Source organism: Planktotalea arctica (assembly GCF_002105285.1).
GTDB classification, from domain to species: Bacteria; Pseudomonadota; Alphaproteobacteria; order Rhodobacterales; family Rhodobacteraceae; genus Planktotalea; species Planktotalea arctica.
The window spans coordinates 110,938-225,387 of sequence record NZ_MUHR01000011.1; the positions used below are offsets into that span (position 1 = coordinate 110,938).

Below are 114,450 nucleotides of genomic sequence, written 5' to 3' on the forward strand. Positions count from 1 at the left end.
TCAACCACAGGCGTTGGATAATCAAAGTTCTCGCCAAACGCTTCGGCCACAATGGAGGCCTAGGGCAGAACCGTAGAGGAGCCTGCGATCTGCACCTGATCGCGCGCAGAGGCGGAACTGGCTGCGGCGCTGAGCGCCAGCGCGGATACGGTTAGGGATACGCTGTTCTTGAAGAAGGACATCACTGTCTCCTGTTTGCTTTCGATGCCTATTGGCTAAGCCGTTTGAACCGAGATTTTGTGACAGGTTTGTAAAAGTTTTATGACAGATGTCTGGATCGCTATGATATTTCATCCCTCAGTCATTACTTAGCGGCAAAACAACAATAAATTCAGAGCCTTGCCCAAGCGCGCTATGCACCTCCAAACGTCCGCGATGACGGTTTAAAATGTGCTTCACGATGGCAAGGCCAAGTCCCGCACCGCCCATTTCGCGGCTTCTGTGACTGTCGATGCGATAGAATCGCTCGGTCAGGCGCGGGATATGCACCGGATCGAATCCTACGCCCGTGTCACGCACCGAAATGCGCGCGCTCTGCCTGCGCAAACGCGGCTCAAAGCGCGGGCCGTGCAGCGTCACGGCAACCTTCACCCCGGCGCCGCCATATTTTACGGCGTTCTCAATCAGATTGGTAAACACCTGCCGCAACTGGTCCGCATCCGCAGCTAGCGATAGATCCTCTGCATCCGGCAGGATCGCAAGCGTCAACGCACCCTGCGAATCTTCGGCCAGAGCGCCCAACGTATGCACCACCGAGCCAAGCAGCGCAGCAAGGTCCACTTGCTGCGTCGGGCGTTTGCGCGCGTCGCTTTCCACGCGCGAGAGCGAGAGAAGTTCATCCACCAAACGGTTCATGCGCGCCGTTTCGCGTGCCATGATCCCTAGGAAACGCGTCTGCGCCGCCGCGTCGTCCTTGGCTGGCCCTTGCAGCGTTTCGATAAAGCCGATCACGGAGGTCAAAGGTGTGCGCAGCTCATGGCTGACGTTGGCGACGAAATCACGGCGCATCTGGTTGGTCTGCTCCAGATCGGTCACATCGGTGAAAGTGACCAGCGCGCCGGTCAGGCCTTGGGCCGTGACATAGGCGCAGCGCAGCTCGAAACTGGTGTCCTTGGGCCCGTCACTGCCAAGGTAGCGTGCGCGCGTGTCCATTTCGCTTTGCATACAACGCTCGATCGCGCTCAACACGGCTGGCTGCCTTAATGCTGTGATATAATTACGCCCCGTAAGCCCCTCACCTAGAATGTTTTTTGCAGATATATTCGAGGCAATAATGTGCTCGCCTCTGTCTATAAAAAGGGCTGGCATTGGCAGCGCGCCGATCAGGGCTTCGATCTGCGCGCTGGACATTTTCCTAAGCCTTCGCTGCGGCCTGCACCGCATTTGTAAAGACAGAGTTCAAGGCCGCGCTATCCTCCAGTCCGACGGAGACGCGAAAGAACCCCTCGCTCATTCCGAGGGCTTCGCGCGCAGATGGCGTCAAAGCGCGGTGCGAAGAACTGGCGGCATGGCTCAGCGTCGTGCCCACATCGCCCAGCGTCGGCGCAAAGGCGATGCCCTCAGCGGCGCGCGCCAAGGCGTTGGCGGCGGCGCGTCCGCCCTCCACCTCGAAACTCACCATATTGCAGCCCCGACCGCCCAGCAGCGCATTCGCGCGGGCATGATCGGGATGATCGCGGCGCATCGGATAGAGCACACGTTTGACGCCGGGCAGCCCGGCCAGATGATCCGCCAGCGCGACCGCATTGGATTGCGCGCGCTCGAAGCGCAGATCGAAGGTGGCAAGGCCGCGTTCGGCCAGCCAGCAATCAAACGGGCTTGCGGTGAGGCCCGTGGTGACAGCAAAATCATAGAGCTTCTTTTGCAAAGCCGCGTCCTTGGCAGCCACATAGCCCAGCGTCACGTCCGAATGCCCCGCCAGCAGCTTGGTGACCGAATGGATCACCACATCCGCACCGTGATCGAACGGACGGTACGCGCGCGGCGTGGTGAAGGTGTTGTCGACCATCAAAAGGATACCCTTCTCGGCGCAAAGCGCGGCAATCCCCTCCATATCCGCAACCCGCAGCGTGGGGTTGGAAACTACCTCCACCAGCACTGCTTTGGTGTTCGGCTGAATCGCCTTGGCAAAGGCGCGTGCATCGGTCGGATCGGCCAGTGAGGTTTCAATCCCGAGGCGCGGCAGGTCTTCTTTCATCAAGCGCAAGGAACGGCCATAAAGCTGATCGCCGCCGATCACATGCCCCCCCGCATCGAGCAAAGCCGCCAGCGCCGCAAAGACGGCCGACATGCCCGATGAGGTCACGATGCCGCCAGAGACCCCCTCAAGCGCATCAATGCGCTGCGCCAGAACCGAGGCGTTGGGATGGCCCTCGCGCGCATAGGTGAACCCCTGCTCGCGCCCCTCGTATTGCGCATCCAGCTCGTCGGGCGTGTTTGAGGCAAAGGCAACGGCGGTGCTCAGCGGCGTTACGATGGGCGTGCTCAGGCTTTGGGGATACCCGACAGGGCGGATCAATGTGTCTTTGGCTTTCTTCATCTTAAAGTGCTTTCAAATTGTCGCGAAAATGGCGCATGTTTTCCATGTAGTGCTCTGCTGAAGCCTTGAGCGCGGCAATCCCTTGCTCATCTAGCTGACGCACAACCTTGCCTGGTGCGCCCATAACGAGAGAACCATCGGGGATCACCTTATTCTCGGTAATCAGCGCCCCCGCGCCGATAAGGCAATTCTTGCCGATCGTGGCCCCGTTCAGAACCGTTGCGCCCATACCGATCAGGGAATTCTCGCCGATTGTGCAGCCATGCAGCATGACCTTATGGCCAATCGTGCAGCCCGCACCGATGGTCAAGGGATAACCGCGATCGATGTGCATGACCGTGCTTTCCTGCACGTTGGTGCCTGCGCCGATGTGGATCACCTCGTGATCTGCACGGATGGTCGCGCCGAACCAGACAGAGGCGCCCGCCTCCATCACCACTTGGCCGATCACGTTGGCATCAGGCGCAATCCATGTGTCATCATCAACGTCGGGGCGTTTATCGCCAAGGGCATAAAGGGTCATGATATATCCTCGAATTGGCTTTGCAGGGCGCGCACATGTTCGTTCAGATCGGGCTGCTGGCTGCGGCGCAGGCGCGTGGCGGTGATAATGGTCTTTAGCTGTTCTTCCGTGCGATCCAGATCATCATTGACCAGCACGAAATCATAGCCGTCCCAATGCGAAATCTCGTCCCAGCTTTTGGACATGCGCCGCTCGATGATTTCTTCGCTGTCCTTGGCGCGGCTGACAAGGCGGCGGTGCAGCTCGGTGATCGAGGGCGGAAGCAGGAAGATCGACAGTGTATTCTGCCCCAGCGCAGAGTTGCGAATTTGTTGCGCGCCCTGCCAGTCGATATCAAAGAGCACGTCCTGCCCCGCCTCGATCGCGGCCTGTACGGGGCCTTTGGGTGAGCCGTAGAAATTACCAAAGACATGAGCGTGCTCGAGCATACCGCCGTCGGCCACAGCGTTCTTGAACTCCGGCTCGCTGATAAAATGGTAATCCTGCCCATCTACTTCGCCCTCGCGGGGCGCGCGTGTGGTGGCGGAGACGGAAAAGCGCACACTATCGTCCCAAGCGCGCAAACGCCCGGCTAGCGTGGATTTACCCGCGCCCGAGGGCGAAGAAAGAATGATCAAAAGGCCGCGTCTATCGCTCATGAGTTACTCCACATTCTGCACTTGTTCGCGCATTTGATCGATCAGCACCTTAAGCGCGAGGCCAATCTCTGTCAGCGCCGCGTTTTGCGCTTTGGAGCAGAGCGTGTTGGCCTCTCGGTTGAATTCCTGACACAGAAAATCGAACTTGCGGCCCACTGGATCGCCGCTGGCCATCAGATCGCGCGCGCCCTTTATATGGGCGTGCAGGCGGTCAATCTCTTCGGTGATGTCGGATTTGACCGCAAGCACCGCTATTTCTTGCGCGATGCGGGCCTCGTCCATATCGGCGCGCGCGCCCATGACGCGGGCGATGGCCTCTTCAAAGCTGGTGCGCATTTCATCGGCGCGCTCAGAGAGCAAGCCCTGCGCCTTGAGAGTGAGCGTTTCTATCTCGCCGAGTTGGCGGGAGAGCACCGCCTCGAGCGATGCCCCTTCCGCGTGGCGCATTGCGTTAAAGCTCTCGAGCAGCGGCGCGATATCGGCGCGCAGCGCGTTCAGCAGCTCATCGCTGGCCTCGCGGTTTTGCGGTGCATCCATGACGCCGCGAAAATTCATGACATCGCTGGCGCTTGCGGGGGTCAAGTTCACGCCCGTTGCGCCTGCGCGCTCCTCGATCTGGGCAATCGCCTCCAGCACGCGGTTCAGGGCATCGGGATTGATCTCAACCGCGTTTTCACCCGCCTCGCGCGCGATGCGCAGGTTCAGGCTGATCGAGCCGCGTGCGGCGCCTGCGCCGATCTGCTTGCGCAAATCCGCCTCCAAGGCGCCAAGCCAGTCCGGCATACGAAAGCGCAGATCAAAGCCTTTGCCATTGACCGAGCGTAGCTCCCAACTCCATGAAAACCCATCAGCGCGCCCTGTGCGCGCGGCGAACCCTGTCATGGAAGTGAGCATGTCGGTGCCTCTTTTTGATTGCTGTGCGCACCTAAGCCAAATGCGGCGACCAGTGCAAGTTTAGCCGTGCAAGTTATCCGCTGCGCACTGGCCAGCGCAGGATTAACCAATCTGGCACAATTGCCTCAATTTTTCGAGGAACTTGCGCTATTAAGGCTTCAGTAACCTTCGTTCCCATAAGTTTAATCAAATCGAGCAAGCATCTCCTCCATCGCGGCGTGTCGGTGCCAAGGCTTATCCGGTTTCAAAGTAAAGGTCGCAAGCGCATGACAACTGACACCCCCCTTCTTCCAATCCGCTCTGCGTTCAGCAATGTTATCACCCTTGGCCGCAACGAGGGCGCAGACGATGCGCCGCTCAATTTTCCCGCTTGCCGTGATCTACAGGCCTATTGGGAAGCGCTGCGCGGGACCCGTCAAATGCCTGCGCGCAGCGAATTCGATCCGCGCGGGATCGAGCAGACGCTAGCCTGCACATTCGTCGCAGAAAAGGTTGCGCCCTCGGTCGCACGTATTCGCGTCGCAGGCTCGGTGATGAACGACGCGCTTGGTATGGATGTGCGCGGCATGCCGATCACTGCCTTTTTTGATCCGGCTTCGCGCGATGCGCTTGGCGAAGCGACCCGAGATCTTTTTGCCAGCCCTGCGATGGTAATTTTAGAACTTAGCGCACGGCGCAGTTTCGGGCGCAAACCGATCCGCGCGCGCCTTTTGCTGCTGCCGATGAGCGACGGCGAGGGCAACATTTCGCGCCTCGTTGGCTGCCTTGATATCGCGGGCGGCCTTGGCAAGGCACCGCGCCGTTTCGAGGTGACGTCGCTGCGCCGCTCTAAGCTAAGCGGCAACGCCCCGCAAGCGCGCCCTGCGCATAATCCCTTCACACCGCGCGAAGCCGCGCCGTCAACGCCGGGCTACGCGTTTGCCGAAGCCCCCATGACCTTTCGCTCGTCAAGGCGCGCGGATACGTCTGCACAAGAACAGCCGCAGGAAAAATCACTGATAAGCCGCGGCGGTTTGCGCCTCGTTGTGTCGAACGATTGAAGTTACAGCCATAGTCGCAGAAAAAAGCCCCACCAAAGTGGGGCGTTTTTCGTATCTAAATAGCTGCGACTGATTGCGATCAGCCCGCTTTGACAGCCACGCTTTCGCGGCGCGCAGACAGCTCTTCCGCCACCAAGAACGCAAGTTCCAGCGATTGACTGGCGTTCAGGCGCGGATCGCAGGCCGTGTGATAGCGATCCGAGAGATCCTCGTCGCTGACCGCCCGCACGCCGCCCGTACATTCGGTCACGTCTTGACCCGTCATCTCGAAATGCACGCCGCCCGGGATCGTGCCCTCTGCGCCGTGCACGCCAAAGAACTCGCGCACTTCGCGCAGTACGCTCTCGAAGGGGCGGGTTTTATAGCCCGTAGAGGATTTGATCGTATTGCCGTGCATCGGATCGCAGGTCCAAAGGACGTTTGCACCTTCCTCGTTTACCGCTTTGATCAAACGCGGCAAATGCTCGCCCACATTGCCCGCGCCGAAACGCGCGATCAGGGTCAGGCGGCCTGCCTCGTTTTCGGGATTAAGCTTGGCCATCAACACTTTGAGATCATCCGCCGTGGTCGTGGGACCACATTTCAGGCCGATGGGATTGAGAACGCCACAGGCGAATTCCACATGGGCGCCGTCAGGCTGGCGCGTGCGATCGCCGATCCAGATCATGTGACCGGAGCCCGCGAGCCATTTACCGGAGGTGCTGTCCAGACGGCACAGTGCCTCTTCATACTCAAGCAGCAGGGATTCGTGTGATGTGTAGAAATCGACGGTCTGCAAGGACGGCTCATGCTCGCTATCAAGGCCTGCGGCCTTCATGAAATCGAGCGCGTCGCTGATGCGGTTGGCAAGCTCGCGGTATTTCGCCGCCTTCTCGCCCTCGGTAAATCCGAGCGTCCAGGAATGCACTTGATGCACATCCGCATAGCCGCCCGTCGAAAAGGCGCGCAGCAGGTTCAGCGTGGCGGCGGCCTGAGTGTAGGCTTGCAGCATTTTCTTGGGATCGGGGAGTCGCGCCTCTGGGGTAAAGGCCAGCTCGTTGATGATATCACCGCGGTAGCTTGGCAGCTCCAGACCGTTGATGGTTTCGGTATTGGCCGAGCGCGGCTTGGCGAACTGGCCAGCCATACGGCCAACTTTGACCACGGGCACTTTGGCCCCGAACGTCAGCACCATCGCCATTTGCAACATCACTTTAAACGTGTCGCGAATGCCATCTGCGCTGAATTGCTCAAAGCTCTCGGCGCAGTCCCCGCCTTGAAGCAAAAACGCCTCGCCGCGCGCAGCTGCGCCCAGTTGCTTTTTCAACTTGCGTGCTTCGCCTGCAAAAACCAGCGGTGGATAAGCAGAAAGCTGCCCCTCGACTGCGGACAGTGCCGCCGCGTCGGTATACTCGGGCATTTGGACCCGTGGCTTGGTGCGCCAGTCCGATTTCTGCCAATCGCTCATCTGTTGTCTCCTGCGAAGGGTTAGCTTGGAAGCGGGTTTATATCCGTCCCTTTGCTGTATGACCAGACGCTAAAGCGCCAGCGTCTCTTGACCTTGGTGCGCCGATGCGATCAAGGTGGAGAACCTGAATAGGCGCTGAACCCCCCATTATATTTAGGCCGAAATTAAGCGCGCAGCCTGCGCATGTAAGGAATAATCGTCTATGATGCCAGATGACGTAAAGGTAGAAGTAGAGACCGAAACCGACAAACCCCGTCGTTTCGTGTTCGTGCTTTTGCATGATTTCACGCTGCTGTCCTTTTCGGCGGCGCTGGAAAGTTTGCGCATTGCGAACCGTCTTTCTGGAAAAGATCTTTATAGCTGGCGCTTGATTGGCGAGGGCGGTGTGAGCGCCGTGTGTTCCGGCGGCACGGAATTCAAGCTGGATGGCGAGTTGAGCGAGCTTACCCGCGATGACACCGTAATGCTGTGCGGCGGGATCAATATCCAATATGCCACGACCAAGAAACTGCTAAACTGGCTGCGCCGTGAAGCACGCCGCGGGCTTGTGGTCGGGGGGCTATGCACTGCCTCGTACACGCTGGCCAAGGCGGGCATGCTCGATGGCAAACGCGCAACGATCCATTGGGAAAATCAGGATAGTTTTCTGGAAGAATTCGACGAGGTCGAGTTGACGAAATCTGTCTTTGTGGTGGATGGCAATCGCTTGACCACTGCGGGCGGAACGTCTTCGATTGATCTGATGCTCAAGCTGATCGCGGATGATCATGGCGAGGACCTCGCGAATGCGGTCGCAGATCAGTTGATCTATTCCTCTATTCGCACCGATCAGGACACGCAGCGCTTGTCCGTGCCCACGCGCATCGGCGTGCGTCACCCCAAGCTGAGTGCAGTCATCCAAATGATGGAGAGCAATATCGAAGAGCCGATCAGCCCGTCGGTTCTGGCCAAGGACGTCAGCATGTCCACGCGCCAGCTCGAGCGTCTGTTCCGCCGCTACCTCAACCGCTCGCCCAAGCGCTATTATATGGAGCTACGGCTGCAAAAGGCGCGAAACCTGCTGATGCAGACGGATATGAGCGTAATCAACGTGGCGCTGGCCTGCGGCTTTGCTTCGCCCTCGCATTTCTCCAAATGCTATCGCGCGCACTATGATACCACCCCCTACCGCGAACGCGGATCACAAGCGGCTCGTTTGTCGATTTAGAGGCGAAAACTTTTACGAAAAAGTTTTGAAAATTCCTTTTGGAGAAATTTATTTCGCCTGCGGCGAGAGTTTACTTGGCAAGATGAAGCATACGCCTAATCGGGCGTTATCTTGTAAAGCGCGCCATTGCCGACGGAGAGAAACCAGATAGAGCCATCCGGCGCCTCGCGGATATCGCGGATGCGCTCTGTTTCAACGGATTTGATCTGGGCGACTTCGCTCAAGGGGCTGCCCGAGAGCCGCGCAATATAGTCGAACTTGAGGCTGCCAACAAAATGATGTCCGCGCCATTGAGGCCAGAGCTTGCCCGAATAAATCATGTAGCCCGAGGGCGCGATGGAGGGGTCCCAGTAGTGCACTGGTTGCTCCAAGCCGTCTTTTGCAGTGCCCTCTCCGATCTTGCGCCCCGAGTATTGCGTGCCGTAGGAAATCACCGGCCAGCCGTAATTCGCGCCTTTGGTGATGCGGTTCACTTCATCGCCCCCGCGCGCACCGTGCTCGTGGGCCCAGAGGCGGCCGTCCAGATCAAGCGTCATGCCTTGGGGGTTGCGATGCCCGTAGGACCAGATTTCATTGCGCGCGTTTGCCGTGTTGGTGAACGGGTTGTCAGCGGGCGCAGCGCCGTCCTTGGTGATGCGCAGAATGCTGCCGTTGTGCATGCTTAGGTTTTGGGCCGAGGCGTCATTACCGCGATCCCCGACGGAGACGAAGAGCGTGCCATCGCGCGCTTCCACGATGCGCGAGCCAAAGTGAAAGCCGCCGCTGGACCCTTTGCTGATTTCGAAAATCGTCTCGAGCGCGCTGAGGCTGGCGCTGGCAGGATCGAACACCGCGCGCATCACGGCTGTGCCTTCACCGCGTCCTTGCGGTTTGGCGTAGGTCATGAAGAGCGTCTTGCTGCGGGCAAAATCGCGCGGGATCAACAGATCGAGCAGGCCGCCCTGCCCGTTCGCCGCAATCACCGGTAGGCCCAAGACGGCGCGGCGCGCACCGCCCGAGAGGTAGATCAAACGCCCCTCGCGTTCTGTCACCAATATGCCATCCGGGGTGAAGCCCAAGGCCCAGGGTTCGTCAAAGCCGTTGGCCATCATCGTAATCTTGGAGCCAGCTTGAGCACCCGCAAGGGACGGCGCGAGCAAGGCGAGGGATGTGGCGGACAAAGTGAAGGCGCGGCGCGTGAGGGGCATTGGCGGGACTCCCGAGAGGATTTACGTCTTAACAGTTCAAATATGATCGCATTTTCATTTGTCCAGATTGCAGCCACGATAAGAAGGGCGCAACAAATCTGCACAAAATCTTCTAGCGGCTGCTGCGTCAGGGCTTTTCAAATGCGCCCCTCGCGCATAGGGTCCAGCGTTAACTTGCACCTTGAAGCAGCGCCGGCGAGCGACATGCACGAGGCTGCGGGCACAGATATGAAGCGCGCAAAGACGCTTTGGGAACGGGGGGTACGTCTTGATCAGGGTTGAAAACCTGCACAAGCACTTTGGCGGCTTTCATGCTGTCGATGGTGCATCGCTTGAGATTGCAGAGGGGTCGATCACCGGCCTTGTAGGCCCGAATGGTGCCGGAAAGACCACGCTGTTCAACGTGATCGCGGGTGTTCTGCCGCCCACATCTGGACGCGTGTTTATGGCGGGTGAAGAGATCACCGGCCTGCCGCCGCATGAGTTGTTCCACAAGGGCCTCTTGCGCACATTCCAGATCGCCCACGAGTTTTCATCGATGAGTTGCCGCGAGAACCTGATGATGGTGCCGGCTGCGCAATCGGGGGAAACGCTATGGAACACATGGTTCGGGCGCAAACGGATTGCCGAGGAAGAGCGCGCATTGGCGGCGAAAGCCGACGAAGTGCTGGAGTTTTTAACTGTTGAGCATCTCTCGGACGAGAAAGCGGGCAACCTGTCGGGCGGTCAAAAGAAGCTGCTCGAGCTGGGCCGCACCATGATGGTCGATGCGCGCATCGTGTTTCTGGACGAAGTGGGCGCGGGCGTGAACCGCACGCTGCTTAACACCATTGGCGATGCGATTTTACGGCTTAACCAAGAGCGCGGGTACACGTTTTGCATGATCGAGCATGACATGGAATTCATTGGACGGCTGTGTGATCCGGTGATCGTCATGGCCGAGGGCAAGGAATTGGCCACCGGCACGATCGAGCAGATCAAAGCCAATGAACAGGTGATCGAGGCTTATCTTGGCACGGGTCTCAAGAATAAGGAGAGCGCTTGATGTTGGCTAACGGTTTGGGGGGCTCTGCCCCCGCGCCACGGGCGCTCCCCCGAGGTATTTTGGGACCAGAGAAGGAATGGAGCCGTGGCTGAGCCGTTTCTGATTGGTGAGAACATGACCGGCGGCTACGGCAGCGGCGCGGATATTTTACATGACTGCACTTTGGCGGTCGAAAAGGGTGAGATCGCTGTGATCGTCGGACCGAACGGCGCTGGCAAATCCACGGCAATGAAGGCGGTCTTCGGCATGCTCAATCTGCGCGGGGGCGCAGTGCGTTTGAACGGTGAGGACATCACCAAGCTCACGCCGCAGGCGCGGGTTGGCAAGGGTATGGGTTTTGTGCCGCAGACCTCGAATATCTTCACATCGCTGACGGTAGAAGAGAACCTGGAGATGGGAGCCTTTATCCGGCACGATGATTTTGCGCAGACCATGGCGCAGGTCTATGAGTTATTCCCGGTCCTCAAGGAAAAGCGTTTGCAGGCCGCGGGTGAATTGTCCGGTGGGCAACGTCAGCAGGTCGCCGTAGGGCGCGCGTTGATGACCCAGCCGCAGGTCTTGATGCTTGACGAGCCGACGGCGGGTGTCTCGCCTATCGTGATGGACGAGTTGTTTGATCGCATCATCGAGGTGGCGCGCACAGGAATTTCGATCCTGATGGTCGAGCAGAACGCCCGCCAAGCCCTTGAGATTGCAGACAAGGGTTATGTTCTGGTGCAGGGTCGCAATGCGTTTACCGACACAGGCAAGGCGCTGTTGGCCAACCCCGAAGTGCGCAAGAGTTTTCTGGGGGGATGAGGATGCACGCGATGACAGCCAGTTTGGCATTTTGCACATTCGCCGATACGCTTGTGGCACAAAGCTGGGAATGCGTTATGACGTCAAAATGCCTTGACGCCGAAGCCTGCACAGAAAAGACATATAGGCTTGGGCTTGGTAAACTGGGCAATCAGTTCCTTCTCTCTGACATCGCCGGAGAGCGGCCCATGAGCGAAGTTGCCGTCTTGGATGACCCAGCGCAGATGGCGTTTGTTTCAAGCGTTCAAGACACTGTGGTCGGGCTGTTTAGCCTCTATCGGGACGGTCGCGCGCACTACACGCTTCATAGCCCAGATTTTTCAGCACGATATTCCGGCACTTGCGAGGCACATTCATGATTGATTTTCTCAACGCGGTCGTCGCGCTTTCCAATTTCGTGCTGGTCCCCGCGATCGCCTACGGCTCGCAACTGGCACTAGGAGCACTGGGTGTCACCTTGATTTACGGTATCCTGCGCTTCTCCAACTTTGCCCATGGCGACACCATGGCAGCGGGTGCTATGTTTACCATCTTCGTGACCTGGTGGATGCAGTCCATGGGCATCAGTCTTGGCCCCCTTCCTACGGCCCTGCTCGCCCTGCCCTTCGGAATCCTTGGCTGCATGGCGCTGGTGCTGTTCACCGATCGCTTCGTTTATCGCTTTTACCGCCAACAAAAGGCAAAACCCGTGATCCTCGTTATTGTCTCCATGGGCGTTATGTTCATCATGAACGGCTTGGTGCGTTTCGCGATAGGCCCGGGCGAGCAGCGTTTTGCCGATGGTGAGCGCTTTATCGTCAACGCACGCGAATTCAAGGCATGGTCCGGCCTGCGCGAAGGTTTGGCGATCAAGACATCCCAAGGCATCACCGTGATCACCGCCGTGATCGTCGTGGCGCTGCTGTTCTGGTTTCTCAATCGCACGCGCACTGGAAAATCCATGCGCGCCTATTCTGACAATGAAGATCTGGCGCTGCTGTCAGGCATCAATCCGGAGCGCGTGGTGATGTACACCTGGCTGATCGTGGCAGCGCTGGCGACGACGGCAGGCGTTCTTTATGGCCTCGACAAGAGCTTCAAGGCCTTCACTTATTTCCAACTGCTTTTGCCGATTTTCGCCTCTGCGATCGTGGGCGGCCTTGGCAGCCCCATCGGCGCGATCACCGGTGGCTTCGTCATTGCGTTTTCGGAGATCACCATCACCTATGCGTGGAAAAAAGTGCTGACCTATCTGGTGCCGGAAAACCTTGAACCGGACAGTCTCGTGCAGCTTTTGAGCACTGATTACAAATTCGCGGTCTCCTTCGTGATCTTGCTGATCGTGCTGCTGTTCAAACCAACAGGTCTGTTTGCGGGGAAAGCGGTATGACCCTACCTTTGAAAAACATCGGATTGTTCGCCGTCATGGGCCTGCTTTTGCTCTATACGGGGATGAGCGAGAGCTGGAACACGGCGCTTGGGCTGGTCAACATGTGCCTGATCTCCGCGATCATGGCGCTGGGCGTGAATTTGCAATGGGGCTTTGCGGGCCTGTTCAACGTGGGTGTCATGGGCTTCGTGGCTTTGGGCGGCCTTGCTGCGGTTCTCGTCTCGCACGCGCCTGTGGGCGAGGCTTGGCGCGCGGGTGGTTTTGGCGTGATTGTCGCGCTTTTGACGGGCGCTGCGACGATCGTGTTGGCGACGATGATCATGAAGCGCAAAGCGCATTCGCGCGCGCGCACGCTGGCGATGCTCACTGTGCTGCTTGGCGGGTTCTTGCTGTTTCGCGCGCTCTTTGATCCCTCTGTACTGGCGATTGAAAGCGTCAACCCTGCGGCCACGGGCTTTCTTGGCGGGCTTGGCCTGCCGATCATGCTGTCCTGGCCTGTGGGCGGTCTGCTTGCGGCAGGCGCGGCTTGGGTGATTGGCAAGACGGCGCTGGGACTGCGCTCGGACTATCTCGCGATCGCGACGCTGGGCATTGCAGAAATCACCATTGCGATCCTCAAGAACGAGGACTGGCTGACACGCGGGGTCAAGAATGTAGCCGGGCTTGAACGCCCCGTGCCCTATGAGGTCGATCTGCAAAACTCCCCCGCCTTTGTGGAGCGCGCATCCTGGCTTGGCATCGACGCGGTCGAAGCCTCTACGCTTTTTGTGAAGGCCAATTACTCCGTGCTCTTCGCCGCAGTGCTGGTCGTTCTGCTGGTCATGGCGCAGCTCGCGCTTAAAAGCCCTTGGGGGCGCATGCTGCGGGCGATCCGTGATAATGAAGTCGCGGCCGAAGCCATGGGCAAGGACGTCACCGCGCGCCACTTGCAGGTCTTCATCCTCGGCAGCGCCATTTGCGGCCTTGCCGGCGCTATGATGACCACCCTCGATGGCCAACTCATCCCCGGCACCTACCAACCCCTGCGCTTCACATTCCTTGTCTGGGTGATGGTGATAGTGGGCGGCTCTGGCAATAACTTTGGCGCTGTACTCGGCGGCTTCCTGATCTGGTTCCTGTGGATTCAGGTCGAACCCCTTGGCCACTGGCTCATGAGCTGGATCACCGCAGGCATGGCCGATGGCAATGCGCTCAAGGAACACCTGCTGGAAAGCGCAGCGCATATGCGCTTGCTGACCATGGGCCTCGTGCTGCTTCTGGTGCTGCGCTTCAGCCCGCGAGGCCTGATCCCGGAGAAATGACGCATCCGCTTCATCTTGCCAATTAAACTCAAATTCCAAACGCCGGCCCTATTGGACCGGCGTTTGCTATTTCTAGGCGGCAAAATTCTTGGCTAAGAATTTTTGCCCCGATTAAAGCGCGGTCCAGCCGCCATCGACGGAAATCGTCGTGCCCGTAATCTGCGCCGCGGCATCCGAGGCCAGGAACACCGCTGTACCACCCAACTGCTCCACCGTTGCGAATTCCTTGGAGGGCTGACGCTTGAGCATGACATTCTTGATCACATCCTCGCGCGACATGCCGTATTCCTTCATCGTCGCGGGAATCTGCGCTTCCACAAGCGGCGTCAAAACATAGCCCGGACAAATCGCATTGGCCGTGATTGGTTCCTCAGCGGTTTCAAGCGCGACAGATTTCGTCATGCCGACCACGCCGTGTTTTGCAGCGATATAGGCCGATTTGAACGGCGATGCTGTCAGCCCGTGCGCAGAGGCGATGTTGATCACCCGGCCCCAGCCTGCCGCGCGCATCAGTGGCAGTGCAGCAGCCGTCGTGTGAAAGGCCGAGGACATGTTGATCGCGATGATCGCATCCCATTTATCCACCGGAAACTCATCGATCGGCGCAACATATTGAATGCCAGCGTTGTTGATCAGGATATCGCAAACTCCTGCCGCCGCGATCAGCGCGCGGCATTGATCGCCCTTGGACATGTCCGACTGAATATAGCGCGCCTCGACGCCATGCTCTTTGGCGATTGCTGCGGCAATGGCGTGGTCTTCTTCGCGGTCCGTGAAGGAATTCAGCACGACATTGGCACCCGCCTTGGCCATCTCGCGTGCGATTCCCAGACCGATTCCCGAATTTGATCCTGTGATGACCGCGGTTTTTCCATTCAGTGACATAGCCCACCTCTTTCTCTTCTGGTTTCAAGACGGTATTGGCCAGTAACATAACATGCTGCGCCCGCAAAATAAGGGGCAAACGGCTGTTTCAACGCCACCTTCATATTTTGGGAACAACGCCATCGCACCTGTCGATAAGACAAAAAAAACCCCAGCACGAAGCTGGGGTTAAGTTATTGAGGCAGGTTTCATACAGGCAAGAAACCTATCGAGCAGTGAGTTAGTTATAAGCGTTAACGCGCCGTACTCCAAGGGAAAAGTTTGATAAGTGGTGAAAGCACCGTTACGGTTTTTATCCACAGGCTAGGCATTTAAGGGATTGTTTACCAAATGAGATCACTGTTTTTCGCGCGCAGATTGCGCCCCTTAGCCTTAATATTTGCGGTTTGTGTAATGCCCGTCCAGCTTGCATCACAGCCAAGCCATGGCATAGCTATGTATGGCGCGCCCGCCCTGCCACACGATTTTGTGTCCTTGCCCTACGCCAACCCCGACGCCCCCAAAGGCGGACGGATAAGTTTTGGCGAAGTGGGCAGCTTCGATTCGCTCAACCCGCACATTCGCAAAGGCTCCGTTCCCTGGCAGCTTCGCAGCCTTGCCTATGAAAGTTTAATGGGCCGATCTTACGGCGAGCCCTTCACGCTTTACGGACTTTTGGCCGAATCGGTGGAGACGGACCCGAATCGGACATGGGTCGAATTCACTCTGCGCAAGGAGGCCAGCTTTTCCGATGGCAGCCCTGTGACGGTCGAGGATGTGATCTGGTCCTATGAAACCCTCGGCACCGTCGGTCATCCGCGCTATCGTGGGCTTTGGGCAAAGATTGAAACGATAGAGGCCACAGGCCCGCGCAGCGTGCGCATCACCTTCAACGAGGCCAACCGCGAACTTGCCCTGATCGCGGGCCTGCGCCCGATCCTGAAAAAAGCGCAGTGGCAGGGCAAGGATTTTGCCAATTCCACGCTCGATGAAATCCCGATCTCCTCCTCGCCCTATGTGATCAGTGATGTGGACCCCGGCCGCTCGCTCACGCTGCGCCGCAATCCCGAGTATTGGGGCAAGAACGTGCCGTTCCGGCGCGGAACCATGAACCTCGATGAAATCCGCATGGAGTTTTATGGCGACAGCGCGGTTCTGTTCGAGGCGTTCAAAGCCGGCGAGCTGAACATGATGCGCGAAAACAATGCCGAAAAATGGGAGACCCAGTATAATTTCCCCGCCGCAGAGCGCGGCGATGTGATCAAATCAGCCATCCCGCATCAACGCCCAACGGGCATGACGGGATTCGTGATGAACACGCGGCGCGCGCCCTTTGATGACTGGCGTGTGCGCGATGCGATGATCCATGCGTTCAACTTCGAGTTTATCAATGACACGCTGACAGGCGGGCGTCAGCCGCGGATCAGCTCGTATTTCTCCAACTCCGTGCTGGGCCTGCAAGAGGGTGCGGCAACAGGCAAGGTCGCTGAACTGCTTGCGCCCTACGCACCCGATCTGCTCCCCGGCGCGATGAACGGCTATACATTACCCGTCGCCGACGGCTCGGCGCGCAATCGCAAAAACATCCGCGCGGCGATGAAGTTGCTGCAAGATGCAGGCTATAGTGTGCAGGATGGCAAGATGATCGGACCGGGCGGCAAGCAGCTTTCCTTCGAGGTGCTGCTGCGTCAGGGCAATCAGGAAAATCAGGCGATCATGGATATCTATGGCCAAGCGCTCGAACGACTTGGCATTGCCGTGCAGATTTCAGCGACCGATGACGCGCAATATACCGAGCGCACGGCAACATATGATTTCGACATGACCTATTATCGCATCGGCCTGTCGCTTAGCCCCGGCAATGAACAGATGCTTTATTGGGGCCGCGAGGGCGTAGACACGCCGGGTCGGCGCAACTGGATGGGCATGGACGTGCCTGCGGCAGAGGCGATGGTAGACGCGATCCTTGGCGCGACGTCGCAGGAGGATTTCATCGCCGCAAGCCGTGCACTGGACCGCATCCTGATTTCGGGGCGCTATTTCATACCGCTCTATCAATGGCCCTATAGCAATGTCGCACACGCCAAACAGCTGCGTTTCCCCGAGACCTTGCCGATCTACGGCGACTGGCTTGGCTTCTTGCCAGGGGTCTGGTGGTGGCAGGACAATTAAGCAGGTGCAGCGGAAAACCATGGACAAGTAACGCAATTGTAAGATTCGTCTGACAGAGTGTCACAAACGAGCACTGGCCACATTTTGAAGCTGGTGGATTTTACAAGATATCAATGGGCGATGGCAACGCATGCACTTGGAGCACCGAATGACCTGGAATGATTTGGCGAGCAACTGGAACGCGCATATGCGCGCGCTGATACAGCGGTTTCCCGATGCCGATGCAGACGCGTTGACGACGGCGAAACACGAACCCGTCGAAATGACCCGCGTGCTGGCGCGCAGTCATGATTTGACCGAACGCGAAGCGCGCGAGGAAATCGAAGACTGGATGCACGTGCAGGGACTGGCGCGAGATACAGCCGATCTTCGCGCCCATGACACGGCCTTGCTGGAGGCAGGGTAGCGCACGCACGCATTATGCGATCCGGCATGTTTGGCATGGCCGCCGCGGCGCTTTTCGATATTTTCGGGGCAATACTGTTCACGGCGCAAGCAGACGGCTAGTCCGCAAGCGATGTAACCCAAAGGATATTCGCATCCTCTTCGCTGATCGAAATCACGTTATGGCCCATGGAGGCGTCGTAATAGGCGCTATCGCCGCGGCGCATTTCGACGGGTTCGTAGAATTCGGTGATAAGGCGCACAACGCCCGTCAGCACATATAAGAATTCTTCGCCGTCATGGCGCACCCAGCCATCAAATTCCTCAAAGCTGCGCGCACGCACACGGGCACGGTAGGGCATCATCTTTTTGCGGCTAAGCGTTTCGCCGAGCAATTCATGCTCGTAAGTCACTGTCGCCTGCGCCGTGCCCTCGCCCGATTTGGTCACGGCCATACGCCCGTTGATCTGGCCTTGCTGCGGCGGCGTGAAAAGCTGCGGCACGGTGATCTGCAAGCCTTCGGCCAGCTTTTTCAACGCATCATAGGTGGGCGACATCTGACCGTTTTCGATCTTGGACAGGGTCGAGCGTGCGAGGCCCGCCTGATTTGCCGCACGCTCCAGCGTCCAGCCCTGCGCTTTGCGCAATTCACGCACGCGGCTGCCCAGATCTAGCGGTTCGGGCGCTGCATGCTCACCGCTTTCGCGCGCAATGCGGATCAGGTTCTTGGGATCATTGCTCATGCTCGCCCCTATACTGCGCGTGCGCGGAGCTTGCAATCAGGCGCAAGGCTGCGCTACCGAAGCGCTATGTCACACACTATTCAAACGCCCTGCCCCGCGCCCTTTAACCTTGCTGCCTATGTGCTGGCCGCTGGCGCGAAAACCCCCGATCATCCGGCGCTTGAAGTGCTGGGCATTGCGCCGCAAACTTGGAGCTATGCGCGCCTTATCGCGGCGGTGTGCGGCACCTCGGCAGGCCTGCAAGCGGCGGGGCTACGGGCTGGGGACACCGTGCTTTTGCGCCTTGGCAATACCGCCGATTTCCCCATCGCCTACCTTGGGGCGATTGCGGCGGGGATGATTGCCGTGCCGACCTCTGCGGCGCTTAGCGAAGCGGAGATTACCAGAATGAGCGCGAGTATCGGCGTTGATGCGGTGCTGCAAGATGCAAAAATTTCCGCGCCCGACGCACCGCAGGCCAAGCGCATCACGCTAAACGAGCTACGGGCAATGTATGATCTGCCCGCCGCGCCTTGGCACATGGGTGATCCCGAGCGCCCCGCCTATATCGTGTTCACCTCCGGCACGTCAGGCAGCGCGCGCGCCGTGCTGCATGCGCACCGCGCGATCTGGGCGCGCCGGATGATGCACAGCGATTGGTATGATTTGCGCGCAAGCGACCGCTTGCTTCATGCGGGGGCGTTCAACTGGACTTTCACGCTTGGCACAGGGCTGATGGACCCATGGACGCTTGGCGCGAGCGCGCTGATCCCGCAGGACGCAACCCCGCCAAGCGCGTTGCCGCGTTTGCTCGCGGCTCATGATGCCACACTTTTCGCCGCTGCGCCGGGGGTGTTTCGCAAGGTGTTGCAATCGGATATCCCAGCACTGCCGCAGCTGCGCCATGCGCTTAGTGCAGGTGAAAAAATGCCCGCCGCGCTCCACGAAGACTGGCACGCGGCCACGGGATTGCGCGTTTACGAGGCCTTCGGCATGTCAGAATGCTCCACCTTTATTTCCTCAAGCCCGAGTAATCCGGTCGATCCGGGCGCACTTGGCCGCCCGCAAACAGGGCGTCGCACGGCGCTGCTGGACGAACATGGCAAGAGCGCGGATTCAGGCACGATCGCCATTCACCGCTCCGATCCCGGGCTGATGCTGGGCTATTTGAACGCTCCAGATGCCACGAACGCGCGGTTTCAGGGCGATTGGTTCGTCACGGGTGATCTGGGTCGGCGCGATGCCAGCGGCGCGATCCGTTATGAAGGACGCAACGATGATATGATGAACGCAGGCGGTTTTCGCGTCTCGCCGCTGGAAGTGGAGCGCGCGTTTTCGACCCTTCAAGGTCTGGAGCAATGCGCCGCGCTGGAAATCACCCTCAAGCCCGGCGTGCAGGTCATCGCCCTGTGCTACACCGCGCGCACGCCTGTGCAACAAAGCACGTTTGACGCACTGGCTAACTCTGCCCTTGCGCGCTACAAGCAGCCACGCATTTACCACCACAGCGACACGCTTCCCACCAGCGCCAATGGCAAGCTGCTGCGCCGCGTTTTGCGTCAGCAACTGGAAGCCCAATATGGTCAAACTTGATATAATCTCCGATCCGATTTGCCCGTGGTGCTATATTGGCAAGACCTTGCTGGACCGCGCGCTTGAAGCAGAACCCGAGCACCCCTTCGAAATTGAATGGCATCCGTTTCAGTTGAACCCTGACATGCCGCTGGAGGGCATGGACCGGCGCGCCTATCTCGAGGGCAAATTCGGCGGCAAGGCACAAGCGGTCAAGGTCTACGGCCAGATTGACGAGCACGCGCGCTCTGTCGGATTGGAGCTGGATCTGGGCGCGATCCAGCGCACGCCGAATACACTCAACACCCACCGCCTCATTCATTGGGCAGGCATCGAGCAGCGTCAATCCATGGTCGTCTCCGCGCTGTTTCGCGCCTATTTCAAAGAAGGGCGCGACATTGGCGACAGCGAAGTTCTGGCCGATATCGCAGACACCTGCGGCATGGACGCCGCCCTCGTGCAGCGGCTTTTGGCGACGGACGAAGATCTGGAAGGCATCCGCGAAAAGGATGCGTCTTTTCGCAAGATGGGCGTCAATTCCGTGCCCACCTTCATTGTTGCTGGCCAGCACGCCGTTCCGGGCGCACAGCCTGTCGATGTCTGGCGCAGCATAATCACCGATATCAAAGCACAGCTGGATATCCCCGCGTGATCAAGCGTGCAGCATGCGCAGCAATCCAGCAGAAAGTAGTTCAGTGTGAGTAACGCCAGCGCCCCCTCTCGCATGGGGACCGTCGAATTCATCGCCTTTGGCGCGATGATGTTCGCCACCATTGCCTTTTCCATCGACGCCATGCTGCCCGCCTTGCCGCAGATCGCCGAAGAGCTTAGCCCGGATGCGCCCAATCGTGCGCAGCTTATCCTGACCAGCTTCGTTCTGGGCATGGGTATCGGCACGTTCATCACAGGCCCGCTTTCTGACAGCTTCGGGCGCAAATCGGTTATCACACTGGGCGCGATAATTTACTGCGTTTCGGCCTTTGTCGCCTGGCGCTCTTCCTCGCTCGAAGTGGTGCTGGCGGCGCGCGTGATGCAAGGCATCGGCGCGGCAGGGCCGCGTGTCGTCACCCTCGCAATCATTCGCGATTTGCATTCCGGGCGCGAAATGGCACGGATGATGTCCTTTGTGATGATGGTGTTCACGCTGGTGCCCGCCGTGGCACCGCTGATGGGCGCAGGGATTATCGCGCTCGCCGGCTGGCGCGGTATTTTCATCGCGTTCATGGGGTTTTCGCTATTTTCGCTGACGTGGATGCACCTGCGCCTGCCTGAAACCCTAGCGCGCGAGAACCGCCGTCCTTTCAACATTCGCGCGCTCGTGAGTGCCACCAAAGAGTTGTTCACCCATAGTAGCGTGCGCATTTCCATCGCCTGCCAAACGCTTGGCTACGGGCTTTTGTTCGGAATGATTTCCAGCGTGCAGCCGATCTATGACGTGACCTTCGCGCGCGAGGCCAGTTTTCCGTTCTGGTTCGCTATCGTGGCGCTGTTTTCCGGCAGCGCATCATTTCTGAACGCGATGCTGGTGGTGCGCTTTGGCATGCGCCTGCTGATCCTGATCAGCTTTGGTGCGCAAATCATGTTTTCCGCGCTCATGTTGCTGATCGCGTTTATCCAGCCCGCCGATGCGCTGTATTTTGCAGCCTTCGTGCTTTGGCAAACCTCGATCTTCTTTATGGCGGGCATGACGCTGGGCAATCTTAACGCTTTGGCAATGGAGCCTGTGGGACATATCGCAGGGCTGGCCGCCTCAATCATTGGCGGTGTTTCAACGGTGCTTGCCATCTTTATCGCTGCTCCTGTCGGCCTGCTGTTCGACGGAACCCCCGTGCCACTTGCAGGGGCAACGTTTATTGCTTGCATCATCGGCACCGCCCTGATGTTGAAACTTCGCCGCGACGAGGCCAAATAGCCCGTAATCCCCATTCGAAAGGCAGACCAATGAGCAAGATCAAAGTCGCAAATCCGATTGTTGAAATGGACGGCGATGAAATGACCCGCATCATATGGGATTTCATCAAGAAAAAGCTGATCGAGCCATATCTCGACATTGATCTGCTCTATTATGACCTCGGCATTGAAGAGCGTGATCGCACCAATGACCAAGTGACAATCGACGCCGCTGAAAAGACGCTCGAAGTGGGCGTCGCCGTCAAATGCGCGACCATCACGCCCGACGAGGCACGGGTCGAGGAATTCGGCCTCAAGCAGATGTGGAAATCGCCAAATGGCACGATCCGCAACATTCTTGGCGGCGTGATTTTCCGCCAGCCAATTATCTGCAAGAACGTGCCGCGCCTTGTGCCCGGATGGACCAAGCCGATTGTTGTCGGGCGTCATGCGTTCGGTGATCAATATAAAGCCACGGACATGAAGTTCCCGGGCGCTGGCACTCTGACGATGAAATTTGTCGGCGAGGACGGAACAGAGATCGAGCATGAAGTATATAAAGCCGACAGCGCGGGCGTGTTCATGTCCATGTATAACGTGGATAAATCCATCTACGATTTCGCGCGCGCATCGCTTAACTATGGTCTGAACATCGGCTGGCCCGTCTATCTGTCCACCAAAAACACCATCCTCAAGCAATATGACGGTCGCTTCCTTGAAATCTTCCAGGAGGTCTATGAGGCGGAATTCGCCGAAGCCTTCAAGGAAAAAGGCATCTGGTATGAACACCGCCTGATCGACGATATGGTTGCCTGCGCAATCAAATGGAACGGCGGCTTCGTCTGGGCGTGCAAAAACTATGACGGCGATGTGCAATCGGATGTGGTCGCGCAGGGCTTTGGCTCGCTCGGGATGATGACCTCGCAGCTGATGACCCCCGATGGCAAGATCGTCGAGGCAGAGGCGGCGCACGGCACCGTCACGCGCCACTACCGCCAGCATCAAGCCGGGGAGTCGACCTCAACCAACTCCATCGCGTCAATATATGCGTGGACAGGCGGGCTGAAGCACCGCGCGAAACTGGATGACAACGCGGCGCTGCTGAACTTCGCCGACACGCTGGAACGCGTGATCGTTGAAACGGTCGAGGCGGGTCACATGACCAAAGACCTCGCGCTGCTGGTTGGCCCCGATCAGGGCTGGCTGACCACGATAGGCTTTCTCGAGAAGATCGAAGAGAACCTGAACACGGCCTTGGCCGGCTAGACAAGACCGCATCAAGGGCGCCGCAGCTTTGCGTCGCCCTTTTGAATGCGCGTTGGCGCGTTACTGGCCGCGATTGTGCGTGCGCGCATAAAGCTTGCCAATGATCTTGCTCGCCGTCTTCTCGCAGGCGGCGGGCATGAACGCATGAATCAAGGCGGCGCCTGCGGCCAGCGTAAGGAGGCCTGCGAATTTCAACGCGAAGGCCATATGCTCGAAATAGCTCTCGTCGACGCTTTTAGGATGCTCGATAAAGATGCGGCGGAACATGGCGGGTCTCCCTTTTGATTTTGGCAAAGATGTATCAAAACCACCGCAAATATGTCCCAAAATATACCGTTGCAGCACTATTGTTTGTGACATTCTCCCATGGTACTCCGAATTTTATGGAAATAGATCAAATTGACCGCCGCATCCTGCAACACATGCAACGCGACTGTGACGTTTCGCTTGAAACCCTTGGCGAAACGGTGGGCCTGTCGCGCAACGCCTGCTGGCGGCGTATCAAACTTCTGAGTGCTGCGGGGGTGATCAAACGCAAGGTCGCGCTGCTTGACGCGGATGCGATCGGCCTGCCGCTCAGCGTATTCATTCAGGTGCGCACCGATCGCCATGATGCAGATTGGTCGCAAAAATTCGCTCGCGCCGCTAAGGCACTACCGCAAATTCAAGGGGTCTACCGCATGTCGGGCGAACTTGATTACCTTATCCGTGCTCGCGTGGCGGATATGAAAGACTACGACCGCCTCTATCAAAAACTCACCGCATCTGTTTCACTCGCGGATGTCTCGGCCAGCTTCGTGATGGAAGAGATCAAGGAAACCACGGCCCTGCCGCTGTAGAGGATCAAACAGATGCCGTCCCATTACATCATTCTGCTTATCGCTGTTGCCTGCGAAACCATCGGAACTGCGGCGCTGCAGGCCAGCAACCAGTTCACCAAATTCTGGCCCTCGGCATTGGTGGTCATCGCCTATGCCATCAGCTTTTACTTTCTCGCGCTTGCCCTGCGCACGATCCCGCTCGGCATCGCATATGCGCTCTGGTCCGGCCTTGGCATCATATTCATCACAAGTATCGGATATATGGTCTACGGGCAAAAACTCGATCTGCCCGCAATCCTCGGCCTCGGCCTGATCCTGAGCGGCATCATCGTGATCCACCTCTTCTCCAACACCGCCACCCATTAACTCCAGATTAAGGTTAACGTCCACGTCGCTTCTCGGGTCCTGAAATACCTCGGGGGAGGCCATCTTTGATGGGCGGGGGCAGCGCCCCCATCCACCCAGTCAGCCCATCGCACGCAAACGCTTGATCAGGCTCGATGTATCCCAGCGCCCACCGCCCAGTTTCTGCACGTCTTTATAGAACTGATCGACCAACGCGGTCACCGGCAGGCTCGCGCCCACCTCGTCGCCCGCATCAAGGCAAATCCCCAAATCCTTGCGCATCCAGTCCACTGCAAAACCATGCTCGAATTCATCGTCGATCATCGTCTCATAGCGGTTCGCCATCTGCCATGATCCGGCTGCGCCTTGCGAAATTACTTCAACAACCGCGCGTCCGTCCAATCCCGCCTTCTCGGCAAAATGCAGCGCCTCGGACAGGCCTTGCACCAACCCCGCAATTGCAATCTGGTTGCACATTTTGGTCATTTGCCCTGCGCCGCTCTCGCCAATGCGGCGGCACAGCTTGGCATAGGCCTGCATCACCGGCTCTGCGCGCGCAAAGGCACCGGCATCGCCGCCGCACATGATCGACAAAGCACCATTCTCTGCGCCCGCCTGCCCACCGGAAATCGGCGCATCCACAAAGCTGATTTGCGCACTATCCGCAGCCTTATAAAGCTGCGCGGTCACTTTCGCAGACACTGTCGTGTGATCGACAAAAATCGCACCCTCGCTCATGCCTGCAAACGCACCCTCTTCCCCAAGACAAACCGAGCGTAAATCGTCATCATTGCCAACGCAGGCCATCACAAAATCAGCACTCATTGAAGCCTCGCGCGGCGTGCTCGCAAAACTGCCGCCATGCTGCGCCACCCAAGCACGCGCCTTTTCGGCGCTGCGATTGTAAACCGTGACCTCATGGCCCGCGTCCCTCAAATGAGCGGCCATCGGATACCCCATGACACCGAGACCCAAGAATGCACATTTCGCCATCTGCTTTTCCCTCCGCTAGAATTGCCCTAAAGCATGTGTCGAGTCTGCGCGCCAAAGACAAGTGCTTTGGCGCGCGCCGACTCCTTGGGGAAACGAAAGGCAACTATATGATTTTGATCTTTCGCTGGGCTTTGCGCCTCGCCGGCGGTGCCGTCATCGCAGCACTTGTCGCGTCGCTTCTGGCCTATTTCCTCGCTGCGCGCTCCTTGCCCGATTATACCAAGACGCTTGAAGTTCAGGGCATTTCCGCCCCCGTGGAAATTGTACGCGACAATGCCAACGTGCCGCATATTTTTGGCGCGAGCGATGCGGATGTGTTCTTTGGCCTCGGCTATGCCCATGCGCAGGACCGCTTGTGGCAGATCACCATGCTGCGCCGCACCGCGCAGGGGCGCCTCTCCGAAGTTTTTGGCAAACGCACGCTAGGCATCGACACGCTGCTGCGCCGCCTCGATCTTTATCGTCTCGCTAGCGCCTCTGTGGACAGTCAGGACGCGCGCACCTCTGCCGCATTGCAGGCCTATGCGGCAGGCATCAACATGCGCATCGCCGAAATCAACCAAAGCGCGCTAGGGCGCGGTGCACCCGAAATGTTCCTCTTTGGTGCACCGATCTCGCCATGGCGTCCGGCCGATTCCCTCGCGGTGATCAAACTTATGGCGCTGCAACTCTCCGGTCATTTGCAGGACGAAGTGCTGCGCGCGCGCACCTCGCTCATTTTGCCTGATGCAGCGCGACTCTCGGACATTCTGCCCGATATGCCGGGCACGGGCCTTGCGGCCTTGCCTGAATTCTCCTCGCTCTTCAAAGCGCCCTTGCCGCGCTACGCTGCGGGCAGCGCACCGCGCGATCCGCTTCACCCCGTGCCCCTGCGCGGGCTTGCTGGTGCCTCGAACGCATGGGCTGCGGCCCCCTCGCGCTCAGCTGCTGGCGGCACGCTTTTAGCCAATGATCCACACCTTGGCTTCAGCGCCCCGACGATCTGGTATCTCGCGCGGCTCGAGCTGGCTTCGGGCGGCGTCATTGGCGGAACGATCCCCGGCATGCCCGTGGTTCTGGCCGGGCGCAGCTCGACCCTTGGCTGGGGCATCACATCGTCCTACCTCGATGATCAGGACCTCTATATCGAGCAACTCAACCCCGAGAACCCCGAAGAATACCGCACGCCCGAAGGGTTCAAACCGTTTCAGACGCGCAAATCGATTATCAACATCAAGGACGCCGAACCGGTCACCATTACCCTGCGCTGGAGCGACAACGGCCCCGTCATGACAGGCACAGACTTCGATCTGGCCGCGATCACGCCGCAGGGGCATGTGGCGGCGCTGGCTTGGACCGCGCTTGATCCGCGCGACACTTCGATGAGCGCGGCGATGGGCATCATGCAGGCCGCCGATGTGCAAAGCGCCCTTATCAGCGCCGAGGCCTATATCGCACCGTCGCAAAATCTCACGCTGGTGGACAAGGACAAGATCGCGTTGCAACTGATCGGTGCCATGCCGCGCCGCGACGTCGATCACCAAAGCAAAGGGCGCATGCCCAGCCCCGGCTGGATCGCCGCAAACCGCTGGCAGGGCGTTTTGCCCGCTGCAACCAACCCTGCGTTCCTTGATCCCGAGGGTGGCATTCTGGGCAATACCAACAATAAACTGGTCGAGCGTCCCTTCCCCGTGCACGTCAGCTACGAGTGGGGCGACAGCCAGCGTATCGAGCGCTGGCGCCGATTGATGCAGAATCGCCAGGTGCACACGCGCGACAGCTTTGTTGAAGCACAGCTCGATACGGTCAGCATCACCGCGCGCACGCTCTTGCCGTTGATCGGGGCCGATCTGTGGTTCACGGGCGACGCGGCGCAGGCCGGAACACCCGCGCGCAAACGCCAGATCGCGCTGGATCTGCTGGCAAATTGGAACGGCGAGATGAACGAACATCTGCCAGAGCCACTGATCTATTCCGCTTGGCTGCGCGCGTTGCAAGATCGCCTGATCCAGGACGAACTTGGCCCGCTAGCTGGCGAATTCAAACATGTAGAGCCGCTGTTCATCGAGCGCGTCTACCGCGATATCGGCGGCGCTGCGCAGTGGTGCGATATCCTGCAATCCTCGCCTGTGGAAACCTGCACCGAAATCGCGCGTCAATCGCTGGACACGGCGATCCTGTGGCTCGAGGAAAACTACAGTAGCGATCTGACCTCCCTGCGCTGGGGCGATGCGCATCAGGCCACCCATGATCACGCGGTGCTCGGCGAAGTGCCGCTGCTGCGCTATTTCGTCAACATTCGCCAATCAACATCGGGCGGTGACAACACGCTAATGCGGGGACGTACCAAAGGCGGCGGCGGCATGGACGGTTTCTTGAACGTGCACGGCGCTGGCTATCGCGGAGTTTATGACTTCACCGATCCGGACAGCTCGCTCTTCATCATCTCTACGGGGCAATCAGGACATCTGTTCTCACGCCACTACGATGATCTAGGCACGCTATGGCGGCGCGGTGAATATATTCCCATGTCGCTCGATGAAGGCCTCGCACGCGCGGCTGCCGTTGGCGTCACCACACTCGTGCCCGTGCAAAACGAGCCCTAGCATCCTCTTTCTATAAATATCGCCGCCGGAGGCCAAATTCCTTCTAAAGGAATTTCCAAATCTTTTAGTTGAAAAACTTCAACCGCTTAAAGCGCGTAAAACTGCGCACGGTGCTTGGCCTTCCAGCGTAGATCAAGCTCGAAACCCTGCTCGCCTTGGCGCTCTGCCTCGACAAGCGAGCGCTCGAACAACCAGGCGCGCTTTTTACCGTCAGAATAGGGCAGCACCAACGTCTCTTCGATGATCTCCCCCTCCAGCGCCGCCTCGACGGCAGCGATAAACTCGGGGATGCCCGCGCCCGTCACCGATGACAGCGCAAGCACATCATCATTGCGCGCCGCGCGCGCCAGAACAGCGTCCTGCGCATCCGGTTCCAGCAAATCAATCTTGTTCCAGACCTCGAGCTGCTTCGCGCCTTCCCCGACGCCAAGCGACGTCAGAATCGTGCGCACATCCGCCGCCTGCTCTTCACTGCCCTCATGCGAGATGTCGCGCACATGCACGATCAAATCTGCGGCCAGAACCTCTTCAAGCGTCGCACGAAACGAGGCGACCAGTTCGGTCGGCAAATCGGAAATGAAGCCAACCGTGTCTGACAGGATAACTTGCGGACCATCCGGTAATTCCACCGCACGCATCGTCGGATCCAGCGTGGCAAAAAGCATATCCTTGGCAAAGACATCCGCACCGGTCAGCCGGTTGAACAGCGTCGATTTGCCCGCGTTGGTGTAGCCCACCAGCGCCACGATCGGAAACGGCACCTTGGCGCGCGCATCACGGTGCAACGCGCGGGTTTTCACCACTTTGGACAGTTTGCGACGCAAACGCACCAATTGATCATCAATCGCGCGGCGATCCGATTCGATCTGCGTTTCGCCCGGTCCCCCGACAAAACCAAGGCCACCGCGCTGACGTTCCAAATGCGTCCAAGCCCGCACCAGCCGCGTGCGCTGATAACTCAGCGCCGCCATTTCAACCTGCAACACACCCTCGCTGGTGCGCGCACGATCCGAGAAAATCTCGAGGATAAGTCCCGTGCGATCAAGCAGCTTCACGCCCCAGGCTTTCTCCAGATTGCGCTGCTGCACTGGCGTCACAGGCCCATCTATCAGCACCAGATCGATCTCGTGCTGATCAAACAGATCATGCAATTCCTGAATTTTACCCTTGCCGAACAACATGCCCGAATGGGCCTTGGGCAAGCGCACAATGGTCTCACCCTTTACCTCAAGCCCCGGCAGCGCTTCGGCAAGGGCAACAGCCTCTGCCAAAGCCGGCTCGGGCAAGCGGCGATCATTGTTCGATTTGATGTCCGGATGCAAAACCCACGTGTGGGTCACCGCTGGATCATGATCCATCAATTGGCGTCTTCGCCCTCATATAGGCTGATCGGCTGGCTTGGCATGATGGTCGAAATCGCATGTTTATAGACCAGCTGCGCCTGCCCGTCGCGGCGCAAAAGCACACAGAAATTGTCGAACCAGGTGATCACACCTTGCAATTTCACACCGTTGATCAGGAATACTGTGACCGGAACTTTGGTCTTGCGAACATGGTTCAGAAACGCGTCTTGCAGGTTCTGTCTATCAGTGGCCATTGGGGCATGCCTTTATTCTTGCGTGTTATTCTTTTTGGGCGCAGCGAATGCCCTGCGATCAGGGCGGGTCGTCATCCTTAAAAGTATGTAGGCTTGCGCCCCGAGTTTCCAGCGCTTTTTTGGAATCGCTCCAAGTATCTCGGGCAGCGGGTTATTTACGCCAAAGCTCGGGCGTCAAAAGTGCGATGATCGCCAGTGTTTCAAGGCGCCCAAGGATAGTCGCGGCTGCAAAGCAAAGTTTGGCCGCCGCGCTCAAATCCGTCAGCAAGATCGGCTCGGCCCCCGCCACATCAAGCAATGGGCCGGTCGTGGACAGCGCTGCCACCGACATCACAAGGGCCTGCGAAAAGCTCGCTCCGAAACCGGTAAGCGCGAGGGTCACAAGCGCAAGCGAGAGCGCGAACAGCATGAAGAATATCCAAGCAGTATAAGCGCCCTGACGGCGCACACGGCGATTGTGCGCACCCTTGCCACTGACCGAAGAGGGATGGATCAGCTTTTGCATCTCTCGCAGTCCATTCAGATAAAGCGTGAACACGCGCAGCAATTTCACGCCCCCTGCGGTCGTCGCCACGCCGCCGCCCATCAAGGCCAGCCCCATCAGGATCATTCCCGGCGTTGCCAAGCCCGACCAGCCCTGCGCCGCCTCCCACTCGGAGCTCACAAAGCCAGTGGTGGTCAGAAACGACAGCACCGTGAACATCCCGCCCCAAAGCGCCTTGAGCGCCTGGCGCAGGTTCTCTTCCTCGTTCACCTCGAAGGATGCAAGCCAGTGACGCATGAACAACAGCATCGGCACGCCAACCACCAACATCAAACCGATGCGAAATTCCGCATCCTCATGCAGCCCGCGCGTGCGCCCTGTGATCGTGTCGGTGGAAAACGTCAGGCGCGACAGGGCAAACAGCAAAAACAGGAATACCAGAACTTCGCCGGGCACACCCACGGTACTTTCCTCGATGCCGCCAATGGCCGAAATTCCGCTGGTGGACAGGGTTGCCATCGCGTGCATCAAGCCGTTCAGCGGCGTATTGCCAGCAATAATAAGGCAGAGCCAAAGCGTCAGCGTCAGTCCCGCATAAATGGGAAAAAGGCGTTTGGTGGTGCGAATAAGGCGCTGCCCCGGCGAGGCCGCGCGCATATCGACGCGGCGCAATCCACCCTGCCCTGGCTCTGCGCTGGTGGTCACCTCGAAACCACCCAGATTGAGCGGCGCAAGAATTGCAGCAGCGGCGATCCACATCAGCAACCCCCCCGACCAGCCAACGATACCGCGCCACAAATGCAGGCTCGATGGCAGGCGCGAGGGGTTGGGAAACATCGTTGCGCCCGTTGTGGTCAGCGAAGACACCATCTCGAAATAGGCATTCACGAAACTGGTGGTGCGCAGCGCCTCATAGAAGGGCACCGCAAGCACGACGGGCAGGATCACGAATACCGCGAGCAGCGCCAGAAGATGCTCGAGCGCCGTGTTATGCGTTGCGCGCCCCGACATGGCGATGCCGATCAACGCGCATAGGATCAGCCCCAGAAGGCTCGAATAAAAGAAGCTGCGCGCCACGTGGAACTCTTCTTGGGTCAGCGCATGGATGGCGGGAATGAACATGGCGCTGCACGCAAGAATGACGAAGATCAGAAAGACCGGCAGATCGAGGATACGCGCGAGCATGCCCGCCCCCTAGAAGAAATCGATGGAGACTTGCAACAAACGCTCCACCTCGGGCACATCCGCGCTCATCGAGAAAATGGCAACCACATCGCCCTCGTCAATGCGCAGCTTGCCGCTGGGTCTGTGTAGTTTACCGTCCTTGAGCACCGCGCCCAGCAACACCCCCTCGGGGAAATCGATATCGCGGATCAATTGGCCCGAGAGCGGCGAGGTCGACAAGACCTCCGCCTCGATCATCTCCGCCTCCGCATCGCCGATGGAATAGACCGAGCGCACGCGCCCATGGCGAATATGGCGCAGGATCGAACTCACCGTGGTGGAGCGCGGGTTGATATAGGCATCAATGCCCAGCGGCCCCATAAGCGGCACCAGCGTAGGATCATTAATCAAGGCCACCGCCATCGGACAGCCCGCCGCCTTGGCGCGCACCGCTGCCAGCATGTTGGTCTTGTCGTCATCGGTCACGGCCAGCACCGCATCGGCGCGGCTGATATTGGCCTCCGCAAGCAGTGCGCCGTCAAGCCCGTCGCCATGCAACACAATCGTGCGCTCCAGTGCGTCGGCTGCGCGCTCGGCGATCGCGCGACTTTTCTCGATAATCTTGGCGCGCACCCGCGTCGTGCGCTTTTCCAGCGCCTGCGCTACCGCGAGGCCAACATTGCCGCCGCCAATCAAGACCACGCGCTCTTGCAATTTATGGGTCTTGCCAAAAATCTCCATTGTGCGGCTGACATCTTCCACGTGGCAAAACACGTAGCAGTCATCCCCGACCAAAAGCTGATCACCCGCTTCGGGCGCGAACAGCGTACCATCGCGCCGCACGCCGACGACGATCGAGCGCAACGTGGAAAACAGATCGCTTAACTGGCGCAGCGGCGTGTTGACCACCGGGCAATTTTCTTCGATCGACAGGCCCAAAAGCTGCGCCTTGCCGTTCATGAAGGTTTCCGTGTCGAACGCCGATGGTGCCGAAAGGCGCTGCAAAGCCGCGTCCGCCACTTCCTTCTCGGGGGAAATTACCACATCGATCGGCATGTGATCGCGCCGGTACAAATCAGAATAGATCGCGTCCAGATAGGATTGACTGCGCAAACGCGCAATCTTGCGCGGAATGGCGAAAACCGAATGGGCCACCTGGCACGTAACCATGTTGACCTCATCCGAATGCGTCGCCGCGATGATCATATCGGCATCGCGCGCACCCGCGCGGTCCAGAATATCGGGATAACTGGCAAAACCGGCGATGCCCTGCACGTCCAGAGAATCCGTCGCGCGCCGCACCAGTTCGGGATTGTTATCCACGACCGTAACGTCATTGCGCTCGCCTGAAAGATGTCGTGCGATCTGCCAGCCGACCTGACCCGCACCGCAAATAATGACCTTCATGTCCGGCCTCTGCTGAACTCATCCCGGCTTGAATGACAGAGCAGGCAAGCCGGGTCAATGGCACAGCACAAAGCCTTAAACCCCTTCATCTTGCCCTTTAAACTCAAACCCGCGGCCCCGCCGGGGCCGCTTGTCATGCGCGCCTTCAGGCGCACATTTTCTTCAAACCAACGAGCGCTAGCTTGCCTGCGCCGCCTCTTCCTCGACCTGCGCGATACGCGCGCCGGCTTTGTTGGTCGTCACCACGCCAAGCGATTTCAACTTGCGGTGCAAAGCCGAGCGCTCCATTCCAACGAAATTCGCCGTGCGCGAAATATTCCCGCCAAAACGGTTGATCTGCGTCAGCAGATACTCGCGCTCAAAGGCCTCTCGCGCTTCGCGCAGTGGCAGCGTCGCCAGCGAGCCAGAAAGCACAACGCGCCCCTCTTCGTCATTGCCCACAGGTTCGCTTGGCAACTCCTTCGCTTCGATCGGACCGGTGCCGTCGCCCAGGATCAACACCCGCTCGACGAGGTTCTTCAACTGCCGCACATTGCCCGGCCAGATCATCGTCTGCATCAACGCTGCCGCTTCATCGGAAAACGCGCGCAGCGCAAGCCCTTGGGATTTATTGCACTCTTCGATAAAATGCGCACCAAGAAGCGGGATATCTTCGCGGCGCTCCTCCAGAGATGGCACCGGAATCGGCACCACGTTGAGGCGATGATACAGCTCTTCGCGGAACCGGTCCGCTTCGATCTCCGCCTCCAGATCGCGGCTCGTGGACGAGATCACCCGCAAATCAACGCGCACCTTGTCCGATCCACCCACGCGCAGGAATTGTTGATCCACCAGCACGCGCAGGATCTTGCTTTGCGTACCCAGCGGCATATCGGCCACCTCGTCAAAATAGATCACACCGCCGCTCGCTTGCTCAAGCAAGCCGGGCTGCACGCCCTGCTCCTTGCCCTCGCGTCCGAACAGCATTTCTTCCATGCGATCGGGTTCGACCCCGGCGCAGTTCACTGTCACGAACGGTGCATCCGCGCGGTTCGAGTGGGCATGGATATAGCGCGCCGCCACTTCCTTGCCCGATCCAGCGGGACCACGCAGCAAAACCCGTCCGTTGGATTTCGTCACCTTGTCAAGCTGGCTGATCAACGTGCGAAAGGCTGCGCTTTCCCCGATCATTTCGGTGCTCGGCGCATCGCGCCGTTTCAGCGTCTGGTTCTCGCGGCGCAGTCTTGATGTTTCCATCGCGCGGCGCACCACAACCATGAGCTGATCAATATTAAAGGGCTTTTCGATGAAATCATACGCGCCCTGTTTGATCGCGGCGACAGCAATCTCGATGTTACCATGCCCCGAAATGATCACCACCGGCACATCAGGGTAATCTTTCTTGATCACCTTCAGAATATCGATCCCGTCCATCGAGCTGTCTTTGAGCCAGATATCAAGGATCATCAGCGCAGGCTGCTCGGCGCTGACCTCTGCCATACAGGCATCCGACGTGCCGGCCAGCCGCGTGCTGAACCCCTCATCTTCCAAAATATCCGAAATCAACTCCCGGATATCGCGTTCATCATCCACAATTAGAATGTCGCCCATCATTCTCTCCACCATTTAAGTCTTCATGTCATCAAGCTCGGCCTGCGTCGGCGACAGCAGCGGTAAACGCACCACTGCCATCGCGCCAAAGAGGCCTTGCCCGTTTTTCAGCGGCGAGTCGGTCAAGACCAACGAACCACCATGCTCTTCGATAATTTTCTTCACGATCGGCAGGCCGAGACCTGTGCCTTTTTCGCGTGTCGTTACGTAGGGTTCGAACAAACGCGCGCGATCCTCGGGCAAACCGATGCCGCTATCCGCGATCTCGATCATCGCCTTGTCGCCCTCGTAGCTCAGAGTGATCGAGACGGAACGCTGCGCGGTGTCGCTGCCGTATTTTTCAACGTAGCTTTCAATTGCCTCGCCCGCATTCTTGATCAGGTTGGTCAAAGCCTGACTTATCATCGTCTCATCCAGTTGCGCGGGGATATCCCCCTTTGGCAAGGTCACAGTGAACGCAACCTCGGGCTGGCCCGCCTCTTGCAAAAGTGCCGCATCGCGCACCAAAGTCACCAGATCACAGCTGCGCAGCTGCGGTTCGGGCATGCGCGCAAATTTGCTGAATTCATCGACAATACGGCGCAAATCCCCCGTCTGGCGGATGATCACACCAGTCATTTGCTCAAGTTTTTCCCCTTCATCCCCGACAAGAGGAAGAAATTTCCGCTGGATACGTTCAGCCGAGAGCTGGATCGGCGTCAAAGGGTTTTTGATCTCATGTGCGATGCGCCGCGCCACATCACCCCAAGCGGCCATACGCTGCGCCGTGACCAGATCGGTCACATCATCGAATGCAACGACATAGCCCTCAAGCGAGCCATCATCGCGCAGGCGCCGTGACATGCGCACCAAAAGGTTTTCAAGCTGACCGTCACGGCTCACTTTGACCTCGTTCTGCGACGTGCTCATCTTGCCCGACCGCAGCTTGTCCAGCAGCGGGCCGAACTCCGGCACCGCAAGTGCGAGGGGCACGTCCTGCTTGTCCTGATGCCAACCAAGCAAACGTTCTGCCGAGCGGTTGACGAAGGATATGCGTCCCTCCGCATCAAGCCCGACAACCCCAGATGTCACCGACGACAGGACCGAATCGAACATGCGCCGACGCCGGTCAATCTGGCGGTTGTTCTCGAGCAGCGTGTCGCGCTGCCCTTTGAGTTGACGGGTCATCTGGTTGAAATAACGCCCCAACATCGCGATTTCGTCGTCGCCCTCTTCTTCAAGGACCTGAACGTCCAGATTGCCTGCACCCACGCGCTGCGCCGCACCGGCAAGGCGACCAACAGGACGCGAGAGCCGCTCGGCAAACCAGAGGCCAAGCCAGACCGCTGCCAGAATGAGGATCAGGGCAAAGCCAATATAGACGAGGCCAAACTCGAACAGACGTCGCCCGCGTTCGCTTTCTTGTTGTTGATAAAAACGCGCGGTTTCCTGAGTTTCGTCTAGCAGTTGCAGAATCTGACCATCTACCTCGCGGCTCACATAGAGATAATGATCAAGATAACCCTTTAGGTGAACAAGCGCGCGGAACTCATTGTTTTTCCAGTCTTCTATCACGTAAATGCCATTCACTTGCGCCGCTTTGACTTCGACCGGAGCAAGTTCTTCGAAATCGAACATATACGAGCGTTCGCCGCGCACGCGGATCGCGCCTGTGCCATCAACGATAAAGGCTTCGCGCAGGCCGCGCTGAATTTGCAACTGGCCCTCGCGTAGAACCTCCCGCAGGCTCGCAGAGCGGGTAAAGCGCACTTCGCCGCGGCGCAGGTTGATATAATTGGCAAGCGCCATCGCGTCCTGCTCCAAATCGCGGCGCTGCTCATTTTCATAGGCTTCTGCGGCGGCTAAGGAGTTGCCAACAACCCGTTGAACACGCTGGGAAAACCACGCCTCAAGACCCATATTGATCGTCAAGCCAGCAAAGATTGCAACCGTAACCGTCGGGATAAGCGCCATCAGCGCAAACACTCCGGTAAGGCGCAGGTGCAGGCGCGATCCGGCCGAGCGCGCACGCCGCGCCGAAATCATTTGCGCCACGCGCTGAAGCACAAGCGCTGCGACCACAATCACATAGACGAGATCAAGCAGCAGAACAAAACGCAGCGCTGGTCCCGCCACGTTCTGATCCAGTGGTCCAAGCACAAGAAACGTTGCGAACGCCAAAAGCGGGCCAAGCAGGACCACGCCCAGCGTGAACGCGTTTTGCACACCGCGCTGGCGACGCAAATGCGACAGGCGCATCCACAAAGACATCTTGCTGCGCCGCGCCATTTTGGCGCTCGCAGGAGCTGTTTCAGGCTGGCTCACGCTCTGCCCTCGATCTTAGGAGGCATTTCTGCCTCACCGCCAAATCTGTGGCTCTCGGTTCGACAATTCGCTAGGGCGATGCCAATGGGCCACGTTTATGTTGCGCTTTTACATCAATTTGCGTCGCCGTGTCACGCGAATATCGAGGTCGGTTATCTTCTTACGCAAGGTATTGCGGTTAATACCTAATAAATCAGCACATTTAGCCTGATTTCCAGCTGTTGCTTCAAGCGATATTTCTATCAAAGGTTGCTCGAATTCGCGCAAAATGCGGGCATAAATACCAGAGGGCGGCAAAGAACCGCCGTGCAAATCGAAATACCGGCGCAAATGACGTTCGACCGAGGCCGATAGTTTTTCCGTCGTCATTTCCCCCGTCAGCACCGGTTCGAGGTCGGGTTGATTGCCCAGAACCATCTCGACTTCAGCGCGTGTGATCGCATCATTGCGCGAGGTCAGGCTCAGGCGGCGCATGGCGTTTTCAAGCTGGCGCACATTGCCCGGCCAGCGATAGTCATGGATCAGCTTGCCCGCCTCCTCCGAGAGAACGCGCTGCGACAAGCCCTCTGCTTCAGCCTTGCTCAGGAAATGGCTGGCCAGCAGCGCAATGTCTTCGACCCGCTCGCGCAGCGAAGGCACGCTCAGGCTTGCTCCGCCAAGGCGATAATAGAGATCCTGACGCAGCGCGCCGCTGTCGAGCTTGCCGGACAGATCCACCAAAGACGTCGCAAGGAAGCGCGGCACATGCTCGCCCGGCGCATCCATCATGCGAACAAGGCGCGCTTGCGCCACTAGATCAATATCTGCAATCTCTTCAATGAGTAACGTGCCACCCTTCACGCGCGCCAGAACCCGTGCAGGGCCTTCAATGTCTTGCAGATCGGCGGTGGTCATGGTCACGAAAGGCAGCGTGCGCCGGTCGGAAAAATCATGGATCGCGCGTGCAATGGCGGTCTTGCCGGTGCCGGATTCGCCAGTGATCAACACCGCGATATCCGTGTTCATCACCCGCGCCATAACCGAATACAGCGATTGCATCACAGGAGTTTGCCCGATCAGCGGCAATTCATCGTTTGTAGCACGCTCATCCGTCGCCACCGACGCCTTTGCCCCCCGAGAAGCCAGCGCGCGCGCCGTGCGTTTCATCAGATCAGGCAGATCGAAGGGCTTGGGCAGGTAATCATAGGCCTGTGCCTCATTCGCCTTGATCGCCGTCATGATCGTATTTTGCGCCGAGATGATAATCACCGGCAGGCCGGGGCGATCTTCGTGGATTTTCGGCAGCATCTCGAGCCCGTTGCCATCGGGCATCATCACATCGGAAATCACCACATCGCCGCGCCCCTCCGCCACCCAGCGCATCAGCGTCGTCAGCGAGGAGGTCGCATGAACCTTGCACCCCGCCCGCGTCAGCGCCTGCGTGAGAACCGTGCGTATCGTGCGATCGTCATCCGCGACCAGAACCGTGCCATCCATCAATCATCATCCTTTGAAACAAGTGCGCTTTGCGGCGCTACGGGCAGCGAGAGGCGGAACACCGTGCGCCCCGGAGTGGATTCCACTGCGATCCAGCCATCGTGATCCGAGATTATTTTCGACACCAGCGCGAGGCCCAGTCCGGTGCCGTTCTCGCGCCCGGACACGAATGGGTCGAACACATCATTGGCAAGGTCCGGCGGCAGGCCCGGGCCATCATCAATCACTTCGATTTGCAGCGGCAATGCGCGCCCCGCAGCCCCTGCGCGGCGCAGGCGGAACGAGTGCTCGAAGTAGGTGCGCAGCCAGATCGTACCGCCCCCGCGAGGCGCTGCTTCCGAAGCGTTCTTGAGCAGGTTGAGCACCACTTGCAGCAATTGATCACCGTCCGCATGGGCCAGCGGCAAGGAGGGATCGTAAGTCTCGTTGATCTTCATTTCAGCGCCAAAGCCCAGCAGCGCAGATCGGCGCGCACGATCGAGCACATCGTGCATATTCACCGCCCCAAGCATCGGCGGGCGCAAATTACCAAATTGCTCCACCTGTTCGAGCAGCTTCACGATGCGGCGCGATTCCTCCACGATCAGGTCGGTGAGTTCCAAATCCTGCGGCGCGAGGTTCATCGAGAGCAATTGTGCCGCGCCCGTGATGCCCGCCAGCGGGTTCTTGATCTCGTGGGCCAGCATTTCCGCCATGCCGATCGCCGATTTCGCCGCCGATTTCACCCCTTGGCTCTGGCTGATGCGCCCGGCCAACTCGCGCGGGGAGATCATCAGAACCATGACCCCAGCGTGACCGAGTAGAGGCGCAATTTGCAAATTGCAATGCACCGGAGCGCGCTCGCCCGTGCCGATATCCACATCGTTCACGAAGAGCGGCGAGGAGTTCGCGCGCGCGCGCGCCAGCGCGTCCTCGAGCGGGACATCCACGGCCAGCTTGTCCCAGATGGGCGATCCGAACAACGCCTTGGCAGAGCTGTTGAAAAACCCCTCGGCGGCGGGGTTCAAATCGGCGATCCGGTCTTCGGCATCAATCAAAAGCGTCGCCACGGGCAGCGACATCCAAATGGTCGTATCGCGGATCATGCCGCAGCCTCCTGATTGAGCAACGGGTTCAGCGCGCGGGCGAGTAGCGCAGGCACGCGGCCCGTGTCGCGCTCGGTCAGCACCGCTTTGCGCAGGGGCTTTCCAGTCTGCGCGCCGTCCATATACCAGCCCAGATGTTTGCGCGCGACGCGGCTGCCAAGTTCGATGCCATAAAAGCGCAGCATCGCCTCATAGTGGGTTTGCGCCATCTCGATCAACGCATCGCCCGTCGGGATTTGCGGCATCGGCGTGCCGAACAGTTCTGCCGAGATCTGCGCCAGCAGCCAGGGCCGCCCCTGCGCGCCGCGCCCGATCATGATGCCGTCCGCGCCGCTTTGGGCAAGCGCCGCGCGCGCGCTGGCGCCATCGACGATGTCGCCATTGGCAATCACGGGGATATTCACCGCAGTTTTCACGGACTTGATCGCGCACCAATCAGCGCGACCTTTATAGAATTGACAGCGCGTGCGCCCATGAATGGTCAGCATCTTCACGCCTGCGTTTTCAGCGCGCAGCGCAAGCTCGGGCGCATTCAAAAGCGCATCATCCCAGCCAAGGCGCGTCTTAAGCGTCACAGGCAGGTCCACCGCCGCGACCACCGCGTCAATCAGCCCGAGCGCGTGGTCGAGGTCTTTGAGCAAGGCAGAACCCGAATAGCCATTGGTGACTTTCTTGGCGGGGCAGCCCATGTTGATGTCAATGATGCGCGCGCCATTGCCCGCCGCCATGCGCGCAGCTTCGCCCATCCAGTAGGCCTCGCGGCCTGCAATTTGCACCGAGGTATGCGCCGCACCGAAGCCCAGCTCCGCGCGTTCGCGCACGCCCGGCTTGGCCTGCACCATTTCCTGAGAGGCGACCATTTCGCTTACCACCAAACCTGCGCCGAACGAGCTGACCAGATCACGAAACGGCAGGTCCGTGATGCCCGCCAAAGGCGCCAGCAGGACGGGTGGCGAGAGCGTGTGCGCGCCGATGTGGAGGGTTGAGTTCATAGGGGTTCATACAAAGCCAGAGGCGCAGGCTCAATGCGGCGCTGTGTAATTTACGTGCACTGCAGGCATTATGCCTAATTTTTAAGCATGCGCATTTGATTGCGCGCTTTGCAGAGCAGCGCTAAGCATGGGCCATGACGGTTAAAGCTAACGAAATGCAAATCGGCGCAGTGATCGTCGCCGCAGGGCGCGGCATGCGCGCGGGCGGCGATGTGCCAAAGCAATGGCAGACAGTCAACGGCGCGCGGGTTGCCGCATGGAGCTGTGCGCACTTCACCTCCCGCGGTGATATTGCCGAAGTTATTCTGGTGATACACCCCGGTGACCAAGCCTTTGCCGAGGAAATCAAAGGAGTACGCATCGTTCATGGTGGAGCGAGCCGGGATATTTCCGTGCGCGCAGGGCTGGAGGCACTGAGCGGCGATCTTACCCATGTGCTTATTCACGACGTTGCGCGCTGCACGGTACCCGCACCTGTGATCACGAGAGTCATCAAAGCGCTTCGCAGCGCCGCAGGGGCCGCACCGGCCCTGCCCGTGACCGACGCACTCTGGAGTGGTCGAAACGGCAAGGTCAGCGGCGCGCAGGACCGCACCGGGCTCTACCGCGCGCAAACACCTCAAGGCTTTTCGCTGCCTGCGATCCTTGCAGCGCACCGCGCCCATACCGGCGCAGCAGCGGATGACGTGGAAGTGGCGCGCGCCGCAGGGCTTGACGTGGTGATCACGCAGGGCGATGAGGCTAATCTGAAAATCACCACTCCGGATGATTTCAAGCGCGCAGCGGCACTTTTGGAGACGCAAATGGATATTCGCCTGGGCAACGGTTTCGATGTGCACGCCTTTTGCGAGGGTGATCACGTTATTCTATGCGGCGTGCGCGTGCCGCACGAAAAAGCGCTTAAAGGGCATTCGGATGCGGATGTGGGCATGCACGCTGTCACGGACGCAATTTACGGCGCGCTCGGGGACGGCGACATCGGTCAGCACTTTCCCCCGTCCGATCCGCAATGGCGCGGCGCAGCGAGCGATATTTTTCTGCGCGACGCGCTCGATCGTGCCCGATCGCGCGGATTTTCGATTTCCAACGTCGATTGTACATTGATCTGCGAGTACCCAAAAATCGGACCACACAGCTTTGATATGAAAGCGAGAATGGCCGAATTACTGGAGCTGGACGCAGAGCGCGTTTCCGTTAAGGCGACGACAAGCGAGCGCCTTGGATTTACCGGCCGCGCCGAAGGGATCGCCGCGCTGGCCACAGCAACATTGGTGAAATCATGAACACCCTCGCCCGTCTGATCGCCACAGTTTTCTACGTGGGCCACATGAAGCCTGCGCCGGGCACATGGGGTTCGCTCATCGCGCTGCCCATTGGCTTTGCAATCTATCAGATCGGGGGTTTCTGGCTTTTCGCGCTCGCCATCCCCATCGGCTTTCTCAAAGGGTGGTGGGCAACGCAGCAGATGACCAAGGGCCGCGACAATCACGATCCATCCGAAATCGTCATCGACGAGGTGATCGGCCAATGGATCGCGCTTTTGCCGCTGTTTTACGGCGTCTGGTTGATGGATATCAGCGCGCTCGCGCTTTGGCCCGGCTGGGTTGCGGCCTTTATTCTGTTTCGTGCATTTGACATTACGAAACCCTGGCTGGTGGGCTGGGCAGACCGGCGCGACGATGCGCTCGGGGTGATGCTGGATGACGTGATCGCGGGCGTTTTCGCCGCCATTTGCGTTGTGGCATTGGCGGCGCTGTTCCATCTGGTTTTGATGTGAGCTTTGCCGCGCAAATCCTTGATGTTGCACGCAAACGCAAGATCATGATCACCTGCGCGGAAAGCTGCACGGGCGGCATGATCGCCGCTGCGCTTACCGATGTTGCTGGCAGTTCTTCGATGTTCGATCGCGGTTTCGTTACCTATACCAACGCCGCCAAGCGCGAAATGCTGGGCGTGTCGGAGGCGACGCTGGAGGCGCATGGCGCCGTCAGCGAAGCGGTGGCGCGCGAAATGGCGATCGGGGCCTTGAGCGTTTCGCAGGCGCAAATCGCCCTGTCGGTGACAGGCATCGCAGGCCCCGGCGGATCAGAGCACAAGCCAGAAGGGCGCGTTTGCTTTGGACTGGCTACGCTAGAAAAAACCCACAGCGAAACCGTCGAATTCGGAGCCTTGGGCCGCGCATCGGTGCGCGCGGCGGCGCGAGATCACGGCTTGTCGATGATCCTTAGGCATTTTTCCCAAAGCGCCTGATTTTTGCGCAAATCCGCGAATTACCTGCTTAATGGGCGGGCAGTTGTGCATTTGCACGATCCTTACGCTGCGCCGCCTCTTTTTAAGGCACTTCGCGCCCGTCACAGAGACCTCCAAGAATAATTCATCAAAAGGAGGCCCGCGATGAACGGTGCCGATACTGCCTGGATCATGATCGCAACCGCGCTGGTCCTATTCATGACGCTCCCCGGCCTTGCGCTTTTTTACGGCGGCCTCGTGCGTGCGCGCAATGTGCTGAGCGTGTTCATGCACTGCTACGCCATTGCCTGCCTGATGAGCATTTTGTGGCTCGCTTTCGGCTATTCCATCGCATTTGGCGATGCGAATCCGTTTTGGGGCGGGCTTGGAAAATCCTTCCTGAACGGTGTCACCGCCGATAGCCTGTCTGGCACTTTGCCGGAAATCCTGTTCTTCGCATTCCAGATGACCTTTGCGATCATCACCCCCGCGCTGATCGTCGGTGCATATGTAGAGCGGGTCGGTTTCGGCTTTGTCATGCTGTTTTCGGGCGCATGGATGCTGCTATGCTATGCGCCTGTGGTGCATTGGATCTGGGGCGGCGGGTTCCTGTCGGACGGCGGTATCTTCGGCGAAACGGGCGTGCGCGATTTTGCCGGCGGCATCGTGGTGCATGAGACCGCAGGCCTTGCCGCCTTGCTCATCGCTATCTTCCTTGGACCGCGCGAGAACCAGAGCACACCGCCGCACAACCCCGGTTTTGTAATGATTGGCGCAGCAATGCTCTGGGTGGGCTGGTTCGGCTTTAACGGTGGCTCGCAGCTCGCCGCCGATGGCGGCGCGGCGATGGCGATTACAGTCACGCATATTTCGGCGGCGACGGCTTCGCTGTCTTGGGCCTTGTGGGAGAAGATGAAATTCGGCAAAGCCTCCCTTGTGGGGATCGTCACCGGCACGATTGCGGGACTTGCCTCGATCACGCCCGCCTCTGGCTTCGTCGGCCCCGTTGAGGCGCTGATTATCGGCGCAGTCGCAGGCATCTTGTGTCAAGAAGCGGTGCTGCTTATTCGCAACCGCCTCAAGATCGACGACACCTTGGATGTTTTCGCCGTGCACGGCGTCGGCGGTATCTTCGGCACGATCATGATCGCGGTTTTCGGGGCGGGCACATGGGCGGCGCAACTGGGCGGTCTGTTGATCGTTGGCGTTTACACCACGATCGTCACCATCGCGTTGATCTATATCGTCAAGGCGATCACGCCGCTGCGCGTTGATCTCGAGACCGAGACCAATGGTCTTGATCTGGCGGTCCACGGCGAGCGCGCTTACGATATGTCCTCGTAAACGCTCAACATTTTGCAACCTATAGGCGGGCGCTCACACGTCCGCCTTTTTTATGCGCTAGGTTTGGTTTTCCCACTCGGCCAAGCGCGGGTCCATCACGCGCCGCCAGAGCGGCGGGATCAGCGCGATCACCGCCATCATCGGCAAGCTGTAGGGGAGCATGGGCATCTGCGCCGCAACCAGTTGTAGCGCCGGGTATGCGCGCGCGGGGTGCGTGTGATGATCCGAGTGGCGCGGCGCATTGAGCATCATCGCGCCGGAAAAGCGATGCGGCGTGTTCCAGCTATGTTGCGGACCAACCGGCTCGGGTTTGCCATTTTCCAACATTTTACGGCGCAGGCCATAGTGCTGCACATAATCGCTCAGGAAGATTTGCAACTGCGCATAAAGCCCCAGAAGCGCGATCAAAACCACGCCCACCGCGCCGCCAATGGCAAAGCCGGCAAGCAGCGTCGCGGCTGCGCCAAGGTTATAAGACAAATAAGGATGCTGCGCGCCCGGCTTCAGCCGCTTGGCTTCGGCGGCATAGCCCTTGCGATACGATCCGATCCAGGCACGTCCGAAAAAACGCCAGAACCCACGCCCTTTGGGTGCCGAAACAGGGTCCTCGGCCGTGCCCACATGCACATGATGCACCAGCGGATGCGCAGAGGCGTGATGCCCCATCAGGATCGACATATAGACCGCCCTGCCAAGGCGGCGCAGCGCGCGCTGGGGGCGGTGGATCAGCTCATGCGCGTTGGGATGGCCGATCTGGCCCACAAAGAGCGCAGTGGCAAGAAAAAGCGCGAGTTTTTGCGAGACGGGCAGCATGCTTTGGGTGAGTGCGAAAAGAACGGTTCCCAAGACGATGAAATGCGCAAATGCGAGTGTGACGTTCAAGGCGTTCGAGCTGGGAAATTCCGCCTCTGGATCGCTGTTCCCCAGCGCTTCGGGGGTGAGGCGGTCAATGCCATAGGCGAAAAGCGTAATGTAAATCAGCGCGGCCCAGACCCAAGCGCCACCAAAAAGTGCGCCCGCGAGAAGCAAAAAGACGATGCCAAAGGTGGCAGCAATGAATTTGAACATGAAACGGCCTCTATACTGTCGCGCAGCACTGCTACCTTGGCAGTTTGACCAATTCAGGGCAACTTACACACTTGGCCCATATAGCGCCTCAGCGCGGCTCTCGAAGGCGCGTACGATGCGCTGCATTGCCTCGTTGAAGACCAGACCGATCAGGCGTTGCAGAATCGCGTTCTTGAACTCGAAATCCACGAAGAACTGCACATCACAGCCGCCGCCTTGCGCATCGGCGAAAGCCCAGTTGGATTTCATGTATTTGAACGGCCCATCGAGATATTCCGTGTCGATTTTCTTATCCTGCGCGAACAAAATGACGCGGCTGCCAAAGCGTTCGCGGAACACTTTGAAACTGATCACCAAATCGGCCAACATCACCTCGCGCGCGCTATCCCCTTCGCGCGAGCGGATGCGCGCAGCTGCGCACCACGGCAAAAATTCGGGGTAGGATGCAACATCGGCAACCAGATCATACATCTGCTGCGCGCTGTAGGGCATGTGGCGGTTTTCAGAATGGGTTGGCATGGGCGGGCATTTCCCGTTATCTCGGATGCGCTGCATGTCTTACGCATGGGCGGGAAATTCAAGGGGAAGCTATGTCAGAGCGGCCATATGTCATCGATCAAATGATCTCAGCCAAGTCCATCGCGGCGCGAATCGAAGAGTTATGCACGGAAATTCACAATGAATTCGAGGGTACCGACAAGCTGGTTGTCGTCGGCCTGTTGCGCGGCTCGTTCGTGTTTATCGCAGATCTGGTGCGCGAGTTGGACCTGCCTGTGGAGGTGGACTTCCTCGAAGCCTCCTCTTACGGGGACGGTATGGAGAGTTCGCGAGAAGTTCGTATTCTCAAAGACTTGCGCGGCGCAATTGAAGCACGCGACGTGCTGGTCGTGGAAGATATCGTCGACACGGGGCACACGCTTAACCACGTCACCAATCTGTTGAAATCACGCAATCCCGCGCGGCTGAAAAGCATCGCGCTTTTGGACAAACCCTCGCGGCGCGAAGTGGATTTCAAGGCCGATTGGACAGGCTTTGAAATTCCCGATGAATTTGTCGTCGGTTACGGCATCGATTTTGCGCAGCGTAATCGCAACCTGCCCTATATCGGCACGGTCCGGTTTATCGATTAAGGTGCCTAAATACGATCGCTTTGGCGATCGGACCGGGTGGGGGCGCTGCCCCCGTCCATCATGGATGGACTCCCCCGAGGTATTTCGGGACCAGAGAAGGATAAATCCTATTGCGCAGCAGCAGCGGTTTCGCGAATCCGCTGGATCATGGCGGCAAGCCCGTTGGAGCGCTGCGCGGAGAGGTGATCGTTAAGGCCAAGGCGGCCAAGTTCACCCCTTGCGTCGATCCCATTGATTTCGCCGACGGGCATATTGTTATAAAGCATGCGCAGCACAGCAATGAGGCCGTTGACGATCATCGCATCGCTTTCGCCGTCAAAGCGGAAGACGCCGCCTTCGATTTTCGGATGCAACCAGACCTGACTGGCACAGCCATCGACTTTGGTTGCAGGCACTTTCAGCGCATTCTCGAGCGGCGGCATCGCTTTGCCCTGCTCGATCACGTGGCGATAGCGCTCTTCCCAGTCCTCGAGGAATTCGAAGTCTTCGACGATCTCTTCAAATGCGGCATTGGCCATTTGGAATACTCCTGCTTTTCGTCTCTATGAGGTAGGTGGACACACGGCAAACGTCCAGTGCGCCTTGGCGCTTTTCAACGCCGCCCGGATGGGATAAATCAAAAGCGAGCAAAGACGAGGCCCAGATATGTCACTCACACGCCCCCTTTTGATATGCAGCGCATTGGCCCTTGCAGGCTGCGGCGGCGGTTTGGCGAATTCCGTGGTCAATCCGATGAACTGGTTCGGCAATGCGCGCTCGGAAGTGATCGATCCCGAGTATGCGGGAAACGCGCTTATTCCCTCGCGCGGTCTGTCGCGGCGGCCCGCTGCAATCTATCAAGGGCAAGCAATAGACCAGATTTCCGAGCTACGACTGGAACGGCGCCCGGGCGGCGCATTGATCCATGTGATCGGAGTCGGCGATGTAATCGGTTATTATGACGCGCGCCTCGAGCCTGACAATGAAGAGGGCGCAGTGAACGGCGTGCTCGCCTATACGCTTAAAGCGGTGCGCCCGGCAACGAGTGTCGGGGTCGGCGGGAAAGCTGCGCGCGAAATCAGCGTCGCACGATTCGTCAGCGATCAGGATCTTGCAGGCGTCAAAACCGTCACCGTCAGAGGCGCACGCAACCAGCAGAGCACGCGGCGACGCTAGAGCGCGCCGCGCCTTTGCGCTTAAACCGGCACCAACATCACATCGTTGCCATTGGCCGCCAGCGCGATCTTGCCATCGCAGAGCTTGAGTGCGTCTTCGCCAAAGACTTCAAAACGCCAGCCTTGTAGCGCGCTGACATCACGCTCGCCCGCGGCGATCGCATCCAGATCAGAGGCCGGCGCGACCAGTTTGGACGCCACGCCCACAGAGGCGGTCTTGGTCTTCAGCAAAACACGCAGCAAATCAGCGAGCGCCGGATTGACCTGAAGTTTCTCGCGCGATCGATCGACGCGGGGCAGATCGCTTTCGGGGCAGTTCATACCGGTTTTGACCGCTGCGAGAATGCCCTCGGCGATATCACCGCGCCGTGCATCGCGCAAAAGCAGACGCGAGCGGCCGAGTTCCGCATGGTCCTTGGGCTTGGTCGCGGCCAATTCACCAAGGGCATCGTCTTTGTAGACGCGGCTGCGCGGCACGTCCTTGGTTTGCGCATAATTCTCGCGAAACCGCGCCAATTCACGAACGATGGCCAGAAAACGCGGGCCGGTGTTGCGCGTTTTCACCCGCATCCAGGCGTTTTCAGGACGCGTAATGTAGGTTTCGGGATCGGTGAGAATTTGCATTTCCTCATCGACCCAATGCGAGCGTCCGGCATCTTTCAGCTTTTTGGCAAGAAATTCATAGACTTGACGCAGATGCGTAACATCGGCCAACGCATATGTGGATTGCGCATCGCTCAAGGGACGGCGCGACCAATCGGTGAAGCGCGAAGATTTATCAAGCTCGTGCTTGGCGATCTTGCGCACCAGTGTCTCATAGCCCACTTGCTCGCCAAAGCCGCAGACCATGGAGGCGACTTGCGTGTCAAAGAGCGGCGCGGGAATGACGCCTGCATCCACCTGAAAAATTTCGATGTCCTGCCGTGCGGCGTGAAACACCTTGACTACGGAAGTGTCGCGAAACAGATCATAGAGCGGATCGAGCGAAATGCCCGGGGCCAACGGATCAACAAGGCAGCCGTTACTGTCGTCCTTGCCCGGCATCGCAAGCTGCACGAGGCAGAGCTTGGCGTAATAGGTGCGTTCGCGTAAAAACTCTGTATCAACAGTGACATAGGGATGTTTTCGCGCTTCGCTGCAATAGGCGGCAAGGGCGTCAGTCGTGGTGATGATTTGCATGTGCGATGGCTCTTTGGGCTGTGCTTAGAGGCGTGGGTTACGCGATTTATTCAATAAAATAAAGGCCTTCATGACAGGCTCTGACGCGAGGTTTGAAAATTTCCCGCGAAGGCGCGCAAGGCATCGGGGTAAATGCGGTGTTCCGCAGCCAACACGCGCGCGGCCAGCGATCCTGGCGTGTCGCCCTCAAGAACAGGCACGCGCGCCTGCGCGAGGATAGGGCCATCGTCGAGCTTTGCGGTCACGCCGTGCACTGTGCATCCGGCCTCAGCATCGCCTGCCTCAAGCGCGCGCGCATGGGTGTGCAGGCCTTTGTATTTGGGCAAAAGCGAGGGGTGAATATTAAGCATCCGTCCCTCGAAACGGTCGATGAAATGCGGGGTAAGCACGCGCATGAAGCCCGCAAGGCAAATGATGTCGGCCCCGGCCGTCTCCAGCTTGGTGATCAATGCCGCTTCAAACGCGACGCGATCACTGCCGTAGGGCCGGTGATCCACCACAGCCGTGGGCACGCCAAGCGCCGCAGCCTTGGCCAGTCCGCCAGCATCGGCGCGATTGGTCAGAACGAGGCACGGGCTGGCGGGATGATCCGCGTCCATGCTCTCCAGCAGCTTGAGCATATTGGAGCCGCCACCGGAAATCAGGATCGCGGCGCGCAGTGTCAAAGCAGCGCGCCCGTGTATCGCACCTCGCCTGTGTCTGTGACATGCCCAAGGCGGGCAACGGTTTCGCCCTGCCCTTCAAGCAGCGAGATCAGCGCCTCGGCGCACGCAGCATCGACGCTTAGAACCATGCCCATACCGCAGTTGAACGTCTTGAGCATTTCTGCGTCCGTAATATTGCCAGTTTCGGCCATCCACTTGAAAACAGGGGGTAAGTCCCACGCGTTCAGGTCAATTTCGATGCCGCAGCCCGCCGGCAATACCCGGGGGATATTCTCGGTGAGGCCACCGCCTGTAATATGAGCCAGCGCATGTACCCCCCCTGCCCTGATCGCCGTGAGCGCTTGCTTCACATAAAGCCGCGTTGGCGTCAGTAGGGCCGCGCCAAGACTGCCCTCGCTGAACGGGCTGGCATCGTCCCAGCCAAGGCCAGACATTTCGACCAGTTTGCGCACCAGAGAGTAGCCGTTTGAATGCACCCCGTCCGACGCGAGGCCAAGCAAAACGTCGCCGGAGCGCACATCGCTGGGGAGTTCGCTGCCACGCTCCATCGCACCGACGGAAAAGCCTGCAAGGTCGAAATCGCCCTTTGGGTACATTCCCGGCATTTCAGCCGTTTCGCCGCCGATCAGCGCGCAATTTGAACGTACGCAGCCCTCTGCAATGCCCTCGATGATGCGCGCCGCCACATCGGTATCGAGCTCGCCCGTTGCGAAATAATCAAGGAAAAACAATGGCTCCGCACCTTGGCATACCAGGTCGTTGACGCACATGGCCACCAGATCGATGCCGACGCCGTCCACAAGGCCGGTGTCGATGGCGATGCGCAGCTTGGTGCCCACGCCGTCGGTCGCGCCGACAAGGATCGGATCGCTATATCCTGCGGCTTTCAAATCAAAAAGCGCACCAAAACCGCCGAGGCCGGACATCACGCCAGAGCGGTTCGTGCGCTTGGCCGCGGGTTTGATCCGCTCGACCAACGCATTGCCCGCATCGATATCAACCCCTGCATCCGCATATGTGATGCCGCTCTTGCCGCTTTGATCGCTCATGAAAGTCTCCAGCCCTATTCGCTTTGCGCTGCGGTTACCTTATAGCGCGCATCTGTGCAATCTGCCTGCTTGACGCGGATGCGCCTTATGCTAATCAAAGGCGCAAGGTAGGGCCTGTAGCTCAATTGGTTAGAGCAGCGTGCTCATAACGCGTTGGTTGCAGGTTCAAGTCCTGCCGGGCCTACCAAACATCATTTATGATCACTTCATTACAGGATCTTAGGCGGATTTCCGACGAACCTTTCAGATTGGCTCGTCTAGTTTTGATTCGCTTTTGTGCCGCCTAGTCGTGAAAACGCTGACTAAGCTATGTCCCGTAGCCCAATCGTCTCACAGTATTTTTGAGCCATAGCCAGCGCGGCGCACACGCTGACCGCCATGATTTCATGGCATAGCCCATTGGCCTCGGAACTCCAGCCTTGTCGCCAGCGCTCCCGCCAAGGCGGGATGGATCGCAGGGCCGCTCGCACCTGTTGCGGGGAGCTTTGCCTGCCTAGAACTCCATTTGAACGCCAATTGTTGCTTTCACACTATTGTAAGACGCAAAACTGCCAACTCCGCTCGCGTAGGAAATGGAGGCATGCGCTGAAGCGCGCGCGCTCCAACGGATGGAGCCGCCGAGGCCAAGAACGACGTTTTTGTCTCCCGACTCACCGCTGAACGTAGTTCCGGCAATCGTAGTGGAGGACTTGGTATCGAACATTTGCGTCAGACCAAGCGTTCCAAAAACAGATCCGCTATATCCGGCCGTTGCAAATGTCTTTTCAAGCCGCGCCCCTACGTGCGCCCATTTGCTCTCGTTCTCATCAAAGGATATCGCATTGTTCGAGGGCCCGGTAATGCCCGGCAAGGTCAGCTTTTGATAACCGAGCTGAACGCTTGGCGTGAGGATGAAGTCTGATTGCAGCTCGAATGATCGAGCGACCTCAAGAGCGGCGGACCAAGTGTGACCAGTGATATCACCTGCCAGCTGGCCTGCGCCGCTATGGGTAATATCACTTGCAGTTTGAGTGTATTGCAGCTGCCCATCGACATATAGGCCATTGCCGGACGCAAATGTCGCCGACGCGCCGATGCCCTTAAAAGATGTGGCGATTTGATTAAGGCCGCTCGATGAGACAACCTGCGCGTCAGAATGTCCAAAAAAGGCATTTACACCGCCATAGAATGTTCCCGCCCCTGTTTGCGCTATTGCAAAGTCTCTTCCGAACGCGAGCTTTTTAGTATCAGCTTTTGTTTCCCTGATACCCGCTGCCGAATTCACACGTGAGCTTGTTGTTTGCGCTCCGGTAAAATCGAACCAGATCTCTCGTTTGTCCACGGAGTCTTCCAGCGCTGCTGTGAATGAAAAGCTATTGCGTGTTACAGCAGTTGGAGCAGAGCCAGATTGCCGCGTCGCAAGCCGTCCAAAGGCGGTATCCAGCGTTGCAAGGGACAAAAGATGTCCGCCCAACGCTTCAAATGCGGGTGCGCCTGACACCGCCATTCGGCTCACTTCGGATTGAAGGGCGAAAGCACCACCGCTTTGTTGCTTAAGCATGTAGTCATAGCCGCCAACGGTGATAACCTTCTCACCTGACGGGTTAATGGCCGTGCTATCAAGCTGGAACGTTCCGCTAACCGCGCCTGCGATTTGAACCACTTCGATACCGTCTTTGGTTTGGGCACCCGTGCCGCCAACGTTTTGGATCGCAATCATTGTTGTTCCGCTCGCATCACCCGTAACGTTGAGTGTGTCTGCCACCGATCCATCACCGCCAAGGACGGCGTCTAATGCGACAGTGCCGCCCGAGCTTTGAAGATTGCCCTCGATGACAGCTTTATCGCCAACAGCGCCGTTGCTTAAGGACAGCCTACCGGCGGTGCTCAACCCGCTTAATCGCGTTGCACCGGAGGCTAGGGTCAGCGTACCGCCCTGATTGATGATCAGATCGTTGCCCGCCGCGCCGTCATTAAACATAAGTATGTTGTTGCTTAGGGTCACATTCGATCCATCAGAGATCGTCATCCGCTCAAAATTGCGCACCAGAGCAGAGTTCAGTGTGCCGCTGCTACCTGCAAAGCTTAGCGTGTCGATAAACCCATCGCCCGCCAAAGCGTCGTCACCGCCATCAAAAAGCGTTACTCCGCTAAAATCACCCCCGGCAAAGGCAAGTGTATCGCTGCCATCGCCAAGAGAGATGGACCCGGCAACCGAAGCGCCCGTGTTGACCTGCACGCTTGCGTTGGCGTCCGTATCAACAATCGCGCTGCCTGACGTGGCCGCCACGCTGCTGCCAGCGTCCAGCGTGACCCGCACCGTTGCCCCCGCCGCGCCCTCTGTGCGGATACCCGCGCCCGTGCCGCCGCGAATTGCACCAGCGGCCGCAATAGTCGTAATTCCTGTTCCACGGTTCCTGGCAGAAATGCCATCGCTACCACCCGTGACTGCAGCGGTTGAGATCGTAAGGTTTGTACCAGCGCTGCTATTCCGGGCCCGTATACCGTCATCATCGCCAGTGACCTGCCCCGTCGTCGTGATCGAGAGTGCGCCTGTGCCGTCGTTGTCAGCTTCAATGCCGTTATCACCAGCCGCGACAGCAGCAGCTAAAATCGTCAGATCGGTGCCAGCGCTGCTGTTGTCAGCATCGATACCATCAGCACTCGCTCCGGTAACTTGACCTGTCGTCGTAATCGTGAGTGCCCCTGTGCCGCGGTTCCTTACACGAATGCCATCTGCATCACCCGTGACCGCAGCCGTTGAAATCGTCAGATCAGTACCAGCGCTGCTATTCCGGGCCCGTATACCGTCATCATCGCCAGTGACCTGCCCCGTCGTCGTGATCGAGAGTGCGCCTGTGCCGTCGTTGTCAGCTTCAATGCCATCATCAAGCCCCATGACCACAGCCGTTGAAATCGTCAAATCAGTGCCAGCGCTGCTGTTGTAGGCATAGATACCATCATCATTCGTGCCAGTAACCTGCCCTCTCGTTGTGATCGAAAGCGCGCCAGTGCCGTAATTTCTAGCTTGAATGCCATCGTCATCTCCTGTGACTGCAGCCGCTGAAATCGTCAAATCAGTGCCAGCGCTGCCGTTGTAGGCATCGATACCATATTCATCCGTACCGGTAACCTGACCTGTCGTTGTGATCGAAAGCGCGCCGGTGCCATAATTTTGTGCATGAATGCCATCATCACGCCCCGTGACTTCAGCCGCTGAAATCGTCAGAACGGTGCCGGTGCTGCTGTTGTCGGCAAAGATGCCATCTTCATACGTGCCGGTAACCTGACCTGTCGTTGTGATCGAAAGCGCGCCGCTGCCGTCATTTATAGCTTGAATGCCGTACTGATCTCCTGTGACCGCGGCCGCTGAAATCGTTAGAGCGGTGCCAGCGCTGCTGTTGTAGGCATCTATACCATCATCATTCGCGCCGGTAACCTGCCCTGTCGTTGTGACCGAAAGCGCGCCGGTGCCTAAATTTCTAGCCCTAATGCCATCGTCACCACCCGCGACCGCAGCCGCTGAAATCGTCAGATCAGTGGCAGCGCTACTGTTTTCGGCATCGATACCATCATCATTCGTGCCAGTAACCTGCCCTGTCGTTGTGATCGAAAGCGCGCCAGTGCCGTAATTTCTAGCTTGAATGCCATCGTCAGCTCCTGTGACTGCAGCCGCTGAAATCGTCAGAGCGTCGCCAGCGCTACTGTTTCCAGCATCAATACCATCATCATTCGTGCCAGTAACCTGACCTGTCGTTACGATCAAAAGCGCGCCGCTGCCAAGGCTATAAGCGAAAATGCCATCGTCACCGCCCATGACCGCAGCCGCTGAAACCGTCAGAGCGCCGCCAGCGATGCTGTTGTAGGCATCGATACCTTCATCATTCGTGCCGGTAACCTGCCCTGTCGTTGTGATCGAAAGCGCGCCGCTGCCATAGTTACTGGCGGCAATGCCAACGTCATCTCCCGTGACCGCAGCCGCTGATATCGTCAGAGCGTCGCCAGCGCTGCTGTTGTAGGCATCGATACCTTCATCATTCGTACCGGTAACCTGCCCTGTCGTTGTGATCGAAAGCGCGCCGGTGCCAAAGTTACTAGCGAAAATGCCATCTTTACCTCCCGTGACTGCAGCCGCTGAAATCGTCAAATCAGTGCCAGCGCTGCCGTTGTAGGCATCGATACCATATTCATCCGTACCGGTAACCTGACCTGTCGTTGTGATCGAAAGCGCGCCGGTGCCATAATTTTGTGCATGAATGCCATCATCACGCCCCGTGACTTCAGCCGCTGAAATCGTCAGAACGGTGCCGGTGCTGCTGTTGTCGGCAAAGATGCCATCTTCATTCGTGCCGGTAACCTGCCCTGTCGTTGTGATCGAAAGCGCGCCGGTGCCTAAATTTCTAGCGAGAATGCCGTCAACGTCACCGCTAATCGGTGATTTATAGTTATCGACAAAGCTCATGCTGGTATCGCCGGCGCTATTGTTGAGGGTAATGCCATTTCCAGTGGACGTGCTCAGCCCGAACCCGTTCTCGGTGCTGACTTGCAATGCGCCGGCCGTCGGAGCGCTAAAGAACAGCGTTACGTCAGAGCCGGAGGCAGGCCCCGAACAGCTCCATATGCCCGGGTTGATCCCCGCCGTGCAGCTGCCTGCAAAGCTGGCGCTCGCGCTGCCGTGCACCAGCAATGCGCCAAGCGCAATCGCCGAGCTGGACGCACTCAAACCAGAAAGCACCTGCCCAAGCGAAGGCGCATAGCTCGCTGCGCGGCCTGCCACTTTGGTCATGCGGCCACCACAGGCGTTCAGGCGGGTGTGAAATTCCCCGTGCACAGACCTTAGCGAAGGTAACGCACCCAAACGGCGGGGGCGTTCGTTCATTTCGATAAAGTTGGTAAAAGCCATGTGGGATCCTCCGAGAACCTGGAAAATTAGAAAGCCCATTCTTGAATTAAATTCAACTCAACCCGCACTCACTCGAGTTTTAGGGAAACGGCACAGAAGCGGCTTGGCTTGGTCCCTCACCTCTGGCGAATGCAAAGCACGCGGCGCAGGGAATGATGGAGGCAGATCCCCTAAAACAGGCTATCCTCTGACAGCCTTTGGAAATAATATTATTATTTAAAAACAGCACATTATTCCATATCTTTACTCTGAAAACTTACGCAAGAGCACCGTCAAGACATGCTTTCATGTTTTGCTGGAAATGGCAGGTTTCAGACTCAACCCGCTAACAGAAACCAATTCAAAGTTAGAAATAAATTGCCGAAAACTGCCAATTTCTTTTTGAAATAAATTCAAATTAACACTAAGGGCGCAAATATTAATTTTTTGATCAAAGGCTGAATTGCAATAGCAAATTCTCTAGCAATTTGGCAGATATAACGCCAAAGATGCGAAGCTGGGCACTGCCGCACTTGCTTTGTTCGCAAAACAACTGGCTCTTGGCACCACACATAAGACCGCCACACAAGACCGCAAGGTAAGCACAAAATGACCAAACCCGACCAAACCCAAGCCGCCTCTGCTGATACAATCGTTGTAAACCCCGCCGCTGGCAGCGCAAAAAACATCCCGCGCCCGGAGCAGACGCATTTTTCTGTTTCATCGGGTTTCGCGCAAAGGCTGGCAAAGATGCAGGCCAGCCTGAGCTTTACCTCCTATCAATCCAACCAGCTTTACTTTGTCGGACTAAAGTCTGATGGCGGCGTCAATATTCACCAAACCATGATCCGTAAACCCATGGGCCTGTCCTACGACAGAAATCAAACGCTAACACTCAGCAGCGCATATCAGATCATGCGTTTCGAAAACGTGCTAGAGCCACAAGAGCGGGTCAATCAAGTGTTTGATACCTGCTTTGTTCCCCGGTTGGTTCACGTCACCGGCAACCTCGATGCGCATGATGTCGGTGTGGAAACCCATGGCTCTGCAATCTTTGTGAACACACGGTTCAACTGCTTGGCACGCCCCTCGACGCGCCACAGTTTTGAAGAAATATGGCGGCCACATTTTATTTCAGCGCTGGTGAATGAAGATAGATGCCACCTCAACGGTTTGGCTATGGAGGATGGAGCACCGAAATATGTCACCGCCATAAGCCGCTCTGATACGATCGATGGCTGGCGTGACCGCAGAGCGGATGGCGGCGTTGTGATTGATGTTGCGCAGAACAAAGTCGTCTGCGAGGGCCTCTCTATGCCCCACTCCCCTAGGATGTATAAAGGTGACTTATGGGTGCTGAACTCGGGCACTGGTGAATTGGGCGTGGTCGCGTTCAACACGGCAGGTCAAGGCAGATTTGAACCACGTGTATTTTGCCCCGGCTTCCTGCGTGGATTGAGTTTCCACGGCAATTTGGCCATCGTTGGACTTTCCAAGCCTCGCTATCAGCGCTTTGAAGGGCTTGAGCTGGATGCAAAATTGCAAGCAACAGATAGCGAGCCATGGTGTGGTTTACAGATCATCGATCTGGACACAGGCACTTGCGTTGACTGGCTTCGCATTGATGGGGCAGTGGCAGAACTTTATGATCTTGAAGTGCTCCCAGAGAAAACCTGCCCCATGGCGATCGCACCGGAATCGCCCGAGATTATCAACCTGATCACACACGCAAAATAAAGGTGATTTACTGGCCGCAAGTTTGCCAAACATAGGGCACAAGCTCCGGCGCGCACGAGCCTCGAATTGCTCAATCGCCACTTTATGAACGGCGGATCTTACCGCTTTGACATTCGCCGCCCAAATCAATGCCAAGCCGCACTGGCCAGCACCTGCCTTGTCGGAGCCCGGTTGACTGCATGAGCAAATGCAGAAGAACACTTTGCGAAATGGCCGTTGAACCTAGAGCCCTCTCCCTCACCGGCTTTTCTTTTTGTCGCGAGACATATCTGCGAAAATAGATCATCACTTGCCAAATTATCGCAACGATTTCAAAGACCACATTTTTAGGGCACGCCTAGCCAACCTGTTGGTGTCGCTCACTTGTCTTTTGCCTGCCCAGTCGAGCAGACTAAAAAAACATCAACTAAGCCGCAATGAAACCGAACGCGGCTTAGTCTTCGTTGTCTTGCGAACGCCCCTTAAAACCGGTCGCCACAACAAATTTCTCTGAACTGTCCTGACGCGAACTTGGCGGCTTCATATGCGCGACCTTGGTAAAGTTTTGCTTCAAAACTTTCTGCAATTCGCCCTCCGCGCCGCCCGCCAAAACCTTGGCGACAAATGTTCCGCCATCTGCAAGCACGTCAAACGCGAAATACGCAGCCGCTTCGCACAGGTGCATAATACGCAAATGGTCGGTCTGCTTGTGACCCGAAGAGGACGCCGCCATGTCCGACATCACAACGTCAGCCTGACCGCCAAGCCACCCCTTGACCAGATCATCCGCACCCTCGTCCAGAAAATCGAGGACGTGGAACTCCGCGCCCGCCATGGTTTCTACTTCCTGAAGATCAATACCAAGGATGGTGCCTTGTGCTTTGCCGCGCCGATCGCCCAAAGCATTGATGCGCGGTACGGCGACCTGACACCAGCCGCCGGGGGCGCAGCCAAGGTCGACCACACGTGCGCCGGGCACCAAGAAGCGATATTTGTCATCAACTTCCATGATTTTGAACGCAGCCCGGCCGCGATAGCCTTCGGCCTTGGCGCGTTTCACATAAGGATCATTGAGCTGGCGTTGCAGCCAAAGTGTCGAAGACATGCGCCGCCCACGCGCGGATTTGACCTTTACGGTCAGATCACGCTGGCCGCGTCCTGAATTATTTTTGCCTGTTGGGGTCTTTGCCATGTCTCAATACTCTCTGGACGGTGATCCGAAGCGGGATTCGATTTTTCTAGAAAAATCGGACCCCCTTAATACACCCCATCCTCCAAAACACCATCCGCGCTCATTTGCGCATAAAGCAGCCCCTCGCGCAGCCCGCGATCCGCCACCGAAAGCCGGTCCGTCGGCCAGCACCGCAGCAGCGCTTGCAAAATCGCCGCGCCCGACATGATCAGCGCCTGTCGATCCTGCCCGATCCGCGGATCGCGTCGCCGCCCCGTTGGGCCAAGATCGAGATACATACGGATCACCTTGTCGATCTGATCAGAAGTCATACGCAGACCATCCACCTTGTTGCGGTCATAGCGCTTCAGCCCCAAATGCGAGGCCGCAACAGTCGTGACCGTGCCCGAGGTGCCGACAATCTGAAAACCCTCGCGCGCCTGCACGTCCTTATAGGGCGCAAATTCGGCGAGGTTCTCTTCGAAATACCAACTCATCAAAGCAAACCGCGCAGAATCGTCCTCGACGTCATTGAACTGATCGCGCAGCGTAGCCACGCCAAGGGGCACCGAAATCCAATCCACCACTTTGGCCGCCGCAAAGGGGCTGTCTTGGGTATGAAATCCCGCATGCAGCCGCATAATCGCCTTGGGCCGCTCGCGCTTGGGCACCGCCGTGAGATCGATCCAGACCAGCTCGGTCGAGCCGCCACCGATATCCACCACCAGCAATTGCTCGGTCTTCGTCGACACCAAAGGCGCACAGGAAATCACCGCAAGGCGCGCCTCTTCCTCGGGCTTGATAATATCAAGCGTCAGCCCCGTTTCGCGGGTGATCTGGCGCATGAACCCTGCGCCATTTTCGGCCCGTCGACAGGCTTCTGTCGCCACCAAACGCATACGCTTGACCTTGTGGCGCTTCAGTTTTTGCTGACAGATCCGCAATGCTTGAATCGTGCGCGCCATGGACGCACGAGACAGCTTGCCCGTGCTCTCCAGACCCGCCCCCAACTGGACCGATTTGGAAAAGCTATCGACCACATGAAACTGACTGCCCTTTGGCTGGGCGATCAACATACGGCAACTGTTCGTTCCCAAATCCAGCGCGGCATACAGCTCGGCTGGATCGGGCCGTTTCGGCGCGGGGCTCTCTACCGGTTTCGGGAATGCGCCCGCACCTTTGGGACGCTTGGGCGCCATAGATACGCCCTCCGATTTATCGTGTTACGCTCAGACTACGCGCCGCTGAGCGCCCTCGCAAGTCTCTTGTCATGCGCAGCGCCCTCATAATGAGCATGAAGATTTTGGGCCCGCCGCGCTGTGGCGCACCATGCAGCGCAGCAGATAGGCTAGGCACAGGTTCAAGGGTCGCTGAGGCGCGCCGTTTTGTCGAAATTAGGCCCTGCGTGCGCAGCGCTGTGCAGTAGGACCGTGACAGAGATTTGGGAGTTAGGAATCAGCCATGCCGGACGTAACAATCGTATATTGGCGCGACATCCCCGCGCAGGTGATCGTGGGCAAGGGGCGCAAAGGCTCCAAGCGTCCCCTTGAAGAACGTTTCGAGCAAGCGATCGACCGCGCTGCGATGAAGGTGAACGCCAAGGACGCCGATGCGTATCTTGCAGAGTGGCGCAAAGGCGATCCCTACCCGCTTGAAGGTGATCCGGCAGAAATCGTTGAAGCCGAGGCCCTGCGCCTTGAGCTTGAATATGACAACGAGCGCCTCAAAGCGCTGATCGCCAAGGACGGCTGGGCGTAACGCCCGGGCCGCCGCGCGCATATTATGGGATTGGGAGAGAGACTCATGGGCTTGCTGAACTTCAAGAAAAAACCCGCCTTGAGCGAGAAAACGACAAACGCCGAAGTAGAGGCCTTTCTGAAGGGCTACTCCATTGAGGTTATGCCGCGTACGGCGGAAAAAGTGGACGATTTCACCGCTTTGCTCCCCAAAGGCACGCGCGTCTACATCGCCCATATCGAGGGCACACCGATCGAGGAGATGGTCTCCACCGCCGCGCGCATCAAGCGCGAGGGCTATGATGTCATGCCACATTTCCCCGCACGCATCATCAAAGACGAGGCGATGCTTGCCGACTGGATCGCGCGCTACAGTGGCGAAGCGGACGTCAATCAGGCACTCCTGCTCGCAGGCGGCGTTGCCAAGCCTCACGGCGCTTTTGAAAGCTCCATGCAGCTGATGGAAACCGGTCTCTTCGATAAGGCAGGTTTCAAACGCCTGCACGTCGCGGGCCACCCCGAGGGCAACAAGGACATCGACCCGAGCGGTTCAGATGCCAACGTGATGGATGCCCTGCGCTGGAAGCAGTCCTTTAATGAACGCACAGACGCTGAAATGGCGCTCGCCACGCAGTTCGCCTTTGAAGCAAAGCCGATCATCGCATGGGCGGACGCCATCAAGGAGGCAGGCATCGACATCCCGATCCATATCGGCATCGCAGGCCCTGCCAAGCTGCAAACGCTCATTAAATTCGCGATCGCTTGCGGCGTTGGCCCCTCGCTCAAAGTGCTGCAAAAGCGCGCGATGGATGTGACCAAGCTGTTGCTGCCCTACGAGCCGACGGATGTTCTGGCCGAACTTGCTGCGCACAAGGCTGCAAATCCTGATTTCAACATCAGCCATGTCCACTTCTTTCCCCTTGGCGGCATCAAAACCAATGCCAACTGGGCCATTGAAAACGGCGGCACCTCTGGCCGCCCCGCAAACGCATCTTAAGGACTGACCTATGACTCGCACGATTATCGAGAGCAAAACCAAAACCGCCATTATGGGCTTCGATCAGCCCTTCTGCGTGATTGGGGAGCGGATCAATCCAACAGGGCGCAAAATCCTGAACGAAGAATTGGAGCGCGGTGATTTCAGCCGCGTAGAGGCCGATGCCATTGCGCAGGTTGCCGCCGGCGCAAACATTCTTGATATTAACTCCGGTGCGGTGTTTTCGGGCCTGATGGCCAGCGATCCACGCTATGCGGACAACAACTTTGTTGAGCCGACGCTGATGCGACAGTTGATCGAAGTTGTGCAGGCTGTCACCGATTGCCCTCTCTGCATCGACAGTTCCGTTCCCGGCGCTTTGGAAAGCGGCCTGGCCGCTGCTGAGGGTCGCCCATTGCTGAATTCTGTCACAGGCGAAGAAGAGCGGCTGGAACTGGTTCTGCCGCTTGTCAAGAAATACAACGTGCCAGTCGTGGCGATTTCCAACGACGACACGGGCATTTCCGAAGACCCCGATGTGCGTTTCGCCGTCGCCAAGAAGATCGTGGAGCGCGCCGCAGATTTCGGTATTCCCGCGCATGATATCGTGGTCGATCCGCTAGTGATGCCGATCGGCGCGATGGGCACGGCTGGTTTGCAAGTGTTCACGCTGGTGCGACGCCTTCGCGAAGAATTGGGTGTGAACACGACCTGCGGTGCGTCCAACATTTCCTTTGGCCTGCCCAACCGTCACGGCATCAACAATGCGTTCCTGCCTATGGCGATGGGCGCAGGCATGACCTCGGCGATTATGAACCCGGTTGCTTTGGCGACGGGCGTTACCAAGATTGCGGAGAAGCGCGCCGAAGTGGAAGCGGCGGGCATCGTGATCCCCGAAGGTATGGATGACGAAGCGTTCTGCCGGATGTTCGGCATCGGCTCCACCAAGCCGCGCGCGGGCAAGGAAATGGAAGCGATCCGCGCGGCCAATTTCCTGACCAACAACGATGAGGGTGGCGGCGAGTGGATCAAAGCCAACAAAGTCGCGCCGAAAGCGGGACAAGAAGGGCGCGGGCGCGCCGCTCGCACAGGCGGGCGTCGTCGCGGTTAAGTAAAAATTTACGAAAACATGTAAAACCCGTGTCCATGACACGGGTTTTTCGCATTTCCAGCCCTGCCCCTTGGCAGAATCAAATTTTCGGCACGAAGTCAGATATCGTGCGCCGCTCGATTTCCAGCGTCGAGCGTGAAATCGGACGCGAAGCCCTGGAACTGGAGGTACGCAAGCGCGGGTTTCATATGATAGAGGCCGCAGGGCAATTCATCATTATCTGCTCGCCTGATCCGCTGCGCGTGATCTGTTGAAATCCTTCTGCGAAGGATTTCAGCGTGAATTTTCTTCTTCTAAGAAAATCGAGAATTGCAAAACTCTTCGCAGAAGGGTTTTGTGTTGGGAATTCTTCGCAGAAGAATTTCTGGATCACGCATAATAAAGCGATGTCCCATCCTTGAATACTTGCACTTTGCCCGGCTGCGCCGTCAGGCGTACGGTCTTGCCGCGAATGCCCTCATGAATACCCGGCAGTTTACCGATCACCGGATCGCCCCCCGCGCGCGGCTCGAAATACAAAAGCGTCACCTCCCCGAGGGCCTCCACGAAATCTACTTTTCCTTCAAAGACATAGCTCTCGCCCGCCTCCACCAGATCCTCCGGCCGCACGCCAATATTCACCGCCGCGCCCATATCGCCCGCGACGCTTGGCGCATCGGATATCGCCATGCCGCCGCCATCCAGTGCGACTTTGGTTTGCGTGCCCACATCCACAATCTTGCCCGGCAAAAGGTTCATCGCGGGCGAGCCGATGAACTGCGCCACGAACTCATTCTCGGGGCGCTCGTAAAGCTGCAAAGGCGTGCCAACCTGTGCGATGCCTTTGTTGGCTAAAACCACAATACGGCTGGCCAGCGTCATCGCTTCGACCTGATCGTGGGTAACGTAGATCATCGTGCTTTGCGGCATCTGTTCTTTCAGGCGCGCGATCTCGATCCGCGTCGCCACGCGCAAGGCCGCATCGAGGTTTGAGAGCGGCTCGTCAAACAGATAGACCTTGGGGTCGCGCACAATAGAGCGGCCAATCGCAACGCGCTGGCGTTGCCCGCCGGACAGCGCCTTGGGCAGGCGATCCAGAAATTCCGTCAATTGCAGTTTGTCCGCAGCAGCGTTTACCGCAGCATCGATTTCCCCCGCGCTTTTCTTCGCCAGCTTCAACGCAAAGGCCATGTTGTCGCGCACGGTCATGTGTGGATAAAGCGCGTAGCTTTGGAACACCATCGCAATGCCGCGCTGGCTCGGGGGCACGTTGTTGACCACCTGCCCGTCGATTTCGAGCACCCCGCCAGTGATCTTTTCAAGGCCTGCGATCATGCGCAGCAAAGTGGATTTGCCGCAGCCCGAAGGACCAACGAAAACAATCAACTCGCCCGTCTTGATATCGAGGTCGATATCTTTGAGCACTTCGACCGCGCCGCCATATGTCTTTGCGACATCCCGTAGTTTCAGATCAGCCATATCCCGTCCCCCAATTACGCTATCGCGCGCAAGATCGCAGCGCCCCAAGGCGCCAGCAATACAGTGCCGTTTACCAGATCAGCGCCGTTAAGCACTGCGCCTGCATTCTCGAAATCACCTTCGACATCAACGCGTTGCGCCGCGTCCGAGAGGTTCACCATACAGAGCAAAGTCTCGCCCTCGAATGTGCGCTCGAAGCGAACGACGTCGCCGATTGCGCTCAGGCGGCCTTGGGCACCTTTGGCAAGGATCGGCATATCACGCCGATAGGCCAGCGCACGGCGATAAAAGTGCAGCATCGCGTCCGGATCGCTTTCCTGCTCCGCGACGGAGCGGTGTAAATGCTCGTGCACGACAGGCAACCAAGGCTTGCCCAGCGTGAAGCCGCCATAGGCATTCGAGGGTTCCCAGACCATCGGTGTGCGGCAACCGTCGCGGCCTTTGAACTCGGGCCAGAACTCGATGCCATAGGGGTCCTGCAAGTCCTCAAAGGCGACATCGGCCTCGGGCAGTCCCAGTTCTTCGCCCTGATAAAGGCAAACCGAGCCGCGCAGCAACAAGAGCAGTGTCAGATAGGCTTGTTGCGCCGCGTCGCTCAGGTTCCAGCGCGTCGTGTGGCGGATGACATCGTGATTGGAGAGCGCCCAGCAAGCCCAGCCATCGGCGGCAACGCGATCAAAACGATCGAACACCTGCGCAATACGCGGCGCAGTGAGCGGCTCTTTCTCAAGGAACTCAAAGGCATAGCACATGTGCACGCCCTGATCGCCTTTGGTATACTCCCCCAAAAGCTCCAGTCCGAACTGCGCATCGCCCACTTCGCCCACGGCCGCAACACCGGGGTATTCATCAAGCACCGCGCGGTAGCGCGCGAGGAAGCCAAGGTTCTCAGGTTGGTTCTTGGAATGCACGTGGCGCTGGTGATTATAGGGGTTCACCGACGGCGCGATGGTACTGTTGCGCTCCTCGGGCGGTAGCGCGGGATTGTCGCGCAGCTGGGCGTCGGCGTAGTAAAAGTTGATCGTATCGAGGCGGAACCCATCAACCCCGCGCTCCAGCCAGAAGCGCGTCGCATCCAGCAGCGCATCCTGAACGTCCGTGTTGTGAAAGTTCAGATCAGGCTGCGAGGTCAGAAAGTTGTGCAGGTAATATTGCTCGCGCCGTCCGTCCCATTGCCACGCAGAGCCACCAAAAATCGACAACCAGTTGTTCGGCGGCGTGCCATCGGGTTTGGGGTCGGCCCAGACGTACCAGTCGGATTTGGCATTGTCGCGCGACTGGCGGCTTTGGGAAAACCACGGGTGCTGATCGGAGGTATGCGAGAGCACCAGATCGATCATCACCTTAAGGCCCAAACCATGCGCTTTTTCGATCAGCGCATCAAAATCTCCGATCGTGCCAAACATCGGATCAACATCGCAGTAATCGCTGACATCATAGCCGAAATCCTTCATCGGCGAGCGAAAAAACGGCGAAATCCAGATCGCATCCGCGCCAAGCGAAGCGACATGATCAAGGCGTTGGGTGATGCCGGCAAGATCGCCCGTGCCATTGCCGGTACTGTCTTGAAAGCTGCGCGGGTAAATCTGGTAGATCACGGCACCGCGCCACCAATCAGTGTCTTTAGCGCGCTCGGAGATGTGTAGGGTTTGTGTCATAGCGTTCATTTATGTCAAATTGTCCTAAGAGGTTACTTTACAGAGCCGGCCAGAAGGCCGCGCACCAGATATTTTTGCATCGCGAAAAAGACCAGCAGCGGCACCGAGATCGACACGAAGGCCGAGGTGGCTAGAATTTCCCAATTACCGCCACGCGTACCTAACAGCTCGACAATCTGTTTCGTCATCACCGTGGTCTCGCCCGTCGCATCAATCAGGAATACAAGGCTGACCAGAAGGTCGTTCCAGGTCCACAGGAACTGGAAGATCGCGAAACTGGCGAGCGCGGGAAAGCTCAGCGGCAGAATGATCTTGGTGAATATCTGGAATTCCGTCGCCCCGTCCACGCGGGCATTTTCGATGATATCGCGCGGCAATCCAACCATGTAGTTCCGCAATAAATAGATCGCCAGCGGCAGGCCAAAGCCGGTATGGGCAAGCCAGACGCCAATATACCCCTTGCCGATGCCAATCCCCAAATGCAGACGCAGCAGCGGGATCAGCGCCAATTGCAAAGGCACCACCAGAAGCGCCACGACAAAGGCGATCAAAAGTGCGCGGCCCGGAAAGTCCATCCAGGCCAGCGCATAGGCGGCAAAGGCGGCGATCAGGATCGGAATTACCGTTGCGGGGATAGTGACGGTCAGCGTGTTGAAGAAGGCTTTGGACAGGTTGTCGGTCGCATCGCCCGAGATCAGAACAGTGCGATAATTGTCCAGCGTGAATTCTGGCGGCGTCGTCGCCGTCACAAAAATGCGCGCGCCGCGATTGCCCTCGAAGGGCACCGGGTTTTGCATGCGGTAGCTGCCATCGGCTTGCACCGTCACCGTGCCGCCGCGGCGCAGCTCGGCGGTATCGCCAGCGGTGAAACTGTCAATCTCGCGGCTGGAAATCCCCCAAACGCTGATCACTGCGTCTTTGCCTTCCTCGAACAGATTGCCCTCGATCACGTAAAGCCCGTCCACCTCGTTTTGGGTTTCGGGCGCGTTGGCGCGCAGGGTCAGGTTCTGCTCGGAGGGGAACATCGCCTTCCACCAACCGGAGGTGGCGATTTGATCGGATGTTCGAAATGACGACACCAAAAGCCCCACCGTCGGGAACAGCCAGAGCGCGACAAGCGCAACGACCGACAAATGCACCGCCCATGTCAGGGATGATTTCGTACCAGCAATGTTATCCATTACTTCATCTCCTTGCGGGCATTGTAGACATTCCAGATCAGGATCGGCGTCACCAGAAGCATGATCACCATGGCACTCGCAGAACCGACGCCCCAATCATTGGCGCGGAACAGCTTGTCGTACATGTAGTTGGCCAGAACCTGCGTTTCCCATTGCCCGTTGGTCATGGCGAAGACGATGTCGAAGACCTTGAGCACAACAATGGTGATGGTGGTCCAGACGACCACGATGGTGCCCATAATTTGCGGCACTTTGATCTTGAAGAATATCTGGAACGGATTGGCCCCATCCACGATCGCAGCTTCGATGGTTTCTTCTGGAATACCGCGCAGGGCGGCCGACAGGATCACCATAGCGAAACCCGTCTGGATCCAGATTAGGACCGCCATCAACATGAAGCTGTTCCAGAACGGCACGGTTAGCCATTGCTGCGGCTCGTTACCCGAAAGCGTCACGTAGATTGCGTTCATGATGCCGATCTGTTCGGTCCCGGGGGGGCGCGCGTCATAGACCAGCTTCCAGATCACCGCCGCGCCGACGAAAGAGATCGCCATGGGCATGAAAATCAACGACTTGGCAATGCTGCCCCATCTGATCCGGTCGGTCAGCTGCGCCGCCAAAAGGCCAAACGCGGTGGACAGCGCAGGCACAACGATCAGCCAGAGCATGTTGTTGCGCATCGCTTCCCAGAACTTCGGTTCGCCCATCATCTGTGCGTAATTGGCGAGGCCCACGAAATCATAGGTGGTAGAGCCATCGGGCTGTGTCACGCGCTCTGTCAATGACAGGCGGATCGTCTCAATCACCGGATAGGCAAGGTAGAGACAAAGCGCGAAAAGCGCGGGAAACAGGAATAGCCAAGGGCGCACAAGGTTCGCGCGATTGATGTTGCGCCCTGCCTTGGGCCCGCTTGGCGGATAAATGAATTTGTCCAGAACGACATTGGAGAGCCAAAAGTAACCGATACAGCCACCCACGCCCATAAAGATGGTCACAAGACCCAAAAGTGCCGGATGCAATGTCTCTCTCCCCAGAAGAAATGCGATCCGCCCGCACAAAACGGCGGGCGGATCATTGACGTCAGGTCGTTACTTCAAACCATCCCAGGACTGCTGGATCGCGCTGGCCACTTCGCCCGCATCCTTGCCACCTGCGTAATCCACCATGCCAGTCCAGAACGAACCCGCACCAACGCCGCCGGGCATCAGATCGGATGCGTCAAAGCGGAAAGTTGTCGCGCCAAGCAGGATGTCATTCATCTTTGCCGTCGGCTCGTCAGAGAACTTGGCGCGGTCCACGCCTTTGTGCGGCGTCAGGAAACCACCCAGCGCCATCCATGCTTCATGCGCTTCGGGTGTTTTGAGATATTCCACCAGCGCATGTGCGCCCGCGCTCTCATTGGTGATAGCCCAGAGCGTGCCAGCCCCCAAAACCGGCGCGCCAAGGTCTTTATCCGCATAGGCCGGGAAGTAGAAGAAGTCAGCATCAGCGCCCACTTCTGTCCCCTCGGGGAAGAACGCTGGAATGAAGCTGGCTTGACGGTGCATGTAGCACTGGGGCGGGCTTGCAAAAAGACCCTTGGGGCTATCGCGGAAATCAGTCGAGGCAACTGCGCCTGCGCCGCCGGCGACATAGTCATCGTTACGGGCAAATGCGCCGAATTCCTCGATGGCCGCAATCACCTTGGGATCGTCGAACTTCATCTCATTAGAGACCCATGCGTCATAATCTGCAGGGCTTTGCGTGCGCAGCATCATGTCCTCGACCCAGTCGGTCGCAGGCCAGCCTGTTGCGCCGCCCGATCCCAGACCGATGCACCAAGGCGTGCCGCCATCTGCGACGATCTGATCGCTAAGCGCTTTCAGCTCTTCCATCGTGGAGGGGATATCATAGCCCGCATCCTCGAAATTCTCGGGGCTGTACCAGACCAGCGATTTCACATCGACCTTGTAGAAGAAGCCATAAAGGCTGTCGCTGCCGTCCGCGCCCGCATAGGTGCCCAGATCGACCCAGGACTGGCCCGCCGCGTAATTGTCACGCACCCAGGCGTCCGTGCCGTCCTTGAGCGGCGTCAGAAAGCCGCGCGCTGCCATGTCCGACGCAAGCCCCGGCTGCGGAAAAACCGCAACATTGGGCGCTGATCCGGCTTCGGCATCGACCATGATCTGCTGCTCGAAACTGTCGGAGCCTACGTAGCGCACATCTGCGCCGGTCTTGGCCGCAAAGCCTGCCAAAACCTTTTCAACAGTTTCCTGATCCGGCCCAAGCCAAGGACCAAAGACGGTGACTTGCTCACCCGCCAAATCTTGCGCATGGCCAAGGCCTGCGGTGAGTGCGAACACGGCCGTGCCTGCGCAGAGGAATTTTTTCATGAATGTTCTCCCAAACTTTAGGCCCGCGAAACTCTGCGGGCACCTCCCGATCATCTTTCAATTTGCGCTGCGATTCCATTTCACTTGACAGATTAACCAAAGCGCTTTGATACACTGTAGCATCGACATTCGCCCCATTAAGTCAACACAGTAAATTCGTATCAAACGTAATATTTTATGCGGCAATGCAGCAATTCATGTAAAATCAACTTCCCCTTTGACGCCCTTACAGTTTCGCGGCTATCAAAGGAAAATTGAAAGCGCTTTGAACCGAAGACAGGACGCAGAAACCGTGAACCTAAAAGAACTTGCAGAGCTTTTGGGCCTGTCCCAGACCACGGTCAGCCGCGCGCTGAACGGCTATCCAGAGGTGTCCGAGGCAACGCGCACCCGTGTGCAGCGCCTTGCACAGGCGCATAATTACAGCCCGAACGCGCGCGCCAAAGGTCTGGCCACGGGGCGCGCCCATGCGATCGGCCATGTGATTCCCATTAGCGGCAGCCATGAAATGGTGAACCCGGTGTTTGGCGATTTCATCTCGGGCGTTGGCGAGGTTTACGCGCGCGAGGGCTATGATTTGATGATGTCTGTGGTGCCCAGCGACGATGAATTGCCCGCCTATCGCGACATGCTGGCACGCAGCTCTGTTGACGGGGTCGTGCTGCATGCGCCGATGATGGACGAGCCGCGCATCGCGCTCATGCGTGAGCTTGGCCTGCCCTTCATCGTGCATGGCCGCGCCTCGAACGAGGCCAAGCCCTACGCCTGGCTGGACGTGAACAACAAATCCGCCTTCCTGCGCGCCAGCGATTTCCTGCTTGATCTGGGGCATCGCCGCATCGCCCTGATCAACGGCGACGAAAGCAAGGATTTCGCCCATCGCCGCCGCGAGGGATATCTCGAAGCACTGGCAGCGCGCGGGCTTACGCCCGAGCCAGCCCTGATGCGTTCGTCTGAAATGACCGAAGTTTTCGGCTATCAATCCGCGCGCGATATGCTTGCAGGCGCAAATCCACCATCGGCGTTTCTTGCGGCCTCGATGATCACCGCCATCGGCATTCGCCGTGCGATCGAAGACGCGGGCCTGCGCATGGGCCGCGATATTTCGGTCGTCACCTTCGACGATGATCTGAGCTACCTCAAGAACGGCAGCGACGTGCCGATCTTCACCGCCTGCCGATCGTCAGTGCGCAGCGCAGGCGTGCAGCTTGCCGAAATGTTGCTACGCCAGATCGCCGATCCAAGCGCGCCGCCGGAAACACGATTACTGGAGGTGGAGCTGATCGCAGGGCGCTCTACCGGTCCTGTGAGGGTTTGACAGATGGATAAATTCAACTGGACCCGCACCGATTTCCCCGAAGGGTTTCTGTTCGGAACCGCGACCTCATCCTATCAGATCGAAGGGCACGGCTTTGGCGGCGCGGGGCGCACGCATTGGGATGACTTCGCCGCGACACCGGGCAATGTGGTGCGCGCAGAAAACGGCGCGCGCGCCTGCGATCACTACCACCTCTACGAACAGGACCTCGATCTGGTCGAGGCGGCAGGGTTTGATGCCTACCGCTTTTCCATCTCTTGGGCGCGCGTCATGCCAGAGGGGCGCGGCGCGATAAACCAAGAGGGCCTCGATTTCTACGATCGCCTGACTGATGCGATGCTCGAGCGCGGGCTGAAACCTTGTGCCACGCTCTATCACTGGGAACTGCCCTCCCCGCTCGCGGACCTTGGCGGTTGGCGCAACGGCGATATCGCACACTGGTTTGGCGATTATACCGATGTCATCATGGGCAAAATCGGCGATCGCATGCACTCGACCGCGCCCATAAATGAACCGTGGTGCGTTGGCTGGCTGTCGCACTTCCTTGGAGCGCACGCGCCGGGCCTGCGCGATATTCGCGCCACCGCGCGCGCGATGCACCATGTTCTGCTCGCCCATGGCACCGCGACCCAGCGGATGCGCGCCCTTGGCATGGGCAACCTTGGCGGCGTGTTCAATTTCGAGTTTCCCCATCCCGTCGATCAAAGCGCAAAAGCCATTGAGGCCGCCGCTCTGTATGATGAATACTATAACCAGTTCTTTCTGAGCGGAATTTTCCACGGCACATATCCCGCGCGCGTTCTGCACGCGTTCGAGCCACATCTGCCAAGTGGCTGGCAGGATGATTTCAAAGTGATCCAAAGCCCGCTCGATTGGGTCGGGCTGAACTACTACACCTGCAAACGCATTGCGCCAAATGACGGCCCTTGGCCCGGCCATCACGAAGCGGCTGGTCCTTTGCCGAAAACCCAGATGGGCTGGGAAATCTACCCCGAGGGTCTGCACCATTTCCTGATGCGCACCCAGCGGGATTATACCGGCGATCTGCCGCTGTTGGTCACAGAGAACGGCATGGCCAATGCGGATGTCATTAAGGATCAAGCGGTGCATGATCCCGAACGCATCGCATATGTCGACCTTCATCTGGACGCGATCCGGCGCGCGATCGCCGACGGCGCGCCGGTTAAGGGCTATTTCCTGTGGTCGCTCCTGGACAATTATGAATGGGCGCTGGGCTTTGAAAAACGCTTTGGCGCGGTGCATGTGGATTTCGACACGCTCATACGCAGGCCCAAATCATCGTATTTTGCCCTGCAAAGCGCCTTGCGGCGTTAGCGCAAACACCCTACGAAATGCCTATGAAACATGACGCCCCCCTGATCCTTGCCGCTGATATCGGCGGCACCAACACCCGCCTTGCGCTGCTGGACGGCACGCAGTTGCGCGCGGCAAGCGTGTCGCGCTACGCCAATGCCAAGGCCGACAATCTCGAAGAAATCCTGCGCAACTACCTTGGCGCGCAGGGCACCGCGCCCGATGCCGTCAGCCTTGCGCTTGCCGGTCCTGTGACGGGCGATCACGGACGCCTGACCAATCTGGACTGGAGCATCACCACACAAGGGGCAAGCGAGGCCACGGGCGGCGCAAAGGCGTTTTTGCTCAATGATTTGCAAGCGCAGGGACATGCGTTGCCCTATCTCGGGCAAAGCGCTCTCACGCACGTGCAGTGCGCCGCGCCCCAATGTGGTGAACCCGCCGCGAATGCACAGGCACCATGCTTGATGATCGGCCTTGGCACAGGCATGAACGTCGCCCCCGTGCACCGCTTGGGCGCGCGCACCTACGTGCCCCCCGCCGAAGCAGGCCACACCAGTTTTGCGCCTCAAGATCAGGCACTTAAGGAGTTCAACACGGCGCTCGCCGCGCGTATCGGCCATGTCGCCTCCGAGGATGTTCTCTCCGGGCGCGGGCTTGAGCATGCCTATCTGCACACTGCCGGAGCACCTTTGCCTGCGGTCGAGATCATGGCGCTTTGCGCTGCAGGCGACGCCCCTGCCCTAAGCGCCGCCGCGCTGGTGATACGCGCGCTTGGCCATTTTGCGGGCGATATGGCCCTGACCCATCTGCCGCGCGGCGGCGTCTATCTTGTCGGCGGCGTCGCGCGCGCGCTTGCGCCCTACTTCGATGATCTGGGCTTTGCCGCCAGTTTCGCCGCCAAGGGCCGTTTCAGCGATTTCATGGCACAATTTGCCGTTCATGTGGTGAAGGATGATTACGCCGCTCTCATCGGTGCCGCCTCTTATGCGCAAGAGTGTATAGGCGCGCGCGAACAGCCCTTTTGATCCGCTTAGAATCTCCCTATGCTTTGTGGCAGGCAAAGCTGGGGGCCTGAAAATGGTAGATTCGATCGATTACGGAAATCTGATGCACGATGCGATGCGCGGGCTGATCAAGACCGTGCTGCGCAACGTCAAGGCCGATGGCCTGCCCGGAGAACATCATTTCTTCATCACCTTCGACACCACCCACCCCGGCGTCGAAATTGCCGATTGGCTGCGCGAACGCTATCCATCCGAGATGACCGTCGTGGTGCAGCACTGGTTCGACAATCTCGACGTTCGCGAGGACGGGTTTTCCATCACCTTGAATTTCGGCGATGCCCCCGAGCCTTTGGTCATCCCCTTCGAAGCCCTACGCACTTTCGTTGATCCCTCCGTCGAATTCGGTCTGCGCTTCGAGAGCGGCGATGAGGACGAGGATGAACCGGCCCTGCATTCTGTCGAGGATGACATTCCGGATGCGGACACCGTCGATGTGATCCCCGAAGAGGCACCCGCAAAGCCCAAGAAAGCCGCCGAAGTCGTCTCTCTGGATGCGTTTCGCAAGTAATTTACGCCGCTTTTGTCCTATGTCGGTGTCCCCGTGCGCGTGTTAGCAGTTGATATGGATGTGCCTTCCGCCCTATACGGCATGCGATTGTATACACAGACCTGAGACACGCAGGAGACCCCCATGTCCCAAAATCAGCCCCAAACCCGCACGGAAACAGACAGCTTCGGCCCCCTTGAGGTTCCCGTCGATAAATACTGGGGCGCGCAGACACAGCGCTCGATCATGAATTTCCCGATTGGCTGGGAAAAGCAGCCCATCGCCATCGTGCGCGCGCTTGGCGTGATCAAACAGGCCTGCGCCATGGCCAACAAGGCCTCTGGCGATCTCGACCCCAAGCTGGCCGATGCGATCATCGCCGCCGCAGGCGAAGTCATCGAGGGCAAGTTCGACGACAACTTTCCGCTGGTCGTGTGGCAAACTGGCTCCGGCACGCAGAGCAACATGAATTCCAACGAGGTCATCGCCAATCGCGCGATTGAAATGCTCGGCGGCACCATCGGCTCCAAAGACCCTGTGCATCCCAATGATCACTGCAATATGGGCCAGTCATCGAATGACACCTTCCCCACGGCCATGCACATCGCAGCCGCCATGATGGTGCGCGACACGCTTTTGCCGGGCCTGCATCAACTGCTCGCAGGGCTTGAAGCAAAAACCGAAGAGTTCAAGGACATCATCAAGATCGGCCGCACCCATACGCAGGACGCAACACCGCTCACGCTTGGTCAGGAATTTTCCGGTTACGCGCATCAGATCCGCCAAGGTATCGCGCGTATCGAGCTGTGCCTGCCCGGCATCTACGAGCTCGCCCAAGGCGGCACAGCGGTCGGCACCGGTCTCAACACCAAACACGGCTGGAGCGAAACCGTCGCGGCGCATATGGCCGATATCACCGATCTGCCCTTCGTCACTGCCCCGAATAAATTCGAGGCACTGGCAGCGCATGACGCCATGGTCTTCATGTCCGGCGCTTTGGCGACCGTGGCGGGTTCTTGCTACAAGATCGCTTCCGATATGCGCCTGCTCGGCTCCGGCCCGCGCTCCGGCCTTGGCGAATTGATCCTGCCCGAGAACGAGCCAGGCAGCTCGATCATGCCCGGCAAAGTGAACCCGACGCAAGCCGAAGCACTCACGCAGGTCGCAGCGCACGTCATGGGCAACGACGCCGCAATCAAATTTGCAGGCTCGCAGGGGCATTTTGAACTCAACGTCTATAACCCGATGATGAGCTATAACCTTTTGCAATCCATGCAGCTTTTGGGCGATGCAACCGCGAGCTTTACCGAGCGGATGCTGAACGGCACCAAGGCGAACGAGCCGCGCATCGACAAACTGATGAAGGAAAGCCTGATGCTGGTAACCGCGCTTGCGCCAACCATCGGCTATGACAACGCCACGAAAGTTGCCAAAACCGCCCATAAGAACGGCACGACCCTAAAGGAAGAGGCGATCGCGCTTGGCTTTGTGGACGCGGAAACGTTCGATCGCGTTGTGCGCCCCGAAGATATGATCGGCCCCAAGTAGATGGGCAAACCGGTCAATCTCAACCGGTTTCGCAAACAAAAGGCGCGCGCCGAGAAATCCGCGCGCGCCGATCAGAACGCCGTGCTGAACGGTTTACCCAAAGCTGCGATCGCCCGAGCAAAGGCGCAAAGCGATCTGGAAGCAAAGCTGCTCGACGCTGCCAAGCGCTATGAGAACGATTCAGATTAGCATCAAATTCTCGCCGCAATTCTCTGCCAGACGTAGGGAAATCTATAGGTAAGGCAAGGACCCCAATGTCTCAGGTCGAGCAAACTCATGAAGTCCCACGCGCTCAGATGATCGCGATCCGCCGCGCGCGTCGCTACCTCAAGACCAATGCGGGCACGCTTGCGCGTGTGCTCAACGCCTATAAATCCGCTGCGCGCAACGGCACCCAGCGCGGCTATCTGGCAGAGCGATGATGCAGCGCCCCCAAAAACGCAGTCTAACCTTGAAAGGACATCGAACATCGGTGTCCCTAGAGGATGCGTTCTGGGATGCGTTTCGTGATATCGCCCGCGACAAAGGCCGTGCAATCAATGACTTGGCTGCAGAAATTGATGCACTTCGGGGTAGCGAATGTGGCCTCGCCTCCGCCATCCGCCTCTTTGTTCTGCAGCATTACCGCCAGCCCCAATAGCACGCGGTCACCCCGCTTCATCTTGCCAATAAACTCAAATCCAACGCTTGCCAAACGCGCCTAAGTCTCGCGTTTCTCCAGCCGCAGAAAAATCCCGTCCTTGGCACGCACTGTAAGATGCGCCACCGGTTCGGGCGGCGCGCGATCAGTCAAGACCACGCGATGTTTTTGCAAAATCATCGACAGAATCAGCACCCCTTCGATCATCGCAAAACCCGCCCCTGTGCACACACGGGCGCCACTTGAGAACGGCATATAGGCCTCTCGCATACATTTTTTCCCGTTTTCCGTACCCCAGCGTTTAGGGTCAAACCCGTCCGGATTATCCCAAAGCCGCTCATGGCGATGCAAATGCCAAGGGCTGAGCACGATCTGACTGCCCACCTTGATATCGCGATCGCGAAACCGCTCGGGACAGCTATTCTGGCGCACCATCATCGGCACAGGCGGATAAAGCCGCAAGGTTTCGCGAAACACATCGCGGCTGATGCGCAGTTTGGAAATCGAGGCAAAGTCATTCGACAACCCCGCCTGCGCCTCGCTCGCCACCTTTTCTTGCCACTCGGGAAAAAGCGCCATCAAGTACAGCGCCCAAGCCAGCGCCGATGCGCTGGTTTCATGCCCCGCCAAAAAGAAAATCGCGACTTGATCGACCATCTCTTCGGTGCTGAAGGTCTCGCCCGTTACTGGATCTACCGTCGTCATGATCTTTGTCGCCAGATCGTCCGGCGCATCCCCTGCCTTGATCTGCGCCATGCGCTCCGCCGTCAATTGCGTGATCAACGCTCGGATTTTCGCCGCCGATTTGCGCGTATCCGAGCGGAAGAACCGCGGCATCCAGCGCGGCAGCGGAATAAAGGCCGCGATGTTCAAAATCGGCTGGCTGCGCTGATAGGCGCGAAACTCATGAAACACTTCCGAGGCAATCTCATGCTCGATCGGGATCGAGAACAGCGTGCGAAAGATCACATCCGCCGCAGCGTGGCTGGTATGCTCCTCGATCTCGACCTCGCAGCCCACTTCCCCCGCCAGTCGCGCCACCGCCGCCTCTGACGCGGCCCAAATCGCTGGAAATATCTCGCGCAGACGCCCACCTTCAAAGGCCGGATCGATGATGCGCCGCTGCCGCTTCCAGGTCTCACCATTGGTCAGGAACACGCTCTCACCCAGTAAAGGGCGCAGCCCCTCACTGATACGCGAACTCTTGGGGAAATCATCGGGGCGCTCTTTAAGCACCGTTTTCACCAGTTCTGGCTGATTCACCAGATAAGAGCGGAAAAACGGCGTGCGAAACTCCGCCATCCAGGCGCGATAGAGCTTGGCAGGCTGCGCCGACAGAATATCGCGGCGAAACAATTTTGCGTATTGGCGCAGGCTCACCTTGTCGGCCCGCGATTTAGGCTTGGGCGGGATCATGGCGCGAGGCTCGTGAAACGGTTCACAGGAGCTTCAATACGGCTCTTTGACGGTACGCGCGTGCCATAGCGTTGCAAAAGCGTTTGAGGCCCAGCCGTGATCTGGAAATAATCATAATCCTTGGGCGCATCGAACGCGCAAAGATATTGAAAATGCAGCCGGAAAAATTTCCAACGCAGCTCGCGCCACCGCTCGGGGCTAAGGGACTGAGTAAAGGCCGCAGAGAACACCAAAGGCTGTTTCTTATCCTGCGGCGCAACCCCGCTCACGCTTACAGGATCACATAGCGCAAAGGCGCAGCCATCACCGGGCGCGGTCACATCTACCCAGAACGGGCGGTCTTGGCTCGCCATATAGGCCAGATCAGCGCGCAAACGCCACGCTTCTGGCAGGAAAGATACCATAGGCACCACTTGCCCAAGTGTGAGAAAGCTAAGCTCTGGCCCCGCCTCTTGCATCCCTTTGGCGCGCAACAAATCCGCAAGCACAGACACACCAATATGTGCGCCAGAGGAATGACCGATGACCAGCACCTCATCGGCATCCCCCTCCATCGCCTCGCCAATCCGCGTGACAAATTCGCCCATACGCACCTCAAGCTCCGCAGGGTTCGCCCCGCGCGTGCGCGCTGAATAGGCGTAGTCGTGCATCAGGTAATAGGCGAAAAACTTGTTATCCTTGCGTCGGAAAAAATCGAGAATGCCGTAGGCAAGCAACGCGCCAAGCCCCCAACCAAGCGCCGCACCAACGCCAGACGGCAAAATCGTCTGCACACCTTGCGCAATCCCATACGCCGCCAACCAAGCCAGAGACGCCTGCACTAGCAAAAATCCCACCGGATACAGCGCCGCAATCACCGGCCCCTTGCGCAGCCGCATCAGCCGCCACAAAGCGCCGGTGCTGATATAGGTCCAAGCTGTCTGCGCCATGACGCCATAAGTCGAAGCAATGCCCATATTCATGCTCACCTTGACCATATCGGCCCAATAAAGCACTTCGATTTCGCTCTCGACTTGCGCGCCATCAATCAACGCGCTCACATGCCAGCCATAAGGCCCCTTGCCCTGCTTGGGTTTAAGACCAATCTCATAGCCCGTAATCTCGGCCTGCGCCGCACTTTCCTTGCGATAAAGCTCGCGGTAGCGGCGCGGATGGAACGGATCATAGCCGGGAATGTAAAACACCCGCCGCCTGTGCACCTCTTTGCCTTGCTCACTCATCCGCCACACCCTTTTGCGCTCAACATCACGCTAGCGCGCAGATTTGGCAAGAGTGTGACGCCCTTCCCCCTTCTTCGGTCCGAAAATACCTCAGGGAGGGGTCCGGGGAGGGACAGCGTCCCTCCCCAGCCTGTCGGAGCGCTTTAGCGATCCGAAATCCTAGCCCAATGCGCCGAGGGCTGGAAATGTTTCCAAAAGCCAAAAAGCAAAGAGCGAAAACGCCCCCGTCAGCATGGCAAGCCCGACCGCAATCAGCAGCACACCTGAAATCTTCTCGATCAAACCCATATGCCGCTTGATCCGCGTCATTACGCCCATGGCACGGTCGATGAAAAACGCAGCCAGCAGAAACGGAATTCCAAGACCAAGCGCATAAACACCAAGTAGCGTGGTGCCGCGCACAACATCTGCCTCAGAGGCCGCTAGCGAGAGGATCGCACCAAGTTGCGGGCCAATGCAAGGCGTCCAGCCGAAGGCAAAGGCAAGGCCCAGAACATAGGCACCAAAGGCACTGCCACCGCGATCCCCCGCATCAAGGCGCGCCTCGCGATCAAGAAAACCGATGCGATAAACACCCAGAAAATGCAGGCCAAAAATGATGATCACAACGCCCGCAATTTGCCCGAACAGTACCTGATTTTGCAAGAAAAACGCCCCGAACACCGATGCTGTAAACCCGAGCAGCAAAAAGATCGTAGACAGACCCATCACAAAGAAGATCGCCGCGATTCCGGTTTGGCGCCGCGCCGCGCGCGTGCCTTGCATTTCCGGTACGCTGACCCCGCTCATGAAGGCCAGATAGGGCGGCACGATGGGCAAAACACAGGGGCTAAGGAACGAAACGATGCCAGCCAGCAGCGCCACGATCATGGCAGGCGCGAGGCCCGCTGATATGATATCGATTCCGAACATATACACCGTGTAACAGGGCACACAGGCCAGTGAAAAGTCACAAGGACGTGGACAGAGTGTAACATCGCACCTAAATGAGACTCATGCGATACCACCTTGATGCCATCGGGCTGCTTTGCCCCCTTCCCGTCCTCAAAGCGCGCAAGCGATTGCAGCCGCTTACCCCCGGTGACGAGCTGGAAATACGCGCGGATGATCCTGCTGCAATCGTCGATGTGCCGCATTTTTGCGCCGAAGCCGGCCACACGCTTATCGAAACGCGCGAGGAAGGCGATGTACAGATTTACGTGATCCGTAAAGCGCGCTGATTGTCCGGAGATACAGAAGTGAAACGGAAAACGCCGCGCAAACCACGCGGCGTTTTCTTTATTTTTGATCCCTAGACAGTCACTTGCCCAGCGACCACCAACCTCGGCGCTTTGGCTTGGCTGGCTCGTAGGACACCGTTTTCGGCTCACTTGCTTCCGCCGGCACTGTTTGTGTCTCAACCGCTTCTGGCGCTGCGACTTCAGGCTCGGCAATCACCAGCTCGGCAACCTCCGCTTCGGCCGCGACAAGCTCAACCGCCTCGGCCGTTTCCACCGCAGGCTCTGGCACAGGGGCAACCGCATCGGTGGCAGGCGCGTCGACAGGCGTCACCTCAGCCGCAACTGTCGCCACAGGCTCAATCACCGCCTCGGTCACAGGTGCACTCACTGGTGCTTTCTTTGCAGCCGGCTTGCGCGCACGTGGTTTCCGCTTGGGCTTTTCCGGTGCTGCCTCTGCCTCGACAGGGGCGTCCGAAGCAGCCTCTACAGGAGCATCTGAAACAGGAACATCAACGCTTGCTTCATCGGTTTTCGCCTTGGAGCGGCTACGTGATTTGTAAACACGCTTGGGCTTTTCCACTGGCGCATCTTCGCTTGCATCCGCTTGCACTTCTGCACCCTGCTCGGGCGCGGCAGCAATCACCGCAGGTTCTTCGCTCTCGCTTTCGTCAGCGTTGTCCTGAGCCGTATCAGACCCGCTCTCACCGTCGGATCCGTTGTTCTTCTTGCCACCCCGGCGCCGGCGTCTGCGACGCTTCTTTGGCTTGTCATCGCCCTCGCCGCCCTCGTGGGTGTTGGCAACGTTATTCTCTGCTGCGGCCTCGCTGGCCACCTCGTCCTCGTCGTCTTGCGCGGCGGCTTCATCCTCGTCGATCTGATCCATCAAAGACGTATCTACCGAAACCACATGGGCCGACGGCTCAGGCACGACGCGCGTCGCAGTCTTGAATTTTTCGAGCGCGAAATCAGGGCTGACCATATGGGGGTCCCCCTCGATACGCACGGACAGGCCATAGCGCAGCTCGATCTGCGCAATATGCTCGCGCTTCTGGTTCATCAGGTAATTGCAGATGCCAACCGGGCAACGCACCAGAACTTCGCGCGAGCGGCGGCGCACGCCCTCTTCCTCGATCTGGCGTAGAATATTCAGCGCCATATTGTCATCAGAGCGAATAAGACCCGTGCCATGGCACGATGGGCAAGGCGCAGTCGTCGCCTCGATCATACCGGGGCGCAGACGCTGACGCGACATTTCCATCAGGCCAAAGCCCGAAATGCGGCCCACTTGAATGCGCGCGCGGTCAGTCTTCAGCTTGTCCTTCATCATCTTCTCGACGGCCGCATTGTTCTTGCGTTCGTCCATGTCGATGAAGTCGATAACAATCAGGCCCGCGAGGTCACGCAGACGCACTTGGCGCGCCACTTCTTCGGCGGCCTCAAGGTTGGTCTTGGTCGCTGTTTGCTCGATAGAGCCTTCTTTGGTGGCGCGGCCAGAGTTGACGTCAACCGCGACAAGCGCCTCGGTCGTGTCAATCACGATATAACCACCGGAACGCAACTGCACCGTGGGGTTAAACATGCCCGCCAGATAGCTTTCCACCTGATAACGCGCAAAAAGCGGCATGCTCTCGTTATAAAGCTTAACGTTTTTCGCATGCGACGGCATGATCATTTTCATGAAGTCCTTGGCGATGCGGTAGCCGCGCTCGCCCTCTACGAAAACCTCGTCAATATCGCGGTTATACAAATCGCGGATCGAGCGTTTGATCAGATCGCCTTCCTCGTAAATCTTCGCAGGCGCGATTGATTTAAGGGTCAGTTCGCGGATTTGCTCCCACAAGCGTTGCAGATATTCATAATCGCGCTTGATCTCGGTCTTGGTGCGTTTGGCACCTGCCGTGCGCACGATCAACCCTGCGCCCTGAGGCACATCAATTTCGTTCGCGATCTCTTTGAGTTTCTTACGATCTACAACGTTGGTGATCTTGCGTGAAATGCCGCCACCGCGCGCAGTGTTTGGCATCAGAACGCAGTATCGACCGGCAAGGCTCAAGTAAGTTGTCAGCGCCGCGCCTTTATTGCCGCGCTCTTCCTTAACCACCTGCACCAGAAGGATTTGACGTACTTTTACAACTTCCTGAATCTTGTAGCGCCGTGGACGTGGCTTGCGCGCCGGGCGAATATCCTCGACGTCATCGTCATCCGCGACTGATTCAATGTTTTCGTCGCGATCGGCTGCGGATTGGCCCTTGGGCGTGTCCTCATCATCGCTCGCATGCGCTGCAACATCAATATCACTCGCGTCATCCTCATCGACTGCGCCGTCGAGCTCGGTTTCATCCGTCGAGGGCGTCTCCACCGGGGTTTCGGCGACCGTCTCCATCGGCGACGATCCCTCCTGCACCTCAGCCGCAGGGGCATCCTCACTCAGATCAATGGTTTCCATGCCGGTGATTTCAGCACTTGTGTCGCTGTCTGCGCCGTCCACGTCCTTGCTGATGACCGCATCGCCGTTTGTTGCATCCGCGGCCTTGGTCGTCGAGCGGCGGCGCGAGCGGCGCGGCTTTGGCTTGTCCTGCTCTTCGTCGCGCTGGCGCTGGCTTTCGGCATAGGCGCGCTCTTCCTCCATCAGGGCCTCACGGTCCGCGACGGGGATCTGATAGTAGTCAGGGTGAATTTCCGAAAACGCGAGAAAACCGTGACGGTTGCCGCCGTAATCCACGAACGCCGCCTGAAGCGACGGCTCTACGCGCGTTACTTTTGCGAGATAGATGTTGCCAGCAAGCTGGCGTTTGTTTTCGGACTCAAAGTCAAATTCCTCAACCTTGTTTCCGTCGACCACAACAACGCGTGTTTCTTCCGCGTGGGTGGCATCGATAAGCATTTTCTTAGGCATAATATCCGATTGCGCCAGGCATATCCTTCGCCAACCCGATCACTTGCGCGATCCGGCGGTCCGGCTGTTCGATATGCGGGGCGTCTGATTTGGGCGATATGGCGCGCACGGCGGCAGAGCCCTTGAGGGGCTCCTGCTCTGGTACTCATGTCCTGCGCGCGCTTCATCGCGATTCTTCTCCGACACGTCACAAAGTTCCCTATGCGCGTATCCGTTAATGTGCCGCTCTTCGGTTTCAAAGAAACGGCGCGTCGTTAGGTCTGATAGTCTCTTTAAAATAAGATCACTGTCAGGACCGTATCGGTCTGCCTCCAAACGCCCTTGCATCACGCAAAGTGGGCGGCAGCGAAACTCTCCCGGGACATGTTTGCCTGCGCAACCACGAACCGTCCTTCCTACATAGGGTCTAAAGGGGGCTCACCGCAATGGCTAATCGCGCGCAATTGACGACATCTTGACCCGCTGGTGGGCTTGCCGCGCAAGCTGTGCTGTCAACAGCAATCAACTCCAAACCACCAAATCGCCGCATTTTCGGCAAAGCCCTGCCCTGCCGCTGCGCCAAGGTGAACCTGCAAAACGCGCATTCAAGGGCAATCAACCCCGCCCCGTTCTTCACAGCAGCGCAACACTCATAACGCGAAAGGACAACACATGGCGTCCTCCAAACCTCCCAAACCACCCGCCAAGCCGATTTTGACCGCCCCTCAAACAAAACAGGGCGAGGCTCCGGTCAAACCCGTTATCTTCACCGATTTCGCGAGTATCTGAGCCACGAAAGCCATGCTAGCACATCGCGCATGAGCGATCCGGTCTCCTCCATACCCAATATGGGCCCTGCGAGCGATGCAAATTTCGCGCGCGCGGGCATCACCACAGCGACGCAACTGCGCGCAATCGGCGCCGATGCGGCCTACACAAGATTGATAACCTCCGGCACGCGCCCGCATTTCATCGGCTATTATGCCCTGGTGATGGGCCTTCAAGCGCGCCCCTGGAACGATTGCACCGGCACCGAAAAAGCCGCGCTTCGTCAAACCTTCGACGCGCTCAAAGCCAGCGCTGAAGGCACAAAAGAAAAGGGCCGCTCCGATCTCGAAGCAGCCCTTGATCTGATCGGCGTTAGAGAGCGCGCCATCAAACCTTAATATCTTCATCTTTCGAAATAAACTTCGGGGGTTTGGGGGCTGGCCCCCATCCCGCAGTCTAAATCAAACCTTAGCCAACCAGTTCAAGACCGGAGAAGAAAAATGCGATTTCTTCTGCCGCTGTCTCGGGCGCGTCAGAGCCGTGAACAGAGTTTTCACCAACCGATTCTGCAAATTCGGCGCGGATCGTGCCAGCGGCGGCATCGCTCGGGTTTGTTGCGCCCATGACTTCGCGATTTTTCGCGATTGCGCCTTCGCCCTCAAGAACCTGTACGACGACTGGCTCGGAGATCATGAACTCACACAGTTCGCCAAAGAACGGACGCTCGGAGTGTACACCGTAAAACGTCTGCGCTTGAGCCAGCGTCATTTGAATACGCTTTTGCGCGACGATGCGCAGGCCGGCCTCTTCGAACTTGGCATTGATCTTGCCCGTCAGGTTGCGGCGTGTTGCATCAGGTTTGATGATCGAAAATGTGCGTTCCAGAGCCATGTGAGACTTCCTTTGTAAGTTAGGCCCGCCGCCCCATGCGGCAATCACCCGTAAATTCTGCGCCGCGCTTAACATGAGGCTGACGCCATGAAAAGCCGCGAAGTCGAAGAAGCCCAAGATCACCGCTGGCGCTGGCGCAATCCCTCTGCTATCCGCGCCGCATGCTTAAAATATCAGACATCACATACTCCGTCGCGGGCCGCACCTTGGTCGAAAACGCATCTGTCACAATTCCGACCGGTCACAAGGTTGGCCTTGTGGGGCGTAACGGCTCTGGCAAGACGACGTTGTTCAAAATTATCCGCGGTGAAATGGTGCTCGACACCGGCGCTGTCAGCATGCCGCAGGGCTGGAAAATCGGCGGCGTGTCCCAAGAGGTGCCGGGCAACGAGGTCTCCTTGATCGACACGGTGCTGCGCGCCGATACAGAGCGCGAGGCGCTGCTTGCCGAGGCGGAAACCACCACTGATCCGGCCCGCATTTCCGAGGTGCAAAACCGCCTCACAGATATCGACGCATGGTCCGCCGAAGCGCGCGCCGCGACGATTTTGCGCGGCCTTGGCTTTACCCACGATGAGCAGCAACAACCCTGTTCTGCGTTCTCCGGCGGTTGGCGCATGCGCGTCGCGTTGGCGGCTGTGCTCTTCTCCGAGCCTGATCTGTTGCTGCTCGACGAGCCGACAAACTATCTTGATCTTGAGGGCGCGCTCTGGCTTGAGGCCTACCTTGTCAAATATCCGCACACTGTTCTGATCGTGTCGCACGACCGCGAACTGCTCAACCGCTCCGTTGGCGGCATTCTGCATCTCGAAGACAAAGGCCTGATCTATTACACAGGCACCTATGATATGTTCGCCAAGCAGCGCGCCCAAAAACGCGCGCTCATGGCATCGGCGGCCAAAAAACAGGACGCCAAACGCGAGCATTTGCAAGCCTTTGTGGACCGCTTCAAGGCCAAAGCCTCCAAGGCCAAGCAAGCACAATCACGTGTTAAAGCCTTGGAAAAAATGGAAACAATTCGCGCACCCGAAGATGTGGCGCGCACTGTGTTTACCTTCCCCAAGCCCGAAGAACTCTCACCGCCGATTATCGCCACGGAAAAAGCCTCTGTGGGCTACGGCGACAAAATCATTCTGCGCGATTTGAACCTGCGCATTGATCAGGACGACCGCATCGCGCTTTTGGGCCGCAACGGCGAGGGTAAATCGACCCTTTCCAAAATGCTCTCCGATCGTTTGCAAATCGCCAGCGGCTCTATGGTCACATCCAACAAGCTGCGCATCGGATTTTTTGCCCAGCACCAAGTGGAAGAACTCTACGTTGATGAATCTCCGCTAGAGCATTTGCTGCGCGAACGTCCAAGCGAGGGGCAAGCCCGCTTGCGCGCGCGCCTTGCAGGTTTCGGCCTTGGCGCGGATCAGGCGGACACGGCTGTCGGACGCCTTTCGGGCGGCCAAAAGGCGCGACTTTCGCTCCTACTCGCCACGCTCCCTGCCCCGCACCTGCTGATCCTCGACGAGCCGACAAACCACCTCGATATCGAATCGCGCGAGGCGCTGGTTGATGCGCTGACCGCCTATAGCGGCGCTGTGATCCTTGTCAGCCACGACATGCACCTCTTGTCCATGGTCGCGGATCGCTTGTGGTTGGTGAAGGACGGGCATGTGTCGGTCTATGAGGATGATTTGCAAGCCTACCGCAAAATGCTGCTGAGCCCTGACAAGCCTGCAAAGCAGGGCAAGGGCGCAAAAGCGGTGGAAAAGCCAAAGGCAAAACGCCCCTCGCAAGACCAGATGAAGGCGCTCAAAGCAGATGTTCGCAAATGCGAAGAACGCATGAAGAAAATCGACGAGATGCGCGACAAGCTGGCGAAAAAGCTCGCGGATCCCGTGCTCTACGAGGACGGGCGCAAGGGCGAACTTGAAACGTGGAACAAGAAATACGCCGAAGTCATGGAGGCGCACGGGCGCGCGGAGACCATGTGGATGGCAGCGCTTGAAAAACTGGACGCGGCCGAATCCCAATGATCGATACGGCGTTTTTCATAACGTCCTTCGTGACGCTCTTTGTCATTATCGACCCTATCGGCCTCACGCCGCTGTTCGTGGCGCTGACCCAAGGGATGACCGTAGCGCAGCGCCGCGCCATCGCCATTCGCGCGACACTTGTCTCTGCGGGCATTCTCGCGCTGTTTGCCATTTTCGGCGAGGCTTTGCTGGGCTTCATCGGTATTTCCATGGCCGCCTTCAAGATCGCAGGCGGTATCCTGCTTTTGCTCACCGCGCTCGATATGCTGTTTCAGCGCCGCGCCAAACGGCGCGAGGACACGGCCGAGGAAGACGACGATCTCGATGATCCATCGGTGTTTCCCTTGGCCATTCCCCTCATAGCCGGTCCGGGTTCGATCGCCACGGTGATCTTGCTTGCGGGCACGCACCCCGGCTTTACCGGACTTGGCCTGTCGCTTGCGGTGATGGCGCTTGTGCTGGTCGTGACCTTCATTTTCTTCGAGGCGGCAACGCCGCTGGAGCGTTTGCTGGGCAAGACAGGCATCAATGTCGTTTCGCGTCTGCTTGGCATGCTTTTGGCCGCTTTGGCGGTGCAGTTTATGCTCAATGGTCTCAAGGACTTTGGACTTCTCGGCTAAGACCCTACATAGGGTCAAAGGAGGCCCGATATGGCGCAATTTTCCGGTGATGAGTTCGGCAATCTGATTTATCTGGTGATTCTGGGCGGTGTTCTTGCCTTCTGGTTCTTCACCTCGGCACGCCGCTCGATGAATAAGATGCTGCAACAAATGGCTGCTTGGGCCTTGATTTTCATCGGCGTGATCGCCGCCTATGGAATGTGGGGCGATATTCGCCAAACCGTTTCTCCGCAGCAATCGGTGTTCGACAGCGGTGCACGCTTCGAGCTTCCGCGCGCGCGCGACGGCCATTACTACGCGACAGCAATGGTGAACGACGTGGCGATCCGTTTTGTCGTGGATACCGGCGCGACCGATGTGGTTTTGCGCAAGGCGGATGCAGAGGCGGCGGGTATTGACCTTGAAACGCTGGCATTCTTGGGCAGAGCGATGACCGCCAACGGGCCGGTGCGCATCGCCTCTGTGCGCACGCAGAGCTTCGGGTTGCCCGGCGCCGAATTGGCGCGTTTTCGCGTCGATGTGAACGAGGGGGAGATGTCGCAATCGCTCATGGGGATGAGCTATTTACAGACCTTCGAGCGGATCGAGATCTCGGGCGGCACGCTGGTTTTGACACGTTAGCGCTTTTGGCCAAGCGGCCCTTCGGGGAGAGTTTAAGGGCAAGATGAACCAGGGGGCGCGTTAACCTTAATCGCGCATTAGTCTTTCTTGGCTTTCATTTGCCAATTGCCGCTTTCCTCTGACCAGTATTGCGCCGCGCAGCCCGCATCGGTGAGGGATTTCCACTGTATGCGCGCCACTTGCACCTGTGCCTCGTCATTGCCATCAAACAGGATGCAAGTGCGTGCGTAGGCCTGCACTTGCTCGGGCGTAATCGAAGCGCCATCGATGCACATGGCGCAGGCCGCATCGTTGGCACCCGAGTGGTCCTGCGCCAGCAAGATCGGTTGATCACCGTCATGGGCGCCGCCCGCAAGGCCATGGGCGAGAAACGCCGCTTCATCGCCCTGCCAGAGCTGTCTGTCGAGCGCTTCAAGGCGCTGGGGGTCGCGGCCTACCACAAGGCAGCGCCAGCCCGCGCCAAGCGCTTTGGACAGTAGCAAAGGCAGCGTTGCCTCAAGCGGTTTGCGCGTCAGGTGGTAGAAATAAACCGCGCCCATGTCAGTGCTCGTACAGATCCTGCACAAGGCGGCTCAGCGACATCACGCCCCAGCCCGTCGCGCCGACGGGTGCCAGCGTGGTTTCGGATTTGACCGACGCGACCCCCGCGATATCGAGGTGAATCCAGGGCGTGCCATCCTTGACGAAACGTTGCAGGAATTGCGCCGCCGTGACCGATCCCGCAGCGCGCCCACCGATGTTCTTCATATCGGCGATGCGCGATTTCAAAAGATCGTCGTAGGCCTGCCCGAGCGGCATGCGCCAAGCGCCCTCGCCCTCGGCTTTGGCCGCATTCAGGAAAGCGCTACACAGCGCGTCATCGTTGGAAAAGACGCCTGCGTTTTCATGCCCAAGGCCCACCACGATGGCCCCCGTCAGGGTCGCCAGATCAATCATGCCGACAGGCGCAAAACGCTCTTGTGCGTACCACATCACATCGCATAGCACGAGCCGGCCTTCGGCGTCGGTGTTGATCACTTCGACCGTGTCACCCTTCATGGATTTTATAACATCGCCGGGGCGCGTGGCGTTGCTGGAGGGCATGTTCTCCACAAGGCCCACGAGGCCGACCACATTGGCTTTTGCTCCGCGCAGCGCCAGCGTACGCATCACGCCGCTGACAACGCCAGCGCCGCCCATATCCATGGTCATATCTTCCATGCCTGCCGCCGGTTTAAGCGAAATACCGCCTGTGTCGAACACCACGCCTTTGCCGATCAGGGCCAGCGGTTTGACGCCTTTCTCGCCACCATTCCAGTGCATCACCACCACTTTGGAGGGGCTGTCCGAGCCTTGCCCGACGCTCAGCAGCGTGCGCATGCCGAGCCTTTCAAGCTCTGCCTCCTCCAGCACTTCGACGACAAGGCCAAGGCTTTCCATCTCTTTCAGGCGGATCGCAAATTCAGTGGTGGTCAGCACGTTGGCAGGTTCATTGGTCAGATCGCGCGTCATGTGCGCGCCCTCGGCCACGGCAAGAAACGCGCGCGCCTCGGGCTCTGCCTCTTCGGGCTTGGCGCACATGACAGTGAGGCTGCGCGCCTTCACCTCTGCATCGCTCTTGTGGGGGGTAAATTCATAGGCACGCATGGCCGCACCAAGCACAATTTGTGCCGGTTTCGCGTTGCTTCCCGCGAGCAAGAGCGCTGCGCCTTTATCCAGCGCCTTGCCAAGCGCCGCACCCGCCTTGCGCGCATCGAGCGCATCGGGGCGCCGCTCGAGGCAGATGATATCCAGCGCAGTCGCCGCCATGCCCGCAGGGTAGTTCAACGTAATGATCTTGCCCGCTTTGGCATCCTCCAGCTTGCCCGCTTCGACAACCCGCGCGATCGCCCCTTTGGTCAAACGGTTGACGCGGCGCGCGCCTGCATCGAGCTTGCCATCCGCGCCGATCAGCAGCGCGACGCGCCCCTCGAAGGCGGCGATGGCATCAAGATCAACAGCAGCAAAAGTGGGGGCAATCAGGTTGGGCATCGAGACGCTATCCTTTGAATGGTTTGGCCTAGGGATAGCGAGGTTCGCAAGGCTTTGCCAGATAGCAGTTTTACCGCTGGGTCAAATAGGCTAGAACTTTGAAAAACGACAGGCAATGGGGGCAGATTTGGCAAGATTCGACAGATATGTACTGTCGCAACTGCTCGTGTTGTTCGGCTTCTTCTCGCTTGTGCTGGTGTCGGTCTACTGGATCAACCGTGCGGTGATCCTGTTTGACCGCCTCATCGCCGATGGCCAGCCTGCGTCCGTGTTCCTTGAATTCACCGCCCTTAGCCTGCCAAATGTGGTGCGCATGGTGCTGCCCATGTCGGCCTTTGCAGCGTCGGTCTATGTCACCAACCGCCTTGCGTCGGAAAGCGAGTTAGTGGTGATGCAAGCCACGGGCTATTCGCCATGGCGCCTTGCGCGGCCCGTGGTGATCTTCGGGCTGATCGTGGGCACGTTCATGATGGCGTTAACGCAGTATCTTGTGCCCTCCTCGCTCGAACAACTGCGCTTTCGCGAAAACCAGATCAGCGGCTCGCTCTCGGCGCAGCTTTTGCGCGAGGGGGAATTCATGAACCCGACCGCGGGCGTCACCTTTTATATCCGCGAAATCACGCCGGAGGGCGTGCTGAAGGATGTATTTCTAAGCGATGGCCGTAATCCGGAGCGCACCACGACCTACAGTTCGGTCGACGGATTTCTGGTAACCGAAGCAAGCGGGCCAAAACTGGCAATGATCAACGGGATTGCCCAGACCTTCCAGCATGATACCCGCACGCTGACCAAGACGAAATTCACCGATTTCGCATATGATATATCCTCGTTGATCGCTGGACCGGATTCGCTTTTCAAGCCACTGGACCAACGTCCCACAAGCGAGTTATTTCTTGCCAGCGAGCTTGTCGCCAAGGCCACAGGCAAATCCGTGGGCCGCGTGCTTGAGGAAGCGCACGGGCGCTTCAACCAGCCGATTCTGTGCCTCGTGGCGGCGTTGATCGGCTTTTCCACGCTTTTGGTGGGCGGGTTTTCGCGCTTTGGTGTGGGGCGGCAGATCATCGGTGCGATCCTCCTGTTGGTGCTGGTGAAACTGGTGGAAAGCGTTGTCACCGATCCGGTGCGCAACAATGCCCATCTGTGGCCGCTGGTCTATGCGCAAAGCGTGTTCGGGCTTGGGGCGGCAATCTTGATGTTGCAACTGGCCGCACGCCCAAGGCGGCGACGCAAGGATGCGTCCTTGAGCGAGGTCGCAGCATGATCCTGCATTATTACTTCGCGCGCCGCTTTTTTCGGGTCTTCCTGACAACGCTTCTGATTTTCTTTGCGTTCCTCACGCTCATTGATCTGGTCGAACAAATGCGCCGCTTCAACAGTGAGGCGGCCAGCTTTTACGACATCTTGATCCTAACGCTGCTGAACGCCCCTGCGGGGCTGTATCAAATCCTGCCGCTGGTGATGATACTCTCTTCGGTCTCTCTGTTCTTGACGCTGGCGCGCACCTCTGAATTGGTCGTCACGCGTGCATCGGGGCGCTCTGCCTTGATGACGCTGCTCTCGCCAATGCTGGTGGCTGCGCTGATCGGCGTTATCGCTGTGACACTCTTCAATCCTCTTGTTGCCGCGACCACCAAGCGCGTGGCCAGCCTTGAGAGTGAATATCGTGATCAAGGGCAGAGCACGCTCTCGATCGGACGCGAAGGGCTATGGCTGCGTCAGGGCGATGAAACCGGGCAAACGGTAATTCACGCGGAGCGCGCGGATGAGCGGATGACGACGCTTTATGATGTGACGTTCTGGCAATATGACACGTCCAGCCAACCCCAAGCGCGCATTTCCGCCGAAGAGGCCATGTTGACATCGCAGGGCTGGCTATTGCGCGGTGCAAAGCAATGGCCCCTTGGCACCGATGAAAACCCAGAAGCCGCATCGCAGGTCTGGGCAAGCCTGATCGTGTCCACCAGCCTGACCGAAGAGCGCATCAGGGACAGTTTTTCCGAACCCTCTGCAGTGTCGATCTGGGATATGAACAGCTATATTTCCGAGCTCGAAGAGGCCGGCTTTTCCGCGCGCCGCCATAAGGTCTGGCTCCAAATGGAACTGGCCCGTCCGCTGTTTTTGATGGCGATGATGCTGGTGGGCGCAGGCTTTACCATGCGCCACAGCCGTTTTGGCAAGACCGGGGTTGCGGTGCTTGCCGCCGTGATGCTGGGGTTCGGGCTATATTACGTGCGCAATTTCGCACAGATCCTTGGCGAAAACGGTCAATTGCCGACGATCCTCGCCGCATGGACGCCGCCCGTCGCTTCGATTATGCTTGCGCTTGGATTGTTGCTGCATATGGAGGACGGATGAAGCGATCGGTCCATATCTTGCGTCTACTGGGCGCGGCGCTTGTCCTTGCATACGCATCGGCGCTGCCCGCGCGCGCGCAGGACGTGGACGCCGCCCTGCTTGTGGCCGACAGCGTGCTGATCACGCAGGATGAGCGATTGGTGGCCAGCGGCAACGTCGAGGCCTATTATGAAGGCACACGGCTGTTTACCGACAAGATCATTTACGATCAAAAACGCGACGAGTTGATCATCGACGGCCCCGTGCGCATCGCGCAGGAAAACGGCGATGTTCTGATCGCCGACAGCGCCGATCTGGACAGTAAGCTCGAGGACGGCATCCTGCGCGGCGCACGCTATGTGCTCAATCAGGAACTACAGATATTGTCCGCCCAGACCGACCGCGTCGAGGGACGCTATACGGTGCTGCGCAAAGTCGTCGCCACCTCGTGCCAGATTTGCGGCAACGGCGTGCCGATCTGGCAAATCCGCGCAGAACGCGCGATCCATGACCGCGAGGAAAAGCAAATCTATTTCCGCCGCGCGCAGTTCCGCCTGCTCGGGGTGCCTGTGCTGTATCTGCCCACGATGCGCATTCCCGACCCTTCGCTGAAACGCGCTTCAGGCTTTCTCGTGCCGCAATTCGTTTCCGATAGTGAACTCGGGTTTGGCGCGAAAATACCATATTTCATTACCCTTGGCGATCACGCCGATCTTACGCTTACCCCGTTCATCACGCCCGTGACCAAAACGCTGGAGCTACGCTTTCGCAAGATGTTCCGCCGCGGCTATGTGGAATTCAACGGCGCGCTGTCCGAGGACACATTGGTGCCCGGCTCGATCCGCAATTATCTGACGGGCTACGGCGTGTTCGATCTGGGTAACCGCTTCGTGCTCAGCTTCGATATCGAAGCCGCATCCGACAGCGGCTACCGTTCGAACTATGGCTATTCGGGGCGGGACCGCCTTGGATCGGGCATCGCTTTAACGCGGGTGAAACGCGATGTGTTCTTTAAGGCGGAATTGCTGAATTTCGAAACCCTGCGCGACAATGAAAGCAACGACACGCAGCCAACACTGATTGGCGACGTTACCTATGAGCGGCGCTATCAACTGCCGCGCATTGGCGGCGAGTTTCGCGCCAATCTTGCGCTGCACGGGCATAAACGTGTCTCTCTTGTGGACACCGTTGGGCGCGACATGGGGCGGATCAATCTTGATCTGTCATGGCGCGATGAATGGACGCTTGCGGGGGGCCTGCGCTTTGGTCTCACCACCTCGCTCGGACTTGACAGCTATGCGGTGACCCAGGACAGCACCGCGGCAGGACGCACCACACAGGCCATTCCCGTTATCGCCGCAACCCTGCGCTACCCGCTCAGCCGCAAGGGGCGCGATGGTGCCAGTCATCTGTTTGAACCCATCGCACAAATTGGCTGGGCGGGCGGATCGCCCTCGACCCTGCCCAATGACGAAAGCGTCAGTTCCGAATTTGACGAAGCCAATCTGCTCGCGCTCTCGCGCTTTCCTGCGGCGGACCGGCGCGAGACCGGAACAATCGCTGCCTTGGGTGTGAGATGGGCGCGGCTACATCCCGACAGTTGGTCCGCAGGCGTAACCTTGGGGCAGGTGTTTCGCGATACGGCCGATTGGTCCTTCTCAAGCAGTTCTGGGCTGCGCGGTTCCAACTCTGACACCTTGCTGGCGATGAATTACGCCGCCGCTTGGGGCGGGTCATTTCAGGCGCGCAGCCTTTTCGATGCGCAATTCAAACCGATCAAGGCAGAAGCGCGCATCGCCTACGGGCGCAACAAGTTTGGAATCTCTGGCACCTACATCCACCTTAAAGCCGACCCGACCGAAAACCGGGCGAGTTCTGTCGCCGAATGGTCGCTCGACGGGAGTTACCGGGTCAATCGGCACTGGACGACGAATGCAAATGTCCAATATGACTTGCTTACGGACCGTTTCGCCAGGACAGGCGCTAAAGTGGTCTACCAGAACGAGTGCATTTCTGTCGGCCTCGGGGCAACGCGCAGCTATGCAAGATCATCCACCCTGGTCCCGGCGACCACTTATGAATTGGCTGTCTCCCTCTTGGGCTTCAGCACTGGCGGCAGCGGAAAAGCGGCACGCCGCACATGCAGGAAATAGGCGATATGGGCATTAGACACATCACATTGCGACCCTTTATGCGATCCTTTGCGCGCACATGCGCAGTTGCGCTTGCGAGCGCGGCGATGCTGGGCGGTTTCACGCCGCATCAGGCACAAGCGCAAAACCAGTTCGCAACCGCCATCAAGGTCAACGACCGTTCCATCACCAATTTCGAAATTGAGGAACGCATCCGGTTTTTGCGCCTTCTTCGCGCCCCGGGCGAGCATAACTCCCTTGCCCGCGAACAACTGATCGACGATCGCCTGAAAATCGGCGCGGCAGCGGCGGTCGGGATCATGCCAAGCTCCGAAAATATTCTAGCCGGCATGGAAGAATTCGCCGCACGCGCCAATCTCACGCGTGAGGAATTCGTCAAGACCATCGAAGCAGGCGGCGTTTCCGAGCAAGCGTTTCGCGATTTCGTGACCTCCGGCATCGCATGGCGTCAGCTGATACAGGCCCGTTTCGGTGGGCGCGTCGATGTGAGCGAGGATGAAGTCGATCGCGCGCTTGCCTCTACAACCGCAACCGGCGGCGTGCGCGTGTTACTCTCGGAAATCATCATGCCTGCGCCACTCGCCGAAGCCGCCGCAGTGCAGGAGCGCGCAGAGCGCATCGCACAAATCAAGACAACAGCAGCATTCGGTTCCGAAGCACGCCGCTATTCCGCCTCGCCCTCGCGTGCACGCAGCGGGCGCCTAGATTGGCTACCGATCTCGCAACTTCCCGCACAGTTGCGCCCGATCATTCTCGGCCTCGCGCCCGGTGAAGTCAGCGCTCCGATTCCGCTACCGAACGCCATTGCACTATTCCAGCTTCGCGATATCGAAGAAACCGATGCGCCCGACCCCAAGTTTTCCGCCATCGAATATGCCGCCTATTACATCGCCGGTGGACGCACAGAGGCCGCTCTGGCCAGCGCGCGCAAGATCGAAAACTCGGTGGATCGCTGCGATGATCTTTACGGCGTCGCCAAGGGGCAAGACCCCAGCGTGCTTGATCGCGGTGCCAAGATACCAAGCGAAATCCCGGCGGATATCGCGCTTGAACTGGCCAAGCTCGATCCCGGAGAGATTTCAACGGCTTTGACACGCTCGAACGGGCAAACACTTGTTCTTTTGATGCTTTGCGGGCGCACCCCAGATCTGGAGCAAGATGTAGATCGGGCCGAACTCTCGCTTGGCCTGCGCAACCAGCGCCTTGAGTCCTACTCCAACGGCTATCTCGAACAGTTGCGCGCCGATGCGCGTATCACAGAGAAATAGGCGCACGCCATGACAGCCCCCATCGCGCTCAGCTGCGGCGAGCCTGCGGGCATTGGCCCGGAAATCGCGCTTGCCGCGTGGCAGGCTCTGCGCGATGATCTGCCGTTTTTCTGGATCGGTGATCCTGCGCATTTGCCAGGTGACGCGGTATTTCAAGAAATTGGCGCGCCCCGAGATGCGCTTGCAGTCTGCGCCTCTGCCCTGCCCGTCTTGAAGCAGACATTCGCAGCCGCGGCCATTCCCGGCAAACCGGACAGTGCCAACGCCCAAGGTGTAATCGACGCTATTGCGCGCGGGGTGGCTCTGGTCAAATCGGGCGAGGCGCGCGCGCTGTGCACTGCACCGATCCACAAACAAGCGCTTCAGGATGGTGCGAGCTTTGCCTATCCGGGCCATACCGAATTTCTAGCGGCGCTTGATGGCGTCAAAGACGTCGTCATGATGCTTGCCAGCGATCAACTGCGCGTGGTGCCTGCCACCATCCATATCCCGCTCAAGGATGTGCCGGATGCGCTGACAGCCGAGGTCTTGGAGAGCGTTCTGCGCATCACCCACCGCGCCTTGATCACACAATTTGGCGTCTCTGACCCGACAATTGCTGTTGCCGGCCTCAACCCGCACGCGGGCGAAGGCGGCAAGATGGGCCTTGAGGACGCCGCCCTTATCGCGCCTGTGCTGGACAAATTGCGCGCGGCCGGCATGTCCCTCAATGGCCCGCTCCCCGCAGATACGATGTTCCACGCCGCTGCGCGCGCGCGCTATGATGCAGCCGTGTGCATGTATCACGACCAAGCGCTGATCCCGATCAAAACGCTGGACTTCGACAAAGGCGTCAACGTCACGCTTGGTCTCAGCTTCATTCGCACATCGCCGGATCACGGCACAGCGCTCGATATCGCAGGCAAAGGCATTGCCAACCCCACCAGTCTGATCGAAGCACTGAAAATGGCCCAAAGGATGAGCGCGACATGAGCTCTATCGACACGCTCCCCCCCTTGCGCGATGTAATTGATCGCCATGATCTGCAAGCGCGCAAATCCATGGGGCAAAACTTCCTGCTCGATCTCAACCTGACCTCCAAGATCGCACGCTATGCCGGGACACTCGACACCCACGATGTGCTCGAGATCGGTCCCGGTCCCGGTGGCCTCACGCGCGGTCTTTTGGCCAATGGCGCACGCAAAGTCCTCGCCATTGAAAAAGACGCGCGCTGCCTGCCCGCGCTACAAGAAATCGCCGAGGCCTACCCGGGCCGTTTACAGCTCATAGAGGGCGACGCGCTCGATACCGACCCGCTCGCACATCTTACACCGCCCATTCGCATCGCGTCCAATCTGCCCTATAACGTCGGAACCGAACTGCTGATCCGTTGGCTAACACCGAAACAATGGCCGCCCTATTGGGACAGCCTGACGCTCATGTTCCAGCGCGAAGTGGCGCAGCGCATCACCGCCGCGCCGGGCAGCAAAGCCTATGGCCGCCTCGCCATTCTGTCGCAATGGCGCTGCGATCCGCAGATCGTGATCAACCTACCGCCCGAGGCGTTCAGCCCTCCACCAAAGGTTTCCAGCGCAGTGGTGCATTTCACCGCCCTACCAGAGCCGCGCTTTCCTGCCGATTTCAAAACGCTGGAGCGTGTGGTCGCAATGGCCTTCAACCAGCGCCGTAAGATGCTGCGCGCCTCGCTCAAAGGCGCAGCGCCCGATATCGAAGATCGCCTGATCGCCGCGGGCCTCAAGCCAACCGAGCGCGCCGAGCAAATTTCCCTTGAAGGCTTTTGCGCCCTGGCGCGCGAACTGAAGAAAACCTGAAGACTTCTCTGGTCCCGCAATACCTCGGGGAGTCTCAGCATTGCTGAGACGGGGCAGCGCCCCGCAAGCAAAAAAGCCGAGCGCTTTGCGCTCGACCTTTTAAAAACCTAAACTCAGCCGGATATTATTCAGCAGCGTCCGAGGCGGGCTCTGGAGCCTCGCTTTGCTCGCTCGCAGGTTTACGCGGCGCACGGGGTTTGCGCTGTGGGCGCGGCTTGCGTGGTTTGCTCTCGGGCGTCTCCACCAATCCGCTATCAGCCGATTCGATCACGTCGATCACATCGGGCTGCACACCGCTATCACTTTGCACTGCTGCAGGCTGCACTTGTGGCTGTGGCTGTGGCTGCTCGGCTTCGCGCGCAGCGCGCTCTGCATCGCGCTCGGCACGTTCGCGGTCGCGCTCGGCCTGACGTTCGCGGTTTTCACGCTCTTGCGCTTCGCGCCGCTCGTCGATCTCTTTTTGCGCAGCGCCTAGCATACGCAGATAGTGCTCTGCATGCTGCGAGAAATTCTCGGTCGCAACACGATCACCCGCAAGCTGCGCATCGCGCGCAAGCTGTTGGTATTTGTCGATAATCTGTTGCGGTGTCCCACGTACCTTGCCCTCGGGGCCGGAACTGTCGAACACGCGGTTGGGAACATTTCCCCCAGATTGTTGCGGGCGATTGCGGTTATTATTCTTCCGCGAACGGGGTTTTGATGATCTCATCTAGCTTCAATCCAGCATATCAATGTCACTGCGATCCATGGTCTGCGCTAACTTAAGGCGCGAAAATCAAGATCACTATTTGTGGCTTGGTGCCAAGGGGAACAGAAACGTGTCATTCACCCGTGTAGCACCTCCCATTAAGCACTTCATCACCAGTGCTGCAACCCGAATTCCCGAAAAACCGCACCCTGCGCGGGAAAAAGCGTGGTTTCATGGCTATATAACCGCTCTGCCGCCTACCCAAACCCCTGAAACGACACGGCTGCGCCCCTCGATATCACTCAAACATTGAATTTCGGTAAACCCGGCCGCGTCAAAAATGTCTTGCACGGCCGCGCCCTGATCAAAGCCGATTTCCACGATAAAGCGTCCAAGGTCCGTCAGATAACCCCCTGCCTGCGCACAGAGCAAGCGGTATACACTCAAACCATCGCCCTCATCCGTGAGCGCGATGCGCGGCTCGAAACCGCGCACATCGATCATCAACTCCTGATAATCGGCTAGCGAAATATAAGGCGGGTTGGACACGATCAGATCAAAACGCCCCTCGATCCCATCCAGCCAGTCCGAGTGCACGAAGCGCGCGCGCGCGCAAACGCCCAAAGCTTTCGCATTTTCGCGCGCCACCTCCAGAGCAGCTTGCGAGATATCAGCGCCCACACCCTGCACGCCGCCACGCTCCGCGAGCAAGCTCAACAGCACGCAGCCAGAGCCGGTGCCAAGATCAAGCACCCTTTCAAAGGGGCCGCCAAGCGCGGCCTCCACCAAAACCTCGGTATCTGCGCGCGGATCAAGCACGTCAGGCGTCACCTTGAACGTATGTTTGTAAAAATCTCGCGTGCCGCGCAGATGCGACAAGGGCGTGCCCGCCCTGCGCCGCACTATCAATGTGCCGTAGCGCGCCATCACATTGTCGGCAAAGTCCTTGTCATCAAGCCCGCTCAAGCCGGCGCGCGTCACCCCGGCCGCGATCGCCAAAAGCGCGCGCGCTTCGCCTCCCGGGTCGGGAACCTGCCCCGCCAGCGCGCCGCGCCCATAGGCCAATGCCTCGCGGGGTGCGCCAGCCTTCAAGACCCCGATCACCCGTTCATATCCGCCAGTTTGCGCGCCTGATCATCTGCCGTCAGCGCGTCGATGATCTCGTCCAGATCGCCCTCCATCACCTGATCCAGCTTATAAAGCGTCAGGTTGATGCGGTGATCACTCATGCGCCCTTGAGGGAAATTATAGGTGCGGATGCGCTCCGAACGATCGCCCGATCCAACTTGCGATTTGCGGTCCGCAGAGCGTTCATCGTCGATCCTTTGCCGCTCCGCATCATAAAGCCGTGTGCGCAAAACCTGCATCGCGATCTCGCGGTTGCGGTGCTGGGATTTCTCGGCGCTGACGACCATGATCCCCGATGGAATATGGGTGATGCGCACCGCCGAATCGGTGGTATTGACGTGCTGCCCACCCGCACCCGACGCGCGCATCGTATCAATGCGAATATCATTGGGCGCAATCACCACATCGACCTCCTGCGCTTCGGGCAGCACCGCCACCGTCGCCGCAGACGTATGAACACGTCCACCGCTTTCGGTCGTTGGCACGCGCTGCACACGGTGCACGCCACTTTCATATTTCAGGCGGGCGAAAACATTCTCGCCCTTGATATGGCCAGTGACTTCCTTGACACCGCCAAGCTCGGTCAACTGCTCCGCGATAATCTCGAACTTCCAGCCCCGCGCTTCGGCATATTTCTGATACATGCGCAGCAGGTCCGCCGCGAAAAGCGCCGCCTCGTCTCCGCCGGTGCCGGGGCGAATCTCGATCATCGCAGGGCGCGCATCGGCGGCATCCCTTGGCAGCAGCGCCAGTTGCAGATCCGCCTCTGCCTTTGGCAAAGCCTCCTTCAGGCTTGGCAGTTCTTCCTCCGCCAACTCCTTCATATCCGGATCACCTAGCATTTGCGTCGCGTCCTCGATATCCGACAGCAACTGCTTGTAGGCCGTGACCTGCTCCACCACAGGTTTCAATTCGGAATATTCGCGCGCGAGGTCCGCGATCTCGCTGCCATCCGCGCCGCCCGCCATTTTCGCTTCGAGAAACTCGAACCTCTGGGTGATCTGCATAAGGCGGTCCATGGGAACCATAGGTGTCTCTCCTGAGTGGCGCGGAACTTGGCGCAGCGCCTCGCTTATGATATACTTGTGCGTATGAGAAAAGTCCTGACCTTCCTCCTATGCGCGGCTCCGATGATTGCAGGTGCAGATGTCACAAGCCCGAGCGGGCGCACGGTGGATTGCTATTGCACCGATAAAAGCGGTGCGCGCCTCGAGCTTGGACAGATGACCTGCATCCAAGTGGATGGGCGCATGTTCATGGCCCAGTGCCAGATGAGCCTTAATTCGCCCATGTGGCGTGAAATATCCAAAGGCTGCCTGTCCTCAGAGCTGCGCGAGCCACCCCTCTACACGCCGCTTGTTGACGCCCATATCTGACTTTCCAAAACGCAAACGGCTGAAAATGCGCAAGCGTCCGTCAACCCGCTGCACCGTCACATAATCGGGAAAGCCCATGATGCGCGTGCGGCTGATATAGGTGATATGGCCCTGTGCAACGCTGCCCGCCAGCACCTTGGCCCCGCTGCCGCGGATCGCCGCATCCAGCGCCGCGAAATCAACATCGACGACGCGCACAGCGCCGCCTGCGAAATCCTTGTCCTGATCCGCCGTCACATCCTGATGCCAACGCGCGGGATCGCTCGGAGCCAATTGTACAAAGGCCACCAGCCCCGCAAGTAACACTAGAATAAACCAAAACCACATACCGTTTCCCTTCATCTTGCCCTTAAACTCATGCAACGCCTGCTCACGAGCGGTAGGCAACATTCGGCAGCACACAAAGCAATTCATAGACCAAATTCGCCGCTGTCAGCGCCGTGTTACCCGAGGTATCATAAGGCGGGCTGACCTCAACCAGATCGCAGCCGACAATGTTAAGACCGCGCAGGCCACGAATAAGCTCCATCGCTTGCATCGTGGTCAGACCGCCAATTTCAGGCGTTCCTGTACCGGGCGCATAGGCTGGATCAAGGCTGTCGATATCATAGCTGATATAGACGGGTGTATCGCCAATTTTTTCTTTTATATCAGCAGCAAGCGGCGCGAGACTCTTGTGCCAGAGATCAGGCGCGAGGTGCTGGCTAAAGCCCCATCCAGCCGCCTCGCTGAAATCGTCCGCGCCGTAGCCTGTCCCGCGAAGTCCGATTTGAAACACTTTGTCCGCCTGCAAACAGCCGTCCTCATAAGCGCGGCGAAACACAGTGCCATGGGTTTCGCGCACACCAAACATATGCTCGTTCACATCCGCATGTGCATCCACATGAACCAAAGCGACAGGGCCATGTTTCTTGGCGATGCTGCGCAGGATCGGCAGGGTCAGCGAATGATCGCCGCCAAGGGCTACAGGGATCATAGGTGACTTTAACAACGTGTCATAATATTTTGTAATGATACGCAAACTGTCACTTAGGGAGAACGTGTTGATCGGCACATCGCCAATATCACCCACGTTCAAACTATCAAACGGCGCTGCACCTGTTTGCAGATTATAGGGCCGGATCATCGCGCTTTGCTCGCGGATTTGTTTTGGACCGAAGCGCGTGCCAGAGCGCCAGCTTGTCCCGATATCCATCGGAATACCAAGCACCGCAACATCGAGCCCCTCGGGGCCATCCTGCGCAGGCAGACGCATAAACGTCTGCGGACCGGAAAATCGCGCCAGTTCATTGCCGCCAAGAGGTTGGTTCGTCATTGGCCTTTTCCCAAATGATTCCAGCCCCATAGGGACATAAGCTCAACCGCCACATGCGCGCCGGCGATCGCTGTTGCGCCGCTCGCATCGAAGGGCGGTGAAACTTCCACAATATCGCCGCCAACCATGTTGATCCCTGCCAGATCGCGCAGGATCGCCGCCGCTTGCCAGGATGCAAGGCCGCCCCAGACGGGTGTGCCTGTGCCGGGCGCAAAGGCGGGATCGAGGCAGTCGATATCGAAAGTGACATAGGTTTTGTGATCGCCCACGATCTCCTTCACGCGCGCAGCGACCGCCGCAGCGCCATGCTCATGCACCCAGCGCGCATCGAGAATATTCACCCCCATCGTATCAGGGTTATCCGTACGAATTCCGATAGATACCGAGCGCTTTGGATCTATCAGACCCAGCTTGATCGCCTTGTAGAACATCGTTCCATGGTCGATCCGCTCCATATTGTCATCCTGCCACGTATCGGTGTGCGCATCGAACTGGATCAAGCTCAGCGGCCCGTATTTTTCCGCATAGGCCTTGAGGATCGGAAAGCTGATGTAGTGATCGCCGCCAAGGCAAATGCTTGCGGCGCCCGCATCCAAAATACCCTTGATATGATTGGTTAACGCTGCGGGAAATTCGCTGACCATGGCATAATCAAACGCCAGATCACCGTAATCGACGATATTCAGCTCGGATAGCGGATCATAGCCCCAGCCATAGGGCGCGTCGGGCGCTTGCAGGCTCGATGCTTCGCGGATCGCGCGCGGTCCAAGGCGGGTGCCTGTCCGGTTGGTCACAGCCTGATCGAAGGGCACGCCTGTGATCGCCAGATCAACGCCGCTGAGGTCCTTGCTGTAACGTCGCCGCAAAAACGACGTCGCCCCGCCAAAGGTGTTTTCATTGCTCAATCCACGCGAATTTTCTCGTGTAAACGCATGATCTACTTGTGTTTTTGCATCCTCTAAGCCCATGGATTATGCCCCCGAAACCGGTTGTGAACGCTCGACCAGACGCGCGAAGAAACTCGCGCCGACCGGGGCCACAGCATCGTTGAAATTATACTCGGGGTGATGCAGCCCTGCGCTTTCTCCCTGACCTAGAAATAGATACGCGCCGGGGCGCTGTTGCAACATATAGGCAAAATCCTCTGCGCCCATTTCGCGGCCCGCATCGGCATTCACATTATCTTCACCCGATATTTCAATAGCAATTTCAGCCGCATGTGCCGCTTCCTTCGCGTGGTTTATCGTGGCCGGATAGCCGCGCTCATAGCGCAATTCGGCCGTGACCCCGTAGGAGGCTGCTTGGCCTGCCACGATCTCGCCAAGGCGGCGCTCGACCATGTCCTGCACATTCGGGTCAAACGTGCGCACGGTGCCGTTGATATATGCACTGTCGGGGATCACGTTATCGACCGTGCCCGTGTGGATTTGCGTGACCGAAACCACCAGATCATCAAGTGCATAGTGATTGCGCGACACAATCGTCTGGATCGCTTGCGCCACGCCGCAGGCCGCAATCACCGGATCGCGGGTTTCATGGGGCATCGCGCCGTGTCCACCAACGCCTTTGATATCAATATGGAACGTGTCCACCGCCGCCATGATCGCGCCGGGCGTGGTATAAAATCCGCCTTGCACAAAGCCGGGGGCGTTGTGGATGCCGTAGACGGACCCGATATGAAACCTATCCATGATTCCCTCGTTCACCATAACTTCCGCGCCGCCACCATTTTCTTCAGCGGGCTGGAAGATCAGCGCAACGCGCCCCGAAAAATTACGCGTCTCAGCCAGATAGCGCGCCGCGCCAAGCAGCATCACCGTGTGACCGTCATGGCCACATGCGTGCATTTTTCCGGCGTGGGTGGAGGCATAGTCCAGCCCCGTCGCCTCGATAATCGGAAGACCATCAAAGTCTGCGCGCAGACCAATCGTCGGCCCATCACCCTGCCCCTTGATGATCGCGACGATGCCGGTTTGCGCAATACCCTCATGAATTTCATCAACGCCCATTTCGCGCAAACGCGCCGCGATAAACGCCGCCGTTTTCGGGCAATCAAAGGACAACTCGGGGATTGTGTGCAAATGTTGCCGCCACTCTGTCATGTCGGCGGAAAACTCCGCGATGCGGTTCACTACGGGCATAGGATGGACTCCCCAAGGGCTATCGTTAGAAACGTATCTGACAGAAAAGGACGCCCCACCGCAATGCCAGATGATACCTTGATCCACGATCCCAATGGCGGCATGCCGCGCCTTTTGGCCATCATGCGCGCGCTGCGTGATCCCGATACCGGATGCCCTTGGGACATCGAGCAGGATTTCGCCTCCATCGCGCCCTACACCATCGAGGAAGCCTATGAGGTCGCCGACGCGATCGAGCGCGAGAACTGGGAGGAGCTACGCGGCGAGCTTGGCGATCTGCTGTTCCAATCGGTGTTTCATGCGCAAATGGCGAGTGAGCTTGGGTTGTTTGATTTTGACGATGTGGCCAACACAATGTCGGACAAGATGCTCGCGCGTCACCCTCATGTCTTCGGCGATCAGAGCAACGCCAAATCCGCCGAGCAGCAAACGGTTGATTGGGAAGTGATCAAAGCCGCAGAGCGTGCTGGCAAAGCGCAGGGCGGTACGCTTGACGGGGTTGCGGTTGGGCTGCCTGCGCTTTTGCGCGCCAAAAAGTTGCAAAAACGCGCGGCAAGGGTCGGGTTTGACTGGCCCTCCACAGATCAGGTTCTGGATAAGATCGTCGAGGAAGCAGGCGAGTTGGTCGAGGCGCGCAATGAGCTATCGCAAGCGGAAGTCGAGGAAGAATTCGGTGATCTGCTCTTTGTGATGGTCAATCTCGGGCGTCACCTTGGTATCGAATCCGAAACCGCGCTGCGCGCTGCGAACGCCAAGTTTACGCGCCGTTTCGAGAGCATCGAGGCCGCATTGGCCGCGCGCGGCAAAACGCCCGAGCAGTCCGATCTAGAGGAAATGGATGCGCTCTGGGATGCTGCGAAATTACAGGAAAAACAGCGCTAGGCCCCCCGAGGCCCAGAGATGCCTCACAGCATCTTTTCGCTGGGCCGCCGCAACCGCCATGGACAAGGCGGATCTGCTCCCGCATTTTGCGCTCAAAAAGGACAATGCCATGCCGCCCAGAGATATCATCATCGACACCGATCCCGGTCAGGACGACGCCGCCGCAATCCTTCTGGCGCTGGCCAGCCCCGAGGACATTAATGTGCTCGGCATCACCGCGGTCGCGGGTAATGTTCCCTTGCCTCTCACACAGAAAAATACACGTATTGTCTGCGAGTTAGCGGGCAAGGTTGATGTGCCTGTTTTTGCCGGCTGCGACGCGCCGATGGCCCGCGCGCTGGTCACCGCCGAGCATGTGCACGGCAAGACAGGCCTTGACGGTCCGACGCTGCCCGACCCCGTGATGCCCTTGCAGGATCAGCACGGCGTTGATTTCATCATCGAGACCTTGCGCACGCGCCCAAGCGGCACGGTCACGCTTTGCCCGCTTGGACCGTTAACAAATATTGCGACCGCCTTGCAGCGCGCGCCCGACGTTGCTGAGCGGGTTAAGGAAATCGTGCTCATGGGCGGTGCCTATTTCGAGGTGGGCAACATCACGCCCGCCGCCGAATTCAACATTTACGTTGATCCGGAAGCCGCTGATATTGTGTTTAAATCCGGCATAAAAATTACTGTCATGCCACTGGATGTCACCCATAAAGTCCTGGTTACACCCGCGCGCGTTCAGGCCCTGCGTGAGTGCGGCACGCCCGTTTGTGATGCCATGGCAGATATGATCGATTTCTTCGAACGCTTTGATACGGATAAATACGGCAGTGCGGGCGCGCCTTTACACGATCCTTGCGTCACCGCCTATCTGATCCGGCCCGACCTGTTTACAGGGCGCCAGATCAATGTAGAGATCGAGGTTCAGTCACATCTAACCCTCGGCATGACTGTTGCCGATTGGTGGGGCGTGACGGACCGCGCGCCCAACGCGATGTTCATGGGCGACGTGGATGCGCAGGGATTTTTCGATCTGCTCACCGAAAGGCTGGCCCGCTTATGAGCGCAGCACTGCACCTCGCCAAGCCTGATGATCTGGCGCGCCTGTTGCCGCTTGTTGCCGCATTTCACAGCGAAGTTGAGCTGCAAAGCACTGATGAGGAACGCAAAAACGCTCTGATGCCCTTACTTGAAGGATCACCGCATGGGGCAATCTATCTGATCGGTCCCTCCAAAGGTCCCATAGGTTATATCGTCGTGACCTTTGGCTGGTCGATCGAATTTGGCGGGCTCGACGGCTTCATTGATGAAATCTACATTCGTCCCGGCGTGCGCGGCCGCGGCGTTGGCGCGGAGGTGATTACATCGCTAGCGGGCATGCTGAAATCTGTCGGCATGAAAGCCCTGCATCTGGAAGTCGAGCCGGCCAATGACAGCGCCATGCGGCTCTACACGCGCTGCCATTTCAAGGCGCGCGATGGATATTTGCTCATGTCCCGTGTTCTTTGATGCCAAAGCGCTTATATGTGCGCTATGAAAACACGTATTCCTTTCGACAATAGCTTCGCCGCGCTCACGGGCGGCTTTTTCAGCCACCAAGCGCCAGAGCCTGCGCCCGCGCCCACGCTCATCGCCTATAACCTGGCACTTGGTGCCGAGCTTGGGATAGAGGCAGGCGACGATCTTGCCGAAATTTTCAGCGGCGCGTCAGTCCCGGGCGGGGCCGAGCCGCTGGCGCAGCTCTACGCAGGACATCAATTCGGCAATTACAATCCCCAGCTTGGCGACGGGCGCGCAGTCCTGCTTGGCGAAGTGATCAGCGCGCATGGTGCACGCCGCGACATCCAGCTTAAGGGATCGGGGCGTACGCCCTATTCGCGCGGCGGCGATGGCAAGGCATGGCTTGGCCCGGTGCTGCGCGAATATGTGGTGTCAGAGGCGATGCACGCCCTTGGCATCCCCACGACGCGCGCGTTGGCCGCCACTTCCACGGGTGAATCCGTTTACCGCGAGGGCGCTAAACCCGGTGCAATCGTAACGCGCGTTGCCGCCTCGCATATCCGCGTTGGCACGTTTCAGGTCTTCGCCGCGCGCGGGCAGATCGAGCAACTCCAGACCCTCGCCGAGTACACGATTGCGCGCCACTATCCCGATGCAAACGGCCCCGAGGGTCTACTGCAGGCCGCGATGGATGCGCAGGCCAGCCTCATCCCCAAATGGATGGGCGTCGGCTTTATTCACGGCGTGATGAATACCGACAATTGCCAGATCGCAGGCGAAACCATCGACTACGGGCCTTGCGCCTTTATGGATGCCTTCGCTTCGGATCGCGTGTTCAGCTCGATTGATCGAAATGGCCGCTACAGCTTTGCCAACCAGCCCGATATCGCGATCTGGAACATGGCGCAGCTTGCCACAGCGCTGCTTCCCCTGATGCCCGATCCGGACGCTGCCGTTGAGCGCTTCACCGTGATGCTGCACGCCATGAAAGACGATCTGCGCGCAGGCTGGCTTAGCACCTTTGCCGCCAAACTCGGCATCGCGGCTCCCATAGACACCGATGCCGCCTTGATCACCGATCTGCTCGCCTTGATGGAAACCGGCGGCGCTGATTTCACCAATACGTTCAACGCCCTCACGCGCGGCGATGCCAGCGATGAAATGACCGATCGCAGTGCCTACGGCACATGGCACGCGCGCTGGCAGGAACGCCTCAAGGGCGAGAGCGGTGCCCAGGCTCTCATGGCCACCTCAAACCCCGTGATCATCCCGCGCAATCACCGGATCGAGCAAATGATCGACGCCGCTGTTGCAGGCGATTTCGCGCTTTTCCAAAGGCTGGACACGGCACTGAAAACCCCCTTCACCGAGCGTGCAAACATCGCTGATCTCAAACGCCCCCCAAGCAAACAGGAAATCGTCCCTGCCACTTTCTGCGGGACGTAATCCGCTTCATCTTGCCCTTTAAACTCTCGCGCGCAGCGCGAAACACTACGCAGGAACGGGCTTGCGCCGTGAAATCAGCAAGAGCCCTATACAGACCAGAACCAGAGCTCCGATAATTTCAGGGCCAATATGCTCGCCCAGCAGCCACCAGCCCATAAACACGCTCAGCACCGGCGACAGGAACGAAAAGGCGGCAATGTCGGAGGCGGGATAAATCTTCATCATCGCGAACCAAAGCAGGAAACCGAACAGCACGGTGACGATCGACTGAAACAGTAGCCCCGCCCCATGGATCATGGAAAAGTCGCGCAATAGCGGCCCAAAGAGCGGCGCAAGCGCAAAAAAGACCACCGTCGAGATCGCCAGTTGCGCCGCCAGCTGCATCTCTGCGGGGGCGGTACTGACAGGGGTCAGGCGCACGGTCAGCGCGATCCCCGCCCAGGACAGCGCGGCGATCAAGGCCAGCACATCGCCAAGCAGGCTCGCCTGTCCAGACGAGCGATCGAGAAACGCCCAGACCACGCCGCCAATAGCAATGCCAAAACCCAAAAGGCGCACGCCCGTCAAACGCTCGCCAGGCAGCGCAAAATGCGCAATAAGGCCCAGCCAGATCGGCATGGTGTAGAAAATCACGCTCGCGCGGCTGACCGTGGTGATGTCCAGCGCAAGGAAAATGCACAGAAATTCAATCGAGAACAGCGCCCCCACCAAAGCTGCGCCCCACATCTGGCCGCGCGTCATGTGCATCGATATCCCGCGCCAGCGCATCCAGACGATGAGCGCGGCAAGACCGAGGAGCGAACGCAATCCAGCAGCGAAAATTGGCTGGATGCCCTCTATCGTGACTTTGATCACCACTTGGTTGAAGGCAAAAAGCACCGCAAACCCAAGCATCGCCGACACGCCAAACGCGTCCAATCTGTCTTTTCTGTCCATCAATACCGCAGACCTCATACGTGCGCAGAGGTCAAGTGCGAACGCCGCGAACGAACCCGCGCCCTTCATCTGCGCGCCGCGGCGGGCAACACTGTGAAAATGCGCTGGCACTGTGCTTGAGCGAGGGGGAATAGCCGCCGGCAATTCTCACCGCGAGCGATATTGTGAAAATCGCCTTGATCATCGTACAAAGCTCTATCCCGGCACGCCTTGCCAATCGCTTTGGCCGTGTGCCGGTTTTAGTATAACCTTTTATTTAGGGGCATATCGCCCCTCCCTCGCATTCAGGAGAAATAATATGAGCCTCATGGGAACGCTGGCAAAAGTCGCAATCGGATACGCAACCGCGCGCGGCGTCGAAAAAATGTCGGGCGGCGGCGGACTAAGCGCGCTCTTGGGCGGTGGCAGCGCCGCTGAGACAGGAAGCGACGCAAACCCGATGGCCGCGATGATGCAGCAGATGATGGGCGGCGGCGCTAATGAGGCCAATGCAGGCAATCCGATGGCGGATATGATGGCCAAGATGACTGGTAGTGCGGCAGGTGCCACCAACCCGATGGCTGAAATGATGGCACAATTCACTGGCGGCGGCGTGGCAACTGACAAAGGCGGGCTGTTGTCCTCTGCAGGCACAACTGGCGGCGCAGGGCTTGCGGGCCTGTTCGCAGCCATGGGCGGCGCAGCGGCGATGGGCGGCAAGGGTGTCGGCGATATGCTTGACTGTTTCGGCAAAGCGGCCCCCGGCACGCCGGAAGTGGAGCAATCCGCAGGCTTGATGCTGCGCGCTATGATCCAAGCGGCGAAATGCGACGGCGATATCGACGCGGCCGAACGTGCGAAAATCCTCGAAACCGTCGGCGATGATGCGGATGCAGAGGACATGGCCTTTATTCAGGCGCAGCTGAGCGCGCCGGTGGATGTGGAGACGCTGACGGCGGACACGCCCGACGCGCAGAAATTTCAGGTCTATGCAATGTCGATGATGTCGATCCGCGTCGATACCCCCGCAGAAAAAGCCTATATGGCCGCCCTCGCGGATGCGCTTGGCATTGACCCGCAAACGGCGCTGATGCTGAATATGCAGATGGGTGTAAACGCTTAAACCCGCGTTCGCTTCGCAAAAAATGAAAAATGCCGCAAGGGGCGACCCTTCGCGGCATTTTTTGTGGTGCAGAGTTACGTCTCAACTCTGAATAATGCGCGAATACACAGATTTTCGGCGATCCTGCAAAATTTGAAGCGCAACAATTTCAGTCCCCTTGCCGGCGTCGAAATCGATCCAATAAGGATGCACTTCCTGTGCAGAGCGCTTTGCCAGCCCACGCGCGCTGATTGGCGCGGGGCTGGGAATCACATCGGCGGCTTAAGCGGAAGGTTTTCCGCCGCCTGCCCCGCCACCGCCGCTACGGCGACGACGTCCACCGCTTGGCCCAGCAGGTTTGGCACCGCCTGCCCCTTCGGGGCGCGTGCCCCCGGGTTTACCGCGCCGTGCGCCGCCAGCAGGCTTGCCACCGCCGCCAGGGCGACCACCGCCGCCTTTGCCACGACCTCCACCACCCATGCCAGAGCGGCTTTTTGCAGAGGGGCCGTCAAAATCTACCCAAGGCGTGCCAGAGGCCACCTCGATCGAGATTTTCATCGTCTTTTCGATGTCTTTTAGTAAATCCATCTCGTCCGGTGCACAGAACGCGATCGCCGCACCATCCTTGCCCGCGCGCGCGGTCCGGCCAATGCGGTGCACATAGGCGTCCGGCACATTGGGCAATTCATAGTTATAAACGTGGCGCACATCGGGGATGTCAAGGCCGCGCGCGGCAACATCCGTCGCCACGAGGACTTTCATCTCGCCCTTTTTAAAGGCGGCGAGTGCGCGCTCGCGCTGTCCCTGACTCTTGTTGCCATGGATCGAGGTCGCAGCAAACCCGCGTGCGACCAGTTGTTTCATCAGTTTTTCGCTGCCATGTTTCGTGCGCCCGAAAACCAATGCGCGCTCGTCCTTATGGGCGCTCAGCAATTCGATCAAAAGAGATTGCTTTTCCGTCTTGGCGATAAAATGCACCACCTGCGTAACCTTGTCCGCGGCCTTGCCCGGGGGCGAAACCTGAATGCGGCGCGGGCTTTTGAGGTAGGTGTTGGCGATCTCGTTCATCAACTTTGGCATCGTCGCCGAGAACAGCATCGTTTGACGCTGCTCGGGCAATACCGCCGCGATCTGGCGCAGCGCATGGATAAAGCCCATGTCGAGCATTTGATCCGCCTCGTCGAGCACGAGGAAATGCGCCTCCTTAAGCGTGAGCGCGCGGCGATCCATCAGATCAATCAAACGGCCCGGCGTGGCGACCAGAATATCAATGCCCTTTTCAAGGCGCTTGGATTGCACGTTGATCGACTGTCCACCAACAACCAGCGCGACCTTGATCGACGTGCCAACGGTATAATCTTTCAGGTTCTCGACGATCTGCCCGGCCAACTCGCGCGTCGGCGCAAGGATCAGCGCGCGCACCGATTTGGGCGCGGGGCGACCTGGGTTTTCGCTCAGCAGCGTGATCAACGGCAGGCCGAACGCCGCCGTCTTGCCTGTGCCGGTCTGGGCAAGGCCAAGCACGTCGTGGCCGTTCAAGGCCTCGGGAATGGCGCGGGCCTGAATAGGGGTCGGTGTGGTCAGGCCCAGCTCTTTCAAACGGCTCACGAGACGTTCGGGCAGGCCCATGGTTTCAAATTCACTCAACGGATAAATGTCCTTTAGGGATTTCTGTGCGGCGTCGCCCGTGGATGGGCCCGTGTGAAGACACGTCTTGCAGCATTTGTGCCGCACATGGGCCTTCTGCGCACATGAGTCAACCTTTGCGCCCCTTTTCCCCGACGCAGCGTTGCGTTACACCCGCACTTCATGGACCTGTGGAGCCCGTTATGGCCGATAAAACCATCATAGAGCGCTGCGAGGCCAAAGGCCTACGCATGACCGGCCAACGCCGCACCATTGCCAACGTGCTGCAAGCCAGCGACGATCATCCCGATGTAGAAGAGCTTTATGCGCGCGCCTCTGCCGAGGATGCGGGCATTTCCATCGCGACGGTTTACCGCACGGTCAAGCTCTTTGACGAGGCGGGTATTCTGGACAAGCTGGAATTCGGCGACGGGCGCGCACGCTATGAGGATGCCGAGCGTGAACACCATGATCACCTTATCGATATGAATTCAGGCGAAGTGATCGAATTTGTCGATCCCGAAATAGAAGAATTGCAAGAGCGGATTGCAGCCCGCCTTGGTTACAAGCTCAAAGGTCACAAGCTGGAACTTTACGGCGTGCCCCTCAAGCCCAAGGCGCACTGACGCGTGGGAAATCCACGTGCCGCCATCTTAATGGTTCTCGCGATGGCGACCTTTGCCATGGGCGATGCTTTAGTAAAAACCTCCGCTGGCAATATGTCGATCGCACAGGTGTTGATCTTTATGGCCACGCCCGGTGTGATCCTGTTCGCGATTGTTGGTCAACGCGCGGGCCAGCCACCTATCTCCAAAGAATTTTTCGCGCGCCCCGTGATGCTGCGCAACGCAGTCGAAGGGATGACCGCGATCTGCATGGTCTCTGCGCTGGCCATGGCCCCCCTCAGCCTTGTTATCGCGATTATTCAGGCGGTGCCGCTCTTTGTCACCCTTGGCGCTGCGTTGATCCTCAAGGAAAAAGTCGGGCCGCGCCGCTGGATCGCCGTCATCGTCGGCTTTATCGGCGTCATGCTGATGCTGCGCCCCGATGCCAGCGGCATTTCGCTTGGCGCGCTTGTCGCGCTGCTTGCAGCCGTCGGTTTGTCGGCGCGTGATATCATCACCCGCGCCATGCCCATGCGGATAGGCACATTGCAAATGGCCACTTGGGGCAGCGCCGCGCTAATCCCTGCCGGGCTTTTGATGATGCCCTTTACCGGCCCGCACGCTATGCCATCGAGCACCGCATGGATCATTATCCTCTGCGCCTCCATGGCCAATGCCATCGGCTATTATTCGATCACCGCCGCGATGCGCCTTGGCGATGTATCCTACGTCACGCCGTTTCGCTACACGCGCCTCGTGTTCGCGCTGATCATCGCCGCGCTGTTCTTCCACGAGCGCCCGGACACACTAACGCTCATCGGAGCCTTCATCGTCATCGGCTCTGGCCTGTTCGTGATGTGGCGTGAAAGAAAAACTACCGTTAGCGATAACATGTAGCGCGCTAACAGGGTTTCCCCGAAGCTATGTGCAGTGTAGGAACGCGTCAAATCCAATCGACACAAGGACGCACACCTCATGAGCGCTATCATCGACATTCACGCCCGCGAAATTCTTGACAGCCGTGGCAATCCCACGGTCGAGGTCGATGTAATCCTCGAGGACGGCACAATGGGCCGCGCGGCGGTGCCCTCGGGCGCCTCCACAGGCGCGCATGAAGCCGTTGAAAAGCGCGATGGCGATGCAAGCCGCTATATGGGTAAAGGCGTTCTGGACGCGGTCGCAGCCGTCAACGGCGAGATAGCAGAAGAGCTGATCGGCATGGACGCGACCGAACAGGAAATGATCGACGCTATGATGATCGAGCTCGATGGCACGCCCAATAAGGCCCGCCTTGGTGCGAACGCGATCCTTGGTGTGTCCCTCGCCGTCGCCAAAGCCGCCGCCGATTTCTGCGCCCAGCCGCTGTTCCGCTATGTGGGCGGCACCTCTGCGCGCACGCTTCCTGTGCCGATGATGAATATCATCAATGGCGGCGAACATGCTGATAATCCTATCGATATTCAGGAATTCATGATCATGCCTGTTTCTGCGGAAAATATCCGCGAGGCGGTGCGCATGGGCTCTGAAGTGTTCCACACGCTGAAAAAAGAGCTGACCGCGGCGGGCCTGTCCACAGGTATCGGCGATGAAGGCGGCTTTGCACCCAACATCGGCTCCACCCGAGAAGCGCTTGATTTCATAATGAATTCCATCGAAAAGGCAGGCTACAAAGCAGGCGAAGATATCTATCTCGCCCTCGATTGCGCCGCGACAGAATATTATAAAGACGGCAAATACGTCTATGCGGGCGAAGGCAAATCCCTGACCTCCGCCGAGAATGCTGCCTACCTTGAGGCGCTGGTCAACGACTATCCCATCATCTCGATCGAGGATGGCATGGACGAAGATGACTGGGACGGCTGGAAGGCGCTCACCGACCTGCTCGGGGATCGTATCCAACTTGTGGGCGATGATCTTTTCGTAACCAACCCCGAGCGCCTTGCGCTGGGAATCGAGCGCGGAAGCGCCAACTCGATGTTAGTAAAAGTAAATCAAATCGGTACTTTGTCGGAAACTCTTAAAGCAGTCGATATGGCGCATCGCGCCCGTTTCACCAATGTGATGAGCCACCGCTCCGGCGAAACCGAAGATGCCACCATCGCCGATCTCGCCGTTGCAACCAATTGCGGCCAGATCAAAACCGGCTCCCTCGCGCGCTCCGACAGGCTGGCGAAATACAACCAGCTGATCCGTATCGAGGAAATGCTCGGCGAGACGGCTCGGTATGCGGGTCGCTCGATCCTAAAGTGATGAACGCCGATCAAATCATCGCTCACTTAGATCTCCAGCCGCACCCAGAGGGCGGCTGGTATCGCCAGACCCATATCGACGACGCAGCCCCGCGCGCGCATGGAACCTGCATCTATTTCCTGCTCAAAGCAGGCGAGAGCAGCCATTGGCACAAGGTCGATGCAACTGAAATCTGGCACTATTACGCGGGCGCGCCGCTAATCCTGAGCCTGTCGAGCACAGATGAGGGCCCCGCCTCAGACCATCTCCTGACACCCGATCTTGGCAAGGGCGCGCCGCAACTGATTGTGCCGATCCATCATTGGCAAAAGGCGCGCAGCACCGGGGATTACACGCTGGTGGGTTGCACAGTGTCCCCGGGATTTAGCTTTGACGGCTTCACCCTCGCCGCACCAGATTTCGAGATACCACGATGAACGATACCCCCTTCCTCACGCCCCTGAGCGCTGATCAACAACGCGCTGCCGGCTTGCCCGACGTGTGGCCGCTGGCCATGGCGGATCGGGTGCGCTTTGGTGAAATCGACATGCTGGGCCACGTGAATAACGCCGCCTACCTTGCGTGGTTCGAAAAACTGCGCACACTCTATATCCAACAGTCAGGCCTCACAAATTACGATCCGGCAACCGACGCGCGCATCGTGATCCGCTCCGGCGAAATCCACTGGGTCAAGGAAATGCTGCGCGAAGAACCCTACATCGCCACCGCGCGCGCAACCGAATACCGCAACACCAGTTTCACGATCCTTTCGGAAATCTGGTCCGGCGATCTGCGCACGCGCTTCACCTGCGTTTGCGTCACGCTAGAGCAGGACGGCAAAACCCGCCGCCCCTTGCCTGCCAAATTCACGGCGCGCATCCGCGAAATCGACGGCGCGGCCTTTGCATCCTCTTTCTAAAAATATCGCCGCCGGAGGCGCCTGCCCTCAGCCGCCGGCGCGCGTGCGGATATAATGCACCAGCCCTCGAGTCGAGCTATCCTTGCCCGCCGCGCTCTCGCGCCCCTCAACAATAGGCTGCAAGGCGGTTGCCAGTTCCTTGCCAAGTTCAACGCCCCATTGATCAAACGAATTGATCCCCAAAATCACCCCCTCCACAAACACGCGGTGCTCGTAAAGCGCGATAATCTGGCCCAAAATCTCTGGCGTCAGCTTGGGATATAGCAGCACCGTGGACGGACGGTTGCCCGCAAACACGCGGTGGCGCGCTTGTCGCTCCAACTCATCCCCCGTAAGCCCTTTCGCCGCCATCAGCGCGCGCGCCTCGGCCAACGAGCGGCCTTTCATCAGCGCCTCGGATTGCGCAAGGCAGTTCGCAGCCAGCAAATCATGTTGATGTGCCAGATCAGGTTCATGGCCGATCGCGGCCAATAAAAACTCGCACGGCACAACGCGGCTGCCTTGGTGAATTAGCTGATAAAACGCATGCTGCCCGTTCGTGCCCGGCTCGCCCCAAACCACAGGCCCCGTGTGCACAGGGCTATCGCTGCCGTCCATGCGCACGGATTTACCGTTACTTTCCATCTCAAGCTGCTGCAAATAGGCAGGCAAACGCGACAGGCGTTGATCATAGGGCAACACTGCGCGCGTGGTATGGCCGCAAATCTGGTTGTGCCAGATGCCCACCAGCGCGAGCATAACCGGCAGGTTTTCACCCAGCTCCGCCGCACAGAAATGACGATCCATCGCCTGCGCACCGCGCAGGAACGCGCGAAAGGCGGGGCCGCCAACGGCGATCATGATGCCAAGGCCAATCGGCCCCCAGAGCGAGTAACGCCCGCCCACCCAATCCTCGAAACCGAATACGCGGTTTGCGGGAATTCCCATCGCTGCGGTCTTTTCCTCGGATGTGCTAAGCGCGGCAAACTGCGCTGCTGGCTCTGTCACCGCTTCAGACATCCACGCCATTGCGGTGCGCGCATTGGTCATCGTCTCGATCGTCGTGAAGGTTTTGGAGGCAACAATTACCAGCGTCGTTGCGGGGTCAAGTCCGCGCAGCGTGTCCGCAATATGCGCGCCGTCCACGTTGGAGACATAATGTACACGCGGCCCATCGTGATAAGGCGCAAGCGCGAGGGTCGCCATAGCAGGGCCAAGATCAGAGCCGCCAATGCCGATATTCA

General features: G+C 58.5%; 108 protein-coding genes, 1 tRNA gene and 1 pseudogene (2 of these 110 cut by a window edge). 58 read left to right on the plus strand and 52 right to left on the minus strand.

What is annotated here, in order from left to right:
- The 6 genes and pseudogenes from B9P63_RS11200 to B9P63_RS11225 all read right to left on the minus strand — a co-directional run.
- Positions 1-182 (minus strand): annotated as a pseudogene (locus B9P63_RS11200) (substrate-binding domain-containing protein); it reaches 868 nt to the left of the window's first position.
- A 115-nt stretch (positions 183-297) separates the two neighbouring features.
- Complete coding sequence (locus B9P63_RS11205) at positions 298-1,350, minus strand: ATP-binding protein (protein ID WP_085308768.1); 1,053 nt, start codon at positions 1,348-1,350, stop codon at positions 298-300.
- Between the two features lie 4 nt (positions 1,351-1,354).
- Entirely contained in the window at positions 1,355-2,539 is a 1,185-nt protein-coding gene (locus B9P63_RS11210; RefSeq protein WP_085308770.1) for a trans-sulfuration enzyme family protein, read from the minus strand.
- A gap of 1 nt (position 2,540) precedes the next feature.
- Complete coding sequence (locus tag B9P63_RS11215) at positions 2,541-3,062, minus strand: gamma carbonic anhydrase family protein (RefSeq protein WP_085308772.1); 522 nt, start codon at positions 3,060-3,062, stop codon at positions 2,541-2,543.
- Positions 3,059-3,700 (minus strand): guanylate kinase, encoded by a 642-nt coding sequence (gene gmk / locus B9P63_RS11220; RefSeq protein ID WP_085308774.1) that lies wholly within the window; start codon positions 3,698-3,700, stop codon positions 3,059-3,061. The genes B9P63_RS11215 and gmk overlap by 4 nt, the downstream gene beginning before the upstream one ends.
- Positions 3,701-3,703: 3 nt before the next feature.
- Complete coding sequence (locus B9P63_RS11225) at positions 3,704-4,594, minus strand: YicC/YloC family endoribonuclease (RefSeq protein WP_085308776.1); 891 nt, start codon at positions 4,592-4,594, stop codon at positions 3,704-3,706.
- A 266-nt stretch (positions 4,595-4,860) separates the two neighbouring features.
- Between B9P63_RS11225 and B9P63_RS11230 the strand changes: the two genes are divergently transcribed.
- Complete coding sequence (locus B9P63_RS11230; RefSeq protein WP_085308778.1) at positions 4,861-5,634, plus strand: PAS domain-containing protein; 774 nt, start codon at positions 4,861-4,863, stop codon at positions 5,632-5,634.
- A 79-nt stretch (positions 5,635-5,713) separates the two neighbouring features.
- Here B9P63_RS11230 and B9P63_RS11235 read toward each other — a convergent pair whose 3' ends face one another.
- On the minus strand, positions 5,714-7,081 hold the full coding sequence (locus B9P63_RS11235; protein WP_085308780.1) for a class II 3-deoxy-7-phosphoheptulonate synthase: 1,368 nt from the start codon (positions 7,079-7,081) through the stop codon (positions 5,714-5,716).
- A gap of 202 nt (positions 7,082-7,283) precedes the next feature.
- On the opposite strand from B9P63_RS11235, the gene B9P63_RS11240 reads away from it, so the two are divergent.
- Positions 7,284-8,288 carry a GlxA family transcriptional regulator gene (locus B9P63_RS11240; protein ID WP_085308783.1) on the plus strand — a complete coding sequence of 335 codons (1,005 nt, stop codon included), beginning with the start codon at positions 7,284-7,286 and terminating at the stop codon, positions 8,286-8,288.
- Between the two features lie 95 nt (positions 8,289-8,383).
- On the opposite strand, the gene B9P63_RS11245 is transcribed toward B9P63_RS11240, so the two are convergent.
- Positions 8,384-9,475, minus strand: coding sequence for a PQQ-dependent sugar dehydrogenase (locus B9P63_RS11245; protein ID WP_085308784.1), 1,092 nt, complete (start codon positions 9,473-9,475; stop codon positions 8,384-8,386).
- Between the two features lie 268 nt (positions 9,476-9,743).
- On the opposite strand from B9P63_RS11245, the gene B9P63_RS11250 reads away from it, so the two are divergent.
- The 5 genes from B9P63_RS11250 to B9P63_RS11270 all read left to right on the plus strand — a co-directional run bounded on the left by B9P63_RS11250 (position 9,744) and on the right by B9P63_RS11270 (position 13,988).
- The gene (locus B9P63_RS11250; RefSeq protein WP_085308786.1) at positions 9,744-10,520 is read left to right on the plus strand and encodes an ABC transporter ATP-binding protein; all 777 of its coding nucleotides are present in this window, start codon (positions 9,744-9,746) and stop codon (positions 10,518-10,520) included.
- An 84-nt stretch (positions 10,521-10,604) separates the two neighbouring features.
- Entirely contained in the window at positions 10,605-11,318 is a 714-nt protein-coding gene (locus B9P63_RS11255) for an ABC transporter ATP-binding protein (RefSeq protein WP_085308788.1), read from the plus strand.
- Between the two features lie 11 nt (positions 11,319-11,329).
- Positions 11,330-11,677, plus strand: a complete 348-nt coding sequence (locus tag B9P63_RS11260; protein ID WP_139816254.1) for a hypothetical protein — start codon at positions 11,330-11,332, stop codon at positions 11,675-11,677.
- The gene (locus tag B9P63_RS11265) at positions 11,677-12,687 is read left to right on the plus strand and encodes a branched-chain amino acid ABC transporter permease (protein WP_085309222.1); all 1,011 of its coding nucleotides are present in this window, start codon (positions 11,677-11,679) and stop codon (positions 12,685-12,687) included. The genes B9P63_RS11260 and B9P63_RS11265 overlap by 1 nt, the downstream gene beginning before the upstream one ends.
- Complete coding sequence (locus B9P63_RS11270; protein ID WP_085308792.1) at positions 12,684-13,988, plus strand: ABC transporter permease subunit; 1,305 nt, start codon at positions 12,684-12,686, stop codon at positions 13,986-13,988. Before B9P63_RS11265 ends, B9P63_RS11270 begins: the two co-directional genes overlap by 4 nt.
- Before the next feature lie 111 nt (positions 13,989-14,099).
- Here B9P63_RS11270 and B9P63_RS11275 read toward each other — a convergent pair whose 3' ends face one another.
- A complete protein-coding gene (locus B9P63_RS11275; RefSeq protein ID WP_085308793.1) occupies positions 14,100-14,873 on the minus strand; it encodes a 3-hydroxybutyrate dehydrogenase in 774 nt (257 codons plus the stop codon).
- Between the two features lie 330 nt (positions 14,874-15,203).
- On the opposite strand from B9P63_RS11275, the gene B9P63_RS11280 reads away from it, so the two are divergent.
- Positions 15,204-17,024 carry an extracellular solute-binding protein gene (locus B9P63_RS11280; RefSeq protein WP_085308795.1) on the plus strand — a complete coding sequence of 607 codons (1,821 nt, stop codon included), beginning with the start codon at positions 15,204-15,206 and terminating at the stop codon, positions 17,022-17,024.
- Between the two features lie 148 nt (positions 17,025-17,172).
- Positions 17,173-17,430: a hypothetical protein gene (locus B9P63_RS11285; RefSeq protein WP_139816255.1), complete on the plus strand. Its 258-nt coding sequence runs from the start codon at positions 17,173-17,175 to the stop codon at positions 17,428-17,430.
- 97 nt (positions 17,431-17,527) lie between these two features.
- Here B9P63_RS11285 and B9P63_RS11290 read toward each other — a convergent pair whose 3' ends face one another.
- Entirely contained in the window at positions 17,528-18,151 is a 624-nt protein-coding gene (locus tag B9P63_RS11290; RefSeq protein WP_085308799.1) for a helix-turn-helix domain-containing protein, read from the minus strand.
- A 66-nt stretch (positions 18,152-18,217) separates the two neighbouring features.
- Here B9P63_RS11290 and B9P63_RS11295 point away from each other — a divergent pair, with 66 nt between their 5' ends.
- From B9P63_RS11295 to B9P63_RS11310, 4 genes are all read left to right on the plus strand, one after another.
- Positions 18,218-19,723: a class I adenylate-forming enzyme family protein gene (locus B9P63_RS11295; RefSeq protein WP_085308801.1), complete on the plus strand. Its 1,506-nt coding sequence runs from the start codon at positions 18,218-18,220 to the stop codon at positions 19,721-19,723.
- Entirely contained in the window at positions 19,710-20,354 is a 645-nt protein-coding gene (locus B9P63_RS11300) for a DsbA family oxidoreductase (protein ID WP_085308803.1), read from the plus strand. Before B9P63_RS11295 ends, B9P63_RS11300 begins: the two co-directional genes overlap by 14 nt.
- 72 nt (positions 20,355-20,426) lie before the next feature.
- Complete coding sequence (locus tag B9P63_RS11305) at positions 20,427-21,614, plus strand: multidrug effflux MFS transporter (protein WP_085308805.1); 1,188 nt, start codon at positions 20,427-20,429, stop codon at positions 21,612-21,614.
- Positions 21,615-21,643: 29 nt separating this feature from the next.
- A complete protein-coding gene (locus tag B9P63_RS11310; protein WP_085308807.1) occupies positions 21,644-22,858 on the plus strand; it encodes an NADP-dependent isocitrate dehydrogenase in 1,215 nt (404 codons plus the stop codon).
- A gap of 60 nt (positions 22,859-22,918) precedes the next feature.
- On the opposite strand, the gene B9P63_RS11315 is transcribed toward B9P63_RS11310, so the two are convergent.
- Positions 22,919-23,125, minus strand: a complete 207-nt coding sequence (locus tag B9P63_RS11315) for a DUF6356 family protein (RefSeq protein WP_085308809.1) — start codon at positions 23,123-23,125, stop codon at positions 22,919-22,921.
- A 116-nt stretch (positions 23,126-23,241) separates the two neighbouring features.
- Here B9P63_RS11315 and B9P63_RS11320 point away from each other — a divergent pair, with 116 nt between their 5' ends.
- Positions 23,242-23,697 (plus strand): Lrp/AsnC family transcriptional regulator, encoded by a 456-nt coding sequence (locus B9P63_RS11320; RefSeq protein WP_085309224.1) that lies wholly within the window; start codon positions 23,242-23,244, stop codon positions 23,695-23,697.
- A gap of 12 nt (positions 23,698-23,709) precedes the next feature.
- Positions 23,710-24,045, plus strand: a complete 336-nt coding sequence (locus B9P63_RS11325; protein WP_085308812.1) for a DMT family transporter — start codon at positions 23,710-23,712, stop codon at positions 24,043-24,045.
- A 99-nt stretch (positions 24,046-24,144) separates the two neighbouring features.
- On the opposite strand, the gene B9P63_RS11330 is transcribed toward B9P63_RS11325, so the two are convergent.
- Positions 24,145-25,017: an NAD(P)-dependent oxidoreductase gene (locus B9P63_RS11330; RefSeq protein WP_085308814.1), complete on the minus strand. Its 873-nt coding sequence runs from the start codon at positions 25,015-25,017 to the stop codon at positions 24,145-24,147.
- Between the two features lie 107 nt (positions 25,018-25,124).
- Here B9P63_RS11330 and B9P63_RS11335 point away from each other — a divergent pair, with 107 nt between their 5' ends.
- Positions 25,125-27,602: a penicillin acylase family protein gene (locus tag B9P63_RS11335; protein WP_085309226.1), complete on the plus strand. Its 2,478-nt coding sequence runs from the start codon at positions 25,125-25,127 to the stop codon at positions 27,600-27,602.
- 86 nt (positions 27,603-27,688) lie between these two features.
- On the opposite strand, the gene hflX is transcribed toward B9P63_RS11335, so the two are convergent.
- The 9 genes from hflX to dusB form a co-directional block, all read right to left on the minus strand.
- Entirely contained in the window at positions 27,689-28,960 is a 1,272-nt protein-coding gene (hflX, locus tag B9P63_RS11340) for a GTPase HflX (RefSeq protein ID WP_085308815.1), read from the minus strand.
- Positions 28,960-29,199: an RNA chaperone Hfq gene (gene hfq, locus B9P63_RS11345; protein ID WP_085308817.1), complete on the minus strand. Its 240-nt coding sequence runs from the start codon at positions 29,197-29,199 to the stop codon at positions 28,960-28,962. The genes hflX and hfq overlap by 1 nt, the downstream gene beginning before the upstream one ends.
- Positions 29,200-29,350: 151 nt before the next feature.
- Positions 29,351-30,868, minus strand: a complete 1,518-nt coding sequence (locus B9P63_RS11350) for a TrkH family potassium uptake protein (RefSeq protein WP_085308819.1) — start codon at positions 30,866-30,868, stop codon at positions 29,351-29,353.
- A 9-nt stretch (positions 30,869-30,877) separates the two neighbouring features.
- On the minus strand, positions 30,878-32,254 hold the full coding sequence (gene trkA / locus B9P63_RS11355) for a Trk system potassium transporter TrkA (RefSeq protein ID WP_085308821.1): 1,377 nt from the start codon (positions 32,252-32,254) through the stop codon (positions 30,878-30,880).
- A gap of 177 nt (positions 32,255-32,431) precedes the next feature.
- Complete coding sequence (ntrX, locus tag B9P63_RS11360; protein ID WP_085309228.1) at positions 32,432-33,844, minus strand: nitrogen assimilation response regulator NtrX; 1,413 nt, start codon at positions 33,842-33,844, stop codon at positions 32,432-32,434.
- Positions 33,845-33,859: 15 nt separating this feature from the next.
- Positions 33,860-36,082: a sensor histidine kinase NtrY-like gene (locus tag B9P63_RS11365; RefSeq protein WP_085309230.1), complete on the minus strand. Its 2,223-nt coding sequence runs from the start codon at positions 36,080-36,082 to the stop codon at positions 33,860-33,862.
- 174 nt (positions 36,083-36,256) lie between these two features.
- A complete protein-coding gene (locus tag B9P63_RS11370; protein ID WP_085308823.1) occupies positions 36,257-37,624 on the minus strand; it encodes a response regulator in 1,368 nt (455 codons plus the stop codon).
- Positions 37,624-38,709 (minus strand): two-component system sensor histidine kinase NtrB, encoded by a 1,086-nt coding sequence (locus B9P63_RS11375; RefSeq protein WP_085308825.1) that lies wholly within the window; start codon positions 38,707-38,709, stop codon positions 37,624-37,626. The genes B9P63_RS11370 and B9P63_RS11375 overlap by 1 nt, the downstream gene beginning before the upstream one ends.
- Positions 38,706-39,701 (minus strand): tRNA dihydrouridine synthase DusB, encoded by a 996-nt coding sequence (gene dusB / locus B9P63_RS11380; protein WP_085308827.1) that lies wholly within the window; start codon positions 39,699-39,701, stop codon positions 38,706-38,708. Before dusB ends, B9P63_RS11375 begins: the two co-directional genes overlap by 4 nt.
- Positions 39,702-39,856: 155 nt before the next feature.
- Here dusB and B9P63_RS11385 point away from each other — a divergent pair, with 155 nt between their 5' ends.
- The 4 genes from B9P63_RS11385 (at position 39,857) to B9P63_RS11400 (ending at position 43,274) form a co-directional block, all read left to right on the plus strand.
- Positions 39,857-40,984 carry a bifunctional 2-C-methyl-D-erythritol 4-phosphate cytidylyltransferase/2-C-methyl-D-erythritol 2,4-cyclodiphosphate synthase gene (locus B9P63_RS11385; RefSeq protein WP_085309232.1) on the plus strand — a complete coding sequence of 376 codons (1,128 nt, stop codon included), beginning with the start codon at positions 39,857-39,859 and terminating at the stop codon, positions 40,982-40,984.
- Positions 40,981-41,478 carry a phosphatidylglycerophosphatase A family protein gene (locus B9P63_RS11390; protein ID WP_085308829.1) on the plus strand — a complete coding sequence of 166 codons (498 nt, stop codon included), beginning with the start codon at positions 40,981-40,983 and terminating at the stop codon, positions 41,476-41,478. The genes B9P63_RS11385 and B9P63_RS11390 overlap by 4 nt, the downstream gene beginning before the upstream one ends.
- Positions 41,475-41,951 (plus strand): CinA family protein, encoded by a 477-nt coding sequence (locus tag B9P63_RS11395; RefSeq protein WP_085308831.1) that lies wholly within the window; start codon positions 41,475-41,477, stop codon positions 41,949-41,951. The genes B9P63_RS11390 and B9P63_RS11395 overlap by 4 nt, the downstream gene beginning before the upstream one ends.
- Before the next feature lie 144 nt (positions 41,952-42,095).
- A complete protein-coding gene (locus B9P63_RS11400) occupies positions 42,096-43,274 on the plus strand; it encodes an ammonium transporter (protein WP_085308833.1) in 1,179 nt (392 codons plus the stop codon).
- Between the two features lie 57 nt (positions 43,275-43,331).
- Here B9P63_RS11400 and B9P63_RS11405 read toward each other — a convergent pair whose 3' ends face one another.
- Both B9P63_RS11405 and B9P63_RS11410 read right to left on the minus strand, forming a co-directional pair.
- Positions 43,332-44,342: an alkane 1-monooxygenase gene (locus B9P63_RS11405; protein WP_085308835.1), complete on the minus strand. Its 1,011-nt coding sequence runs from the start codon at positions 44,340-44,342 to the stop codon at positions 43,332-43,334.
- Positions 44,343-44,405: 63 nt separating this feature from the next.
- Positions 44,406-44,861, minus strand: coding sequence for a type II toxin-antitoxin system RatA family toxin (locus B9P63_RS11410; RefSeq protein WP_085309234.1), 456 nt, complete (start codon positions 44,859-44,861; stop codon positions 44,406-44,408).
- Between the two features lie 71 nt (positions 44,862-44,932).
- On the opposite strand from B9P63_RS11410, the gene hpt reads away from it, so the two are divergent.
- Complete coding sequence (gene hpt / locus B9P63_RS11415) at positions 44,933-45,472, plus strand: hypoxanthine phosphoribosyltransferase (protein ID WP_085308837.1); 540 nt, start codon at positions 44,933-44,935, stop codon at positions 45,470-45,472.
- A 107-nt stretch (positions 45,473-45,579) separates the two neighbouring features.
- Here the strand turns inward: hpt and B9P63_RS11420 are convergent, their stop codons facing one another.
- Positions 45,580-45,990 (minus strand): SufE family protein, encoded by a 411-nt coding sequence (locus B9P63_RS11420; RefSeq protein ID WP_085308839.1) that lies wholly within the window; start codon positions 45,988-45,990, stop codon positions 45,580-45,582.
- A 127-nt stretch (positions 45,991-46,117) separates the two neighbouring features.
- Here B9P63_RS11420 and B9P63_RS11425 point away from each other — a divergent pair, with 127 nt between their 5' ends.
- Positions 46,118-46,627, plus strand: a complete 510-nt coding sequence (locus B9P63_RS11425) for a hypothetical protein (protein ID WP_085308841.1) — start codon at positions 46,118-46,120, stop codon at positions 46,625-46,627.
- 20 nt (positions 46,628-46,647) lie between these two features.
- Here the strand turns inward: B9P63_RS11425 and rnd are convergent, their stop codons facing one another.
- The 3 genes from rnd to purM all read right to left on the minus strand — a co-directional run bounded on the left by rnd (position 46,648) and on the right by purM (position 49,519).
- Positions 46,648-47,805, minus strand: coding sequence for a ribonuclease D (rnd, locus tag B9P63_RS11430; protein ID WP_085308843.1), 1,158 nt, complete (start codon positions 47,803-47,805; stop codon positions 46,648-46,650).
- A gap of 68 nt (positions 47,806-47,873) precedes the next feature.
- On the minus strand, positions 47,874-48,470 hold the full coding sequence (purN, locus tag B9P63_RS11435) for a phosphoribosylglycinamide formyltransferase (protein WP_095533034.1): 597 nt from the start codon (positions 48,468-48,470) through the stop codon (positions 47,874-47,876).
- Positions 48,467-49,519 carry a phosphoribosylformylglycinamidine cyclo-ligase gene (gene purM, locus B9P63_RS11440; protein ID WP_085308844.1) on the minus strand — a complete coding sequence of 351 codons (1,053 nt, stop codon included), beginning with the start codon at positions 49,517-49,519 and terminating at the stop codon, positions 48,467-48,469. The genes purN and purM overlap by 4 nt, the downstream gene beginning before the upstream one ends.
- Before the next feature lie 110 nt (positions 49,520-49,629).
- On the opposite strand from purM, the gene B9P63_RS11445 reads away from it, so the two are divergent.
- Positions 49,630-49,706 (plus strand) — tRNA-Ile (locus B9P63_RS11445).
- A gap of 306 nt (positions 49,707-50,012) precedes the next feature.
- Here B9P63_RS11445 and B9P63_RS11450 read toward each other — a convergent pair.
- Positions 50,013-54,401, minus strand: coding sequence for an autotransporter outer membrane beta-barrel domain-containing protein (locus B9P63_RS11450; protein ID WP_176219148.1), 4,389 nt, complete (start codon positions 54,399-54,401; stop codon positions 50,013-50,015).
- 588 nt (positions 54,402-54,989) lie between these two features.
- Here B9P63_RS11450 and B9P63_RS11455 point away from each other — a divergent pair.
- Positions 54,990-56,117, plus strand: a complete 1,128-nt coding sequence (locus B9P63_RS11455; protein WP_085308848.1) for a TIGR03032 family protein — start codon at positions 54,990-54,992, stop codon at positions 56,115-56,117.
- A 433-nt stretch (positions 56,118-56,550) separates the two neighbouring features.
- On the opposite strand, the gene B9P63_RS11460 is transcribed toward B9P63_RS11455, so the two are convergent.
- On the minus strand, positions 56,551-57,288 hold the full coding sequence (locus B9P63_RS11460) for an RlmE family RNA methyltransferase (RefSeq protein WP_085308850.1): 738 nt from the start codon (positions 57,286-57,288) through the stop codon (positions 56,551-56,553).
- 65 nt (positions 57,289-57,353) lie between these two features.
- Positions 57,354-58,466: a Ppx/GppA phosphatase family protein gene (locus B9P63_RS11465; RefSeq protein ID WP_085308852.1), complete on the minus strand. Its 1,113-nt coding sequence runs from the start codon at positions 58,464-58,466 to the stop codon at positions 57,354-57,356.
- Positions 58,467-58,728: 262 nt separating this feature from the next.
- Between B9P63_RS11465 and B9P63_RS11470 the strand changes: the two genes are divergently transcribed.
- The 4 genes from B9P63_RS11470 to B9P63_RS11485 are packed head-to-tail and all read left to right on the plus strand — an operon-like array spanning position 58,729 to position 61,344.
- On the plus strand, positions 58,729-59,025 hold the full coding sequence (locus B9P63_RS11470; RefSeq protein WP_085308854.1) for a virulence factor: 297 nt from the start codon (positions 58,729-58,731) through the stop codon (positions 59,023-59,025).
- Between the two features lie 45 nt (positions 59,026-59,070).
- Entirely contained in the window at positions 59,071-60,000 is a 930-nt protein-coding gene (locus B9P63_RS11475) for a methylenetetrahydrofolate reductase (protein ID WP_085308856.1), read from the plus strand.
- A gap of 10 nt (positions 60,001-60,010) precedes the next feature.
- Complete coding sequence (locus B9P63_RS11480) at positions 60,011-61,090, plus strand: methyltetrahydrofolate cobalamin methyltransferase (RefSeq protein WP_085308858.1); 1,080 nt, start codon at positions 60,011-60,013, stop codon at positions 61,088-61,090.
- Between the two features lie 35 nt (positions 61,091-61,125).
- Positions 61,126-61,344, plus strand: coding sequence for a hypothetical protein (locus B9P63_RS11485; RefSeq protein WP_085308860.1), 219 nt, complete (start codon positions 61,126-61,128; stop codon positions 61,342-61,344).
- A gap of 115 nt (positions 61,345-61,459) precedes the next feature.
- On the opposite strand, the gene B9P63_RS11490 is transcribed toward B9P63_RS11485, so the two are convergent.
- From B9P63_RS11490 to B9P63_RS11510, 5 genes are all read right to left on the minus strand, one after another.
- Positions 61,460-62,548, minus strand: a complete 1,089-nt coding sequence (locus tag B9P63_RS11490; RefSeq protein ID WP_085308862.1) for an ABC transporter ATP-binding protein — start codon at positions 62,546-62,548, stop codon at positions 61,460-61,462.
- A gap of 14 nt (positions 62,549-62,562) precedes the next feature.
- Complete coding sequence (locus tag B9P63_RS11495; RefSeq protein WP_085308864.1) at positions 62,563-64,215, minus strand: alpha-amylase family glycosyl hydrolase; 1,653 nt, start codon at positions 64,213-64,215, stop codon at positions 62,563-62,565.
- Between the two features lie 23 nt (positions 64,216-64,238).
- Positions 64,239-65,387, minus strand: a complete 1,149-nt coding sequence (locus B9P63_RS11500) for a carbohydrate ABC transporter permease (RefSeq protein WP_085308866.1) — start codon at positions 65,385-65,387, stop codon at positions 64,239-64,241.
- Complete coding sequence (locus B9P63_RS11505; protein WP_085308868.1) at positions 65,387-66,406, minus strand: carbohydrate ABC transporter permease; 1,020 nt, start codon at positions 66,404-66,406, stop codon at positions 65,387-65,389. The genes B9P63_RS11500 and B9P63_RS11505 overlap by 1 nt, the downstream gene beginning before the upstream one ends.
- Positions 66,407-66,475: 69 nt before the next feature.
- The gene (locus B9P63_RS11510) at positions 66,476-67,759 is read right to left on the minus strand and encodes an ABC transporter substrate-binding protein (protein ID WP_085308870.1); all 1,284 of its coding nucleotides are present in this window, start codon (positions 67,757-67,759) and stop codon (positions 66,476-66,478) included.
- A gap of 292 nt (positions 67,760-68,051) precedes the next feature.
- Here B9P63_RS11510 and B9P63_RS11515 point away from each other — a divergent pair, with 292 nt between their 5' ends.
- From B9P63_RS11515 to B9P63_RS11545, 8 genes are all read left to right on the plus strand, one after another.
- Positions 68,052-69,077, plus strand: coding sequence for a substrate-binding domain-containing protein (locus B9P63_RS11515; protein ID WP_085309238.1), 1,026 nt, complete (start codon positions 68,052-68,054; stop codon positions 69,075-69,077).
- A gap of 3 nt (positions 69,078-69,080) precedes the next feature.
- Positions 69,081-70,412: a GH1 family beta-glucosidase gene (locus B9P63_RS11520; RefSeq protein ID WP_085308872.1), complete on the plus strand. Its 1,332-nt coding sequence runs from the start codon at positions 69,081-69,083 to the stop codon at positions 70,410-70,412.
- Between the two features lie 23 nt (positions 70,413-70,435).
- Complete coding sequence (locus B9P63_RS11525; protein WP_085308874.1) at positions 70,436-71,419, plus strand: glucokinase; 984 nt, start codon at positions 70,436-70,438, stop codon at positions 71,417-71,419.
- Between the two features lie 52 nt (positions 71,420-71,471).
- On the plus strand, positions 71,472-71,966 hold the full coding sequence (locus B9P63_RS11530; protein ID WP_085309239.1) for an SspB family protein: 495 nt from the start codon (positions 71,472-71,474) through the stop codon (positions 71,964-71,966).
- 123 nt (positions 71,967-72,089) lie between these two features.
- A complete protein-coding gene (fumC, locus tag B9P63_RS11535; protein ID WP_085308876.1) occupies positions 72,090-73,493 on the plus strand; it encodes a class II fumarate hydratase in 1,404 nt (467 codons plus the stop codon).
- Positions 73,494-73,682 (plus strand): DUF4169 family protein, encoded by a 189-nt coding sequence (locus tag B9P63_RS11540; protein WP_085308878.1) that lies wholly within the window; start codon positions 73,494-73,496, stop codon positions 73,680-73,682. It abuts the gene before it with no gap.
- A gap of 65 nt (positions 73,683-73,747) precedes the next feature.
- Complete coding sequence (locus B9P63_RS19225) at positions 73,748-73,915, plus strand: hypothetical protein (RefSeq protein ID WP_176219149.1); 168 nt, start codon at positions 73,748-73,750, stop codon at positions 73,913-73,915.
- Positions 73,912-74,133: a ribbon-helix-helix domain-containing protein gene (locus tag B9P63_RS11545; RefSeq protein ID WP_085308880.1), complete on the plus strand. Its 222-nt coding sequence runs from the start codon at positions 73,912-73,914 to the stop codon at positions 74,131-74,133. Before B9P63_RS19225 ends, B9P63_RS11545 begins: the two co-directional genes overlap by 4 nt.
- Positions 74,134-74,193: 60 nt before the next feature.
- Here the strand turns inward: B9P63_RS11545 and B9P63_RS11550 are convergent, their stop codons facing one another.
- The 3 genes from B9P63_RS11550 to B9P63_RS11560 form a co-directional block, all read right to left on the minus strand.
- The gene (locus tag B9P63_RS11550) at positions 74,194-75,549 is read right to left on the minus strand and encodes a cytochrome P450 (protein ID WP_085308882.1); all 1,356 of its coding nucleotides are present in this window, start codon (positions 75,547-75,549) and stop codon (positions 74,194-74,196) included.
- Positions 75,546-76,769: a hypothetical protein gene (locus tag B9P63_RS11555; RefSeq protein ID WP_085308884.1), complete on the minus strand. Its 1,224-nt coding sequence runs from the start codon at positions 76,767-76,769 to the stop codon at positions 75,546-75,548. Before B9P63_RS11555 ends, B9P63_RS11550 begins: the two co-directional genes overlap by 4 nt.
- 159 nt (positions 76,770-76,928) lie before the next feature.
- Positions 76,929-77,681, minus strand: coding sequence for a cytochrome c biogenesis CcdA family protein (locus B9P63_RS11560; protein ID WP_085308886.1), 753 nt, complete (start codon positions 77,679-77,681; stop codon positions 76,929-76,931).
- An 83-nt stretch (positions 77,682-77,764) separates the two neighbouring features.
- On the opposite strand from B9P63_RS11560, the gene B9P63_RS11565 reads away from it, so the two are divergent.
- Positions 77,765-77,989 carry a sulfurtransferase TusA family protein gene (locus B9P63_RS11565; protein WP_425439745.1) on the plus strand — a complete coding sequence of 75 codons (225 nt, stop codon included), beginning with the start codon at positions 77,765-77,767 and terminating at the stop codon, positions 77,987-77,989.
- 79 nt (positions 77,990-78,068) lie between these two features.
- On the opposite strand, the gene B9P63_RS11570 is transcribed toward B9P63_RS11565, so the two are convergent.
- Positions 78,069-80,885, minus strand: coding sequence for an Rne/Rng family ribonuclease (locus B9P63_RS11570; protein ID WP_085308890.1), 2,817 nt, complete (start codon positions 80,883-80,885; stop codon positions 78,069-78,071).
- A gap of 797 nt (positions 80,886-81,682) precedes the next feature.
- Here B9P63_RS11570 and B9P63_RS11575 point away from each other — a divergent pair.
- Positions 81,683-82,030 carry a TfoX/Sxy family DNA transformation protein gene (locus B9P63_RS11575; protein WP_085308892.1) on the plus strand — a complete coding sequence of 116 codons (348 nt, stop codon included), beginning with the start codon at positions 81,683-81,685 and terminating at the stop codon, positions 82,028-82,030.
- A gap of 70 nt (positions 82,031-82,100) precedes the next feature.
- Here B9P63_RS11575 and ndk read toward each other — a convergent pair whose 3' ends face one another.
- Positions 82,101-82,523: a nucleoside-diphosphate kinase gene (ndk, locus tag B9P63_RS11580; RefSeq protein ID WP_085308894.1), complete on the minus strand. Its 423-nt coding sequence runs from the start codon at positions 82,521-82,523 to the stop codon at positions 82,101-82,103.
- Between the two features lie 161 nt (positions 82,524-82,684).
- Between ndk and B9P63_RS11585 the strand changes: the two genes are divergently transcribed.
- From B9P63_RS11585 to B9P63_RS11595, 3 genes are read left to right on the plus strand one after another with little or no spacing between them, the layout of a single operon-like run.
- The gene (locus tag B9P63_RS11585) at positions 82,685-84,550 is read left to right on the plus strand and encodes an ABC-F family ATP-binding cassette domain-containing protein (protein WP_085308896.1); all 1,866 of its coding nucleotides are present in this window, start codon (positions 82,685-82,687) and stop codon (positions 84,548-84,550) included.
- Positions 84,547-85,170 carry a MarC family protein gene (locus tag B9P63_RS11590; RefSeq protein WP_085308898.1) on the plus strand — a complete coding sequence of 208 codons (624 nt, stop codon included), beginning with the start codon at positions 84,547-84,549 and terminating at the stop codon, positions 85,168-85,170. Before B9P63_RS11585 ends, B9P63_RS11590 begins: the two co-directional genes overlap by 4 nt.
- A gap of 30 nt (positions 85,171-85,200) precedes the next feature.
- On the plus strand, positions 85,201-85,791 hold the full coding sequence (locus B9P63_RS11595; RefSeq protein WP_085308900.1) for a retropepsin-like aspartic protease family protein: 591 nt from the start codon (positions 85,201-85,203) through the stop codon (positions 85,789-85,791).
- 77 nt (positions 85,792-85,868) lie between these two features.
- Here B9P63_RS11595 and B9P63_RS11600 read toward each other — a convergent pair whose 3' ends face one another.
- The gene (locus B9P63_RS11600) at positions 85,869-86,330 is read right to left on the minus strand and encodes a DNA polymerase III subunit chi (RefSeq protein WP_085308902.1); all 462 of its coding nucleotides are present in this window, start codon (positions 86,328-86,330) and stop codon (positions 85,869-85,871) included.
- A gap of 1 nt (position 86,331) precedes the next feature.
- Positions 86,332-87,801 carry a leucyl aminopeptidase gene (locus tag B9P63_RS11605; protein ID WP_085308904.1) on the minus strand — a complete coding sequence of 490 codons (1,470 nt, stop codon included), beginning with the start codon at positions 87,799-87,801 and terminating at the stop codon, positions 86,332-86,334.
- Positions 87,802-87,928: 127 nt separating this feature from the next.
- Between B9P63_RS11605 and lptF the strand changes: the two genes are divergently transcribed.
- The 6 genes from lptF to rsmA are packed head-to-tail and all read left to right on the plus strand — an operon-like array spanning position 87,929 to position 95,367.
- Positions 87,929-89,062 carry an LPS export ABC transporter permease LptF gene (lptF, locus tag B9P63_RS11610; RefSeq protein ID WP_245830643.1) on the plus strand — a complete coding sequence of 378 codons (1,134 nt, stop codon included), beginning with the start codon at positions 87,929-87,931 and terminating at the stop codon, positions 89,060-89,062.
- A complete protein-coding gene (lptG, locus tag B9P63_RS11615; RefSeq protein ID WP_085308908.1) occupies positions 89,059-90,156 on the plus strand; it encodes an LPS export ABC transporter permease LptG in 1,098 nt (365 codons plus the stop codon). The genes lptF and lptG overlap by 4 nt, the downstream gene beginning before the upstream one ends.
- Entirely contained in the window at positions 90,153-92,288 is a 2,136-nt protein-coding gene (locus tag B9P63_RS11620) for an LPS-assembly protein LptD (RefSeq protein WP_176219150.1), read from the plus strand. The genes lptG and B9P63_RS11620 overlap by 4 nt, the downstream gene beginning before the upstream one ends.
- A gap of 5 nt (positions 92,289-92,293) precedes the next feature.
- A complete protein-coding gene (locus B9P63_RS11625; protein WP_245830645.1) occupies positions 92,294-93,556 on the plus strand; it encodes a peptidylprolyl isomerase in 1,263 nt (420 codons plus the stop codon).
- Positions 93,557-93,565: 9 nt separating this feature from the next.
- Positions 93,566-94,528, plus strand: coding sequence for a 4-hydroxythreonine-4-phosphate dehydrogenase PdxA (gene pdxA, locus B9P63_RS11630; RefSeq protein WP_085308914.1), 963 nt, complete (start codon positions 93,566-93,568; stop codon positions 94,526-94,528).
- A complete protein-coding gene (rsmA, locus tag B9P63_RS11635; protein ID WP_085308916.1) occupies positions 94,525-95,367 on the plus strand; it encodes a 16S rRNA (adenine(1518)-N(6)/adenine(1519)-N(6))-dimethyltransferase RsmA in 843 nt (280 codons plus the stop codon). The genes pdxA and rsmA overlap by 4 nt, the downstream gene beginning before the upstream one ends.
- 124 nt (positions 95,368-95,491) lie before the next feature.
- Here the strand turns inward: rsmA and B9P63_RS11640 are convergent, their stop codons facing one another.
- From B9P63_RS11640 to prfA, 3 genes are all read right to left on the minus strand, one after another.
- Positions 95,492-96,076: a DUF4167 domain-containing protein gene (locus B9P63_RS11640; protein WP_085308918.1), complete on the minus strand. Its 585-nt coding sequence runs from the start codon at positions 96,074-96,076 to the stop codon at positions 95,492-95,494.
- A 216-nt stretch (positions 96,077-96,292) separates the two neighbouring features.
- Positions 96,293-97,159, minus strand: a complete 867-nt coding sequence (gene prmC / locus B9P63_RS11645; RefSeq protein WP_342743594.1) for a peptide chain release factor N(5)-glutamine methyltransferase — start codon at positions 97,157-97,159, stop codon at positions 96,293-96,295.
- A complete protein-coding gene (gene prfA, locus B9P63_RS11650) occupies positions 97,156-98,211 on the minus strand; it encodes a peptide chain release factor 1 (protein WP_085308920.1) in 1,056 nt (351 codons plus the stop codon). The genes prmC and prfA overlap by 4 nt, the downstream gene beginning before the upstream one ends.
- Positions 98,212-98,274: 63 nt before the next feature.
- Between prfA and B9P63_RS11655 the strand changes: the two genes are divergently transcribed.
- Entirely contained in the window at positions 98,275-98,559 is a 285-nt protein-coding gene (locus tag B9P63_RS11655; RefSeq protein ID WP_245830661.1) for a hypothetical protein, read from the plus strand.
- On the opposite strand, the gene B9P63_RS11660 is transcribed toward B9P63_RS11655, so the two are convergent.
- Genes B9P63_RS11660 through B9P63_RS11675 form a run of 4 tightly spaced genes read right to left on the minus strand, consistent with a single transcriptional unit; the run spans position 98,506 to position 102,015 of the window.
- A complete protein-coding gene (locus B9P63_RS11660) occupies positions 98,506-98,886 on the minus strand; it encodes a DUF1499 domain-containing protein (protein ID WP_085309243.1) in 381 nt (126 codons plus the stop codon). The two genes, B9P63_RS11655 and B9P63_RS11660, sit on opposite strands and share 54 nt — an antisense overlap.
- A 43-nt stretch (positions 98,887-98,929) precedes the next feature.
- Positions 98,930-99,874, minus strand: a complete 945-nt coding sequence (gene speB, locus B9P63_RS11665; protein ID WP_085308924.1) for an agmatinase — start codon at positions 99,872-99,874, stop codon at positions 98,930-98,932.
- Positions 99,871-100,842, minus strand: coding sequence for an agmatinase (gene speB / locus B9P63_RS11670; protein ID WP_085308926.1), 972 nt, complete (start codon positions 100,840-100,842; stop codon positions 99,871-99,873). The genes speB (B9P63_RS11665) and speB (B9P63_RS11670) overlap by 4 nt, the downstream gene beginning before the upstream one ends.
- A 3-nt stretch (positions 100,843-100,845) precedes the next feature.
- On the minus strand, positions 100,846-102,015 hold the full coding sequence (locus B9P63_RS11675; RefSeq protein WP_085308928.1) for a M20 aminoacylase family protein: 1,170 nt from the start codon (positions 102,013-102,015) through the stop codon (positions 100,846-100,848).
- Positions 102,016-102,078: 63 nt separating this feature from the next.
- Here B9P63_RS11675 and mazG point away from each other — a divergent pair, with 63 nt between their 5' ends.
- The 4 genes from mazG (at position 102,079) to B9P63_RS11695 (ending at position 105,831) form a co-directional block, all read left to right on the plus strand.
- On the plus strand, positions 102,079-102,897 hold the full coding sequence (gene mazG, locus B9P63_RS11680; RefSeq protein WP_085308930.1) for a nucleoside triphosphate pyrophosphohydrolase: 819 nt from the start codon (positions 102,079-102,081) through the stop codon (positions 102,895-102,897).
- Between the two features lie 109 nt (positions 102,898-103,006).
- On the plus strand, positions 103,007-103,948 hold the full coding sequence (locus B9P63_RS11685) for a nucleoside hydrolase (RefSeq protein ID WP_085309245.1): 942 nt from the start codon (positions 103,007-103,009) through the stop codon (positions 103,946-103,948).
- Complete coding sequence (locus tag B9P63_RS11690) at positions 103,945-104,394, plus strand: GNAT family N-acetyltransferase (RefSeq protein ID WP_085308932.1); 450 nt, start codon at positions 103,945-103,947, stop codon at positions 104,392-104,394. Before B9P63_RS11685 ends, B9P63_RS11690 begins: the two co-directional genes overlap by 4 nt.
- Before the next feature lie 24 nt (positions 104,395-104,418).
- Entirely contained in the window at positions 104,419-105,831 is a 1,413-nt protein-coding gene (locus tag B9P63_RS11695; RefSeq protein ID WP_085308934.1) for a protein adenylyltransferase SelO, read from the plus strand.
- Positions 105,832-105,876: 45 nt separating this feature from the next.
- On the opposite strand, the gene B9P63_RS11700 is transcribed toward B9P63_RS11695, so the two are convergent.
- Positions 105,877-106,767 carry a DMT family transporter gene (locus B9P63_RS11700; RefSeq protein ID WP_085309247.1) on the minus strand — a complete coding sequence of 297 codons (891 nt, stop codon included), beginning with the start codon at positions 106,765-106,767 and terminating at the stop codon, positions 105,877-105,879.
- A gap of 298 nt (positions 106,768-107,065) precedes the next feature.
- On the opposite strand from B9P63_RS11700, the gene B9P63_RS11705 reads away from it, so the two are divergent.
- Positions 107,066-107,869 (plus strand): tellurite resistance TerB family protein, encoded by an 804-nt coding sequence (locus tag B9P63_RS11705; protein WP_085308937.1) that lies wholly within the window; start codon positions 107,066-107,068, stop codon positions 107,867-107,869.
- Positions 107,870-108,130: 261 nt separating this feature from the next.
- On the opposite strand, the gene B9P63_RS11710 is transcribed toward B9P63_RS11705, so the two are convergent.
- Positions 108,131-109,495 carry a DEAD/DEAH box helicase gene (locus B9P63_RS11710; RefSeq protein WP_085308939.1) on the minus strand — a complete coding sequence of 455 codons (1,365 nt, stop codon included), beginning with the start codon at positions 109,493-109,495 and terminating at the stop codon, positions 108,131-108,133.
- Between the two features lie 182 nt (positions 109,496-109,677).
- On the opposite strand from B9P63_RS11710, the gene B9P63_RS11715 reads away from it, so the two are divergent.
- The 5 genes from B9P63_RS11715 to B9P63_RS11735 all read left to right on the plus strand — a co-directional run bounded on the left by B9P63_RS11715 (position 109,678) and on the right by B9P63_RS11735 (position 113,227).
- The gene (locus B9P63_RS11715; RefSeq protein WP_085308941.1) at positions 109,678-110,100 is read left to right on the plus strand and encodes a Fur family transcriptional regulator; all 423 of its coding nucleotides are present in this window, start codon (positions 109,678-109,680) and stop codon (positions 110,098-110,100) included.
- A 3-nt stretch (positions 110,101-110,103) separates the two neighbouring features.
- On the plus strand, positions 110,104-110,976 hold the full coding sequence (locus B9P63_RS11720) for a DMT family transporter (protein WP_139816256.1): 873 nt from the start codon (positions 110,104-110,106) through the stop codon (positions 110,974-110,976).
- A 78-nt stretch (positions 110,977-111,054) separates the two neighbouring features.
- Positions 111,055-112,329, plus strand: a complete 1,275-nt coding sequence (gene eno / locus B9P63_RS11725; protein WP_085308945.1) for a phosphopyruvate hydratase — start codon at positions 111,055-111,057, stop codon at positions 112,327-112,329.
- Positions 112,329-112,745: a cupin domain-containing protein gene (locus tag B9P63_RS11730; RefSeq protein WP_085308947.1), complete on the plus strand. Its 417-nt coding sequence runs from the start codon at positions 112,329-112,331 to the stop codon at positions 112,743-112,745. Before eno ends, B9P63_RS11730 begins: the two co-directional genes overlap by 1 nt.
- Entirely contained in the window at positions 112,742-113,227 is a 486-nt protein-coding gene (locus B9P63_RS11735) for an acyl-CoA thioesterase (protein ID WP_085308949.1), read from the plus strand. Before B9P63_RS11730 ends, B9P63_RS11735 begins: the two co-directional genes overlap by 4 nt.
- Before the next feature lie 27 nt (positions 113,228-113,254).
- Here the strand turns inward: B9P63_RS11735 and pgi are convergent, their stop codons facing one another.
- Positions 113,255-114,450 carry the 3' portion of a glucose-6-phosphate isomerase gene (gene pgi, locus B9P63_RS11740; protein WP_085308951.1) on the minus strand. 406 nt of this gene lie beyond the right edge of the window, so the window shows 1,196 of its 1,602 coding nt (coding positions 407-1,602); its start codon lies off the right edge, out of view; it ends in the stop codon at positions 113,255-113,257.

Coding starts and splice junctions, on each gene's coding strand:
- B9P63_RS11285 (WP_139816255.1), top strand. CDS start 17,173: ATGACCTGGAATGATTTGGCGAGCAACTGGAACGCGCATATGCGCGCG.
- B9P63_RS11555 (WP_085308884.1), bottom strand. CDS start 76,769: ATGAGTGAGCAAGGCAAAGAGGTGCACAGGCGGCGGGTGTTTTACATT.
- B9P63_RS11310 (WP_085308807.1), top strand. CDS start 21,644: ATGAGCAAGATCAAAGTCGCAAATCCGATTGTTGAAATGGACGGCGAT.
- B9P63_RS11620 (WP_176219150.1), top strand. CDS start 90,153: ATGAAGCGATCGGTCCATATCTTGCGTCTACTGGGCGCGGCGCTTGTC.
- B9P63_RS11420 (WP_085308839.1), bottom strand. CDS start 45,990: ATGGCCAATGCCGCATTTGAAGAGATCGTCGAAGACTTCGAATTCCTC.
- B9P63_RS11540 (WP_085308878.1), top strand. CDS start 73,494: ATGGGCAAACCGGTCAATCTCAACCGGTTTCGCAAACAAAAGGCGCGC.
- rnd (WP_085308843.1), bottom strand. CDS start 47,805: ATGCAAATCATCACCACGACTGACGCCCTTGCCGCCTATTGCAGCGAA.
- B9P63_RS11730 (WP_085308947.1), top strand. CDS start 112,329: ATGAACGCCGATCAAATCATCGCTCACTTAGATCTCCAGCCGCACCCA.
- B9P63_RS11700 (WP_085309247.1), bottom strand. CDS start 106,767: ATGGACAGAAAAGACAGATTGGACGCGTTTGGCGTGTCGGCGATGCTT.
- B9P63_RS11460 (WP_085308850.1), bottom strand. CDS start 57,288: ATGGCAAAGACCCCAACAGGCAAAAATAATTCAGGACGCGGCCAGCGT.
- ndk (WP_085308894.1), bottom strand. CDS start 82,523: ATGGCTCTGGAACGCACATTTTCGATCATCAAACCTGATGCAACACGC.
- B9P63_RS11230 (WP_085308778.1), top strand. CDS start 4,861: ATGACAACTGACACCCCCCTTCTTCCAATCCGCTCTGCGTTCAGCAAT.
- B9P63_RS11525 (WP_085308874.1), top strand. CDS start 70,436: ATGAAACATGACGCCCCCCTGATCCTTGCCGCTGATATCGGCGGCACC.
- B9P63_RS11465 (WP_085308852.1), bottom strand. CDS start 58,466: ATGGCGCCCAAGCGTCCCAAAGGTGCGGGCGCATTCCCGAAACCGGTA.
- pdxA (WP_085308914.1), top strand. CDS start 93,566: ATGACAGCCCCCATCGCGCTCAGCTGCGGCGAGCCTGCGGGCATTGGC.
- B9P63_RS11605 (WP_085308904.1), bottom strand. CDS start 87,801: ATGCCCAACCTGATTGCCCCCACTTTTGCTGCTGTTGATCTTGATGCC.
- B9P63_RS11715 (WP_085308941.1), top strand. CDS start 109,678: ATGGCCGATAAAACCATCATAGAGCGCTGCGAGGCCAAAGGCCTACGC.
- B9P63_RS11410 (WP_085309234.1), bottom strand. CDS start 44,861: ATGCCAACCCATTCTGAAAACCGCCACATGCCCTACAGCGCGCAGCAG.
- B9P63_RS11495 (WP_085308864.1), bottom strand. CDS start 64,215: ATGAACGCTATGACACAAACCCTACACATCTCCGAGCGCGCTAAAGAC.
- B9P63_RS11315 (WP_085308809.1), bottom strand. CDS start 23,125: ATGTTCCGCCGCATCTTTATCGAGCATCCTAAAAGCGTCGACGAGAGC.
- B9P63_RS11490 (WP_085308862.1), bottom strand. CDS start 62,548: ATGGCTGATCTGAAACTACGGGATGTCGCAAAGACATATGGCGGCGCG.
- B9P63_RS11405 (WP_085308835.1), bottom strand. CDS start 44,342: ATGTTCAAATTCATTGCTGCCACCTTTGGCATCGTCTTTTTGCTTCTC.
- B9P63_RS11500 (WP_085308866.1), bottom strand. CDS start 65,387: ATGGATAACATTGCTGGTACGAAATCATCCCTGACATGGGCGGTGCAT.
- speB (WP_085308926.1), bottom strand. CDS start 100,842: ATGGGCTTAGAGGATGCAAAAACACAAGTAGATCATGCGTTTACACGA.
- B9P63_RS11675 (WP_085308928.1), bottom strand. CDS start 102,015: ATGCCCGTAGTGAACCGCATCGCGGAGTTTTCCGCCGACATGACAGAG.
- hflX (WP_085308815.1), bottom strand. CDS start 28,960: ATGGATCATGATCCAGCGGTGACCCACACGTGGGTTTTGCATCCGGAC.
- B9P63_RS11370 (WP_085308823.1), bottom strand. CDS start 37,624: ATGGATGGCACGGTTCTGGTCGCGGATGACGATCGCACGATACGCACG.
- B9P63_RS11575 (WP_085308892.1), top strand. CDS start 81,683: ATGAGCGATCCGGTCTCCTCCATACCCAATATGGGCCCTGCGAGCGAT.
- B9P63_RS11275 (WP_085308793.1), bottom strand. CDS start 14,873: ATGTCACTGAATGGAAAAACCGCGGTCATCACAGGATCAAATTCGGGA.
- B9P63_RS11325 (WP_085308812.1), top strand. CDS start 23,710: ATGCCGTCCCATTACATCATTCTGCTTATCGCTGTTGCCTGCGAAACC.
- B9P63_RS11365 (WP_085309230.1), bottom strand. CDS start 36,082: ATGCGCCTGTCGCATTTGCGTCGCCAGCGCGGTGTGCAAAACGCGTTC.
- B9P63_RS11205 (WP_085308768.1), bottom strand. CDS start 1,350: ATGTCCAGCGCGCAGATCGAAGCCCTGATCGGCGCGCTGCCAATGCCA.
- B9P63_RS11320 (WP_085309224.1), top strand. CDS start 23,242: ATGGAAATAGATCAAATTGACCGCCGCATCCTGCAACACATGCAACGC.
- B9P63_RS11470 (WP_085308854.1), top strand. CDS start 58,729: ATGCCGGACGTAACAATCGTATATTGGCGCGACATCCCCGCGCAGGTG.
- B9P63_RS11600 (WP_085308902.1), bottom strand. CDS start 86,330: ATGGGCGCGGTTTATTTCTACCACCTGACGCGCAAACCGCTTGAGGCA.
- B9P63_RS11510 (WP_085308870.1), bottom strand. CDS start 67,759: ATGAAAAAATTCCTCTGCGCAGGCACGGCCGTGTTCGCACTCACCGCA.
- B9P63_RS11530 (WP_085309239.1), top strand. CDS start 71,472: ATGGTAGATTCGATCGATTACGGAAATCTGATGCACGATGCGATGCGC.
- B9P63_RS11570 (WP_085308890.1), bottom strand. CDS start 80,885: ATGCCTAAGAAAATGCTTATCGATGCCACCCACGCGGAAGAAACACGC.
- B9P63_RS11350 (WP_085308819.1), bottom strand. CDS start 30,868: ATGCTCGCGCGTATCCTCGATCTGCCGGTCTTTCTGATCTTCGTCATT.
- B9P63_RS11735 (WP_085308949.1), top strand. CDS start 112,742: ATGAACGATACCCCCTTCCTCACGCCCCTGAGCGCTGATCAACAACGC.
- B9P63_RS11425 (WP_085308841.1), top strand. CDS start 46,118: ATGTCACTCACACGCCCCCTTTTGATATGCAGCGCATTGGCCCTTGCA.
- B9P63_RS19225 (WP_176219149.1), top strand. CDS start 73,748: ATGTCTCAGGTCGAGCAAACTCATGAAGTCCCACGCGCTCAGATGATC.
- B9P63_RS11625 (WP_245830645.1), top strand. CDS start 92,294: ATGGGCATTAGACACATCACATTGCGACCCTTTATGCGATCCTTTGCG.
- B9P63_RS11330 (WP_085308814.1), bottom strand. CDS start 25,017: ATGGCGAAATGTGCATTCTTGGGTCTCGGTGTCATGGGGTATCCGATG.
- B9P63_RS11385 (WP_085309232.1), top strand. CDS start 39,857: ATGCAAATCGGCGCAGTGATCGTCGCCGCAGGGCGCGGCATGCGCGCG.
- B9P63_RS11235 (WP_085308780.1), bottom strand. CDS start 7,081: ATGAGCGATTGGCAGAAATCGGACTGGCGCACCAAGCCACGGGTCCAA.
- purM (WP_085308844.1), bottom strand. CDS start 49,519: ATGAGCGATCAAAGCGGCAAGAGCGGCATCACATATGCGGATGCAGGG.
- lptG (WP_085308908.1), top strand. CDS start 89,059: ATGATCCTGCATTATTACTTCGCGCGCCGCTTTTTTCGGGTCTTCCTG.
- B9P63_RS11565 (WP_425439745.1), top strand. CDS start 77,765: ATGCGATACCACCTTGATGCCATCGGGCTGCTTTGCCCCCTTCCCGTC.
- B9P63_RS11640 (WP_085308918.1), bottom strand. CDS start 96,076: ATGAGATCATCAAAACCCCGTTCGCGGAAGAATAATAACCGCAATCGC.
- B9P63_RS11475 (WP_085308856.1), top strand. CDS start 59,071: ATGGGCTTGCTGAACTTCAAGAAAAAACCCGCCTTGAGCGAGAAAACG.
- B9P63_RS11390 (WP_085308829.1), top strand. CDS start 40,981: ATGAACACCCTCGCCCGTCTGATCGCCACAGTTTTCTACGTGGGCCAC.
- B9P63_RS11225 (WP_085308776.1), bottom strand. CDS start 4,594: ATGCTCACTTCCATGACAGGGTTCGCCGCGCGCACAGGGCGCGCTGAT.
- B9P63_RS11270 (WP_085308792.1), top strand. CDS start 12,684: ATGACCCTACCTTTGAAAAACATCGGATTGTTCGCCGTCATGGGCCTG.
- B9P63_RS11455 (WP_085308848.1), top strand. CDS start 54,990: ATGACCAAACCCGACCAAACCCAAGCCGCCTCTGCTGATACAATCGTT.
- gmk (WP_085308774.1), bottom strand. CDS start 3,700: ATGAGCGATAGACGCGGCCTTTTGATCATTCTTTCTTCGCCCTCGGGC.
- B9P63_RS11240 (WP_085308783.1), top strand. CDS start 7,284: ATGATGCCAGATGACGTAAAGGTAGAAGTAGAGACCGAAACCGACAAA.
- B9P63_RS11305 (WP_085308805.1), top strand. CDS start 20,427: ATGGGGACCGTCGAATTCATCGCCTTTGGCGCGATGATGTTCGCCACC.
- B9P63_RS11590 (WP_085308898.1), top strand. CDS start 84,547: ATGATCGATACGGCGTTTTTCATAACGTCCTTCGTGACGCTCTTTGTC.
- B9P63_RS11560 (WP_085308886.1), bottom strand. CDS start 77,681: ATGTTCGGAATCGATATCATATCAGCGGGCCTCGCGCCTGCCATGATC.
- rsmA (WP_085308916.1), top strand. CDS start 94,525: ATGAGCTCTATCGACACGCTCCCCCCCTTGCGCGATGTAATTGATCGC.
- B9P63_RS11215 (WP_085308772.1), bottom strand. CDS start 3,062: ATGACCCTTTATGCCCTTGGCGATAAACGCCCCGACGTTGATGATGAC.
- B9P63_RS11335 (WP_085309226.1), top strand. CDS start 25,125: ATGATTTTGATCTTTCGCTGGGCTTTGCGCCTCGCCGGCGGTGCCGTC.
- B9P63_RS11595 (WP_085308900.1), top strand. CDS start 85,201: ATGGCGCAATTTTCCGGTGATGAGTTCGGCAATCTGATTTATCTGGTG.
- speB (WP_085308924.1), bottom strand. CDS start 99,874: ATGACGAACCAACCTCTTGGCGGCAATGAACTGGCGCGATTTTCCGGT.
- eno (WP_085308945.1), top strand. CDS start 111,055: ATGAGCGCTATCATCGACATTCACGCCCGCGAAATTCTTGACAGCCGT.
- mazG (WP_085308930.1), top strand. CDS start 102,079: ATGCCAGATGATACCTTGATCCACGATCCCAATGGCGGCATGCCGCGC.
- B9P63_RS11300 (WP_085308803.1), top strand. CDS start 19,710: ATGGTCAAACTTGATATAATCTCCGATCCGATTTGCCCGTGGTGCTAT.
- fumC (WP_085308876.1), top strand. CDS start 72,090: ATGTCCCAAAATCAGCCCCAAACCCGCACGGAAACAGACAGCTTCGGC.
- hfq (WP_085308817.1), bottom strand. CDS start 29,199: ATGGCCACTGATAGACAGAACCTGCAAGACGCGTTTCTGAACCATGTT.
- trkA (WP_085308821.1), bottom strand. CDS start 32,254: ATGAAGGTCATTATTTGCGGTGCGGGTCAGGTCGGCTGGCAGATCGCA.
- B9P63_RS11550 (WP_085308882.1), bottom strand. CDS start 75,549: ATGATCCCGCCCAAGCCTAAATCGCGGGCCGACAAGGTGAGCCTGCGC.
- B9P63_RS11375 (WP_085308825.1), bottom strand. CDS start 38,709: ATGATCCGCGATACGACCATTTGGATGTCGCTGCCCGTGGCGACGCTT.
- B9P63_RS11450 (WP_176219148.1), bottom strand. CDS start 54,401: ATGGCTTTTACCAACTTTATCGAAATGAACGAACGCCCCCGCCGTTTG.
- B9P63_RS11245 (WP_085308784.1), bottom strand. CDS start 9,475: ATGCCCCTCACGCGCCGCGCCTTCACTTTGTCCGCCACATCCCTCGCC.
- B9P63_RS11655 (WP_245830661.1), top strand. CDS start 98,275: ATGAGAAAAGTCCTGACCTTCCTCCTATGCGCGGCTCCGATGATTGCA.
- B9P63_RS11290 (WP_085308799.1), bottom strand. CDS start 18,151: ATGAGCAATGATCCCAAGAACCTGATCCGCATTGCGCGCGAAAGCGGT.
- B9P63_RS11705 (WP_085308937.1), top strand. CDS start 107,066: ATGAGCCTCATGGGAACGCTGGCAAAAGTCGCAATCGGATACGCAACC.
- B9P63_RS11585 (WP_085308896.1), top strand. CDS start 82,685: ATGCTTAAAATATCAGACATCACATACTCCGTCGCGGGCCGCACCTTG.
- ntrX (WP_085309228.1), bottom strand. CDS start 33,844: ATGGGCGACATTCTAATTGTGGATGATGAACGCGATATCCGGGAGTTG.
- B9P63_RS11210 (WP_085308770.1), bottom strand. CDS start 2,539: ATGAAGAAAGCCAAAGACACATTGATCCGCCCTGTCGGGTATCCCCAA.
- B9P63_RS11400 (WP_085308833.1), top strand. CDS start 42,096: ATGAACGGTGCCGATACTGCCTGGATCATGATCGCAACCGCGCTGGTC.
- hpt (WP_085308837.1), top strand. CDS start 44,933: ATGTCAGAGCGGCCATATGTCATCGATCAAATGATCTCAGCCAAGTCC.
- prfA (WP_085308920.1), bottom strand. CDS start 98,211: ATGGTTCCCATGGACCGCCTTATGCAGATCACCCAGAGGTTCGAGTTT.
- B9P63_RS11695 (WP_085308934.1), top strand. CDS start 104,419: ATGAAAACACGTATTCCTTTCGACAATAGCTTCGCCGCGCTCACGGGC.
- B9P63_RS11660 (WP_085309243.1), bottom strand. CDS start 98,886: ATGTGGTTTTGGTTTATTCTAGTGTTACTTGCGGGGCTGGTGGCCTTT.
- B9P63_RS11685 (WP_085309245.1), top strand. CDS start 103,007: ATGCCGCCCAGAGATATCATCATCGACACCGATCCCGGTCAGGACGAC.
- B9P63_RS11520 (WP_085308872.1), top strand. CDS start 69,081: ATGGATAAATTCAACTGGACCCGCACCGATTTCCCCGAAGGGTTTCTG.
- B9P63_RS11480 (WP_085308858.1), top strand. CDS start 60,011: ATGACTCGCACGATTATCGAGAGCAAAACCAAAACCGCCATTATGGGC.
- B9P63_RS11260 (WP_139816254.1), top strand. CDS start 11,330: ATGACAGCCAGTTTGGCATTTTGCACATTCGCCGATACGCTTGTGGCA.
- B9P63_RS11280 (WP_085308795.1), top strand. CDS start 15,204: ATGAGATCACTGTTTTTCGCGCGCAGATTGCGCCCCTTAGCCTTAATA.
- dusB (WP_085308827.1), bottom strand. CDS start 39,701: ATGAACTCAACCCTCCACATCGGCGCGCACACGCTCTCGCCACCCGTC.
- B9P63_RS11545 (WP_085308880.1), top strand. CDS start 73,912: ATGATGCAGCGCCCCCAAAAACGCAGTCTAACCTTGAAAGGACATCGA.
- B9P63_RS11485 (WP_085308860.1), top strand. CDS start 61,126: ATGACACGGGTTTTTCGCATTTCCAGCCCTGCCCCTTGGCAGAATCAA.
- B9P63_RS11690 (WP_085308932.1), top strand. CDS start 103,945: ATGAGCGCAGCACTGCACCTCGCCAAGCCTGATGATCTGGCGCGCCTG.
- B9P63_RS11295 (WP_085308801.1), top strand. CDS start 18,218: ATGTCACACACTATTCAAACGCCCTGCCCCGCGCCCTTTAACCTTGCT.